Raw genomic sequence first — 112,898 nt, forward strand, 5'->3', positions numbered from 1 at the left:
CCGTACCACCGGTGAGCCGCTGAAGGGCGGGCAGCCGCGGACGGTCAAGGTCGCCCGCTTCGTCGTACGGGCCCCAGGGGTTGTCCCCGGCGGGCCCTGAGCAGGTAGGCCATGTCGGACTCGAACCGACAACCAACGGATTAAAAGTCCCGGCAAGCTCATGCCGGGCCTTGCCGCTCGGTCCAGCATCCGGAAATGCCTGGTCAGGCGGCCGAACCCTGCCGATTGATCCGCCCCCGATCCAGCCGTTCCAGTACGTCCGCTCACGCATCGCTCACGGCAGGTGTCGCTGTGGGCCCTGTCACTGGGACACGGAAGGCGGCAGCCGCCGCGCAGTGCGCGCAAATGATCGACTCCGTGATGGAAGCTGTGATCCACCCAGCTTCTCGAACGAAGATCACCCCTCTGCTGGGCCAACGCCAACTCTCTCACGCTGCTGCCATAGGGGACGGGAAGCCAGTGATCTTCAGGTCCGTCTGCCGGACCGGCGATCGGGAAGGCTGACGGCCCCGGAGCTGGGTTGGCGGAAACCTGTCCCTGGCCCGCGGGCCAGGTCAGAGCACACATGTACGGTTCCAGGGCGGCCAGGCATAGGAGGGGGAGCCTTGGAGCTGGAACACCGAACAGAGAACTTCGTCAACGCGTCGTGGTCCATGGTGGATCTCCGGGACCTCATCTACGACATGGTGGGCCTGCTCTTCACCGAGCTGAGCCAGCACGGTGGGATGGCGGGAGACGACGGCGCCGGGCGGGCTTTCGCCGCTGTGTACAAGCCGGCGGTGGCGACCGTGTTTGCCTCGGCGGGCCGCGCGCACCAGGTCATGGCGAACGGAGCCGGCACCCTTCTCAAGGCCGCCGAGGACTTCGTCCGGCAGAACAGTGAGATCGCTGCGTCATTCCTCGATCAGAGCCCGGCTGCCCCCGGTATCGGTCCGCAGCCGTCCGGCCCGGACTGCAACCCACGTGCCAGTCACAATGCCGAGGACCTTCCCGAGGTCGTCGGCGAGACGAGCTGGACTGATCAGTACCTGCTCGACAAACGCTTCCACGGGCAACGCGACAAGCTGCGCAAGACAGCAGCTGTCTGGAACTCGGCCGCCAAGATCCTCGAAGACGCCTACTGGGACTCCGGGACAGCATGGAAAACCGCGACCGCCAACCAACAGGGCGAGACGGCGACCGCGGTGGAGCAGTTCTTCAACCTGTTCGTGGGAAAGACGCCGCCACCCAGCGAAGTGGGTGGCGAAGAGACCCTGATGGCGAATCTCCCCACCGCCTGCCGCATGATCGCCAAAGCGTGTGAGGCGTACGCGGACCACGTCGAAACGGCATCGAAGCGCATCCCAGAAGAGTCGAACCCCATCACGGGTGACACCTTGCTCCCCTGGGACCGCGCCCGCTTTGGCGGCGACGGCCACGACGGCGGGCTGCACGAGCTGGTCTCCGGCGACATGCGCATCGCGAGCCTGGGCAAGATCCCGCCCGCCATGGACAGCTCCCAGGCTCGCGTCCCCATGCCCCAGCCCGACGGCGGCGGCTTCCTGCCATCGCTGCCGCCCTTCCTGGCGCCCCTGGTCCGTGCGCCGCTCCTGGTCCCGGTGGCGTACCGCCCCGCGAACGGGCCGCGGGTCCAGCCGATAGCGCCACCGGCGCCGCCCAACCCGCGGTTCCCTCCCCTCACGCCACCGCAGCAACAGAACTTCCAGACCTGGCTGAACTCGCTGCGTGCGGGCGACGTCTCGGGCGGCAGGCCCGCCGAGGTCGCCTATCAACTGCGTGTGGCCGGCTATCCCGAGTACGAAGTCCCCATCGCCCCGGGCACCGGCAAGGGCACCACCCTGATGGTCGACGGCTTCCGCGACAGCGACGGGATGGCCGTCGAGGCCAAGTACGTCAACAACCCGGGCAAGAAGTGCTACCGCTCACTGGAAGAGCTCCGCGCCAATCACCAGACGGGCAAGAAGGAGTTCCTCTTCGACCCCGACCGGAACGAGCTGCAGAAGTACGCCGCCGCACTGAACGACCCCCGCAACACCGAGATGCGCGGAGTGGAAACGGTCACCAACAATCCCGACTCCGTCGCCTACTGGCGCGTGATGATGGCGGCGTACGGCGTCAAGGGCTACGCCCGCTACGTTCCCTGACCCACCCTGCACCGCCAAGGAGTACACCCGTGGACGCGTCCCAGCTCGCCGAACTGCGCACCATGTACGTCTTCACCCCCATAGAGGGGCAGACCTGGGGGCTGACGTACGACAGCCTGAAGGCCAGGCTCCTGGAGCGCGATCCGGACGAGTTCATCCGGATCCAGGAGGGCGGGCAGATCCGAGGTTCGGCCATGCATTACGGCATCACCCTCGACGGTGAAGAGCTCGAAGGGTACGCACGGGTCCGGCCGGAAGGCATCTCCATCCTCGACTCCACCGCCCAGACGGCCGCGAATTTCGTAGGCTGGCTCCGGGAGCACATCGTCCCGGAAGGTGTGGCGATGACGTTCAACACCGCCTGGGGGCTGGAAGAGGATCTGCCTGACGCCACTGTCCCCGAAGTGACACGGCCCCGGCTTATCGCAGCCTTCCTTGCCCACCTCGAAGCCACCGGCCTGGAATGAGCGCAATGGCGATGCAGCCGTCTCGCCGCGTACGAGCCGCCACGCCGGCAAGCTCTTCACGATCGGCTTCAACTCCGGTCCTCGTATGGATCTTCGCCGCCGAGAGGTTCCCGGACGATCTCCGAGGGGCCGCGGACTCAGCCACCTGCACCCCGAGGTGGCGGATGGTGGCGGCGCCACTTCATCCGCCGGCGGAGGCGGTCAGCCCACCCTCGTTCCGCACCACAACAGCAGCCGAGAACCCGGCATGCCGCAGTGGCGCCGCCGCCGGCTCACGGACGCTGCAGCAGCCATCCAGGAGGCGCTGGAAGCGTCTCCTGTCCCAGAAGAACCCGCGCAATAGCCCTGGATGGCACCCCGTCCCGGGCCGTCCGCTCACGCACGGGCCTGAAAACGGCTGAGCGCCCCACCCGGCCAAAAACCGGGTGGGGCGCTCAGTGCCAGGTCAGAGGGGGTATCCCTCCCCTGCGAGCGGTAGGCCATGTCGGACTCGAACCGACAACCAACGGATTAAAAGTCCGCTGCTCTGCCAATTGAGCTAATGGCCCTCGGCGTGCTCACCCCAGAGCATAGCCGGACAGCGCCGGTCAGCCGATCGGGTATCGGCTGACCGGCCTGTCGGGGTCAGCGGAGCGGGGGCAGGACCCCGCGGAGCGGGACCGCGGTGACCTTGACCGAGCCGGTGGTCCGCAGCTCGGCGCCCTGGCCGTCGGCGGGCCTGGCCGTGAGCGTCCATTCGTAGTCACCGGGGAACAGGTAGGCCCCCGTCGGGGACTTTCCGTCCCACGCGGGCGCGATCACGCCGCGTGCCTCACCGCCGCTGCGCACGACCGTGGAGATGCCGGACATCTTGTTGCGCACCGTCAGCTTCCAGGACGACACGGGCTTGGACAGCCACCAGCGCGAGGGCCAGCTCTTCGCGAGCTTGAAGTCCGCAGTGGCGGGGACGTCCTGGTCGATCGCCGCGAGGGGCGAGGTCGAACCCGTCACGCCGACCAGGTGGACGGTCTCGCCCGCGTCCGTGTAGGCCGGCCGGCCGCCGAACGGGTCGATGGTCCAGTCGTGGCCGTAGCCGAGGACGTACTTTTCGATCTCGCGCTCCCGCACGGGCGCGCCGGAGCGCAGGTTGAAGACCTCCAGGCCGACGCCGCCCTGGTGCACGACGTAGCCGTCGCCGAGCCGCACGTGGTGGCGCTCGGGGGTGAAGGGCAGCGGGATCCGCTTCTTGGACGGCGCGTGGAAGGCGGCGGCGCCGTCCCCGTAGAAGGAGCAGGTGGAGTAGAACCAGCCCCCGTTGGCCATGAGCTCGTACGGGCGGCAGCCCGAACCGAGGTCCAGCCGCTGGGCGATCTGCCCGGTCCGCAGGTCCGTGCCGGCCACCACGCCCGTGTCGCCTTCGGGCTGCCAGAGCGTGGACCCCCACAGGGCGGACGGCGAGGAGGCCTTGACGTCCAGGACCTTCCCGGCGTCGATGTCCGCCACGAGGAGCCGGGAGGCGGAGTTCTCGGACGCCACGAAGAGGAGGTAGCGGCCCGAGGCGGCCACGATGTGGCCCGGCTGCAGCTGCGTCCTGCTCGCCAGTTTCACCTGCCGCACCGTGCCACCCGCTGCGGCGTCCATCACGTCCACCGCGATCGCGCACGACCAGCAGGTCCCCGCGTCCACGGACGACAGCGAGACGAACCGGCCGTCGCCCGTCGCGACGCTGTGGAGGGCGGCGGCGTCCTGACGGCCGCAGAGCTCCCCGTTCACCGTGGCGTCGCACTTCCACGAGGGAGTCTGGGACACGGTCGGGGGGCCGGACACCGAGGCCGTGTACCCCTGGACGCTCGACCCGGGGTCCTGCTGCCCCACGGCGAGCCGGCCCTGGGCGAAGGCGAGGCTCACGCGGTCCGCGGGCTTCGGCGGGACGTCGAGGACTTCCTTGACCACCGGAGCGCCGTCGGCTCCGGGCGCGATGCGGTGCACTCCCCAGTGGCTGGAGTCGCTCCCGCCGGCCACGTAGCCGGCGCCGTCGGACCCGGGCAGGATCGGGTCGCTCCCGGTCCGCGGCAGCAGCGTGCGGGCCGCTCCGCCCGCGACGGGCAGCGCGGTCAGTCCCTGCGGCACCGTTGCGATCAGCCAGTCGCCCACGGGCTGGACGGACACCCTCGAGAACGTGGCCAGGTCCACCGTGTGGGTCACCTTGCCGTCGGCGCGCGAACGCAGCGTCACCTTGCCCGAGTTCTCCATCGCGATCCACCGCGAGCCGAGCCCGAACGTGGTGTGGGTCGTCTCCGTCACCCCGTCCGCCAGCGGCACCGGCCGCAGGGCCGCCGTGGCGAAGTCGAGCAGCGCCACGGTTTCGCCGCCCCTGCCGTTGCGGTACGAGACCAGCGCGCCCTTCGGGTCGAAGGCGTGCACGCGGAACCCGTAGCTCCCGAACCGTTCGGGCGAGGTGACGACCACGTCCTTGCGCGGCTCGCTCGCACGGCCGATCAGGTGCAGGGTGAGCCAGCCGGCCTGGTCCACCTCCGTGGCGAGCACCTGGGACGGGGAAAAGGCCTTCGCCCAGGCCCGCCCCGCAGGGGCAGCCAGCGTCTCGCTCGTGCCCGAGGCGAAGTCGTACAGGTCCAGCCGACCTGTCGCGCCGCCGCTACCGGCCTTCTCGCACGCGACGGAGTCGCCCGAACCGGCCGCCCACACGTCCGTGCCGTACACGGTGTTGCAGCCCGCGCGGGTCGCTTCCCGCCCGTCGTTCAGGCTCCGCCAGAACCAGTTTCCGTCCCGATAGGTGATCAACCCCGTGCCGGCCCCGGAGACGGCCTGGTACGCCGGATCCTGGTGCGGCGGCGGCGCGATCGTCAGGTCGTCGGCGGCCGCGGGCCCCGCCGTGGCCGGTACGGCGCCCAGGCCGGCCAGTCCGATGGCCAGTGCGAGCGCGGCGGCGCCCAGCATGCGTGACCGTCTCAAGGAAGTCCCACCCCCAGGAAGTGCGCAGGGGGCGGTCGCGGTGCGCGTTGCCGTGTCCCCCCACCGCAAGTCCGGGGATCGTAGCAACACGCGACAGGGCCCCCACGACCAGCTTGGTTCCAAGCGGTCGTGGGGGCCCTGTCAGGGGGTTCGGCTCAGCTGCGATCAGCCGTTGCGCTTCCAGCGCGGCTTGTCGTCACGGCGGCCGCCGAAGGAACCGGTCGAGCCGGAGCCGGACGGGCGGTGGTCGTCGCGGCGGCCGTACGGGCGGTCGCCGGCGCCGCCGGAGCGGAAGCCACCGGAGGGACGGTCGTCACGACGGTCGCGGTTGAACGGGCGGTCGCCGCCACCGGAGCGGAAGCCGCCGGAGGGACGGTCGTCGCGGTTGAAGCCGCCGGAGGGACGGTCGTCGCGGCGGAAGCCACCACGGTCGCCACCGCGGTCGTCACGGTTGAAGCCACCCGACGGACGGTCGTCGCGGCGGAAGCCGCCCGAGGGACGGTCATCGCGGCGGAAGCCACCACGGTCGCCACCGCGGTCATCGCGGTTGAAGCCACCCGACGGACGGTCGTCGCGGCGGAAGCCGCCGGACGGACGGTCGCCACCGGAGCGGAAGCCGCCGGAGGGACGGTCGTCACGGCGGAAGCCACCACGGTCGCCACCGCGGTCGTCACGGTTGAAGCCACCCGACGGACGGCCACCGCGGTCGCCGCGGTCGCCACGGTCGTCACGGCGGAAGCCGCCACGGTCGCCACCGCGGTCGCCGCGGTCGTCACGGCGGAAGCCGCCACGGTCACCGCCGCGGTCGCCACCGCGGTTGTCGCGGCGCTCGAAGTTGCCGCGGTCGTCGCGCTGGGCGCGCTGCTCCTCGCGGCGCTCCTGCGCGGCCAGTTCGGCGGCAGCGGCAGCGGCGGCAGCCGCGACCTCGGCCTCGGCGGCCTCGGCCACCTCGGCGACGGCGGCCTCGGGGTCCTCGCCGCGCTCGCGCGCGGAGCGGGCGACCAGGCGGTCGGCCTCCTCGCGCAGTTCCACGGCACGGCGGGACAGACGCTCCAGCTGCTTCGTGAGCTCGGCGACCTCGCGCTCGGCCTGCTTGGCGGCGTTGTTCGCGGAGTCGGCCTGGACCTCGGTCAGCGAACGGGCACCGGTGATCTCGGCGACCTCGGGCTCGAAGGCGCCGGCGCCCTGGACGATGTGGCGCGAGGCGTCGACGCCCGCGTCCTCCATCAGGCGGAAGATCTGGCGGCGCTGGTGAGGCAGGGCCAGGGAGACGACGACACCGGACTTGCCGGCGCGGGCGGTACGGCCCGAGCGGTGCAGGTAGTCCTTGTGGTCGCCGGCCGGGTCCACGTTCAGCACCAGGTCGATGCCGTCGACGTGGATGCCGCGGGCGGCGACGTCGGTGGCGACGAGCGCGTTGACGTAGCCGTCCTTGAAGTCCGCGAGGACGCGGGTACGGGCGCCCTGCGTCATGCCGCCGTGCAGCGCGTCGGCCTTCACGCCGGCCTCGACGAGCTGCTCGGCGATGCGGTCGGCGCCCAGCTGGGTGCGGACGAAGATGATGGTGCGGCCCTTGCGGGCGGCGATGGCGGCCGTGACGGGCGCCTTGTCCTTCGGCTTCACGACGAGGACGTGGTGCGTCATGGTCGTGACGTTGCCCTGCGCGCTGTCGACCTCGTGCGTGACGGGGTTGGACAGGTAGCGCTTGACCAGGGTGCCGATCTCGTTCTCCATGGTGGCGGAGAAGAGCATGCGCTGGCCGCCGCCGGGGATCTGGTCGAGCAGCTCGGTGACCTCGGGCAGGAAGCCCAGGTCGGCCATCTGGTCGGCCTCGTCGAGGACCGCGACCTGGACGTTCTCCAGGGAGCAGGCGCCGCGGTTGATGATGTCGCGCAGACGGCCCGGGGTGGCGACGAGGACGTCGACACCGCGCTCGAGGGCGTAGATCTGGTTGCTCATCGAGGTACCGCCGCAGACGACCTTCATCTTCAGGCCGAGCACGTCGCCGTAGGGCTGGAGGGCGTCCGCGACCTGCATCGCGAGCTCACGGGTCGGCGTGAGGATGATCGCGCGGGGCTTCTTCTTCTCGGTGAAGCCGCCGGCCAGCGTGGCCAGGGTCGGCAGACCGAAGGAGAGGGTCTTGCCGGAGCCGGTGCGGCCACGGCCGAGGATGTCCTTGCCGGCCAGGGCGTCCGGGATGGTCGCGGCCTGGATCGGGAAGGGGGTGGTGACACCGTTCTGCGCGAGCTTGCGCACGACGCCCTCGGGCAGACCGAGGTCCGCGAAGGTGATCGTGGGCTCGGCGTCGGCGTCGGACTCGTCGTCGCCCTCGGCGTCGACGGAGTCGATGGACTGGTCGGTCGTCACGTCGGCCTCAAGAGCCTCGATGGTCTCGTCGACCACAAGGGTCTCTACTGCGTCGACGATCTCGTTCGAGTCGTTCTCGGGCATGACGGCGCGGTCAGAACTGGAAATGGACATGCGAAATGCGAAACCTTCCGGAGTCTCGGCACGCGCCCAAACTCCGTGAATCGCAAATCGACCGCCTCAATGCGGTCAGCCACGGCTAGGGAGAGTACGCGCCACACGGCGCTCTTCGGATTCGGCGCCGGGCAATGGGATCAAACGATCTATAACCATACGCACCCTCCCCCGGGTCTGGCAAGTTACTCCGGCAGCATCGGCTCTGACCTGCGGAGATGCCCTGAGCCGGGGGTGGTGCGCAGCATGGCAACGCCCGGAACGGCGGTGCGGCTAGGACTCGGCCGCGGTGCTCGGCTCGGGCTGTGGACTCGGTGGCGTGGGAGTGGGTTCCGTCACAGGGGGCGTCGTGGCCGGTGGCGGGGTGGGGCTGGCCGACTGCTGCCCGCCGCCCGAACCGCCGGAGCCGGAACCACCCGATCCGCCCGAGCCCGCCGATCCGCCCGATCCCCCGGAGCCCCCGGATCCGCCCGAGCCGCCCGAGCCGCCTCCGGAGGGCTCCTGCGGCCCCTGGCCGCCGGCCGCGCCGCCCGGTCCCGCCGACGGCGAGGGCACTCCCGGCTTGCCGCCCGGCGCCCCCGGGCTCGGCGAGCCCCCGGTCGCGCCGGACGCCTTGCCGTCCTCCTTGGGCTTGCCGTCCCGGGTCCCCGTACCGTCCTTGGCGCCGTGGCCGTTGCCGTGCACCCCCGACCCCCGGCCGGCCGTGGAGCCCCCGCCCGCCGCGGCCCCGCCGCGCCCGTCGGACGAGGAGGAGGGCCCGGGTTTCGCCGAGTCCTCGCCGACACTCATGCAGCCCGCCGTCGCCGCGACCGCGAGCGCGGTGACGGCCAGTCGGAGGGAAGCGGACAACTGGCGCACGAGGGCACCTCCGAGCCTGAGGGGTGAGCGGTCCGCATGAGCGGGTCAAGAAGCCCAACTCCCTTCGACCCGCAAGGGACACGCCCTCAGCCGAACAGCTGCTGCGCCACCTGCGACCCCAGGTGTACGGCTCCCAGCCCGACCAGCACCGATGCCGCCACGTTCGCCGCGGCAAGAAAGCTCCGGCCGAGCTCGGCCAGCCGCAGGGTCTCGTACGAGAACGTCGAGTACGTGCTCAGCGCCCCGCACAGCCCGGTCCCCAGCAGCAGCTCCAGCCGCCCCGAGGAGGCCCCGGCGGGCAGCGCCCCGGTCAGCAGCCCCAGCGCCAGGCAGGCGGAGGCGTTGACCGCGAACGTGCCCCAGGGGAAGAGCGAATCGTGCCGCGCCTGGACCGCACGGTCCGTCAGGTACCGCAGCGGCGCACCCACCACCGCGCCCGCCACCACGAGCAGCCAGTTCACCGGGCCCCCGCCCGCCCCCGGCCCCGGCCCCGGCCCCGGCCCCGGCCCCGTCCCCGCACGGCGCGGCGCGTCACCGAGGCCGCCGCCCACACCGCGCCCAGCGCCGCCGCCACGGTGAGCCCGGCGTACGCCAGCGCGGTGCCCGCCTCCCCCTCGTCCAGCAGCCGCGAGAAGTCCAGCGCGTACGTCGAGAATGTGGTGAAGCCGCCGAGGACCCCGGTCCCCGCGAAGGGCCGGAGCAACGGATGCCACGCCGTCCGGCCGCCCTCGCCGATCAGGGCCATCAGGAGGCCGATCAGGGCGCAGCCCACGGCGTTGACCACGAGGGTCGCCCACGGGAAGTCCCCGGGGCCGGCCGGCCACAGCAGGGAGATCCCGTACCGCGCCGAGGCCCCGACCGCCCCGCCCGCCGCCACCGCCGCGAGCACCCGGCCCCGGGGCTCGGCCGCCTGCGTCGGCACGTGCAGGTCGACGTCCGGGTCGACCGCCTCGCGGCCGGGGACGGGCCGGGTCATCCGTAGCCCAGCGCGTGCAGCCGCTCGTCGTCGATCCCGAAGTGGTGGGCGATCTCGTGCACCACGGTGACCTCCGTCTCGGCGACCACGCTCTCCCGGTCCTCGCACATCCGCAACGTGGGGTTCCGGTAGATCGTGATCCGGTCCGGCAGCACCCCGGCGTACCACTCGCCGCGGTCCGTCAGCGGGGTCCCCTCGTACAGGCCGAGCAGCTCGGGGTCCTCGGCAGGGGGCTCGTCCTCCACGAACACCGCGACGTTGTCCATCAGCCGCGTCAGCTCCGGCGGGATCCGGTCCAGGGCCTCTGCGACGAGCTCTTCGAACTCCTCGCGCGTCATCTCCAGCACCGGGCCATTGTCCCCCGGGCGGGGGCTCCTCCCCCGTGCCGCGGGAAACCGTTTTGGCGATAGCTCCCCGGATCCCATATGCTTCTCACGTCCCCGACGCGCTGGAAAGTGCCCGGCGGGCCTTTAGCCCTCATCGTCTAGTGGCCCAGGACGCCGCCCTTTCAAGGCGGTAGCACGGGTTCGAATCCCGTTGGGGGTACGCATTACCGTGTGCAAGACTGGTTCTCGCACACTGCAAGGTCCTGTGGAGCAGTTGGTTAGCTCGCCACCCTGTCAAGGTGGAGGTCGCGGGTTCAAGTCCCGTCAGGATCGCTGAAGCCGGAAACGGTTTCGTGGCTGGGTAGCTCAGTTGGTACGAGCGATCGCCTGAAAAGCGATAGGTCGCCGGTTCGACCCCGGCCCCAGCCACCATCAAGAAGGCCCCGTCCATCGGACGGGGCCTTCTGTGGTTACTCCCCTCGCGCCGTCTCGGCGGTCTCCGCCGTGCGGGCCCTGCGGCGCCACTGCGCCAGCGCGATGCCCGCCGCCCCCGCCGCGACGACGGCGAGCAGCGCCCCGTCCGGGACCCCGCCGGCCACCGACCGGACCCACTGCTCCACCGCGAACGAGTCGTCCACGTCCAGCAGCCCCGGCAGGGCGCTCGCCCCGTCGAAGACGAGGAACACGGCCCCCAGGGCGATGAAGAACAGCCCGGACAGCAGCGAGGTGGTGTGCAGCTCGAAGCGGCCCACGCTGAAGGCACGCCCGCGCAGCCAGCTCCGCCCGCCCAGGTCGAACCGCTCCCACAGCAGGGCCAGCAGGAACAGCGGCACGGCCATCCCCAGCGCGTAGACGGCCAGCAGCAGGCCTCCGTAGGCCGGGCTGCCGCTGACCGCCGCGACGGTCAGCACGCTGCCCAGGATCGGGCCCGCGCAGAAGCCGGCCAGCCCGTAGACCGCGCCGAGGGCGTACACCGACAGGGCGGTCGTCGGCCGGATCCGCCCCGACAGCTCGCCGGCGCGCCGGGAGGCGAAGCCCAGGCCCAGGATCTGGGCCAGGCCGAGCGCGATGATCAGCCAGCCGCCGGCGAGGACCAGCGCGTCGCGGTTGCCATGGAAGAACCGTCCGGCGTACGAGCCGGCCGCCCCCAGCGGTACGAGCGTGGTCGCGAGGCCCGCGTAGAAGATCCCGGTCCGGGCCAGCAGCCGGGACGTGGAGTCGATCGAGTACGCGAAGAACGCGGGCAGCAGCAGGGCGCTGCACGGGCTGAGCAGCGCGAGGAGGCCGCCCAGCAGGGCGGCCAGGTATCCGATGCCGGTCACGGGCGGGCCGCCGCCCGGGCCTTGGCGATGGCGGCGGTGAAGGCGTCGAGGGGCTGGGCTCCCGCGATGGGCTGCCCGTTGACCAGGAACGACGGGGTCGAGGTCACGCCGATGCGATGGCCCTCGTCCTGGTCCTCCTTCAGGGCCGCGGCGGCCTGCTCCCCGGCCATGTCCTTCCTGAAGCGTTCCAGGTCGGGGACGCCGGCCTGCTCGGCCAGCTCCACGAGGCGGGCCTCGCCGAAGCCCTTCTCCTTGGCCCCGTCGGCGTACGCGGCGGCGTGGAAGGCCGCGAAACGGTCCTGCTGCCCGGCGGCCCAGGCGGCCTTGGCGGCGGCCTCGGAGTCGGCGCCGAAGATCGGGAAGTTGCGCCACTCGATGCGCAGGGTGCCGTCCTCGACGTACTTCTTGACCAGGGCGGGCTCGGTGTCCCGGGCGAACTTGCCGCAGTAGCCGCACTTGAAGTCGGAGTACTCGATCAGCACGACGGGGGCGTCGGCGCGGCCGACGGCGAGCTTGTCACCGGGCTCGCGGCGGGCGAGCGCCTTCAGCTCGGCCGCGGGGTCGGGGCGGGCCGCGGCGGAGGCGCCGGATCCGCCGGTTCCGCCGGAGGGGCCGTCGGTGGAGGCGGTGGAGGCCTGCCAGGAGACGAGCCCGAGGGTGAGTGCGGCGAGGGCGACCCCGGCGGCGATGTGCAGGGGCTTGTTGCCGGTCTGCCCGGGCTTCCTGCCGGTCTGCGGGGGCTTCTTGCTGGTCTTGGGATCGGGCATGCGTGTACTCCAGGGCTGCGGGTGGTGGGACGGACCGGTGGGGTGACCGGCCCTTCTAGGCCGTCTCTTACGGCCTAGACCCGCATCACGGACAGCTCCACGGGACCGGGCGCCGGCTGGTCGGGCGCGCGTACGAGGACCCGTACCGGCAGGGCCGCGCCGTTCCGGGCCGGGTCCGCCCCGAGCCGTCCGGCGGCCGGGAGGGGTGCGTGGGCCGGATCTCCGGTGCGCGGCGGAACGGCCGGCGGCCGGCCGTGGTCCCCGGGCCCGGGGGCGCAGGACGGGCCGCCGTCCTCGCGGGCGACCGCATGAGCCGCGTGGGTGCCGGGGGCCGCGGGTCCGGGCGGCTGCGTAGCAGCGGCCGGCAGCAGAGCTCCCACCATCAGGGCGAGTACGGCGCCCAGCAGGCACCACACACGGCTGCTGCGGGGCAAGGTGGGCTGCCTCTCACTCGTTCGGCTGGTGGACTCGTCCCGAAATGGTACGGGTCCACCCCACAAATGCGTTCGCCACCCGGCGGCCCCGGGTGAGATCCTCGACCAGGTATGTCTACTTCCTTCGCCGCCCTGCAGACGCTTCTCGGTGAGATCTCCCTCCGCGACGCGCACCGCCTAGGCCGCCGCCTCGAGGGCGCCCGCCGAATCCGCAAGCCCGAGGCCAAGCAGGCCGTGCTCGACGAGATCGCCGCGGAGGCCGCGAAGGCCGCCGAGCGACTGGCCGGCCGTGCCTCGCGGATGCCCGAGGTCACGTATCCCGAGAACCTGCCCGTCAGCCAGAAGAAGGACGAGATCGCCGAGGCGATACGCGACCACCAGGTCGTGATCGTCGCGGGCGAGACCGGCTCCGGCAAGACGACGCAGATCCCCAAGATCTGCATGGAGCTGGGCCGCGGCGTCCGGGGCATGATCGGGCACACCCAGCCCCGCCGGATCGCCGCCCGCACGGTCGCAGAGCGCATCGCCGAGGAGCTGAAGTCCGAGATCGGCCAGACGGTCGGCTGGAAGGTCCGCTTCACCGACCAGGTGGACCAGGACGCGACCTTCGTGAAGCTGATGACGGACGGCATCCTGCTCGCCGAGATCCAGACGGACCGCGAGCTGCGCGCCTATGACACGATCATCATCGACGAGGCCCACGAGCGGTCGCTGAACATCGACTTCCTGCTCGGCTACCTGGCCACGCTGCTGCCCAAGCGCCCCGACCTCAAGGTCGTCATCACCTCGGCGACCATCGACCCCCAGCGCTTCTCCCGGCACTTCGGGGACGCCCCCATCGTCGAGGTCAGCGGGCGCACGTACCCGGTCGAGGTCCGCTACCGGCCCCTGCTCGAAGAGGACAGCGAGGAGAGCGACCGGGACCAGATCACCGCGATCTGCGACGCGGTCGACGAGCTCCAGGCCGAGGGCCCGGGCGACATCCTGGTCTTCCTCTCCGGCGAGCGCGAGATCCGCGACACGGCGGACGCGCTGATCAAGAAGAACCTGCGCTTCACCGAGGTGCTCCCGCTCTACGCGCGCCTCTCCCACGCGGAGCAGCACCGGGTCTTCCAGCAGCACACCGGCCGCCGGATCGTGCTCGCGACGAACGTCGCAGAGACCTCCTTGACCGTCCCGGGCATCAAGTACGTGATCGACCCGGGCACCGCCCGGATCTCCCGCTACAGCCACCGCACCAAAGTGCAGCGCCTGCCCATCGAGCGGATCTCGCAGGCCAGCGCCAACCAGCGCAAGGGCCGCTGCGGCCGCACCAGCGACGGCATCTGCATCCGGCTCTACTCCGAGGACGACTTCGACGCCCGTCCCGAGTTCACCGACGCCGAGATCCTGCGCACCAACCTGGCCTCCGTCATCCTGCAGATGACCGCGGCCGGCCTGGGCGAGATCGAGAAGTTCCCCTTCATCGACCCGCCGGACCACCGCAACATCCGCGACGGCGTGCAGCTGCTCCAGGAGCTCGGGGCGCTCGACCCGACCGAGAAGGACCCCAAGAAGCGGCTCACGCAGATGGGCCGCCAGCTCTCCCAGCTGCCCGTGGACCCGCGCCTGGCCCGCATGGTCGTGGAGGCGGACAAGAACAACTGCGTCCGCGAGGTCATGGTCATCGCGGCGGCCCTGTCCATCCAGGACCCGCGCGAGCGGCCCTCGGACAAGCAGACGCAGGCCGACCAGAACCACGCCCGCTTCAAGGACGAGACCAGCGACTTCCTCTCGTTCCTGAACATGTGGCGCTACGTGCGCGAGCAGCAGAAGGAGCGCGGCTCGTCCTCCTTCCGCCGGATGTGCAAGCAGGAGTACCTGAACTTCCTGCGGATCCGCGAGTGGCAGGACATCTACTCCCAGCTGCGCACGGTCGCCAAGACGATGGGCATCCACGTCAACGAGGCCGACGCCCCCGAGACGAGCATCCACATCTCGCTGCTGGCCGGTCTGCTCTCGCACATCGGGCTGAAGGACACCGACAAGAACGAGTACCTGGGGGCCCGGTCCGCCAAGTTCGCGATCTTCCCGGGCTCGGCGCTCTTCAAGAAGCAGCCGAAGTTCCTGATGTCGGCGGAGCTGGTGGAGACCTCGCGGCTGTGGGCCCGGGTCAACGCCAAGGTGGAGCCGGAGTGGGTGGAGCCGCTCGCGCAGCACCTGATCAAGCGCACCTACAGCGAGCCGCACTGGGAGAAGGACCAGGCGGCCGTGATGGCGTACGAGAAGGTCACGCTGTACGGCGTGCCGATCGTGGCCCAGCGGAAGATCAACTACGGCCGGATCGACCCCGAGGTCTCGCGCGAGCTGTTCATCCGCAACGCGCTGGTCGAGGGCGACTGGCGGACCCACCACAAGTTCTACGCCGACAACCGCAAGCTCCTCACCGAGGTGGAGGAGCTGGAGAACCGGGCCCGGCGCCGCGACATCGTGGTGGACGACGAAACCCTCTTCGACTTCTACGACCAGAAGATCCCCGAGCACGTGGTCTCCGGGGCGCACTTCGACTCGTGGTGGAAGCACAAGAAGCGCGAGGAGCCCGAACTCCTCGACTTCGAGCGCGAGATGCTGCTGACGGAGAAGGCGGCCGGGGTCACCAAGGCCGACTATCCGGACACCTGGCGGCAGGGGCAGCTGAAGTTCCGGGTGACCTACCAGTTCGAGCCGGGCGCGGACGCGGACGGCGTGACCGTGCACATTCCGCTCCAGGTGCTGAACCAGGTCACCGACGAGGGCTTCGACTGGCAGATCCCCGGCCTGCGGGAGGAAGTGGTCACCGAGCTGATCCGCTCCCTGCCCAAGCCGATCCGCCGGCACTACGTCCCCGCCCCGAACTTCGCCGGCCGGTTCCTGGACACGGCGGTGCCGCTGCAGGAGCCGCTGCCGGTCACGCTGGCGCGCGAGCTCCAGCGGATGGTCGGCGTCCCGGTCTCCGCCGAGGACTTCGACCTGACCCGGATCCCCGACCACCTGAAGATCACGTTCCGGATCGTGGACGAGCGCCGCAAGAAGATCGCCGAGGACAAGGACCTCGAGGCGCTCAGGCTCAAGCTGAAGCCGAAGGCCCGCCAGGCCCTGTCCAAGGCCGCCGCGGCCACCGCCGAGCGGGCGGGCGGGGAATCGGTGGAGCGCACCGGGCTGACCGACTGGACCATCGGGACGCTGACCCGGGTGTTCGAGACCCGGCGGGCGGGCCAGCCGGTGAAGGCGTACCCGGCACTGGTGGACGAGGGCTCGAGCGTCTCCGTACGGCTCTTCGACACCGAGGCCGAGCAGCAGCAGGCGATGTGGCTCGGCACCCGGCGGCTGATCCTGCTGAACATCCCGGTGAATCCGGCGAAGTTCGCCTCGGACCACCTGATGAACCAGCAGAAGCTGGCCCTGTCCAGGAACCCGCACGGCTCCATCCAGGCGCTGTTCGACGACTGCGCGACCGCGGCGGCCGACAAGCTCATCGCCGACCACGGCGGCCCGGCCTGGGACGAGGCGGGCTTCCGCAGGCTCTACGAGGCCGTCCGCGCCGACCTGGTGGACACGACCGTGCGGACGGTGAGCCAGGTCCAGCAGGTGCTGGCCGCCTGGCAGGCCTGCGAGCGCCGCCTGAAGGCGACCAGCAGCCTCGCGCTGGTCGCCAACCTCCAGGACGTGAAGACGCAGCTGGCGGCCCTCATGCCGGCCGGCTTCGTGACGCTCACGGGGCTGCGCAGGCTGCCGGACCTCATGCGCTACCTGGTGGCGGTGGACCGGCGGCTCCAGCAGATGCCGACGGGCGTCCAGCGCGACACCACGCGCATGGAGAAGGTGCACGAGATGCAGGACGAGTACGCGTGGCTGCTGGAGCAGTTGCCCAAGGGGCGGCCGGTGCCGACGGCGGTCACCGACATCCGCTGGATGATCGAGGAACTGCGGGTCAGCTACTTCGCGCACGCGCTCGGGACGGCGTACCCGATCTCCGACAAGCGCATCGTGAAGGCGGTGGACGCGGCGGCCCCGTGACGGGCCCCGCGACCGGCCGCACGGGGGGCCGCGTGATCCGGTTCGACTGCACCCCCTGAGCTGCGGTACAGTCTGATTCGCAGCCGCCGAGCGGCCGCAACCAAGGACCTGTGGAGCAGTTGGTTAGCTCGCCACCCTGTCAAGGTGGAGGTCGCGGGTTCAAGTCCCGTCAGGTTCGCAGAAACGTCAGGGCCCGCATCCCCCAGGGGATGCGGGCCCTGACGCGTTGACGGGTACGGCCCCTATGCGGCCTTGGGGGCCTCCGGGGTTCCTGGGGCTGCCTGGGGCTGTCTTGGGGCTTCTTGGGCCTTCTTGGGGCTCCGCGGGTCGCTGACCGCCCCGCCGAGGCCCTCCGGCACCCGCTCCGGCGTCCAGGGCGGTCCTGACCACCGCGCAGCGCCTCATGCCGCTCCCTGCCGCGCCCCGAGGGCGTCCCCGCATCACGCCCGGCGCCTCCGGAGCGACTCCGGGCTCGGCTCCCCGGGCTCTCATGGCCGCCCACCGGAGAGAATCCCCCGTTCGCATGATGCGCTCCGCGACCCGCGTCCCCTTACGGGGTGCATTCGCGGGAATACAAGAGTGATCATCTGTGACGGGAGTCACCGCATGAGTTTTTGAGAGGGGTCCTTTTATCGCACCCCTACACCCGCTCGATTTAATATGTGCAATTGCACCCCCCTGACGCACCCTCGCACACCAGCCCGATACCGCCCTGACCAGGGCATAAAAAAGATCGCGCTGGACCCGGCGGAGTCCAGCGCGATCGACGACTCGAGAACCTGTTGGGGCAGGTTCAGTCGTATGAAGCCATGTGGGTTTCATCGGATTGGGGGACCCGATATGGACCCGTTAAAACAGGGGTGCTTGCGGTGCCTCAGGCCTCGCTGCGCTGCTGCGGAATTCCCGCGAGCAGTGCGCGAACCTCGGCCTCGCGGTAACGGCGGTGTCCACCCAGGGTGCGGATGGACGTGAGCTTGCCAGCCTTGGCCCAGCGGGTGACCGTCTTCGGGTCCACGCGAAACATCGTGGCAACCTCAGCCGGGGTCAGCAGCGGCTCGGCATCAGGGGTGCGAGCGGTCATGAGCGGCCTCCTCGGGAGAACCGAACCATCTCGGTTCTTTCCTCTAAATTCTGCACCTTGGCCCGCGTTGCCCGAAATGGACATACGCGGGCCGAGTCGGTTATAGGACGAACGGCTTGTCCTCGGCACTACAACTACACCATCCGTCCAGCCCGAAGGGCCAAACCGACGGAATTGCCCTCCGAGGTGTTCATCAGCGGTCGGAAGCCGATGGACCGCCCCATAACGGACAGTCACCCCACTGTGACGATCAGTCACAGAGCGATCAGGAGTCGTCAGACCCCCCGTAGAGTGCAATGCCGAGCATTCCGCCCTTAGTTGGGCGGAAGGAACCCTCCCCGGACTCCTTGTCCTATTTTGGCACGAGGGTAGGGGAAGGGCGCAAGGGTGTGGTTAGTGCGGTCCGTCACGCTTGGGCCAATGGCCCGTATCGGGACGAAGGTCCTGGAACTACGTCCTTAAAGGCCGCATCAAGCCCCTGATCAGCCACTTGTGACCGAAAGACCGATACGCGGCGGTGCGGACGGATGCTCCGGGACGCGGATCGAGCAAGATCGCCCCTCCGGACTAATTCGCGAACAGTCTCTCCCGGACCGCCCTCCACCGCTCCGCCAGCTCCTCGTACACCTCGGCCGCCCCCGCCTCGTCCCCCGCCCGCAGCGCCGCGATCCCCTCCGCCAGCTCCCCCGCCGAGCGGTCCTCCGCCAGCCGGTCCGCCGGCAGCGCGTGCAGCAGCCCGCCGTAGTCCAGTTCGACCATCGACCGCGGATGGAACTCCTCCAGCCAGCTCCCGACCTCCACCAGGCCCTCGGCGAGCGCCCCGTACCCCTCCGCCTCCCGCAGGGTCCGCAGGGCGCGCGCCAGCCGCCGCCGCGCCTGCACCATCGGCGTCCGGTAGCGCAGCACTTCCCCCGGCACGTACTCCCGCTCCTGGTCCGCCACCAGCACGAACCAGCGCAGCGGCACCTGCCACACTCCCGTACGGATCCACGGGCGCGCGTCCGGGTTCCGCTCGCGCCAGCGCTCGTACTCCTCGGCCGCCCGCTCGCGCACCGGCGGCGGGAGCGCCGCGTCCAACACCGGCCGCGGGAACCACTCGACCAGCTCCTGGAGCGCCAGCCAGCCGCGCAGGCGGGTACGCCACGGGCACACCAGCAGCACCCCGTCGACCTCGGCCGTGAAGGCGTCCGCGCTCTCGTGGGCCGGCACCCCCACCACCGGCACCCGCACCAAGTCGGAGAGCGACCGGTGCAGTTCGTCCTGGGCGGTCGGAGCCGTCCCGCGGCGGGCGTAGTCGGCCCAGTGCGCCCGCTCCGGCTCCGGAAAGGCGGCCAGGGGCTCGTAGACTCGCAGGTAGGAGGCATACGGGACGGCCGGCGCCGAGCGCGCGGAGGGCAGCAGGGGATCGGGAGATTCGCTCACGCTCTCGTACTCCCCCTTTTGCGGCTCCGCTACCTCCGGCACGCCAGTGACACGGGAGTGTTCCGATCCTCGGACAGGCGGTCCCCACACCCCCCGCAGGTCTTACGCTGCTCCCAGCACGCCCTCCCCCACCCGCAGGGCGGGCGTCTTTTCCGCGCCGCATCTCTTCCATGGGAGTCACCACCGTGACCGAAATGACCGACGGCGTCCTGCACACCCTGTTCCGTACGGAGCAGGGCGGCCACGAGCAAGTCGTGCTGTGCCAGGACCGAGCCACCGGCCTGAAGGCCGTCATCGCGATCCACTCCACCGCCCTGGGCCCCGCCCTCGGCGGCACGCGCTTCCACGCGTACGCCTCGGACGAGGAGGCCGTCCTCGACGCGCTGAACCTCTCGCGCGGCATGTCGTACAAGAACGCCCTCGCGGGTCTCGACCTCGGCGGCGGCAAGGCCGTGATCATCGGGGACCCCGACGTCCTCAAGACGGAGGAACTGCTGCTGGCCTACGGCCGGTTCGTGGAGTCGCTCGGCGGCCGCTACGTGACCGCCTGTGACGTCGGCACGTACGTGGCGGACATGGACGTCGTGGCCCGCGAGACCCGCTGGGCGACCGGCCGCTCCCCCGAGAACGGCGGCGCGGGCGACTCCTCGGTGCTCACCGCCTTCGGTGTCTTCCAGGGCATGCGCGCCAGCGCCCAGCACCTGTGGGGCGACCCGACCCTGCGCGGCCGCAAGGTCGGCGTCGCCGGCGTCGGCAAGGTCGGCCACTACCTGGTCGAGCACCTGCTGGAGGACGGCGCCGAGGTCGTGATCACGGACGTGCGCGAGGAGTCCGTGCAGCGGATCCTCGACAAGCACCCGGGCAAGGTCACCGCGGTCCCCGACACGGACGCGCTGATCCGCGTCGAGGGGCTGGACATCTACGCCCCGTGCGCGCTGGGCGGCGCCCTGAGCGACGAGACCGTGCCGGCCCTCACGGCCAAGGTCGTCTGCGGTGCGGCCAACAACCAGCTCGCCCACCCCGGCATCGAGAAGGACCTGCAGGACCGCGGGATCCTCTACGCCCCGGACTACGTGGTCAACGCGGGTGGCGTGATCCAGGTCGCCGACGAGCTGGTCGGCTTCGACTTCGACCGCTGCAAGGCCAAGGCAGCGAAGATCTTCGACACCACCCTGGAGATCTTTGCTCGCGCGAAGACGGACGGTATCCCGCCGGCCGCCGCGGCCGACCGGATCGCCGAACACCGGATGGCCGACGCCCGGTCCGCCCGCCAGGTCTGAGCCCTCCCGGGGGCACCTGGGTGCGCCCGCCGGGGTGCGGGGAGACAGAACTCACTGCACTTCGGCGGGTCGCGGGCCAGGAACGCGTTAAAATCGCGGTTGACCAGCGAGGACGGGGCGCTTCGTTGGTACTGCACCGGGGCGCGTCATGCGGGCGGCGTACCGTATGGCCGCGGAAGCAGGTACCGTTAAACCCCTACGGACGGTCTCTCCACGGAGAGCCCGCTCCGAACCATGAACGCGTGTCAGACTCTGGGGCCGTCGAGCCCCGTCACCGAGGGGGTCGAGCCATGGGGCGCGGCCGGGCCAAGGCCAAGCAGACAAAGGTCGCCCGCCAGCTGAAGTACAACAGCGGCGGGACTGACCTCTCGCGTCTGGCCAATGAGCTGGGCGCATCGCCGACAGAGCCGCTGCAGATCAGCGAGCCGGTCGAAGTCGATGACGATCTGGACGACGACGACCCGTACGCCAAGTACGCGGATCTCTACAACAGCGATGACGACGACGAGGACGAGGAGTCCGGTCCGTCGGCACAGCGTCGCGGCGCTTGACGCTTTCTCGAGAGCGTCTGCACGACAAGCTCACACACTGAAACCCGGTCCAGGGCATCGCCCCGGACCGGGTTTCAGTGCTGCTCAGCTCGCGTAGGAACCCGTCAGGGTCGAGCCCTCGGTGTGCTCGCCGCGCTCGACGATCTCACCGGCGACCCAGGAGTCGACGCCGCGGTCGGCCAGCGCGGTCAGGGCCACGTCCACCGCATCGGCGGGCACGACCGCCATCATGCCGACGCCCATGTTCAGCGTCTTCTCCAGTTCCAGCTGCTCGACCCGTCCGGCCTTGCCGACCAGGTCGAAGACCGCGCCCGGGGCCCAGGTCGAACGGTCGACCGTGGCGTGCAGGTGGTCCGGGATGACCCGGGCCAGGTTCGCCGCCAGGCCGCCGCCGGTGATGTGCGAGAAGGCGTGCACCTCGGCCGTCCGGGTGAGGGCCAGGCAGTCAAGCGAGTAGATCTTGGTGGGCTCCAGGAGCTCCTCGCCGAGCGTGCGGCCGAACTCCTCGATCTCCTGCTCCAGGGACATCCCGGCCCGGTCGAAGAGGACGTGCCGGACCAGCGAGTACCCGTTCGAGTGAAGGCCGGACGACGCCATCGCGATGACGGCGTCACCCTTACGGATGCGATCCGCGCCGAGCAGCCGGTCGTACTCGACCACGCCGGTGCCGGCGCCCGCCACGTCGAAGTCGTCCGGGCCCAGCAGGCCCGGGTGCTCCGCGGTCTCGCCGCCGACCAGGGCGCACCCGGCCAGGACACAGCCCTCGGCGATTCCCTTGACGATGGCCGCGACCCGCTCCGGGTGGACCTTGCCGACACAGATGTAGTCGGTCATGAAGAGCGGCTCGGCACCGCAGACGACGATGTCGTCCATGACCATCGCGACCAGGTCGTGGCCGATGGTGTCGTACACGCCGAGCTGGCGGGCGATGTCGACCTTGGTGCCGACCCCGTCGGTGGCCGAGGCGAGCAGCGGACGCTCGTAGCGCTTGAGGGCGGAGGCGTCGAAGAGGCCGGCGAAACCGCCGAGGCCGCCGAGGACCTCGGGGCGCTGGGTCTTCTTCACCCACTCCTTCATGAGCTCGACGGCGCGGTCTCCCGCTTCGATGTCCACACCCGCGGCTGCGTAGCTGGCACCGGTGGTCTTCTCTGTCATGACAGGGAGAGCTTTCGTGTCGTTACTGCTGTGGGTGCCGGGCCCTGGGAAAAGCCTGAAAGACAGGGCCCGGCGCAGGTGGAGCGTGGGGGTCCCCCGGACGGAGTCCGGGGGAGGTTACGGACGGCGCAGCGCGTCGGCGGCGTCCGTGCCGCCCGCGAGCTCGGTCTCCAGGAGCTGCTTGCCCAGGAGCTGCGGGTCGGGCAGCTCCATCGGGTACTCGCCGTCGAAGCAGGCACGGCACAGGTTGGGCTTCTGGATGGTGGTCGCCTCGATCATCGCGTCGAGCGAGATGTACGAGAGCGAGTCCGCGCCCAGGGACGTGGCGATCTCGTCGACCGTCATGCCGTTGGCGATCAGCTCGGCCCGGGTGGCGAAGTCGATGCCGAAGAAGCACGGCCACTTCACCGGCGGCGAGGAGATCCGGATGTGGACCTCCGCCGCGCCGGCCTCGCGGAGCATCTTGACCAGGGCGCGCTGGGTGTTGCCGCGGACGATCGAGTCGTCGACGACCACGAGGCGCTTGCCCCGGATGACTTCCTTGAGGGGGTTGAGCTTCAGCCGGATGCCGAGCTGGCGGATCGTCTGCGAGGGCTGGATGAAGGTCCGGCCGACGTAGGCGTTCTTGACCAGGCCGGAGCCGTACGGGATCCCGCTGGCCTCGGCGTACCCGACGGCGGCGGGGGTGCCCGACTCCGGGGTCGCTATGACCAGGTCGGCTTCGACCGGGGCTTCCTTGGCCAGGCGCCGGCCCATCTCGACACGCGAGAGGTAGACGTTCCGGCCGGCGATGTCGGTGTCCGGGCGCGCCAGGTAGACGTACTCGAAGACACAGCCCTTGGGCTTCGCTTCCGCGAATCGGGACGTGCGCAGGCCGTTCTCGTCGATCGCGATGAGCTCGCCCGGCTCGACCTCGCGGACGAAGCTGGCTCCGCAGATGTCGAGGGCGGCGGTCTCGCTCGCGACCACCCAGCCGCGCTCCAGGCGGCCGAGGACCAGCGGGCGGATGCCCTGCGGGTCACGGGCGGTGTAGAGGGTTCCCTCGTCCATGAACACCAAGGAGAAGGCACCCTTGACCTGCGGGAGGACCTTGGCGGCCGACTCCTCGATGGTCAGGGGCCTGCCCTCGTCGTCGGTCTGGCCGGCGAGCAGCGCGGTGACCAGGTCGGTGTCGTTGGTGGCCGCCACCTGGGTGGCGCGGCCGTCCTGACGGGGGAGGTCGGCGACCATCTCGGCAAGCTCGGCGGTGTTCACCAGGTTGCCGTTGTGACCCAGGGCAATGGAGCCGTGGGCGGTCGCGCGGAAGGTGGGCTGCGCGTTCTCCCAGACGGAGGCCCCGGTGGTCGAGTAGCGGGCGTGACCGACCGCGATATGACCTTGGAGCGAGCCGAGAGAGGTTTCGTCGAAGACCTGGGAAACGAGGCCCATGTCCTTGAAGACGAGGATCTGGGAACCGTTGCTCACAGCGATACCCGCGGACTCTTGTCCACGGTGCTGCAGGGCATACAGTCCGAAGTAGGTGAGCTTGGCGACCTCTTCACCCGGAGCCCAGACACCGAAGACGCCGCAAGCGTCCTGGGGGCCTTTCTCTCCGGGGAGCAGGTCGTGGTTGAGTCGTCCATCACCACGAGGCACACCCAAAGTGTAGGCGAGGTCGACCACTGGTCCGAATTCGGGAGCCTCGGGAAATCTCACAGCACAGAGGGTGACCGGGCCACTTCGTCTCGCTATCCGGATTCCTTTGTTGACAGCCGTATGGGCATTCGTACAGGCTCTCGCCCCATGCAGCCTCTCGGTGACCGCACCGTCACCCTCGTCGAGCGCCGGCACGTGGACCTGGTCCGTGTCGCGAGCGCCATCTGTCGCTGTTCTGCGTAGTCACACGCCGCAATTCCTTTCCCTTTTTCCTCCTGTCCTGCCCCGGCATGCCCTGCGCTGCCGGGCGCCGGGCCGTGCCTTGGAGTACCTGTGACCTCGTACGAACCCCCTCTGTCCCGGCGTGCCTTCGGCGGGGCGGTCGGCGCGACCGCCGCCGCGGCGGCCGTGGGACTGGGCGCCGCCGCCCCTGCCCGGGCCGCCGAGGCCCATCACGAGCGGGAGTTCCGCGCCGCGCGCGGGCGGCAGTCCCGGCGTCCCAACATCCTGTTCATCCTGGGCGACGACCTGGGCTGGGCCGACCTGGCCTCGTACGGCTCCCCGCACATCAAGACCCCGAACCTGGACCGGCTCGCCCGCCAGGGCGTGCGCTTCACCGATGCCTACGCGGGCTCCGCGACCTGCTCGCCCACCCGGTTCAGCCTGTATACGGGCCGCTACCCGGCGCGTACCGAGGGCGGACTGGCCGAGCCGATCGCCGACAGGTCGGTGGGCCTGGAGCCCACCCACCCGACGCTGGCCTCGCTACTGAAGGAGTCCGGCTACTCGACCGCGCTGATCGGCAAGTGGCACGCGGGCTACCTGCCGGACTACGGCCCGACGAAGTCCGGCTGGCAGGAGTTCTTCGGCAACTTCGGCGGGGCGCTGGAGTACTACGCGAAGCTGGGCCCGGACGGCGAGTACGACCTCTACGAGGGCGACGCCACCTACCGGGACCTGCGCTACTACACCCGGATCATCACCGAGCGGGCGAGCGAGTACGTCTCGCGCGACCACCACGGCAGGCCGTGGCTGCTGAACCTCAACTTCACGACCCCGCACTGGCCGTGGATCGCCGAGGGGGACACGCAGGAGAGCGCCGGGATCGTCCGCCGGATCAAGGCGGGCGACGGACGGGCGCTGTGGCACCAGGACGGCGGCTCGGTCGAGAAGTACCGGCAGATGGTCGAGGACCTGGACCGGTCGGTCGGCGAGGTGCTCAAGGCGCTGAAGCGCTCCGGCCAGGAGCAGGACACCCTGGTCGTGTTCTCCAGCGACAACGGCGGCGAGCGCTTCTCGTACAACTGGCCGCTGTCGGGCGGCAAGGCCTCCCTCCAGGAGGGCGGGATCCGGGTGCCGAACATCGTGCGCTGGCCCGCGCGGCTGGACGGCGGGCAGGTCAGCCGCGTCCCGGTGTTCAGCCCGGACTGGACGGCGACGCTGCTGGAGGTGGCCGGGACGCGGCCGCACCCGGCGTACCCACTGGACGGGGTGAGCCTGGCCGGGTACCTGCTGCGCGGCGAGGAGCCGGCCGGGCGGGACCTGTTCTGGCGGGTCCGCGGGGAGCGTGCCCTGCGGCGCGGCAACTGGAAGTACTACCGCGGCAAAGCGGGCCGGGACCAGCTGTTCGACCTGGCCGGGGACGTCCGCGAACAGGCCGACAAGGCGGCGGCGGAACCGGCCCGGCTGGCGGAACTGCGCTCCGCCTGGGAGGCCGTGAACGCGCAGCTGCTGCCCTACCCGGTCTGACCTGCGTCCCCGACCGCCCGCCCGGAGGCGCTCGCAGGGCATCCGGGCGGGTCACTCGGCCGCGGTGGCGCCCTTGGCGGTGAGGCCCTTGCCGTCGGGGGCGGTGAGGGTCAGGTTCTGGCCCTGGACCTTCCAGGTGAGCGGGCCGCTGCCGAGCAGCGCGGTCAGCGTCCGCTCCACCTCGCCCGCCGCTCCCTCGCAGGCCATCCGGGTCGTCGTGAGCGGCCCGAAGGTGACCGTGGAGCCGTCGACGGCGGCCTTGGCGCTGAACCGGTTGCAGCCGAGGCTGCCGCTCGCCGCGCCGTCGGGGGCGAGGGTGAACCGGGCCCTGCCCGCCGCCTCGGCGGGGACGGAGGACACGGTCGCCCCGTCGACCAGCCCGTCCACGGTCCACTCGGTCGCGGCGAGCGGGGCGTCCGGGGCGGGGGGCTGGGAGGTCATGGCGATGGTGCTCCCGTCCGCGGTCTTCAGGGTGAGCCGGTCGGGGCCCCGGTCGATGGTCAGCCGGCCCGTGAAGAGCCGGGCGAACGCGTTCTCGAACTCCTGGTTCTCGCAGGCCATGGTGGTCGACGCGCCTGGGGTCACGGTCAGGGCGGAGGTTCCTTCGAGGACGACCTCCGCCGTGAAGCCGTTGCAGCCGTAGTTGCCCGTGGCCTCGTCCTGCCCGAGGTCGACACGGGCGGCGGCGGGCGCGTGCAGGGTGCGGCCGCCGGTGGTGAGGGACTCGACGGCCCAGGAGCCGACGGGGTCGGGGAGCGGGCTGCGCCCGGCGTCCCCGGACCCGGCGCACGCGGCGAGCGCCAGCAGGAGGGCCAGGCCGGTCGGAAGGTGCCTGAGGGTACGCATGCCGATGCGACGGAACGGGCGCCCGTGCGGTTCCGCCCGGCCCACGGGTCTCAGCTCATGAGGGGGAGCAGCGCGGACAGGTCGGCCCGTTCGCCGCTGGCCCTGACCTGCGCCCCGTCCAGGGCAGCGGCCCAGGTCGTACGGCCCGTGGCGAGCCGGACCCAGGTCAGCGGGTCGGTCTCCACCACGTTGGGCGGGGTGCCGCGGGTGTGGCGGGGGCCTTCGATGCACTGGACCACCGCGAAGGGCGGGATGCGCACCTCGACCGAGCCGCCCGGTGCCTTGAGGGCGAGGGCGTCGGCGAGCAGCCGGGTGCAGGCGGCCAGGGCCTGGCGCTCGAGGGGGATGTCCGCTCCGGCGGCCCGGTTGAGGTCGTCGGTGTGGACCACGAGCTCGACGGTCCGGGTGACCAGGAAGTCGGCGAGGGTCATGTCGCCGATCCACAGGTCCAGCACGCGTGCGCCGGAGTTGGCCTCCAGTGCCTCGGCCATGCGGGCGGCCGCGCGGTCGTACAGCTCGGGGAGCGGTGCCCCGGCGAGGGTCTCGCGGGCCGCCTCGGAGATCTTCCCGGCGAGGGAGGCGGTGGCGAAGGGCCATTCGACGGCGGTCAGTTCGGCGAGGGCGGCGGGCGGCCGGGCGAGGCCGGCGGCCAGCGAGTCGGCGATCCACGCGACGTGCGCGGCGAGCTCGGCGACGCTCCAGTCGCCGAGCCCGCTGGGCCGCGCGAGCTGCTCGGGGGTCAACGCACGTACGGCGGCGGCGACATGCCCGAACTGCGTGGTGACGGCCGCGCGGATCTTGGCGGGGTCGTAGGCGCGCGGCTTCTTCTTGGCGGGCGGCATGACCCGACCCTACTGGGCCGGGGGCAGCACCGGTCCGGTGCCGTCGCGGCGCCGGGCGGTGTCGGTGGCGCAGGCCGTGAAGGCTCCGCCGATGCGGCGGCCGAGACGTTCGCCGAGGGCCGGGACGTTCGCCGGGGGCCGGGACGTTCGCGTACGCGCGGTCCGCGTCGCTCACGAACGGCCGGGCCCCCGCCCGGAAGGGATCCGGACGGGGGCTCGTGGCGGAGCGGATCAGGCCAGCAGGGCCGGGATCGTCGCCTCGTGGGCCTCGCGGAGTTCGGCCAGGGGGAGCGTGAACTCGCCCTGGACCTCGATCTCCTCGCCGTCCACGACGCCGATGCGGGCGACCGGGAGGCCGCGCGCACCGCACATGTCGGTGAAGCGGAGCTCCTCGCTGCGCGGGACGGACACGATGGCCCGGCCCGCCGACTCGGAGAACAGGAAGGTGAAGGCGTCCAGACCCTCGGGGACCACGATCCGCGCACCGTTGCCGCCGCGCAGGCAGGACTCGGTGAGCGCCTGGATCACTCCGCCGTCGGAGAGGTCGTGCGCGGCGTCGATCATGCCGTCGCGCGAGGCGGAGATCAGGATCTCGCCGAGCAGCTTCTCGCGGCCCAGGTCCACCTTCGGCGGCATGCCGCCCAGGTGGTCGTGGACGACCTGGGACCAGGCCGAACCGCCGAACTCCTCGGCCGTGTCACCCAGCAGGTACAGCAGCTGGCCGGCCTGCGAGAACGCCATCGGAGTACGGCGGTTGACGTCGTCGATCACACCGAGGACCGCCACGACCGGGGTCGGGTGGATCGCGGTGTCGCCCGTCTGGTTGTAGAGGGAGACGTTGCCGCCGGTCACCGGAGTGCCCAGCTCCAGGCAGCCGTCGGCCAGACCGCGGCAGGCCTCGGCGAACTGCCACATCACGCCCGGGTCCTCCGGCGAACCGAAGTTCAGGCAGTCCGAGATGGCGAGCGGCTTGGCACCGGTCGCGGCCACGTTGCGGTACGCCTCGGCCAGGGCGAGCTGCGCACCCGTGTAGGGGTCCAGCTTCGCGAAGCGGCCGTTGCCGTCGGTGGCCATGGCCACGCCGAGGTTGGACTCCTCGTCGATGCGGACCATGCCCGCGTCCTCGGGCTGCGAGAGCACCGTGTTGCCCTGGACGAAGCGGTCGTACTGGTCGGTGACCCATGCCTTCGAGGCCTGGTTCGGGGAGGACACCAGGGCCAGCACCTGCGCGCGCAGTTCGGCCGAAGTGGCCGGGCGCGGCAGCTTGTTGGCGTCGTCCGCCTGGAGTGCGTCCTGCCACTCGGGGCGGGCGTACGGCCGCTGGTAGACGGGGCCCTCGTGGGCGACGGTGCCCGGGGGCACGTCCACGATCTGCTCGCCGTGCCAGAAGATCTCCAGGCGCTCGCCGTCGGTCACCTCACCGATGACGGTGGCGATGACGTCCCACTTCTCGCAGATCTCCATGAACCGCGCGACGTGCTGCGGCTCGACGATCGCGCACATGCGCTCCTGCGACTCGCTCATGAGGATTTCCTCGGGCGAGAGCGTCGCGTCGCGCAGCGGGACGGTGTCCAGCTCGACGCGCATGCCGCCGGAACCGGCGGAGGCCAGCTCGCTGGTGGCGCAGGAGAGCCCGGCGCCGCCGAGGTCCTGGATGCCGGCGACCAGCTTCTCCTTGAAGATCTCCAGGGTGCACTCGATGAGGAGCTTCTCCTGGAAGGGGTCGCCGACCTGGACCGCCGGGCGCTTCGTCGGCTTGGTGTCGTCGAAGGTCTCCGAGGCGAGGACGGACACGCCGCCGATGCCGTCGCCGCCCGTGCGGGCGCCGTAGAGGATGACCTTGTTGCCGGGGCCGGAGGCCTTGGCGAGGTGGATGTCCTCGTGCTTCATCACGCCGATGCAGCCGGCGTTGACCAGCGGGTTGCCCTGGTAGCAGGCGTCGAAGACGACCTCGCCGCCGATGTTGGGCAGGCCCAGGCAGTTGCCGTAGCCGCCGATGCCCGCGACCACGCCCGGCAGGACGCGCTTGGTGTCGGGGTGGTCGGCCGCGCCGAAGCGCAGCGGGTCGACGACGGCGACCGGGCGGGCGCCCATGGCGAGGATGTCGCGGACGATGCCGCCGACGCCGGTGGCCGCGCCCTGGTAGGGCTCGATGTACGACGGGTGGTTGTGCGACTCGACCTTGAAGGTGACCGCGTAGCCCTGACCGACGTCGACGACGCCGGCGTTCTCGCCGATGCCGACCAGCATGGCCGTGTTCTCGGGGGCCTTCTCGCCGAACTGCTTCAGGTGGACCTTGCTGCTCTTGTACGAGCAGTGCTCGGACCACATGACGGAGTACATGGCGAGCTCGGCGCCCGTGGGGCGGCGGCCGAGGATCTCCCGGATGCGGGCGTACTCGTCCTCCTTGAGGCCGAGCTCCTTCCAGGGCTGCGCCGCGTCCGGGGTCTCGGTGGCGTTCTTGACCGTGTCGAGGCTCATGCTTTGACCAGCTTCTTCAGGACCGAGGTGAAGAACGGGAGGCCGTCGGTGCGGCCCGTCCCGATCAGCGGCTCCACCGCGTGCTCCGGGTGCGGCATGAGGCCGACGACGTTGCCCGCGGCGTTGGTGATGCCGGCGATGTCGCGCAGCGAGCCGTTCGGGTTGACGTCCAGGTACCGGAAGGCCACGCGGCCTTCGGCCTCCAGTTCGTCGAGCACGCGCTCGTCGGCGACGTATCGGCCGTCCATGTTCTTGAGCGGTACGGAGATCTCCTGGCCGGCGGTGTAGTCGCCGGTCCACGAGGTCCCCGCGTTCTCCACCCGCAGCTTCTGGTCGCGGCAGATGAAGTGCAGGTGGTTGTTGCGGAGCATCGCCCCCGGCAGCAGGTGGGCCTCGGTGAGGACCTGGAAGCCGTTGCAGATGCCGAGGACGGGCATGCCGCCCTTGGCCTGCTCGATGATGGTCTCCATCACCGGCGAGAACCGGGAGATGGCTCCGGCGCGCAGGTAGTCCCCGTAGGAGAAGCCGCCCGCGAGGACGACCGCGTCGACCTGGTGCAGGTCCCTGTCGCGGTGCCAGAGCGAAACCGGCTCGGCCCCCGCGAGGCGGATGGCGCGCAGCGAGTCACGGTCGTCGAGCGTTCCGGGGAACGTGACGACTCCGATGCGAGTGGTCACCGTCAGGCCTCGACCTTCACGGTGAAGTCTTCGATGACGGTGTTGGCGAGGAAGGTCTCGGCCATCTTGTGGATGCGGTCGAGGGCGGTCTGGTCGACCGGTCCCTCCACCTCGAGCTCGAAACGCTTCCCCTGGCGGACGTCCGCGATTCCCTCGAAGCCCAGGCGCGGCAGTGCACGCTGCACCGCCTGGCCCTGGGGGTCGAGGATCTCCGGCTTGAGCATGACGTCGACTACGACGCGTGCCATCGGGCACTCCCGTGTGTGGTTGGTGCGAAGGCGGTTCCCTCAGCGTACCCGGCCGAAATTTCTACGCGGGTAGATATCCCGGGGGCATGATCACCAGGCCGTTTCGGCTTCACCAACGCTTCGCAAAATCCGCCGGAAAACCACGTGCCCGGCATTGCGGCGGGACACGCGGGGAGAATTAACTGGGCTTCGCAATGCAATGGGAATCGGGGTACAAAGGAATCACCCGGGATTCCGGTTGAATCATGCATTGCCCCGAAACATCCACACAGTCGGCATCGCCCCACGTCAGCAGGGAGCGAGGTCGCACGAAGGGACCGATATCCGTGGCGCAGCGCGTAGTAGTCACGCTCTCCGATGACATCGATGGCGGAGAAGCGGCGGAAACGGTCGTGTTCGCTCTGGACGGAAAGTCGTACGAGATCGACCTCAATGTGGCCAACGCAAAGAAACTGCGGAAGAGCCTCGAGCCCTTCGTGGCCGCCGGACGCCGCCAGTCGCGGTCGGGGAAGACCTTCAAGCACACGTCCGTCGCACCCGACCCGGCGGTCGTCCGGGCCTGGGCCCGGTCCCACCAGTACGAGGTGCCGCCCCGCGGCCGCATCCCCAAGAAGATCTACGAGGCCTACAACGCCGCCCACTGAGGGCCGATTTGCCATCCACCCCCCTCCGTCGGCTAGTGTGTGGATCACGCCGAGGGGCCAGACCGCAGGTCAGAGCCTCGAAGGTCGTGCGGGTGTAGTTCAGTAGCAGAACATCCTCCTTCCAGGAGGAAGGCGCAGTGTGCGATCCCTGTCACCCGCTCTGCATCGGTTTACCGACCACCACCGTGGATCAGGTAGAGTGATGCACGCATTGCTCGCGCAGTGCACGCAGTAAACCTGCGGACGTAGCTCAGTTGGTAGAGCACCACCTTGCCAAGGTGGATGTCGCGCGTTCGAGTCGCGTCGTCCGCTCCATAAGGAGAAGGCCCCGGTCATTACGACCGGGGCCTTCTTCGTGATTCCTCGCCCCCGGTCCTGACAAATGTCATCACCGGCCATGACAGCGCGCACTGACCCGTCCGCCGCCGCGCCGCGAGGCTGGGGTCATGACTGACACCGTGATCCCCGTCGAGGGGCTGCGCCGCGGGTACGCCGGCGGCTTCGAAGCCGTACGGGGGGGTCTCCCTCTGCGTGGCCCGCGACGGTCCGCCCTGTGAACTGCTGCCGCTCAGCGGGGTGATGACCCTGGTGCGGGCCGGCTGGAGCGGCGGCGCGCAGCCCTACGACCTGTCGGGGGTGCGCTCACCACACTGGCCCGGGTCATGATCACCATGTTTGCTGTGCAGAAGTGGTTCCGCTGGGAACCGCGCCGCTAGAGAGCCGGGGGACGGGACCGTGTCGAAGCTGACCGGGTGGTGGAAGAACCGCAGCAGTGCGGCGAAGGTGGAGTTGTACTGCCGCTGGTCGTGCCATCTCTTCATCCTCATCGAGATCTTCTCGTTCGGGGTGCTGCCGGTGGCCGTCGAGGCGGCCGCGCGGCCCGAGGTGGCGCTGGCCCTGTTCCTGCTGGTGTGCGGGCACTCGGTGCTGTGCGGGGTGGTGTACTCGCGGGCGATGGACTGGGCCGTCGGGCGCCGCGAGCGTCCGGCCCGGCTCACGGTCACCATCGCCGCGGTGACGGCCGCCTTCACGGTGACGGTGCTCGCCCTGCGCGCCTCGGGGGCGCTCTCGGAGCCGGCGGTGGCCCCCCAACTGGTCGGCGGGGTGGTCGGCTTCGGGAGCGGGGCCCTGGTGATGTGCCTGGCCTCGGTGCGGCAGATGCGGTACGTGAGCCCGGCCTTCGCGGGCGGCACGGGACTGGTGGTGCTCGCGCTCGGTCTGTCGGCCGGCGAGGCGGTCGGCTACGTGGTCGGCGTGCTGATCTCCGGCTTCTTCTTCTCGCTGGCCTGCGGATTCACGATCTGGCTGCTCAAGACCGTCTGGGAGCTGGACCGCTCCCGCGAGGCCCAGTCGAGGCTGGCGGTCGCCGAGGAGCGGCTGCGCTTCGGCCGGGACCTGCACGACGTGATGGGGCGCAATCTGGCGGTGATCGCGCTCAAGAGCGAGCTGGCGGTCCAGCTGGCGCGGCGGGAACGCCCGGAGGCGGTGGACCAGATGATCGAGGTGCAGCGGATCGCCCAGGAGTCCCAGCGAGAGGTGCGGGACGTCGTGCGCGGCTACCGGGAGGCGGATCTCGCGGTGGAGCTGGAGGGTGCGCGCGGGGTGCTGAGCGCGGCCGGCATGGACTGCCGGGTCGATGTCGAGGCCGGCCGGGCGCTGCCCTCCGAGGTGCAGTCGGCGCTCGGCTGGGTGGTGCGCGAGGCGACCACGAACGTCCTGCGGCACGGGGACGCGCAGAGCTGCGTGATACGGCTGACGGCGCCGGAGGAAGGTGCGGTGACGCTGGTGGTGGAGAACGACGGGGCGCCCGGGTCGCCCGCCGGGCCGCCGGGTTCGGGGCTGGCCGGGCTGCGGGAACGGCTCGCGGTCCTGGACGGGACCCTGCAGGCCGGGCCGGTGGCCGGCGGCCGCTTCCGGCTGTGCGCCGAGATCCCGAATGCACACGTGCAAGGACTGGAGGTGCGGGCGTGAGCCCCGTACGCGTACTGCTCGCCGACGACGAGCATCTGATCCGCGGGGCGCTGGCCGCCCTGCTGGCGCTGGAGGACGACCTGCTGGTCGTCGCCGAGGCGGCCTCGGGGCCCGAGGCGCTGGCCATGGCGCGGGCGCACCGGCCGGACGTGGCCGTGCTGGACCTGCAGATGCCGGGAGCGGACGGTGTGAGCGTGGCCACATCGCTGCGGGCCGAACTCCCCGACTGCAAGACCATGATCGTGACCAGTCACGGCCGTCCCGGCCACCTGAAGCGGGCCCTGGCGGCAGGGGTGCGGGCCTTCGCGCCGAAGACCGTCTCGGCGCAGCGGCTGGCCGAGCTGATCCGGACCGTGCACGCCGGAGGCCGTTATGTGGACCCGGAGTTGGCGGCCGACGCGATCAGCGCGGGGGACTCGCCGCTGACCGCCCGTGAGGCGGAGGTGCTGGAGTTCGCGGCGGACGGGGCGCCGGTGGCGGAGATCGCGGAGCGGGCCAGGCTGTCACAGGGGACCGTACGGAACTACCTGTCCTCGGCGGCGACGAAGCTGGGGGCCGAGAACCGGCACACGGCAGTGCGTCTCGCACGGGAGCGAGGTTGGGTATAGTAGGTCCCGCGCTACGGCGCATGCGGACATAGCTCAGTTGGTAGAGCACCACCTTGCCAAGGTGGATGTCGCGAGTTCGAGTCTCGTTGTCCGCTCTGTACGCAAGAAGCCCCCGGTCCTCGACCGGGGGCTTCTTCGTTGTCGTGCGGCCTCTTACGACCAGGTCAGGCCGGTGAGCCGCTCGTAGGCCTCGACGTACTTGGCGCGGGTCCGCTCGACGACCTCCTGCGGAAGGGCAGGCGGCGGGAGTTCACCCTTCGGGTCCCAGCCGGAGGCCGGGGAGTTCAGCCAGTCGCGGACGTACTGTTTGTCGAAGGAGGGCTGTGCACGGCCCGGCTCCCACAGGTCGGCCGGCCAGAAGCGCGAGGAGTCCGGGGTCAGCACCTCGTCGGCGGCGATCAGCGTGCCGTCCTTCGGGTCGAAGCCGAATTCGAACTTGGTGTCCGCCAGGATGATCCCGCGCTCGCGGGCGATGTCCCGGGCGCGGCTGTAGACGGCGAGGGTCGTCTGGCGCAGCAGGGCCGCCGTCTCGGCTCCCTCGGTGCGCGCGACCTCCTCGTACGAGACGTTCTCGTCGTGCTCGCCGACGGCGGCCTTGGCGGCCGGGGTGAAGATCGGGGCGGGCAGCTCGGAGCCGTCGACGAGGCCTTCGGGGAGGGCCAGCCCGCAGACCGTACGCGTCTGCTTGTACTCGGCCAGGCCGGAGCCGGTGAGGTAGCCGCGGGCCACGCACTCGACGGGGACCATGTCGAGGTTGCGGCAGACCAGCGTGCGGCCGGCCCAGTCGGCGGGGGCACCGGCGGGCAGGTCGGTGGAGATGACGTGGTTCGGGACGAGGTCGGCGAGCTGGTCGAACCACCACAGGGACAGCTGCGTCAGGACGCGGCCCTTGTCCGGGATCTCGGTGGGCAGCACCCAGTCGAAGGCGGACATGCGGTCGCTGGCGACCATGACGAGGCGGTCGTCCTCGTCGCGGTAGAGGTCGCGGACCTTGCCGGTGTGGAGGTGGACGAGGCCCGGAACCTCGACCGGCTCGGGCTTTTCGACGAATCCGGACACGGGGTCTCCCTGTGGGTCTGTACAAGCGCAAACCCATTCTCCCGTACGCGGTCGGGTGCCCGGGTCGGCGGGGTGTCATGCGGGGTTCCCGGTGGGCTCTCGCCTGGGTCTCCGGTGGGGCTCTGGCCGGGGATCCCGGTGGACTCTGGCCGGGGCGCCGCGGGGATCCCCGTGGGCTCTTGCCGGGGCCCCGGCCGGATCTCAGTCCCTCTTGCAGATCCGGTCGAGGAGATTGGCGGTGGCGCGCTGCACGCGCTCGTCGACGTGGCCGGGGCGGTCGAGCGCCGGGGACCAGGCGAAGGTGCCGGACGCGAAGACCAGGGCGCCGCTGGGCGCCCGGTAGAGCGAGGTCTCCTGGTGGCGGCGGTGGTTCTCGCTGTCGAGGTACGGGGAGTGCGCGAGCAGGATCCGGTCCTGGTGCGCGGGGAGCTGGGTGCGCGGGAAATAGCGGTCGGCCTCGCCCGCGACCAGGCCGGGCAGCTCGTCGTTCTCCCCGGCGCCGGTGGAGTCCCAGAGCCAGTGCGTGGCGTTGCGCACGATCAGCGGCGCGGGCTCGGGGACCCGTCCCGCGTACTGGATGCCGAGCAGCTGCTGCTCCGGGCGGTCGACCTCGCGCCAGAGGCTGGGGCGGCCCGGGCCGCGGCGTTTTCGGCAGGTCAGGAGCCGGTCCTCGACCCCGGAGGGGGAGGGTCCGAGCTCGACCTGCCAGTACATCGTGTTGGCGGAGAGGAAGACGAGGGAGGTTCCGTGGTCGCGGGCGCGCTCGACCGTCCGGCGCATGGGCGCGGACCAGTACTCGTCGTGGCCGGGGAAGACCAGGCCGCGGTAGCGGGTGGGGTCGACGCGGCCGGCGTGCAGGTCGCGGGTGTCGGCGTAGGCGAGGTCGTAGCCGTAGCGCTCGGCCCAGCGGATGAAGTCGTAGGCGTGGCCGACGTGCAGGGGCAGGCCGGCGCCCGCGTAGGGGCGGTCGAAGGAGACCGTGTGGGCCGCGTCCTGCTCGCCGAGCAGTCGGCCGTCCTCGTCCCAGGCGTGGTAGAGGCTGGCGCCGGTGCGGCCGTCCTCCGGGTAGAGGTTGTAGGCCTGCCAGGTGATGTCGGGGAGCAGGAGCAGCAGGTCGGCGGGGTGGTCGTCGCGGACCGTGAAGGGGATGTGGGAGCGGTAGCCGTCGGCGGTGGTGAGGACGGCCACGTACGCGCCGATGCTCCAGTACGACGGGACCTGGAGGCGCCAGGACAGCCACCAGTGGTGGCAGGAGACGGTCCGGTCGGCGGTGAGGGGGGCCGGCTGGACGATGCCGGACAGCCGGGGGCTGGTGGTGATCTTGGAGGCGCCGTCGCCCGCGTAGTGCCCGATGCGGTAGACGTCGACGGAGAACTGCTGCGGCGGGTCGACCGTGATGTGGAAGTCGATGGCCTCGCCGGGGGCCACGGCGCCGGTCGAGGCGAAGCCCTTGATCTGGCGGTGCACGTCGTCGGCGGTGCGGGGGCCGCCGGTGCCGCCGCGGGCGCGCGGGATCTGGCCCGGGGCCAGCGCCGGGTCCACGTACCAGGGGACGACCTGGCCGGTGTCGTCGAAGTAGAGCTCACTGCCCCGGAACCAGGGCAGGGGCCCCTGTCCGAAGGGGTCGGTCACCGCGTGCGCCAGCGCACCTGACTCCCAACGCCGGATCTGGTCCGCACCCATAACCGCTCCCCTCCCTCGCTCCCCCGAACGGGCATGCAATCGAGCCGGTCCCAGCACATCACATAACGCACGCACTCCGTCACCGTTCGTCGCGAATTGACGTGACCGGAACATAGGAATCCGGTGATGCGTGCGACCGGTAGCCCGTCGGGGAAGGCGTCGGAGCAGAGAGGGACGCCGGCTGGGGCCCGGGTCGGGCGTGGTCAGACGAGGCGGACGGGCTTCTCGGGGCGGACGCCGAGGTCCGCGAGCCAGTCGCGCAGGGGCTCCGGGTCACCGTCCTCGACCAGGGACAGGACGCGGGGCGCGAGGTCGCAGCGGCGGTCGCCGCCGACGAGGAGGACCGGGCCGTCGAGCCAGTCCAGGCCGGGGGCGGCACCCGCGGAGTCGACCGCCGCACAGCACACCATCGCCGTCACGTGGTCGGCCAGCAGGTCCCGGCTGCTGCGCGGCGGCTGGAGCGGGAACAGCGGTACGGCGTCCGCGCCGCGCGCCTTCCCGGCCGAGGGCGACGCGGCGCCGGCGGCGCGCTCCTCGCGGGCCAGGTCGCCGCTGAGCCGTCCGGCCAGCGCCTCTCCGGCCGTGCCCGCGCCGGCGGGATCGGTGAGGAAGCCCAGCACCCGCTCCAGCGTGGGACCGGCGAAGCCGTCCACGGCGGCGGGGGCGGAGGCGGTGGCGGTGGCGGGGGCCGGGGCGGTGGCGGGCGGGACGACGGCGGCCGCGGGGGCGGGCGGGACGGCCGGGGCGGTCAGGGCGTCCAGCGCCGTGTGCAGGCGGGCCGCCTCGGTACGCCATGTGCGGTCCACGACCTCTTCCGGATAGGCCGCCCAGTCCACCGGGGACCACTCCGGCCCGGTCTCGGCCGGACCGCCGTGGAAGAGCCGTGCGGCCAGCAGCGAAGCCGCCTCGTCGACCGCGCCGGGCTGCTCCAGCAGGTCGCAGGCCGGGCGCTCGCCGAGCCGCGAGGTGAACCCGTCGGCCAGCCGGTCCCGGCGGGACAGCTCGGTCAGCGCGGAGACCACCCCGGCGTCGAGGTGCGCCGGCCAGCGGCCCATCCGCCAGGCGGGCAGCGCGACCCGGGTCAGCAGCCGGTCCCAGCCCGCATAGGCGAGGCCGACCTGCTCCTGGGCGACGATGCGCAGCCCGTAGTCCACACCCTGTGCACGCTCGGAGGCGGCCGCGGCCACCCCGCGCTCCATCTCGGCGGCATCCACCCGGCACAGCCGCAGCAGCAGCCGGGCGGGCCCGGCGATCCAGCCGAGGCCTCTGCGGCCGCCCACGTCCACGGCGGCGTCCAGGCCCCGTACGAACCCGCGCGCATCGGCTATGTCCGGGTGCGCCGAAGGTCCCGTGCCGGCGACGACCGGGGCGAGGACGGCGCGCAGCTCGGCGACCCGCATCCACCAGAGGAACGGCGAGCCGATCACCAGCACGGGGGCGGCGCCGGGCTCGGACTCCGGGCCGGCGGATATGCCGCCGCGGCGGTGGGCCGCGTGGGTGCGGTCCTCCAGCCAGCTGTCACAGTCCGGCGTCAGCGCTATCGCCGAGGGCGCCGGCACGTCCATGCGGTCGGCCAGGTCGCGCACCAGCCGGTAGAGATCGGGGGCGGCGGCCTCGGACAGCGGCACCGTCGGCGTCACGGCCGGGCTCGCCCGCAGCACCACGGCGGCGAAGATCCCGCCGACGAGCAGCACCAGCGCGGCCACCGCACAGACGACGAGGGTCACCGCGGGCCAGGGGTCACCGGCCAGCCGGCCCGTCATCCGGGCGGCCACCAGCACCACCGCGAGGGCGGCGGGCAGCAGCCCGACGGCCAGGGCCCTGCTGCGGACGCGCAGCACGGCCAAGGCGCGGAAACGCGCGGACGGCACGCCCACTTCCATGATCGAACCGGTTCCGGACACGGCCGGACCTCACCCCCTCTGCCCTGCGGCGGCTTTGCTCACTCCCCCACTGTGACACCCGCCACTGACATCGCAATGCCGGTGGGCCAAGTGCCGGAATGAGAGCCGGAATGCTTGCGCCGCACCCTAGTTGGGGCGCGCCCGGGCGTCAGGCAGACCGGGGGACGATCACCCGATGGAATGGCTTTGGGTAAAGGTGGGTGCGTTCGAACGCGGCCGGATGCACTCGCACGCGAACGCGCCTGCGGGCCCGGGCGCACGTCGTGCACACCGGGCCCGCAGGGTGGGTCTGCCGCAGCTCAGGGGCGGGCGGCCGCCTTGGCCGCGATGTCCGTGCGGTGCTGCGAGCCGTCGAGCCGGATCCGCGCGACCGCCTTATACGCCTTCTCGCGGGCCTGCGCCAGATCGGAACCGGTCGCCGTCACCGAGAGCACGCGGCCGCCCGCGCTGACCACCGCGTCGCCCTCGCGCCGGGTCCCGGCGTGCAGCACGTAAGCGTCGGGGGCGTCCTCGGCGGCCACCTCGTCCAGGCCCTCGATGACGTCGCCGGTGCGCGGGGTCTCGGGGTAGTTGTGCGAGGCGATGACCACCGTGACGGCCGCGTCCTCGCTCCAGCGGAGCGCCGGCTGGGCGTCCAGGGTGCCGTTGGCTGCGTTCAGCAGCACGCCCGCCAGCGGGGTGCGCAGCCGGGCCAGGACCACCTGGGTCTCGGGGTCGCCGAAGCGCGCATTGAATTCGATGACCCGGGTGCCGCGGCCGGTGATGGCCAGGCCGGCGTACAGCAGTCCGGAAAAGGGGGTTCCGCGGTGGCGGAGCTCGTCGACGGTCGGCTGGAGGACCAGCTCCATGACCTCGTCGACCAGCTTGGGGTCGGCCCAGGGCAGCGGGGAGTACGCGCCCATGCCGCCGGTGTTGGGGCCCTCGTCGCCGTCGAGCGCCCGCTTGAAGTCCTGGGCGGGCTGGAGCGGGAGGACGGTGACGCCGTCGGTGATGGCGAAGAGGGACACCTCGGGGCCGTCGAGGTACTCCTCGATGACCACGCGGTCGCAGCCGAGCGCGTGGGCGCGGGCGGCGGCGAGGTCCTCGGTGACCACGACGCCCTTGCCGGCGGCGAGGCCGTCGTCCTTGACGACGTACGGGGCGCCGAAGGCGTCGAGGGCCGCGTCCACCTCTTCCGGGGTGGTGCACACGTAGCTGCGCGCCGTCGGGACCCCGGCCGCGGCCATCACGTCCTTGGCGAAGGCCTTGGAGCCCTCCAGCTGCGCCGCCTCGCCGGACGGGCCGAAGACGGGGATGCCGGCGGCGCGCACGGCGTCGGCGACTCCGGCGACCAGCGGGGCCTCCGGGCCCACGACGACCAAGCCGGCGCCGAGTTCGGTCGCCAGAGCGGTGACGGCATCACCGTCGAGGGCGTCGACCGGGCGGAGCTCGGCCACCTCGGCGATGCCGGCGTTGCCGGGAGCGCAGTACAGCGCGGAGACGTCGGGGTCGAGGGACAGAGAGCGGCACAGGGCGTGTTCGCGGGCGCCGCCGCCGATGACGAGGACCTTCACGCTGCTCAGCCTAGCCCGGACGGCGGAGCCGGCTTCGTGCGGCCACCCCAATCAGGCGGTGCTACTCATTCGTGTATTCCTCCAGAACAGTGGCTCCGAGCTCGCGCACGATCAGGTCGTGTCCGGTCAGTGCGCTCTCGACGAGGTCGGGATCGTCCTCCTCGGGGACGTCGTCCTCGGGGGCGACCGGCGGGGGCGCCTGCGATACGGGCGGCTGCGGGGCCGGGGCCGAGTGCTGGTGCTGGTGCTGCTGGGGCTGCTGCGGCTGCTGGTACTGCGGGGCGGGCGCGGAAGGGGCCGACGCCTGGGGCGGGGGCGGCGGGCTGTGGGCCGGGGCGGGAGCCGGGGCCGCCGGGGCGCCGTACGAGGGCGAGGACGAGGCCGGGCCCGGGCCCGGGGATCCACCGCCCACCACGGCGTCGATCTTCCAGTTCACCTGGAACTGCTCGGCCAGGACCGCCTTGAGCACGTCCTCGCTGCCGCTGCTCGCGAAGTTGTCGCGGGCTCCGGCGTTGGGGAAGCCGAGCTGGAGCGTCGTTCCGTCGAAGCCGGTGACCTGGGCGTTCTGGCTGAGCAGGATCCAGGTGAAGCGGCGGCGGTTCTTGACGGCCTCGAGGACGCCCGGCCACATCGCCTGGACCTGCACGGCGCCGGCGGCCATACCGGGCGACGGAGCGGGGGTGGCGGCTGCGCCCGGAGCCGGGGCGTGGGCCTGGGCCTGGGGGGCCGCGGCGGGGGCGGGGGTGGCGGCGGGAAGCCCCTGGCCGGGGGCGGCCGCGCTGGGCCAGGCTCCGGGGGCGGCGGCCGCCGGCCGTGCGCCGGGGGCGCCGCTGCCGGGCTGCGCCGCTCCGGGCCACGCCCCGGGCGCGGGTGCGGCCGGGGCGGGCGCCGTCGGCGCGGCGGCGGGCGGCGCGGCGGGCGGCGCGGCCTGAACCGGCGCCTCCGGCTGCACCGGAGCCCGTACCGGCTCGGGCGCCCCGACCGGAGCGGGGGCCTGAACGGCTGCGGCCCGCGCGGCGGCGGCACCACCCCCCTGACCGGCGGGCGCCATGCCGTGCGCCTCGGGCCCGGGCACGTAGCCCATGGCGGGCGGCACCGCGGCGGCGCCCGGCCCGGCGGCGAAGGCGGCCGCCCCGCTGCGCTCCAGCCGGTCGAGCCGGGCCTGGAAGGACCGCTCGTCGTCGAAGGCGGCGGGCAGCAGCACGCGGGCGCAGATCAGCTCCAGCTGGAGCCGCGGCGAGGTCGCGCCGCGCATCTCGGTGAGGCCGGTGTTGACGAGATCGGCGGCCCGCGACAGCTCGGCGGCCCCGAACACGGACGCCTGGGCCGTCATCCGCTCCACGACATCGGCGGGAGCGTCGATCAGCCCCTTCTCCCCGGCGTCGGGCACGGCGGCCAGGATCACCAGGTCGCGCAGCCGCTCGAGCAGGTCGGCGACGAACCGGCGCGGGTCGTTCCCGCCCTCGACGACGCGGTCGACGACCTCGAACGCCGCGGCCCCGTCCCCGGCGGCGAAGGCATCCACGACGGAGTCGAGGAGCGAGCCGTCGGTGTAGCCGAGGAGGGATGTGGCCATGGCATACGTCACACCGTCGTCGGCGGCGCCGGCGAGCAGCTGGTCCATGACGGACATCGAGTCACGCACGGAACCGGCGCCGGCCCGCACGACGAGCGGCAGCACGCCGTCCTCGACCTTGGCGCCCTCGCGGCCGCAGACCTCGCCGAGGTACTCGCGCAGGGTCCCCGGCGGAACCAGCCGGAAGGGATAGTGGTGCGTCCTGGACCGGATCGTCCCGATGACCTTCTCGGGCTCGGTGGTGGCGAAGATGAACTTCAGGTGCTCCGGCGGTTCCTCGACGACCTTCAGCAGCGCGTTGAAGCCCGCCGAGGTGACCATGTGGGCCTCGTCGATGATGTAGATCTTGTACCGGCTGGACGCGGGCCCGAAGAAGGCCTTCTCTCGCAGGTCGCGGGCGTCGTCCACACCACCGTGCGAGGCGGCGTCGATCTCGATGACGTCGATGGACCCCGGCCCGTTCCTGGCCAGGTCACGGCAGGACTGGCACTCCCCGCACGGGGTGGGGGTGGGACCCTGCTCACAGTTCAGGCAGCGGGCGAGGATGCGCGCGCTGGTCGTCTTTCCGCAGCCGCGCGGCCCGCTGAACAGGTACGCGTGATTGACCCGGTTGTTCCGCAGCGCCTGCATCAGCGGGACAGTGACATGCTCCTGTCCGATGACCTCGGCGAACGTCTCGGGGCGATAGCGGCGGTACAGCGCAAGGGACGACACGTCTACGAGGTTATCCGGGCCCACCGACAACGGCGGCCCACACGGCCCCCGGAACGCAAAGCGCCCCCCACGCACCCGCCAGAGCCCACTTACCCTTGCTGCCTTCCGGCCCTGGGGGAGTTGGGTGAGATAGCGCCACGTGAGGGGCTGACCCCACCCTAGCGGATGGAAGCCCCCGGAATCGAGCCCGCCCCCTCCCGCGCTCCCCGCGAACGATCACGTTCGCGAGCACCCCTCAACGTCTTGTATTGTTTGCGGCGGAGGATTCGCCTAGTGGCCTAGGGCGCACGCTTGGAAAGCGTGTTGGGGGCAACCCCTCACGAGTTCGAATCTCGTATCCTCCGCCAGTGCCTCACCGGGCACTTGAAGGCCCCGACCGGGAAACCGGCCGGGGCCTTCTGCGTTCCCGAGCACGGTCCCGGTCCCGGGCTCTGTCCCGGCCCTCGGCGGGGGCGGGTGGGGGATCAGGCGGTCCGCAGTGAGATCTCGGTGGCCTTGATCAGCGCGACGACGGAGGAGCCGGCCGCCAGGCCGAGCGCGTCGACGGCGTCGGCGGTGATCGCGGCGGTCAGCCCGCCGCCGTCCACGTCCACCTTGACGCAGGCCATGGCGGGCCCGGCGGCGACCTCGGCGACCGTGCCGGCGATCCGGTTGCGGATGGACAGCCCCTCGACGGGCCCGGTGGCGAGTGCCACCTCGGTGGCCTTGACCAGCGCCGTGACCGCGGATCCCGTCCCGATGCCGAGGTCCTTGACGGCGTCGGCGGTGATGGCGGCGGTGATCTCCGGGCCACCGTCCAGCCGGACCTTGACCACGGCCATGGCCTCACCGGTGGTGACGGCGGTGACGGTGCCGGCGAACTGGTTGCGGATGCTCAGGCTCATGGTGTGCAGACCTCCTTCGTAGGCGTCCCGCGCGGCAGGGGACGAGCCGCGCGGGCCGACCGTACGTGCCCTCGCGCCGCGGCCCCGTGGGGACCGCGCGTCCGCCGGAGGGCGCAGCGAGGGCGTCATCCGATCGGCCCCGCGACGGGGTGGTCGGCTCAGCCGAACTTCGGCATCTCGCCGACCGTCGTCGTCATGTCGATCACCGCGAAGGCCGCGCCCTGCTGGTCCGTCACCGCGGCGAAGCGCCCGAACGGGCTGTCCATCGGGCCGAAGTGCAGCTTCCCGCCGTGCTTCTTCGCCTTCTCGACCGCCTCGTCGCAGTTCGGGACGCCGAAGTAGACCTGGATGTAGGAGGGGATCTCCGGCGGGAACTCGTCGCCCATCTTCATCCGGCCCAGCACCGGGTTCTCGGGGCCGCCCACGCAGAAGACCTTGAAGTCCATGCCGGCCGCGTCCGGGGCGTCCCCCGCGTCCATCTGCTGGGCGCTGTACGGGAAGACCTTCGGCAGGAAGGAGTCCGCCTTGGCGGGCTCACGGGTGAAGACCTCCGCCCAGGCGTAGGCACCGGCCGCACCCATCTTCTCGAAGCCCTTGTGCTCGCCGGGCTGCCAGACGCCGAAGACCGCGCCGCTCGGCTCCTTGGCGATCAGCATCGAGCCGAAGTCGCCGACCTGCATCGGCCCCATCAGCACCTCGCCGCCGTTCGAGGTGACCTTGTCGGCCGTGGCCGCCACGTCGGGCGAGTGGAGGTACAGGCACCACTGCGAGGGGGCGTCCGCCCCGGGCATCGGGGGCACCACGGCCGCGACGGCCTGGCCGTCCGAGTAGGCCTGCGTGTAATTGCCGTACTCGCTGCTGGACTCGCCGAAGGTCCAGCCCAGAACGTCGCCGTAGAAGGTCTTGGCGGCCTCCACGTCGGCGAACATCGCGTCCACCCAGCACGGCGCGCCTTCGGTGAACTCACCCATGGTCGATCGACTCCTCGGACTCGTGCTCGTAGGCGTGGCTGTCGTCGTACCCACGCTAGGCGCGCGGTGCGCCGACCGCGCGGGGAGCGCGCCCGCGCGGGAGGCTGGAGCCATGGACAAGGACATCACCATCCGGCTGGCGCAGCAGCCGGAGGCCGACGCGCTGCTCTCCCGCAGCCCGCTCGCCGCACTGGTCGGGATGCTGCTCGACCAGCAGGTGCCGATGGAGTGGGCGTTCTCGGGGCCCTGGACGATCGCCCAGCGGCTCGGCTCCGACGACCTCGACGCGCACGCCATCGCCGCGTACGAGCCCGAGGCCTTCGTCGCGCTGCTCTCGCAGAAGCCCGCCGTCCACCGCTACCCCGGGTCGATGGCGAAGCGGGTCCAGCAGCTGTGCGCCTACCTCGTGGAGCACTACGACGGGGACGCCGAGGCGGTCTGGGCGGGCGTCGGGACCGGGGCGGAACTGCTGGAGCGCCTCAAGGCGCTGCCCGGATTCGGCGAGCAGAAGGCCCAGATCTTCCTCGCCCTGCTGGGGAAGCGGCTCGGCGTGCGGCCGCAGGGCTGGCGGGAGGCGGCGGGCGGCTACGGGCCGGCGAACGTCTACCGCTCGGCGGCCGACATCACGGGCCCGGAGTCGCTGGCCAAGGTCCGGGCGCACAAGCAGGAGATGAAGGCCGCGGCCAAGGCCGCGAAGGGCTCCGTGTGAAGGCGCAGCGGCTCCGCCCGGGCGGCGCAACGGCGCGGATTGACCGGCTCGAAAGGTGCTGGATTGACCCCTGAATCCGGTCTATCAGGCCCCTAGATTTGGGGGCATGAACGAGATCGCAACCCGAGCCGCCACCGCCGAGACCATCCAGGACGCCCCCGGCAGCCTCATCACGCTGCTCACGGACACCGCCGAACTCACCTGCAACACGGCCACCTTCGCCGAGGGCGCGGCCGGCGCCCCGGTGCACTTCCACACCAAGGCCACCGAGTTCTTCCACGTCACGTCCGGCCGGCTCGACATTCTGGTCGGGGACGAGGTCCACACCCTCGACGCCGGCGACTTCATCGCGGTCCCGCCCGGCGTCAAGCACGCCTTCGCCCCCGCCGCCGGCCACACCGCCGGCGTCTTCGTCGGCTTCACCCCCGGCATGGGCCGCTTCGACTACTACCGCCTCCTCGGCCGGGTCAACGCGGGCGAGGCCACCGTGCAGGACATCAAGGACAGCTCCGCCACGTACGACAACCACTACGCGGAGAGCGCCGCCTGGAGCGGCCGCCGCCGCAGCGCCGAACCGTAGGTCACGTCCGCGTCGAGGCGGCGCAGCTCCTCGGCGATCAGCTCGGCGCCGCTGCGGATCTTCAGGGCCACGCTGCGGTCCGGGCTCCCGGGCAGGACCAGGGTGGCCAGGGCGCCCGCCGGCCGGTCCACCCGGATCTCGCCGCCCGTGGTGCGCAGGCTGACCCTGGTGATCACCGGGCCCGCGCTCGCCACCCGGTCGACGGGCACGCCGAGCCGGTCCTCCAGCCAGCGCGCCAGCAGCTCGGCGCTCGCGTTGTCGGGCTCGCTCTCCACCGCCGCGCCGGTCACCGGCAGCGGCTTCTGGTCCAGGGCGGCCGCCAGCAGGGCCCGCCACGGCGTCAGCCGGGTCCAGGCCAGGTCGGTGTCCCCCGGCCGGTAGGCGGCGGCCCGGTCGTCGAGCACGCCGACCGGGTCGAAGGCCGCGGCCGCGTCCGTGATCCGGCGCTGCGCGAGCGAACCCAGGGAGTCCCCCGCCACGTCGGCGGGGGCGTCGGCCGGCCACCACGCCACGACGGGCGCGTCCGGCACCAGCAGCGGCAGGACGACCGAGCCGGCCTGCTCGGTCAGCTCCCCGTGCAGGCGCAGCACGAGGGTCTCCCCGGTACCGGCGTCCGAGCCGACCCGCAGCTCGGCGTCCAGCCGGCTCGCCCGGAGCTTGTGCGAGCCCCGCGAGGTCCGCTTGATCACCGTGATGATGCGGCACGGGTGTTCGCGCGAGGCCTCTGAGGCCGCACGCAGGGCGTCGTAGGCGTTCTCCTCGTCGGTGACGACGAGGAGGGTCAGCACCAGCCCCGTGGTGGGGCTTCCTATCGCCCGGCGGGCTGCGAGCAGGGCCCGGTTGATCCTGCTGGACGTGGTGTCGGTCAGTTCGGTCCGCATGTCACGAGTCTGTCAGCGACGGACCGGTTCCGGTCACCCGGTGCGCTCGATTCCGCGTGGACCGGGGGAGGATGACGCCGTTTCGGCTCACCGGCGCCTGCGGGCCGTCCCGAAGACCGAGCGCGAGATCTCCCGGCCCAGCTGGGTCCCGATCGACCGGGCCAGCGAGCGGAACAGTCCGCTCCCCACCACCTGCTCGGCCAGCGAGCGCTCCGCCGCAGGGGCGCTGCGCGCGGCCCGCGCCGCCTCCTTCTCGGCCTCCTTCGCCTCCTTCTCGGCCTCGGCGGCCGCCGCTGCCGCCTCCGCCCGGGCCTCGGCGGCGGCCTGCTCGGCGCCGATCTTCTCGTACGCCGACTCGCGGTCCACCGGCTCCGCGTAGCGCGACCAGAGCAGCGAGGAGGTCACCGCCCGGTCCAGGGCCGTCGGCTCGATCGGCCCCATCAGCGACTGCGGGGCCCGCAACCGGGTCGCGGCGACCGGGGTCGGGGCGCCGTTCTCGCTGAGCACGGTGACCACCGCCTCGCCGGTCCCCAGCTGGGTGAGCAGCTCCTCGAGGTCGTAGTCGGAGTGCGGGAAGGTCTTCACCGTCGCCTTCAGCGCCTTCGCGTCGTCGGGGGTGAAGGCGCGCAGGGCGTGCTGCACGCGGTTGCCGAGCTGGGCGAGCACGTCGCGCGGCACGTCCTTCGGCGTCTGCGTCACGAAGAACACGCCCACGCCCTTGGAGCGGATGAGGCGCACCGTCTGGGTGACCGAGTCGAGGAAGGCCTTGGACGCGCCGTTGAAGAGCAGGTGCGCCTCGTCGAAGAAGAAGACGAGCCGCGGCTTCTCCAGGTCTCCGACCTCCGGCAGGTCGTGGAAGAGGTCGGCCAGCAGCCACATCAGGAAGGTGGAGAAGAGCTGGGGCTTGTCCTGGACCGCCGGGAGTTCCAGTACGGACACCACGCCGCGCCCGTCCGCCGCCGTCCGCAGGAACTCGCTGGTGTCGAACTCCGGCTCGCCGAAGAACTCCGCGGCGCCCTGCTGCTCGAAGGCGGTCAGCGCGCGCAGGATCACCCCGGCCGTCACCGTGGACAGTCCGCCGATGCCCTTGAGCTCCGGCTTTCCCTGGTCGGACACGAGGAAGGCGACGACCGCGCGCAGGTCCTTGAGGTCGATCAGTTCCAGGCCCTTGGTGTCGGCGTAGTGGAAGATCAGGCCGAGGGACTGCTCCTGCGTCTGGTTGAGCTGGAGCACTTTCGACATCAGGACCGGGCCGAAGCTCGTGACGGTCGAGCGGACCGGGATACCGGGGCCGATGCCGCCGAGCGCATAGAACTCGGTGGGACATCCCGTCGCCTCCCACTGCTGGGCCACGTCCTTCGCCCGTTCGGCGACCCTGTCGCTCGGCGCGCCCGGCGCCGAGATCCCCGAGACGTCGCCCTTGACGTCCGCGAGGAAGACCGGGACCCCGCTGGCCGACAGCTGCTCGGCGATGAGCTGCAGGGTCTTGGTCTTGCCGGTGCCGGTGGCGCCCGCAACCAGCCCGTGCCGGTTGAGCATCGGCAGGGGGATGCGGATCTGGTGGCCGGGCAGGCAATGGCCGTCCCAGAGCAGGGCCCCCAGGTCGAGCGCCGGTCCGGTGAACGCGTATCCGGCAGCGATCTCGTCGGCCGGGCCCGTCTGGTCCGCCCCGACGGCGGGGTCGGTGCTCTCGCTCATGCATCACTCCCGAATTGGCGCCCTTCGCCACTTTTGCACCAACGCGGCGAGGCTGCGCTCGCAGGGCCCGGCCCGGTAGGCTTTCCGTGTGATCTTCAAGCGCATCGGTAACGGAAAGCCGTACCCCGACCACGGCCGGGAAAGCACCCGGCAGTGGGCGGACGTCGCGCCGCGCCCGGTCCGGCTCGACCAGCTGGTGACGACCAAGGGACAGCTCGACCTCGAGACGCTGCTCGCCGAGGACTCCACGTTCTATGGCGACCTCTTCGCGCACGTCGTCAAGTGGCAGGGCGACCTCTACCTGGAGGACGGGCTGCACCGCGCCGTGCGCGCGGCCCTGCAGCAGCGCCAGGTGCTGCACGCCCGCGTCCTCGAGATGGACTGAATCCGCGCCCGGCCCCGTCCGGACCGGCCCGCACCACGCCGTCCCGGCCCTCCCAGCCCCTGCCCGTGCACCGGCCATGCCCGTGCCCCGGCCAGGGGCTTCGGCGCTTCGGGCCGGTGCCGCTTCGGGTGGATTGCGCCTTTCGGGTCACCATTGACCTATCAGCAGATCATTTAGTAGGCATCGCCACCGGGCGGCACTACGCTGCGCCCATGAGCATGCTCACTCCCCCCGGCATGGGCGGAAAGTACCGCGTCACGGGAGCCGCCTACCCCCGTATGAGCCGTAAGCGGAGCCGCCGTCGCATCGTCTTCGCCGTGCTTGGCTCGGTCCTCGCACTGGCCCTGCTCGGCTATGGGGCCCTGCAGCTCATTGACGTGTTCCAGGGCGACAGCCCGAAGCGGAACACGGCCGCGGGCGCGAAGGACTGTCCGACGAAGGCGGCCGACAGCGCCGCCAAGGGCGGCCCCGAAGCCGCCTCGGCCGCCACCCCCAAACCGGCGGTCGTCCTGCCCAAGCCCGCCGACATCACCGTCAACGTCTACAACGCGACCCCGCGCGCGGGACTCGCCAAGGCCGTCGGCGACGAGCTGCGCAAACGCGGCTTCAACGTCGGCAACGTCGGCAACGCCCCCGCCGACTTCGACAAGAAGGTCCCCGGCACCGGGATACTGCTGGGCTCCCCCGCCACCGACAAGGCCGCCTTCAGCGTGCTGGGCACCCAGCTCGCCGGCACCACCCAGCAGAACGACACCCGCGAGACCGCGGACATCGACCTGATCCTGGGCGACGCCTTCAAGGAGCTGAGCACGCCGGAGGACGCGGCCAAGGCGCTGGCCGTACTGGCCAACCCCGCGCCCGCGCCCAGCGCGAAGTGCTGATCCGCCCGATGCCCTGACGTCCCGATGCCCTGACGTCCCGGCGCGCCGGCGTACTGCCGCGCCGACGCGCCGGTCCGGTGACCCGGTGACCCGGTGACCTGGTGGTTCGGTACCGAAGGGCTACTCGGCCGAGCCGTACATGCGGTCGCCCGCGTCGCCCAGGCCCGGAACGATGTAGCCGTGCTCGTTGAGCCGCTCGTCCACCGCGGCCGTCACCACGGTCACCGGCGTGCCCGCCAGCTCGCGCTCCATGATCTCGACGCCCTCGGGCGCGGCCAGCAGCACCACGGCCGTGACGTCGTCGGCGCCGCGCTTGATCAGCTCCCGGATCGCCGCGACGAGCGTGCCGCCGGTGGCCAGCATCGGGTCGACGACATAGACCTGCCGCCCGGAGAGGTCCTCCGGCATGCGCGTCGCGTACGTCGAGGCCTCCAGGGTCTCCTCGTTGCGCACCATGCCCAGGAAGCCCACCTCGGCCGTCGGCAGGAGCCGCACCATGCCGTCGAGCATGCCGAGCCCGGCCCGCAGGATCGGCACGACCAGCGGGCGCGGGTGCGAGAGCTTCACGCCGGTGGTGGGGGCGACCGGGGTCTCGATGTCGGCCTGCTCGGTGCGCACGTCGCGGGTGGCCTCGTACGCGAGCAGGGTCACCAGCTCGTCGGCGAGCCGGCGGAAGGTGGGGGAGTCGGTGCGCTTGTCGCGCAGGGTGGTGAGTTTGTGCGCCACCAAGGGGTGATCGACGACCTGCAAACGCACAACATCCTCCAAAACTCGGCCTGCGACCTGCAAAAACGGCCGCGAGACGCGACCTGCACCCAAAAGGCTACGCGCTGGGCGGGCCCCCGCGCGTCCGTCTGGGGATGCGACCCGCGCGGGAGCCCACCACGCTGGACTGGTGAGTACCGCACCCGTGATCGCCGCCGTCGACGGATCCGACCACAGCCTGGGGGCCCTGGAGTGGGCCAGGGCGGCGGCGCTGCGGCACGGTACGGAGCTGCTGATCGCCCATGTTCTGCCCGACCACGCCCAGTTGTACGCGGGGCGCCGGGCCGCGCTGCACGACGCCCAGCAGCCGGAGGAGTTCGCCGACCCGGTGGCCGACCGGATCCGGGCCCTGCTGGGCGGCGGCCCCGGCCTGCCGGAAGGGGTCCGGTACGAGTCGCTGGAGGGCTCCGTCCCCGAGGCGCTGCGGGTGATCGGCGCGGAGGCCCTGATGCTGGTGATGGGCTCCCGCGGCCGCGGCGGCTTCGCCAGCCTGCTGCTCGGCTCGAACAGCCGGGCCGTCGCCACGACGGCCCCGTGCCCGGTCGTGGTGGTCCCGCACGCGGAGCGGAAGGTGACGGACGCCTCGGCGGAGGAGTCCGCCGGGAAGGTGGTGCTCGGGCTGCACGCCGCGGAGACCCCGGACGACGTACTGGCCTTCGCGTTCACGGAAGCGTCCGTGCGGGGGACCACCGTCCAGGTGGTGTCCGCGTACGCCGTACCGCCCGCGCCGACCATGGTCGTGGACAGCCCCTTCGTGGTGATCCCGCCGGAGGGGCTGGCGGACGACGGGGACGCCGTGCCGGCCGAGCGGGAGATGCTGCGGTCCCAGACGGAGCGGCTGGCGCCGTTCCGCGCGCGCCACCCCGACGTACCGGTCGAGCAGGCCTCCGTGCCCGGGGACGCCGCGGGCCGGCTCGTCACGGCCTCCCGGTCGGCGGAGCTGGTCGTGGTGGGCCGCCACCATCCGCGGCGGGGGGCCATGTCGCTGCTGATCGGCTCGGTGGCGAACGCGGTGCTCCAGCACGCCCACGGCCCCGTGGCGGTGGTCCCGGCGCTCCCTGACGACGCGGCCGCCGCCCGGACGTGACCGTCCGTGCCGATGGCGCGGTCACCGTGGAGTGACCGCACGGTGACTGCGCTCCGACCGTACGGAACGTGCTGACCGTTCTGACCTGCGGAGGGGTGGCATCAAACGGTCCGTCCGGGGGAAGGTGGGTGCAGGGGGAACGACCGACCAGCCCGGGGTGGTGGCCGATGCCCGACACGCAGCCGAGTGACGATGCGCCGGAGACCGCGGCGCAGCGCCGAGCACGCCGCGCGCAGTTCCTGCGCGACCTGATGGAGGCGCGGGCGCTGCGCGACCGCGTCCAGCCCCGCCGCGCCCGCGCCGCCCGCATGCGCCAGCAGATGCGCATGCGCACGTTCCGCTGGTGACGGCACCCCCGGCCGACCCCGGCCGACCCCCGGCCGACCTCCGGGCGACCTCCGGGCCGGGCCCCCGGCCCGCCCCCGCCGCGCCCCGGCCCCACCCCCGCGACCGCGCGACACGGCCGGGCGGCGCGGCCTCCGCGAAGGGACCGGACCCGGCCCCGCCGGGCCGCCCGTATCCGTACGACACCGCCGCCCCACGGCCCCCGTACCCGCCGCGCGGCGCACGGCACGGGACGACGCAAGCGCGGAAGACCTCTCGCAATGCCGCCGTTTCTGCCACGATGCCGATTGGGCGGGGCAGTACGGCGGGCACCACGGCCGTTCGGCCCCAACCTCCGGCCGGGGGGACCTCCAACCGGCATGTCTAAGACCAGTGGGAGAGTCACGGTGTATTTCGCCGCACTGCTCGCGCGCACCGAAGACGGGTGGGAAGCGAGCGACATGGAACTCGACGACGTCGAGTCCCTCAGTGATCTGATCGATCTCGCCCGGTCCGCCGCTGTCGACGACGACACGGTGGTCGCCCTCATCGAGCAGGAGGACGCCTGGTTCGGCGTCGTCCGCGTGGACGGCGAGGAGGACCCGCGGTACTTCGTCTCGAACGCCTCCGCGGCCGCCCGCAGCTCCTACGGCTCGATGCTGACCAAAGAGCTGCTGGGCAGCGACGAGGAGGACGACGAACTCGACGAGCTGGACCTGGACGGCACCGAAGACGGCGAGGAGGAACCCCTCCCCGCCTTCACCGACGAGACCGACGACGAGGACGGGCTGGGAGGCACCGGCGCGGAACCGGTACCGGCCGGTCCGCTCGGCGACCCCCAGTTGCTGGACGACCTCGGCGTGACCCACAAACAACTGATGACCCTGGACGGGGACGCCCTCTCGGAGATCGCCGAGTCCCTCGGCGCCACCGAGGTCCTGGAGGCCGTCCGCTAGTGATCCACATGCAGGACGCGCACCTTCCCGATCCCGTACGGGATCCCTGGCGGGACTCCATGCGCCTGGCGCTCCGGGAGGCCGCCCGGGCGGTGCCGGCCGGCGACGTGCCGGTCGGCGCCGTCGTGCTCGGCCCGGACGGCTCGGTCCTGGGCACCGGGTACAACGAGCGCGAGGCGACCGGCGACCCCACGGCGCACGCCGAGGTGCTGGCGCTGCGCCGGGCCGCGGCGGCACGCGGGGAATGGCGGCTTCCGGGGTGCACCCTCGTGGTGACCCTGGAGCCGTGCGTGATGTGCGCGGGCGCGCTCGTGCAGTCGCGCGTCGCCCGGGTCGTCTACGGCGCGGACGACGAGAAGGCGGGCGCGGCGGGCTCGCTCTGGGACCTCGTACGGGACCGCCGGCTCAACCACCGGCCGGAGGTGGTCCGCGGCGTGCTCGCGGACGAATGCGCACGGCAGCTGACGGACTTCTTCCGCGACCTGTGACCGGACCGGGTGACCGGGGGGTAGGACCTGCGACGGGGTCCTGCGACGGGACCTTGAGACCGGGGCCCTGACCGGCCCCTGACCACCCATGACCGGCTCGGCGGATTCCGATTTCGGCGAATGCGGCTCCTTAGGCTAGGATCCATCTCGGTAGTGTGTCCGAGTGGCCGAAGGAGCTCGCCTCGAAAGCGAGTATGGGGCAACCCATCGGGGGTTCAAATCCCTCCACTACCGCTCTGATCGAGAGCCCCGCCCCGCAAGGGTCGGGGCTCTCGGCGTTTCGCCCGCGCGTCGTGCGTTTCGTCTGCGGCTCATCTGCGGCTCGTCATCGGGTCGTCTGCGGCGGGCCGATGACGAGCCCTCGCCGCGTCCCTCCGGATGACGCCCGCGTGACCGCCCGCCCCCTCGGCCGTTGTCACGGCATGACCAAGACCCAGCGCATGCTCGCCGCCTTCGCCCTCGCGGGGGCCGCCGCGGGCCTCGCCGCACCCGCCGCCACCGCCGCGCCCCTGGCGCCCCTCACCCTCCCGGACCTCCCGACGGCCGCCCCGGGCATGCCCGCGGGGGCCCAGCCCGCGTCCGTCCAGGACATCGGCGGAAAGATCAGCGAAGGCGCGAACCAGCTCAACCAGCTGACGGAGCTGCCGAACCAGCTGGCGCCCGTGATCGCCCCCGTACAGCCCCTGGTCGACCTGGCCGGCGCCATCCAGTAACGGCAAGGGCGGGCGGACGGGCCGGCGACCGACGGGCCGGCGACACCCGAACGGCGAACCCGACCGGGGAACACGGACGGCAAACACCGGCGGAAACACGAAGAAGGCCCCGACCGGAGCCGGGACCTTCGACGCGTGGGACGGGGGAAGTGGCATCGGGGGGACAAGCCACTTCCCCCGACGAGGACGGAACCCGCCGACCCGAGCCGCAGTCAGGGGGAAGGTTGCGGCTCGGACCCCGCAGTGAGGTCCAGTCCCTCACCCACCGGTTTCCTGCCAGAACCGGTGGGCTCACATCCATCCTGCGCTCCCCGCAACCACCGACGGACCGGCAAAGGGCCCGGACCGCCGGGTCATTGGTCCTTAAAGGTCAGGTGAGTGTCCAAACCCGACCGGTTAGACTCACCCGACTTTGCAGCACCGGTTGGGGAGGCCGTCACCGCTCATGGACACCAAGAAGCTCATCACGGGCGCCCTCACCGTCTTCGTGCTCTTCGTGATCATCACCCAGCCCAAGCGTGCGGCCGAGATGGTGGGAATAGGTTTCCAGGGCATATCGGATGCAGCCTCCGGTATCGGCGAGTTCATGACCGAACTGGTGCGCTGAGCCCGTACGCTGAAGCGCCTTCCGGATTTCCCGGCCCCCCACTCCGACGGTGGGGGGCTTTTTGCATACCCACCACTCGACGCAGCGCCCCAATATGCCCAATTTGCCCTCAACACGGTGATATACGGTGCTTGCACACAGTGCACATCTCTTGTGATGCTATGACCGCTTTTGACGGATGAGTTGACTGAAGGGGTGGCGTGACCGTGCCGGCCAGTACAGCGCCTCAGGTGCCACCCCAGCAGGACCCGCAGCAGGACACCCCGGGACCGCCCCGACAGGAGGTGCGGCAGGGGCTGCGACAGGAGCCGCGACCGGAGCCCTCCGTCGAGGAGCCCCCGGCCCCGCCCGCGCCCCCCAGACCGCCGAGCAGGGGCGCGGACACCCGGGCCCTGACCCAGGTGCTGTTCGGGCAGCTGAAGGGGCTCCAGCCGGGCACCAGCGAGCACAACCGGGTGCGCGGGGCCCTCATCGAGGCCAACCTCCCGCTCGTCCGCTACGCGGCCGCCCGCTTCCGCAGCCGCAACGAGCCGATGGAAGACGTGGTCCAGGTCGGCACGATCGGGCTGATCAACGCCATCGACCGGTTCGACCCGGACCGCGGCGTGCAGTTCCCGACCTTCGCGATGCCCACCGTCGTGGGCGAGATCAAGCGCTACTTCCGCGACAACGTCCGCACCGTCCACGTGCCCCGCCGCCTCCACGAGCTGTGGGTGCAGGTCAACGCCGCCACCGAGGACCTCACCACCCTCCACGGCCGCACCCCGACCACCGCCGAGATCGCCGAGCGGCTGCGCATCACCGAGGACGAGGTCCTGTCCTGCATCGAGGCCGGCCGGAGCTATCACGCAACTTCGCTCGAGGCCGCCCAGGAAGGCGACGGAATGCCCGGCCTCCTCGACCGCCTCGGTTACGAGGACCCGGAGCTCGCCGGGGTCGAACACCGCGACCTCGTACGCCACCTCCTCGTGCAGCTCCCCGAGCGCGAGCAAAGGATCCTTCTCCTGCGGTACTACAACAATCTGACGCAATCCCAGATCAGCGCGGAGCTCGGCGTCTCCCAGATGCACGTCTCCCGGCTGCTCGCCCGGAGCTTCGCCCGGCTGAGATCCGCAAACAGGATCGAGGCGTAACCGGAACGAGTGGAGATCATTCACGCGTTTCCCGACAGAACGGGCTGATCGCCCACTGACCTCGTCTGTCGCTGGAGATATATGTCGACTTGGCGCTACAGCGCGTTGCCGACATGTGACATTCTGCTTGAACCGCGTTTGCCGCAGCCCCGCCTCCGGTATTCAGGTGGAGGCTGCGTTCCTCCGACGGACGCGCCGTACGCGACCGTCCGCGACCTCAAGGGGGTGGCATGTCCGTAGACCAGGGCAGCTCCAAGGTGCTCACGCTCGTCAAGAGCGCGGCGCCGGCAGCACCGGCAGCGTCTGACCGCTCGGAAGCCATCGACACCCGCACCCTCTCCCGCTCCCTCTTCCAGCGCCTTGCCGCCCTGGACGCGGACAGCCCCGACCGGGCGTACGTACGCGACACCCTGATCGAGCTGAACCTGCCCCTGGTCCGGTACGCCGCCGCGCGCTTCCGCAGCCGCAACGAGCCGATGGAGGACATCGTCCAGGTCGGCACGATCGGTCTGATCAAGGCGATCGACCGGTTCGACTGCGAACGCGGCGTGGAGTTCCCGACGTTCGCGATGCCGACCGTCGTGGGCGAGATCAAACGATTCTTTAGGGACACCTCCTGGTCCGTCCGCGTCCCGCGCCGCCTTCAGGAGCTGCGTCTCGCGCTGACCAAGGCCAGCGACGAGCTCGCCCAGAAGCTGGACCGCTCGCCGACCGTCCCCGAGCTCGCCGCAGTCCTGGGCGTCTCGGAGGAGGACGTCGTCGACGGCCTCGCCGTGGGCAACGCCTACACCGCCTCCTCGCTCGACTCGCCCTCCCCCGAGGACGAGGGCGGCGAAGGTTCGCTCGCGGACCGGCTCGGCTACGAGGACACGGCGCTCGAGGGCGTCGAGTACCGCGAGTCGCTCAAGCCGCTGCTGGCCAAACTCCCGGCCCGGGAACGGCAGATCATCATGCTGCGGTTCTTCGCGAACATGACGCAGTCGCAGATCGGCGAGGAGGTCGGCATCTCCCAGATGCACGTCTCCCGGCTGCTCACCCGCACCCTCGCGCAGCTGCGCGCAGGCCTGATCGGCGAGTGATCCGGGCGCACGGGCTTCCCAATTGACGGAGCGTCAGCAAAACTGGCGCGATGCGAAAGGGACCTCGCGCGGCCATCCTCATCGCCCTGAGCTGCACGGCCGCCGCCGGCCTCACCGGCTGCGGCGGCCCGGCACGGGACGGCTACGTCGCCGTGGGCGCCGCGGCCCCGGGCCCCGAACGGGGTGCGGGGGAGAACGTGGCGCCGCAGGGACAGGTGGAGTTCCAGCCGCTCGGCGGCCCGGCCGCGGCGGGCGGCTCCTCCGTATCGTCCGGTACGTCGGCCAGTACGCCCGGGTCCCAGGAGCCCGGCGGCTCCGCCCGGACCGGAGCCGCGCCGACCGGACCCGGCGGCTCCGCACACGCCCCGGCCCTCCCACCCGGAGCCGGCCCACCCACCACACCACCCGGCACCCCCAGCAGCCCCGGCGGCACCGGAAGCCCCGGGAGCACCGCAGGCCCCGGGAGCACCGCAGGCCCCGGGGGCGCCGCAGGCCCCGGCACGCCGTCGAGCCCGCCCACCAGGCCCGGCACCACGCCGCCGGCCACGCCGGCGAAGCTGACGCTGTCCACCCCGCTCAGGTCGGCCGCGGCCGACCGCTGGTGCGAGCGGGTCACCGTCACCTTCACCAACACCGGTGCCACGACAGCACGTTCCGGCACGGTCAGCTTCGCGACACACATCATCGGCGCCCTCGGCATCGACTGGGCGACGATCACCACCGCCCAGCCGCTGCCCGCGCCCATCGCCGGCGGAACCGCGAAGACGCAGGACTACACGGTGTGCGTGGAGGCGTGGCGGGTGCCGCTGGGCATGCACGTGGAGACCCGCCAGGTGACGGCCACCTGGAACTGAGGTCCCGACCGCGGTCCGCGGGCCGGTGCGGAGTGCCCGGCGGGCAGTGGTCAGTGGTCAGTGCTCATTGGTCACCAGCCACTGGCGACCGGCCACCGGCGACGGGCCAGTGGCCCAGCGGTCAGGGGCCAGGGGTCAAGGGTCAGGGGTCAGGGGTCAGGGGTCAGGGGTCAGGGGTCAGGGGTCAGGGGTCAGGGGTCAGTGCAGAACGACCCAGGCGGCCGCGCCGATCACGAGCGCCAGCGCGACCGCCAGCCCCAGCCACGCGCCCTTCTTCGAGCCTGCGGCCTGCTGCTCCTCCTCGCGGCGCTGGCGACGGGTGGGCGTCTGGCGGGCCGGCGCGGCCTCCTCGACGAACGCCCGGAACATCTGGGTGCTGCCCGCGGGGTCGTAGTTGCCCTCGGGGCCCTGTGAGTTGTGGTTCGCAGCCATGGAGCAGGACCCTAGCCGGTTTTCCGATTCTTTTACCGCCCTACCCCCCGGATTCGTTTGCCTGTAGCAACCATCCGCTTCTATGGTTGCTCTAAGCAACAAGATGGGGGGCTGTCCGGTGACCACGGAGACTGCGCAGAGCACGCGGTACGAAGAGCTGGCCCGCCAGCTCGCCGGAATCGGCGCGGTCAAGCGCGACCTCGCCCGCGTCCTGCCCCCGGACTGCCCGCCCGGAGCCGCCGCCGTCCTCACCGTGCTCGACCGCCACGGCGAGATGCGGCTGAGCCGGCTGGCCGAGCTCATGGCCGTGGACATCTCGGTGACCAGCCGGCACGTGACCCACGTCGCCGAGCGCGGCTGGATCGACCGCGAGGCCGACCCGGGCGACGGCCGCTGCCGGATCCTGCGGCTCACGCCTGCCGGCCGGACGCTGCTCGCCGAGCTCGGCGCCCGCTACACGGCCGCCCTGGAAAGAGCGCTGGCCGCGTGGTCCCCCCAGGACGTCGACGCTCTCAACACCCTGCTGGCCCGGCTCCGATCGAGCTTCTAGACAAAGGAACGACATGGTCCAGTCGGAGACGACGACCCACAACCCGCCCCCGTCCGCGACCACACCCGCGACCCCGTCCGTCACGCAGTCCGCGCCCCCGGCGATGACCCACCCGCAGATCATGAAGGCGCTGTCCGGGCTGATGCTCGGGATGTTCGTGGCGATCCTGTCGTCCACGATCGTCTCCAACGCCCTGCCCCAGATCATCAGCGACCTCGGCGGCACGCAGTCCTCGTACACCTGGGTGGTCACCGCGGCCCTGCTGTCGATGACGGCGGCGACCCCCCTGTGGGGCAAGCTGTCGGACCTCTTCAGCAAGAAGCTGCTGGTCCAGATCTCCCTCGTGATCTACGTGCTGGGCTCCGTGGTCGCGGGCATGTCCCAGAACACCGGCACGCTGATCGCGTGCCGCGTCGTGCAGGGCATCGGCGTCGGCGGACTGTCCGCCCTCGCGCAGATCGTGATGGCTGCGATGATCTCCCCGCGCGAGCGCGGCCGCTACAGCGGCTACCTCGGGGCCGTCTTCGCCGTCGCCACCGTCGGCGGGCCGCTGCTGGGCGGTGTCATCACCGACACCGACTGGCTGGGCTGGCGCTGGTGCTTCTACGTCGGCGTGCCCTTCGCGATCATCGCGCTGATCGTCCTGCAGAAGACCCTGCGGCTTCCGGTGGTGCGCCGCGAGGTCAAGGTCGACTGGCTGGGCGCCTTCCTGATCAGCGCGGCCGTGTCGCTGCTGCTGATCTGGGTCACGCAGGCGGGTGATTCCTACGCGTGGATCTCCTGGCAGACCTGGGCGATGACCGGCGGCGCGGTGGCGCTCGGCCTGCTCTTCGTCCTCGTGGAGTCCCGTGCGAGCGACCCGATCATCCCGCTGCGGCTGTTCCGCAACAAGACCATCACGCTCGCCTCGGCGGCCTCGCTGTTCGTGGGCATCGCAATGTTCTCGGGCACGGTGTTTTTCAGCCAGTTCTTCCAGTTGGCGCGGGGCGAGTCCCCCACGATGTCCGGAATCCTCACGATCCCGATGATCGGCGGGCTCTTCGTCTCCTCCACCGTTTCCGGTCAGGTGATCACCAAGACCGGTAAGTGGAAGGCCTGGCTCATCGTCGGCGGCGTACTGCTGACCGCCGGTCTGGGCCTGCTGGGCACCCTGCGGTACGACACCGCGTACTGGCAGATCGCGGTCTACATGGCGCTGACCGGCCTCGGTCTCGGCATGATGATGCAGAACCTGGTCCTCGCCACCCAGAACCAGGTGGCCCCCGAGGACCTGGGCGCGGCCAGCTCGGTCGTCACCTTCTTCCGCTCGCTCGGCGGCGCCATGGGCGTCTCGGCCCTCGGTGCGCTGATGGCGCACCAGGTCACCGGGTACGTGAAGGACGGTCTGGCCGCGCTCGGCCCGAAGGCCGCGGCGCTCGGCCACGGCGGCACCGGCGGCGGCGCCATCCCGGACCTCGACAAGCTGCCGGCCCCGTTCCGTACGGTCGTCGAGTCGGCGTACGGACACGGCGTGGGCGATGTCTTCCTCTACTCGGCGCCCACCGCGCTGCTCGCACTGCTCCTGTGCCTGTTCATCAAGGAGGTTGCGCTGAAGTCGAAGACCGAGGCCCACGCCCCGGCGGCCGGTGCCGCCGAACCGGCCGCCGCCCCGGCGGAGGTACCGGCCAAGGCCTGAGCGCCCGGCCAAGGCGTGAGCGTCCGGCCAAGGCCTGGGCATCCGGCAAAGGCCTGAGCGTCCGGGCCGGTGGCCGCGCCCTACGCCGTGGCCGTGGCCTGGGCCTCGATACCGGCGATCAGGACGTCGAGCGCGAGGCAGAAGTCGCCCTCCGGTGCCCGCCGGGCCGCACCCCCGCACCCGTGCAGGAACTGGGAGACGGCCAGGTGGGCGCCGGTCCGGGCCGGGTCCGCAAGGCCCGTGGCATCGAACAGCCGCTGGAGGGCGGCGTCGAAGGCCCGGGCGTGCGGGCCGATGTTGGGATAGGCGGCGGTGAGCGGGGCCACCCAGGGGTGGTCCGCCAGGAGCCGCCGGTAGCCCCGGGCCAGCACCCGTAGCCGGCCGGGCCAGCCCACCGGATCCTGGAGGCCCTCCGGACCTTGGAGGCCCTCTGCCCCCTGCCGGCCCTCCGCCCCCTGGAGGTCCTCCGACCCCTGGAAGTCCTCCGGCCCGGTTCCGGCCCCGGTCGACAGGGCCAGCTCGCCCAGGGCGCTGTCCAGGGCGAGTTCGAGCAGATCGTGTTTGGTGTCCACGTACCAGTACAGGGACATCGCGGTGACCCCGAGCCCGGCGGCGAGCCGCCGCATCGAGAACCGGGCCAATCCCTCGGAGTCGAGCAGCCGCACGGTGGCGGCGGTGATCCGCTCCCGGTCGAGACCGGAGGGTGCCTCACTGCGGCGTCTGCCGGGTGCGGCGGGCCTGGCGGTCAGCCACACACTGGACTCGACCGGGAGCGGATCGCCGGAATCGGCCGCGGTCACCATGGAGGCACCCTCCTCACGCCAGGTGGATCAGCCCGGAATGCCCGGTCCGCCCTCTTGATGCTAGGGGGTGTGCCGCGGCCGCCGCTGGATCAGGACGGGGAAGCCGTCAGGTCGTAGAAGGTGGCTCCGCCGACCGTGGTGGCCTTGAACGTGGCCTTCACCCAGGTCTCGATGGCGGTGCCGGTGGCTCCGCCCGGACCACCGCCGCCCTGGCGCATACCGCCGGGGGCCTCCCCCGTTCCTCCTCCGGTGCCGCCCTGGCCGATGAACCAGTGGATCCTCCCGTCCCGCACGTACTGCTGGAACTGCTCCAGGGTGGGCGACGGGTCGCTGCCGTTGAATCCGCCGATCGCCATCACCGGCGAGCCGGTCGCCAGCTGGTAGCCGGCCGCATTCTGCGAACCGATCGCCGCCGCGGCCCAGGTGTACCGGTCGGCGTCGGCGCTCAGGGCCGCCTTGGCCTCGGCGCTGACCCGGGTCCCGCCCAGCAGGCCGCCCGGTCCGCCCTGGCCGCCCGGTCCGCCGCCGACACGTTCGAGGCCGCCTCCGGCCCGGCCGCCCGAGCCACCGTCCTGGCCAGCCTGGCCGGCCTGGCCCGCCTGGCCCGTCCGGGGCGCCTGACCCCCCGGCATTCCGCCCCGCGGCGGGGTGTCGCCGCCCTGCGGGCCGCCACCCCCGCCCGCACCAGCGGGGCCGCCCGGAGGCAGCTCACCGTCCCGGCCGGGGCCCCGCATCATGCCGCCCGGCCCGCCCCGGCCGCCCGCCACCGCGGGCCCGGCGGTCACGATGGAGCCGGTGTGTCCGGTGTTGACGGTGGTCAGGCAGTAGGCGAGGGGCCCCGCCAGCGCCGCGGCCAGCGCCAGCACCGCGGTGGCGCCCAGCACCCGGCGCCCGGCCCGCGCGGCGAACGGCAGCGCGGCCGCGGCGATCAGCCCGCCCACCAGCACCGCCCAGCGCAGCCACGGCAGATAGCCGGTGGCGCGGCCGAGCAGCACGTACGACCAGACGGCGGTCAGGGCGAGCGTGCCGGACAGCGTGAGGAGCGCGGCCCGCGTCCCCCGCTCCTCCCACAGCACGGCCACCCCCATACCCACCAGCGCCGCCACGAACGGCGCCAGGGCCACGGTGTAGTACTCGTGGAAGATGCCCTGCATGTAGCTGAAGACGAGCGCGGTGATCAGCAGCGAACCGCCCCAGGCCAGGAACGCCGCACGGGCCATGCCCTCCAGCGAGTCGGTGGCCCGGCGGGCCCGCCAGGTGACCACCAGCCCGGCCACCAGCAGCACCAGGGCCGCGGGCATCAGCCACGAGATCTGACCGCCGATGTTGGCCGAGAACAGCCGGTCGATGCCGGTTTCGCCCCAGCCTCCACCTCCGCCGCCCGCCCGTCCCCCGCCGCCAACGCTGCCCGTCTCGTTGCCGTTGATCCGCCCCAGCCCGTTGTAGCCGAGGGTCAGTTCCAGGAAGGAGTTGTTCTGCGAGCCGCCGATGTACGGGCGGGAGGAGGCGGGCCACAGTTCCACGACGGCCACCCACCAGCCGCCGGCCACCACCATCGCGAGCCCGGCCAGCAGCAGCTGGCCCAGGCGTCTGCGCAGCGCGGTGGGCGCGCAGACGGCGTACAGCAGGGCGAGCGGCGGCAGGATCACGAAGGCCTGCAGCGTCTTGGCGAGGAAGGCCAAACCGACCGCGACCCCGGCCCAGACCAGCCACTTCGTGTGCGCGCCGTCCAGCGCGCGCAGGACGCAGTACACGGTGACCGTGAGCAGCAGGGTCAGCAGCGCGTCGGGGTTGTTGAAGCGGAACATGAGCGCGGCGACGGGCGTCAGCGCGAAGGCGGCGCCGCTCAGCAGCGCGGCTCCCGCCCCGAACTGGCGCCGGACGGCCGCGTACAGCACCGCTGTCGTCGCCACACCCATCAGGGCCTGCGGGACGAGGATCTGCCAGGAGCCGAGCCCGAACAGCCGCACCGACAGCATCATCGGCCACAGGGCGGCCGGGGGCTTGTCGACGGTGATGGAGTTCCCGGCGTCCGAGGAGCCGAAGAAGAAGGCCTTCCAGCTCTCGCTGCCCGCCTGCACGGCCGCCGAGTAGAAGGAGTTGGCGTAGCCGGAGGACCCCAGGTCCCACAGCAGCATGAGGGCCGTGAAGATCAGGAGCCCGGCGTACGCGGGCCGTTCCCAGCGGGGCCGGCCGGTACGGGCCCGGGCCTCGGTGGCCGGGAAGAGCGGGAGTGCGGCCGTGGTCATCGACTGTCCTTGGGCGTAGGGAACTCGGGGCCGCGCCGGTCGGGGAAGACCCAGGCGCGGAAGAGCAGGAAGCGCAGCACGGTGGCGGCGAGGTTGGCGGTGATCAGCACGGCCAGTTCGGTGGAGTGCGCGGGATGGGCCGCGGCCGCCGCCAAGGCGGCGAGGGAGCCGCTGGTCAGGGCCAGGCCAATGGCGAACACGACCAGGCCCTGGGCCTGGTGGCGCACGGCCCGGTCCCGGCCGCGCACCCCGAAGGTGAGGCGCCGGTTGGCGGCGGTGTTGGCGACGGCGGACAGCAACAGCGCGGCGCCGTTGGCGACCTGCGGGCCGGTTCCGGCGCGGAACGCGGAGTACAGCAGCAGGTACAGCAGGGTCGACAGGGCTCCCACCGCACAGAAACCGAGGAGCTGGCGGGCCAGTCCCCCGTCCACCCCGGGCAGGGCGGTGCGGTCGCGCGGGTCGTCACCGAAGGGGCGGGCGAGCCGGTCGAGCGGGAGCGCGCCGACGGCCAGGGCCCTGCCCACCCGCCAGACGCCCTTGAGGTCCTCGGTGGCGGTCTTGACGATGTGGACGGTCGAATCGGGGTCGTCCACCCAGTCCACCGGCACCTCGTGGATCCGCAGCCCGGCCCGCTCCGCGAGGACGAGCAGCTCGGTGTCGAAGAACCAGCCGGAGTCCTCCACCAGCGGCAGCAGCCGCTCGGCGACCTCCCGCCGGATGGCCTTGAACCCGCACTGGGCGTCGCTGAAGCGGGCGGCGAGGGAGGAGCGCAGGAGGAGGTTGTAGGCGCGGGAGACGAACTCCCGCTTCGCCCCGCGCACCACCCGGGAGGACCGGGCGAGGCGGGTGCCGATGGCGAGGTCGGAGTGGCCGGATATCAACGGGGCGACCAGCGGCAACAACGCGTTCAGATCGGTGGAGAGGTCCACGTCCATGTACGCGAGGACCGGCGCATCGGAACCGGACCATACGGTGCGCAGGGCCCTGCCCCGGCCCTTGTCCTCCAGCCGGGTGCTGCGTACGCCGTCCAGCGTCGCGGCGAGCGTGCCCGCGACCTCCGGGGTGCGGTCGGTGCTCGCGTTGTCGGCGACCGTGATCCGGAAGGGGTAGGGGAAGGTACGGGTGAGGTGCTCGTGCAGCCGGCGCACGCACGGTCCGAGGTCTTTCTCCTCGTTGAAGACCGGAATCACCACGTCGAGGACGGGCTCACCGGGCGCGGGCGCGAGGGGCGCCCGTGCCGGAAGGGCCCCGTGAGAGGTGTCGGTTCGCATGCTCCGACACTCGCGGGACGCCCTGTCACCGCTGTGTGGTGAGCCTGTGCCCCGGCTGTGAGTCCCCGGACGCGCCTTCCGGAGCGAGCGGCAGCACGACCTCGAAGCAGGTCCGCCCGGGTGCGCTCCGTACGCCGACCCGGCCGCCGTGGGCGGTGACGACGGCCTGGACGATGGCCAGGCCCAGGCCGGTCGAGCCCGCGGCGCGGGAGCGGGAGGCGTCGCCGCGGGCGAAGCGCTCGAAGACGTGGGGGAGCAGGGCGGGCGGTATGCCCGGTCCGTCGTCCTCGATCCGCAGCCGGACGGCGGATGTTTCACGTGAAACATGCGCGGTGACGGTGGTGCCGGGCGGGGTGTGGGTGCGGGCGTTGGCGAGCAGGTTGACCAGCACCTGCTGGATCCGCGCCGGGTCGCCGCGGACGGGCGCGGGCTCGTCCGGCAGGCACAGCCGCCAGTGGTGCCCGGGGCCCGCGGCCCGGGCGTCGCTGACGGCGTCGACGACGAGGGGCGCCAGGTCGGTGTCGGTGTCGCCGGCGGCGAGCGGACGGCCCGCGTCGAGCCGGGCCAGCAGCAGCAGGTCCTCGACCAGTCCGGTCATCCGGGTGGCCTCGGACTCGATCCGGCCCAGCGCGTGCCGGGTGTCGGGGCCCGGCTCCTCGCGGCCCCGGCGGGTCAGTTCGGCGTAGCCGCGGATGGAGGCCAGCGGGGTGCGCAGCTCGTGGCTGGCATCGGCGACGAACTGCCGCACCCGCATCTCGCTCTGCTGGCGGGCCGTGAGGGCGGCGGAGACGTGGCCCAGCATCCGGTTGAGGGCGGCGCCGACCTGGCCCACCTCAGTGCGGGGGTCGGCCTCGGTGTCCGGAACCCGTTCGTGGAGGGCGGGCTCGCCCTCGTGCAGGGGCAGTTCGGAGACCCGGGTGGCGGTGGCGGCGACCCGGCGCAGCGGGCGCAGGGCCACCCCGACCAGGGCCTGCCCGGCAAGCGAGGCCGCGATCAGCCCCGCAAGGGTCACGCAGACCTCCACCGCGATCAGGGTGTTCACGGTGGAGTCGACCTCGCCCAGCGGGAAGCCGAGGACCACGCTTCCGCCGGGCGCGGCCAGCACCCGGTACGCACCGAGCCCGGGAAGGCTCAGGTTGACCGCTCCGGGCCCGTCCGGCGCGGCGGCGCGGGCGGCACGGGCGAGGACGGCGATCTGGGCCTCGGTGAGGGGCTGGCGGTTGCCGCGTTCGGGGTCCTCGAAGCGCACGCTGCGATCGGCGTCGTACACCTTGCCGTCGGAGTCGGTCCGGAAGCCCACGGCGCCCAGCGGGGTGCCGGGGCCGAGGACGGACTTGCCCTCCCGGATCGCCTTCCCCGGGCCGGGGGGCGAGGCGGCCATGGAGACGGAGGTGCGCAGCTGCTCGTCGAGCTTGTCGACCAGGTAGGAGCGCAGGGCGAGGGTGGTGACGGCCCCGATGGCCGCACCCACGACGGCGATCAGCGCGACCGCCGAGACGACGAGCCGGGTCCGCAGCGACCAGGGCCGGCCACCCCGACTCCGCAACGGCCACGGTCGACGGGTCAGGGTCCCGGTCAGGGCCGCGGGCAGGGCCCGGGGCAGGGTCCGCTTCGGCCACGGCCGCGGCCGCGGCTGGCGGGTCCGCGAGCGCCGGTTGCCGCGAAGGGCCACTACTCGGCCGGCTTGATCAGGTAGCCGGCGCCGCGCCGGGTGTGGATCAGCGGCGCCATGCCCGGCCCGCTCTCCAGCTTGCGCCGCAGGTAGGAGATGTAGAGCTCGACCACATTGGCCTGGCCGCCGAAGTCGTACGACCACACCCGGTCCAGGATCTGCGCCTTGCTGAGCACCCGGCGCGGGTTGCGCATCAGGTAGCGCAACAGCTCGAACTCGGTGGCGGTCAGGTGGATCTCGCGGCCGGCCCGGACCACCTCGTGGCTGTCCTCGTCGAGCCGCAGGTCGCCGACGACGAGCACCGAGCCGCCGCGCGCCGCCTGCGCCGCGCCCGAACGCCGCACCAGGCCGCGCAGCCGGGCCACGACCTCCTCCAGGCTGAACGGCTTGGTGACGTAGTCGTCGCCGCCCGCCGTCAGGCCCGCGATGCGGTCCTCAACGGAGTCCTTGGCCGTCAGGAAGAGCACCGGGACGTGGGGGAGTTCACGGCGCAGCCGCCCCAGGACGGCGAGCCCGTCCATGTCGGGGAGCATGACGTCGAGGACCACGACGTCGGGCCGGAACTCCCGCGCCGCCCGCACCGCACCGGCACCGTCACCGGCGCTGCGGACCTCGCAGCCCTCGTAGCGCAGGGCCATGGACAGCAGCTCGGAGAGCGAGGCCTCGTCGTCGACGACGAGGACCCGGCACGGCCCGCCGTCGGGCCGCACCAGCGCCGTGGGGTTGCTGGTGGACGTGGACGCGTGGGAGGTGGTCGTCGCAGTCATGCATCCACGCTGTCCGGCGCCTCTGAGAGCGTTCTTGGCCCTACCTGTGAATTTCCTGAGAAACGGGCCGCTCGTCGAGCCGGAACAGGCGGGCGCCGTTGTCGTGGCAGACGGCCCGCAGCCAGTCGTCGCCCAGGCCGAGCCGTTCGAGGGCGGCGAGCTGGTGCTCGTAGGGGTAGGGGATGTTGGGGAAGTCGGTGCCGAGCAGGATCCGGTCGCCGAGGTCGGCGAGCCGCCCGCGCTCGCCGGGAGGGAAGCCGCTGATCCGTTCGGAGAAGTCGGTGAAGGCCATGGTGGTGTCGAGGCGCACCTCGGCGTACCGGTCGGCGAGGTCCAGGAAGTCCGCGTACTCGGGCATGCCCATGTGGGCCACGATCAACGGCAGCCGCGGGTGGCGGGACAGCAGCCGGGCGATCGGCTCGGGCCCGGTGTACTTGCCCGGGGCCGGCCCGGAACCGCAGTGGATCACCGTCGGAACCCCGGCCTCGGCGAGCAGCCCCCAGACGGGATCGAGCCGGTCGTCGTTCGGGTCGTACCCCCCGACCTGGATGTGCGCCTTGAAGACCCGGGCCCCGGCCTCGAGGGCCTGGCGGACGTACGCGCTCACGCCCTCCTCGGGGAAGAAGGTCGCCGTGTGCAAGCACTCCGGGGTCCGGGCGGCGAAATCGGCGGACCAGGCGTTGAGCCAGGCCGCCATCGCCGGCTTGTGCGCATAGAGCATGGCGGTGAAGGCCCGTACCCCGAACTCCCGCAGCAGCGCGACGCGCTGCTCCTCTTCGTGCCGGTAGGTGATCGGCCATGCGACCCCGGTCAGCGGACCGACCGCGTCGAAGTAGTCCCACACCTTGTCCAGGACCCGTGCGGGCATGAAGTGCGTGTGGACGTCGACCAGTCCGGGCAGCCCGAGCCGCTCCCGGAAGGCGCGGGTCGCCTCAGCCGTTGCGGGCAAAGCCGTGGCTCCGCTCGACGGTCGCGACATGCAGGGTGTAGCTCTCGTACCAGCCCTCGCGACCCTGCTCCATGGCGGCCTGGTGCTCCAGGTCCTCCCGCCAAACCCGCAGCGACTCGTGGTCGCGGAAGTAGGCGACGGTGATCCCGAGGCCCCCGGGGGTGCGCGCGGACTCGTAGCCGAGGAAGCCCGGGTTCTGCGAGACGATCTCGTTCATCCGGGCAAGAGTCGGCGCGTAGCCGCTGTCGTCATCGGTGCGGACATTGCTGAAAACGGCCATCAGATAAGGCGGTTCGAAGGCCGGAACCGGCTGGATGCTCATGCCCACCACCCTCTGCGGCGCACCCCGGCGTGTCCACCGGAATGGGCCCCGGAAGCCCAAAGGGATCCAAGTTTTGACCTGCCCGACCACCCAACCCGGCACGCCCCGCACGCGACCAAGCCCACCAGCCCGCCAAGCCCCGCAGCGCGGGGAGCCCGGGACCCGCCAAGCCCGCAGGCGCCGGTACGCCTAGAACAACCCGTCCTGCTCGGCCGGAGGCAGCCCGGCTGCAGGAGGGATCTCCGCCACCGGTACCGAGGTCACCGCGGCCCCGCCCGCCGGTGCGCCGAGTTCCCACCCGGCCAGCAGGCGGGTGTCGACGACCAGCCCGTCCGCGAAGTGCAGATCGGGACCGGCCGCACCCACCAGCTGCCCCACGACCGTCCCGCCGGTCACCATCTCGCTGATCACCCGCGTGGGGTCGGGCAGTCCCCGAAGCCCGAACGCTCCTGCATGGTCGGAGACTTCACACCCCACCGGCTCCAGCGAGTCCGGCCAGCCGGGCAGCGCAACGGCCCGCGCGTGCAGCTCGGCAACCTCCCGGGCCCGTTCCGGCGCGGCCGGCAGGTGGGCCCGTACGGCACGCTTCCGGGCGTACGCGATCCGGTCGGGCACCCCGAGCGCCGCCCGCAGCAGCTCCTCGGTGCGCCGGCTGGCCATCAGCGGCCCGCGCCCCAGCCAGGCCCATGCCACGGCCCCCTGCTCCTGCAGCCGGGCCGGCCCCCGCTCCTCGGCGGTGATGCCGACCTTGACCATCCCCGGCCCGAACCACGCGAGGTAGACGCGATAGGTGCGCGGATCGGCGGCATTGGTGTCGGCTGCCACGGAGAACGACCGGTCGAGCCGCGCGCACGCGGGACATTGGGCGTTCCCGGCGCGGCCCGGCACGGCGACAGCGGTGGGGCAGGGCGTGCGCTTGCCGGCCCGCCGCACCCCGAGGCAATGCCGCTCCCCCTGGGCGATGAAGGCCAGCCGCTGCCCGTAGGCGAGCGGGCTCGCCCGCTCCCCGCGTCCTTCCCCGTACCAGCCGATGGCCGGCTGCCCCTGCGTCCACCGGATCCCAGTGCACCACCAGCTCACAGCGGGAGCGGCCGCTCGAAGAAGGTCTCCAGGACGACGGTGGCGTGCGTTCCGCTGACCCCGTCGATGGCGTAGAGGCGCCGCAGGACGTCCTGCAACTGCTCGGTCGAGGCGGTGCGCACCTTGACCAGCACCGACGCGCTGCCCGCGATGATGTGCGCCTCCTGGATCTCGGGGATCGCCGCGAACGCGGCGGCGGACTCTCCCATCCAGGCGTTGGAGTCGACCATCACGTAGGCGAGCACCCCGCTGCCGACGGCCGCCGGGTCCACCTCCACGGTGGTCCGCCGGATCACCCCGCGCTCGCGCAGTTTGCGGACCCTCTCGTGGGTCGCCCCCGCCGAGAGCCCCACGGCCGCGCCGAGCGCGGCGTACGACTGGCCGGCGTCCTCTTGCAGGCGCAGGACGAGCGCCCGGTCGATGTCGTCCACGCGATCTTCCTCCCATGGGCCCGTCGGCCCTTGCGAAGACGGTACCTGATCCTGCAATCTCACCATCACACCGAACAACATTCGGGAATCCAACACCAGGGGGAATCATGTCAGGCATAGCCGACCTCACCTTGTACGAGATCCTGGACGAGCGCTTCAAGACCGGCCGCTGCGCAAACGGTGACGTACGCCTGGACCGGCTCTACGACGACTGCCGCTGGGCGGAGGGCCCGCTGTACCTGCCCGCCTGGCGACAACTGGTGTGGAGCGACATCCCCAACGACCGCATGCTCCGCTGGGACGAGGCGACCGGCGCGGTCTCCGTCTTCCGCTCCCCCGCCGGCCACTCCAACGGCAACACCCTGGACCGCGAAGGCCGCCTGATCACCTGTGAGCAGGGCAACCGGCGCGTGACCCGCACCGAGCCCGACGGACGCCTCACCGTCATCGCCGACCGCTTCGACGGCAAGCGGCTCAACAGCCCGAACGACGCGGTGGTCCGCTCGGACGGATCGATCTGGTTCTCCGACCCGGACTTCGGCATCACCAGCGACTACGAGGGCCATCGCGCACCCAGCGAGATCGGCGCCTGCAACCTCTATCGGGCCGACCCCGCGACCGGGCAGGTCCGCCTGGTCGCCGACGGCTTCCTCGGCCCCAACGGACTGGTCTTCTCCCCGGACGAGAGCGAGCTCTACGCCGCGGACACCCGAGCGGGCCACATCCGCGCCTTCAAGGTCACCGACGAGGGCGCCCTCACCGGTGACCGGGTCTTCGCCGCCTGCCCGTCCGTCGACAACATCCGCTTCGACGACCAGGGCCGCCTGTGGGCCGCCGCGATGGAGTCCGGCGTCCACTGCTATGCCGCGGACGGCACCCTGATCGGCCGCGTCCGCGTCCCCGAACCCGTCTCGAACATCGCCTTCGGCGGCCCCAAGAACAACCGCCTCTTCATCACCGCCACCACCTCCCTCTACTCCCTGGTGATGTCCGTGACCGGCCTGCCCCGCGTCCTCTGAGGACGCCGCCGCGCCCGCTACCGGGCGACGAACTGCGTCAGGATCGCCTGCACCTCGTAGATGTCGACGCCCTTGGTGAAGGTCTTCTCGATCGGCGCCGGGCTCCCGGATATCCAGATCTTGAGCTCGGCGTCGAGATCGAAGTGACCGGCGGTCTCCACGGAGAAGTGCGTGATGCTCCGGTAGGGCACGGAGTGGTACTCGACCTTCTTCCCCGTGAGCCCCTGCTTGTCTATGAGCACCAGTCGCCGGTCGGTGAACAGGATCGTGTCCCGGATCAGCAGATACGCGGCGTGCACCTGCTCGCCCTGCCCCAGCAGCCGCGCGTAGTCCCGCTGCGCCGACGCCGAGTCGATGCTGTGCGCGTTTCCGAACAGTCCCATGAGAACCCCCGTGTTCCGGTTTCCATCTCGAGCGATCTTCAAGAACCCTACGGAAGCCGACCCGTCACCCGCATCCCCCTCCAGAGCCATCCCCACCCCTGACCCCCACGGGGTAAGCCCTCCCCACCAAGGAGGAGCCCCCCTCCCCCCGTCGGCCCCGTCAGAACACGACAGAGGCCCCCAGGATTTCTCCTGGGGGCCTCTGCCTTGCTGTGCACTCGGCAGGATTCGAACCTGCAACCTTCTGATCCGTAGTCAGATGCTCTATCCGTTAAGCTACGAGTGCTTGTCCGCCGGGGTTTTGCGCCCCGTTGGCCTTGCGAGAACAACAATACATGGACCTCGCCGGGACGCGAAATCCATTAGCCAAACCGCCGCTGACCTGCGGAAACGCCCTGGAAGAAGATCATCCGATTGAGGGCGGGCGGATCCCGCGGAAGCCGTGTGCGGCCGGAGCGGCGCCGTTCGGGAGGGTTCGGAGGTCGCACAGACGTCGGAGCGGTCTGAGCGGACGAAAGCGGGCGCGGAACGCACCGAAGCCCCGGTCCGCAGGGACCGGGGCTTCGGGAAGTGCGGAGGCGGAGGGATTTGAACCCTCGATGGGGTGTAAGCCCCAAACCGCATTAGCAGTGCGGCGCCATAGACCGGACTAGGCGACGCCTCCAGCACACCCCCGCGTACGAAGGTGCGTGCAGATGATGACACAGGCGCAGGGCCCCTCACCAATCCGCTCCCACGGTACTAGGAGGGACGGGCCAAGGGCAAAGCCTTAAACCCCCGCAGCACGCAACGTCGGCGGACCCGCGTCGTTGGTCAGGCGTACGACGTACGGACGACCTGGAGTGCCCCATGCTGCGTCTCGCCGCCTTCGCCGTCACCTCCGCCCTGGCCGCCGCGGCCGCCGGCCCCCTGCCCCCGCTGCCCGAGCCCCTGGGCGGCCTGCTCGCGTCGTCGCCCGACCGCCTGACGATCACCATGGCCAACACCGGCAACCGGCACATGGACCGCAAGTACGAACTCGAATGCGACCCCGTGGGCGGCAACCACCCCTCCGCGGAGGAGGCCTGCGCGAAGCTGGACCGGCTCGCCGCGGAGGGGAAGGACCCCTTCGCCCCCGTCTCCAAGCGGCAGATCTGCTCCGAGCAGTACGGGGGCCCGGCCACGGCCGAGATCACCGGAACCTGGCGGGGGCGCACGGTGGACGCGCAGTTCCGCCGGACGAACGGCTGCGAGATCCGCCGCTGGGAGGAGTTGGAACCTCTGCTTCCGCCGGGGCGTTCCTGACCTGGGAGGATGCGCAGGACGGGTGGTCTCCGCCACACATCGGCCACCCCACCGGGGGACTGTGGCCTTAGACTCCTCCCGTGACATGCCGGTAGTTGTGGTCAGGGAGGAAGCTCGTCGTGAGCAGCAGGCCATCCCGAGGCGCTGCTCGCCTCGCAGCAATACTCGACGCTCTTCCGGACGCGCTGTTGCTCGTCAACGCCAACGGCACTGTCGTCAACGCCAATTCGATCGCCCTCGAGGTCATGGAGAGCCCGGGCACCGCGCTCGTCGGCCGCGGCGTGCTCGACCTCCTGCCCGAGTTCGACTCCAAGCTGATCCCCGGCTCCATGCGCCGGCCCGGCGAGGACGAGGGCGGTCGCGCCACGCCCAAGCGGATGATCGCGCGCCGTACCGACGGCTCCGAGTTCCCCGTCGAGGTCACCAGCGCCCACCTCGACGGGCGCGACGCCTACCGCGAGCCCCAGCCCGCCTACACCGGTGACGAGCTGCTGATGCTCGTCGTGCGGGACCTCTCCCAGACCGTGGACACAGAGGCCGAGCTGGCCCGCTCCCAGCGGCAGACCGAAATGATCCTGCGGGCCGCCGCCGAAGGCGTCGTCGGCACCGACACCGACGGACGGGTGGTGCTGGTCAATCCGGCCGCCGCCCAGATCCTCGGCTACCGCGCCACCGACCTCGGCAACCGCGAACTGCACGGGCTGGTCCTGCACTCGCGCGCCGACGGCTCGCCGTTCCCGTTCGAGGAGTCCCCGCTCGCCGACACCCTGCGCAGCGGACGCAAGCACCGCGTGCGGGGACAGGTCCTGTGGAACAAGGCCGGGCAGCCGGTCGCCGTGGACCTCACCACCTCGCCCGTACGGGACGGGGAGCAGCTCGTCGGCGCGGTCATGACCTTCACCGACCGGCGGCCCTACGACGCCCTCGCCGCCCGCCACGCGCAGCTGCTGGCCGTGCTCGGCGAGTCCCTGCGCGGGCCGCTGGACGAGCTGCGCGGGGAGCTGGCGACGCTGGCCGCGGACGACGCCGGCCAGCTGTGGCCCGAGGCCAACCAGCTGCTGCACCACCTGGCTGCCGGGTACTCGCGGATGACCACGCTGGTGGACAACGTGCTCGGCTTCCAGCGCCTGGATGCCGGCAGCGAGCGGCTCAAGAAGAAGAAAGTCCTGATCAACGGCGTGGTCAAGGCGGGCGTCGACGGCGCCGTCGAGCTGATCGGCCCGGGGCGCGCGCAGTTCGCCGTCCACGCGCCGACGATCGAGGCCGAGGTCGACGCGGACCGGATCGCGACCGCTCTCGCGCACCTGGTCGCGGACGTCGCCGGGGTGGACGCCACCGGCAAGACGCGGCAGGGCAGCGGGTACGGCGACTCGACGATCGTGGTGGCCGCCGCGCAGCGCGGCGACGTCGTACGGATCGAGGTGCGCGGGCCGTACGAGGGGGGGAGCCCGGTCCACGAGCCGATCGTCCGGGGCATCGTGGCCGCGCACGGAGGCGTGCTGCAGACGGTGGAGGTTCCGGGCGCGCCCGGCGGTGCGTACGTGCTGGAGCTGCCGCTGGGCGCGGGCGCGGGAACGGTCACCGTGCCCGAGCCGGCGGAGGAGCCGGCGGCCGACTCGGCCCCCGCGGGCCGGGTCTCCGGAGGACGGCGGGGCCGTCGCGGGGTGGACGCGTTCCTGGAGGACGAAGTCGGCGGTTCCGGCGTGCCCGGCGCCGAGAAGGCCGCCGAGGGCGGCGCCGCGCTGGCGCTGCCGTCCGGCCGGAGGCGGGCCGCAGACGCCGCGGCCGAGACGGGGCCGGAGCTCGCGCAGTCCCCGGTGAACCCGGCGGGGCTGGGGACCGGCCGGCGCCGTGGCCGAGCCGGCGACGGCAGCGGCGAGGCGGGTCCGGCGCAGCCCGTGCCCCCGCAGGGCACCGCCATGCCCGCGCTGGCGCCCGTACCCACCGTGCCGCCGGTACCGCTGATGGAGCATCCCGCGGGGCGGCGCCGCGCCCTGGGTGCGGCCGGTCCGGCGCAGCCCGGCGGTCCCGTGCCGGCGACCGGGCTCGGGCCGACGCCGGCTCCTGCCCAGGCCCCCGCGCGGCCCATCGCTCCCGAGGGCGGCTTCGCGCTGCCCGCCGGTCCGACCCCCGCTTCCCCGGCCCCGCAGGATCCCGTGATGGCCGGCCCGGCCCCCGCTCCCGCCGGGGCCGATGCCGAGGCCCCCGGTGGGCGGCGCGGGCGGCGGGTGCTGGGCGCGCCCGCCACCGGGGACGAGGCCCCGGCCGTACCGTCGGCCGCGGCCGAGGGAGACCCCGTACACCCCACCGGGCGGCGGCGCGCGCTGACGAACCCTCCGGCCTGGCCGGTTCCGGCGGCCCGGACCGCTCCGGAGGACGGCGAGGCCGCTTCCGGGCCGGTCGCGGTTCCCGGCGCCCGGCAGCCGCAGGACGCCCCGGCGGAGGGCCAGGCCGCGCAGCCGATCAGCGTGCGCGCCCTCGGCACCCTGGGCCAGGGCATCTCCGTGGACCCCGGCGGTTCGGGCTCCGGCCGCCGTCGCCGGCTCTCCGAGCCCGCACCGCAGGGACGGGCCTTCGCGATAGGAGCTCCCGAGGCGGGCGCCGCCGAGGGGCCGGAACCGCTGGACGGTCCCGGCGGCGCCGTCGAGGTGGTCAACCGTCCCGTGCCGCGGCCGGTCGACGACGAACTCCCGCCGGAGCCGCTGGACAACCCGCGCCGGCTGCTGGTGTGGCCCGCGCCCGACGTGCAGACGCAGCAGGCGCTCAGCGACCGCGGCTACCGCCCGGTGATCGTGCACTCCCGCGAGGAGGTGGACGCGCAGATCGCCGCGTTCCCCGCCGCGCTGTTCGTGGATCCGTTGACCGGGCCGATCACCCGGACCGCCCTGCAGTCCCTGCGCCAGGCGGCGGTGGCCGCCGAGGTGCCCGTGCTGGTCACGGCGGGGCTGGGGCACGCCACGCGCGAAGCGGCGTACGGCGCCGATCCGGCCGTCCTGCTCAAGGCGCTCGCGCCGCGCGACAGCGAGCAGCACCCCTCCCGGGTCCTGCTGATCGAGGAGCACGACGAGATCGCGACCGCCCTGACCGCCGCGCTGGAGCGGCGCGGTCTCCAGGTCGCGCGGGCGGGTGCCGACACCGACGCCGTGGAGCTGGCGACGCGGACACGGCCCAACCTGGTCGTCATGGACCTGATGCAGGTGCGCCGCCGGCGCGCCGGGATCGTGGACTGGCTGCGTGCCAACGGGCAGCTCAACCACACGCCGCTGGTCGTCTACACGACGACGGGCATCGAGCCGGCCGACCTGCCGCGGCTGGCGTCCGGCGAGAGCGTGCTCTTCCTCGCCGAACGGGCCACCACGGCGGACGTACAGGGCCGCATCGTGGACCTGCTGGCCAAGATCGGCACCAACTAGCCATCCTGGCCCGATGGCCATGACCCACACGACCGAGCACACCGTCCCCGCCGACAACGGGGAGGTGAACCTGCTGATCGCGCGGCAGGTGGAGCCGGGGCACGAGGAGACCTTCGAGGCCTGGGCCCACGGGATCCTGGAGACGGCCGCGGGCTTCCCGGACCACCTCGGGTACGGGCTCTTCCGTCCGGCGCAGGAGGGCGGGCCGTGGTTCCTGGTCCACCGTTTCCGCAACCAGGCGGCGTTCCAGCGCTGGCAGGACTCCCCGGAGCGGGCGCAGTGGTTCTCGAACTGCCTCGGACACCACCACACCGAGATAGCCCGCCGTGAACTGCAGGGCATGGAGACGTGGTTCGCCAAGCCGGGTACGACCCGGCCCGCGCCGCCGCGGTGGAAGATGGCGATCAGCTCGGGGCTGGCCATCTTCCCGATCTCGCTGGCGGGCAACGCGGTGCTCGGGCCGTACCTGGTGGATCTGCACTTCGTGCTGCGGACGGCGGCCTTCGCCGTCGTCTTCAGCACCCTGATGACCTACGTGGCCATGCCCGCCGTCAGCAGGCTGCTGCGGCCATGGCTCACCAAGGGCTGAGAGCGGTCAGTCCAGCTTCGTGACGTCCAGCGCGCCGTCCGCGTACTGCTTGCGGATCACCTTCTTGTCGAACTTGCCGACGCTGGTCTTGGGGACCGACTCGATGATCGTCCAGCGCTCCGGCAGCTGCCACTTGGCGATGGACTGGCTGAGGAACGCCCGCAGCCCCGCGTAGTCGACGGTCGCGCCGTCCTTGAGGACGACGGTGGCCAGCGGGCGCTCGCCCCACTTGTCGTCGGGGACGGCCACGACCGCGGCCTCGGCGACCTCGGGGTGGGCCATCAGCGCGTTCTCCAGTTCCACGCTGGAGATCCACTCGCCGCCGGACTTGATGACGTCCTTGGCCCGGTCGGTGAGGGTGAGGTAGCCGTCGGGGCTGATGACGCCGACGTCGCCCGTCTTAAGCCAGCCGTCCGCGCTGAACTTGTCCTCGGGGCGGAGGGGTTCACCGGAGACCCCGCCGTAGTAGGCGCCCGCGATCCAGGTGCCGCGCACCTCCAGCTCGCCCGCCGATTCGCCGTCCCAGGGCAGGATGCCGCCGCCGGGGCCGACCAGCCGGGCCTCGACGCCCGCGGGGAAGCGGCCCTGGGTGATCCGGTAGGGCCACTCCTCCTCGGCGCTCAGCCCGGCCGGCGGGTGCGCCATCGTTCCCAGCGGGGAGGTCTCGGTCATGCCCCAGGCGTGGCTGAGGCGGACGCCGAGCTTGTCGTAGGCCTCCATCAGGGAGGGCGGACAGGCCGAGCCGCCGATGGTGACCTGCTTCATCGAACTCAGGTCGCGGGGATTCACGGTGACCTCGGCGAGGAGCCCCTGCCAGATGGTGGGGACGGCCGCCGCGTGCGTCGGCTTCTCCCGCTCGATCATCTCGGCGAGCGGGGCGGGCTGGAGGAACCGGTCCGGCATCAGCATGTTGATGCCGGTCATGAAGGTGGCGTGCGGCAGCCCCCAGGCGTTCACGTGGAACTGCGGGACCACGACGAGGGTGGTGTCCTTGTCGGTCAGGCCCATCGACTCGGCCATGTTGACCTGCATGGAGTGCAGGTAGATCGAGCGGTGCGAGTAGACGACGCCCTTCGGGTCCCCGGTGGTGCCGGAGGTGTAGCACATGGCCGCCGCCTGGCGTTCGTCCAGCTCGGGCCAGTCGTAGGTGTCGGGACGCCCCGCGAGCAGCTCCTCGTACTCGTGCACGCGTACGTCCAGGCCCGCGAGTGCGGAGCGGTCTCCGACGCCCGAGACCACGACGTGCTCGATGGTCGGCAGGTGTGGCAGCAGGGGAGCGAGCAGGGGCAGCAGGGTGCCGTTGACCAGGACGACCCGGTCGGCGGCGTGGTTGACGATGAAGACCAGCTGCTCGGGAGGGAGCCGCAGGTTGAGGGTGTGCAGGACCGCGCCCATGGACGGGATCGCGAAGTACGCCTCGATGTGCTCGGAGTTGTTCCACATGAGCGTTGCCACGCGGTCGTCCTGCTGCACACCGAGCTCGTCGCGCAGGGCGTTCGCGAGGCGGGTGGCGCGGGTACCGATCTCGGCGAAGCTGCGGCGGTGCGGCTCAGCCTCCCCGGTCCAGGTCGTGACCTGGGACTTCCCGTGGATCGTCATCCCGTGCTGCAGGATGCGGGTGACGAGGAGTGGTACGTCCTGCATGGTGCTCAGCAAAGCGTCCTCCCGGTGAGCGCTGCGGCGCTGCGGCGGCTACGGATGCCGCCGATTCTGCGCACATACCGGTCGGCATGTCACTACCCAGGAGTACAACCCGCGCTGTGTTTCACGTGAAACATCCCCTTGTTTCACGTGAAACATCGCCCGCCTCACCGGGCGGGGCGGTTCACCTGACCGGTGTGAGCTCCGGGTCCTCGCGGAGTTTGCCCAGCGCCCGGGAGACGGCACTCTTGACCGTGCCCACCGACACCCCGAGCAGCTCGGCGGTCTGCACCTCGCTGAGGTCCTCGTAGTAGCGCAGGACGACCATGGCCCGCTGCCGGTCGGGCAGCCGGGTCACCGCGCGCCACATCGCGTCGCGCAGCGCCTGCGCCTCCGCGGGGTCGGCGGCCGGGACCGCCTCGGTCTCGGGGAGCTCGTCGCAGGCGAACTCGTCGACCTTGCGCTTGCGCCACTGGGAGGTGCGGGTGTTGACGAGGGCCCGCCGGACGTAGCCGTCGAGTGCGCGGTGGTCCTCGATGCGGTCCCAGGCCACGTACGTCTTCGCGAGAGCCGTCTGGAGCAGGTCTTCGGCATCGCACGGGTTCGCGGTGAGGGAGCGCGCGGTGCGCATCAGGACCGTGCCGCGGGTCCGGACGTACGCCGAGAACGACGGGTACGGCGTCGGCTGCGAGGCGAGCGTGCACACAGGCGTGGTCATGGCTCCACGCTAGGAGCACCCGCCCGCCCTGGGATCGGCCGCAAGTGCCGAAGGGGGATCCGCCTCAGGTTGTAGGAGTAGGGCAAACCCCACCCCCTGAAGGTGGAGGAGGGCGGGGCCCGACAGGAGTGCGGTCTCAGCCGTCGGCTCCGAGGATCAGCCCGGAGGTCGGCACGCCGGTACCGGCCGTGACGAGTACGTGTTCCGCGCCCGCGACCTGGTTGACGGAGCTGCCGCGCAGCTGGCGGACGGCCTCGGCGATCCCGTTCATGCCGTGCAGGTAGGCCTCGCCGAGCTGGCCGCCGTGGGTGTTGAGCGGCAGTGCGTCCGCGGCCACGAAATCTCCGGCCTCGCCCGGCTTGCAGAAGCCGAACTCCTCCAGCTGCATCAGAACGAAGGGGGTGAAGTGGTCGTAGAGGATGCCGACGTCGATGTCCGAGGGCCGCAGTCCGCTGGTCCGCCACAGCTGACGGGCGACCACGTCCATCTCGGGCAGTCCGGTGAGGTCGTCGCGGTAGAAGGAGGTCATGCCCTCCTGGCGGCGGCCGGCGCCCTGCGCCGCGGCGGTGATCACGGCGGGCGCGTGCCGCAGGTCGCGTGCCCGCTCGGCCGTGGTGACGACGAGGGCCTGGCCGCCGTCCGTCTCCTGACAGCAGTCCAGCAGCCGCAGCGGCTCCACGATCCAGCGCGAGGCGGCGTGGTCGGCGAGGGTGATGGGCCGGCCGTGGAAGTACGCGGCGGGGTTGTTCGCGGCGTGCCTGCGGTCGGTGACCGCGACGTGCCCGAAGGCCTCCGGAGTCGAGTTGTACGTGTGCAGGTAGCGCTGGGCCGCCATGGCCACCCAGGAGGCGGGGGTCAGCAGCCCCCAGGGCAGCGACCAGCCGAGCGCCGCCCCCTCGGCCGAGGGCTCGCGCTGCTGGACGCCGGAGCCGAAGCGGCGGCCGGAGCGCTCGTTGAAGGCGCGGTAGCAGACCACGACCTCGGCGACCCCGGTGGCGACGGCGAGGGCGGCCTGCTGGACGGTGGCACAGGCCGCGCCGCCGCCGTAGTGGATGCGGGAGAAGAAGGAGAGCTCTCCGATGCCGGCCGCCTGGGCGACGGTGATCTCGGGGCTGGTGTCCATCGTGAAGGTGACCATGCCGTCGACGTCGGCGGGGGTGAGGCCGGCGTCGTCGAGGGCGGCTTGCACGGCTTCGACGGCGAGCTTGAGCTCGCTGCGGCCGGAGTCCTTGGAGAACTCGGTGGCGCCGATCCCGGCGATGGCGGCGCGGCCGCCGAGTTCGTCACGCGTGCGGACGCTCATGCCCGCACCTCCGCGGTGACCGTTCCCGACACGTGGTAACCGATGCCGTTGGCGCCGACCACGCGGATCTCGACGGTGGTGCCGGCCACCGCGGTGACGGTGCCGCTGAGGATCATCGTGTCGCCGGGGTAGTTGGGGGCGCCCAGGCGGATGGCCACCTTGCGCAGCACGGCGTGCGGTCCGAGGTGGTCGGTGACGTAGCGGCCGACGAGGCCGTTCGTCGTCAGGATGTTCATGAAGATGTCCGGTGAGCCCTTCTCGCGTGCCAGCTCCGCGTCGTGGTGGACGTCCTGGTAGTCACGGGAGGCGATCGCCCCCGACACGATCAGCGTGCGGGTGACCGGTATCTCCAACGGCGGCAGCGCGTCGCCGACCTTCATGCGTGTTCCCCCTCGGCTATCGAAGCTCCGAGCTCGGCCAGCAGCTCGCTGCCGCAGCCCAGGTACGCGTCCAGCTGGCGCCCCCACAGGAAGTGCCGGTGGACGGGGTGGTCCAGATCGGCGCCCATGCCGCCGTGCAGGTGCTGGCCCGCGTGCACGACCCGCTTCCCCGCCTCCGACGCCCACCAGGCCGCGGTGAGGGCGTGTTCGCGCGCCTCCAGCCCCTCGTCGATGCGCCAGGCCGCCTCGTAGGCAGTGACCCGGATCGCCTCGGTGTCCATGTAGGCGTCGGCCGCGCGCAGCATGACCCCCTGGTTGGTGGAGAGCGGCCTGCCGAACTGCTCGCGGGTCGAGGTGTACTCCACGGCCCGGGCGAGCGAGCCCGCGCAGACGCCCGCCTGGAGGCCCGCGAAGGCCGTCCGGGCCGCTGCGAGGACCGCGTCGTAGGCCTGACCGCCGCCGAGACGCTCCGCCTCGGCGCCGGTCAGGGTCAGGCGTCCCGCCGACCAGGGGGCGGTGGTCTCCACCGGCGAGGTCCGTACGCCGGGCCCGTCCGTCCGTACGAGCCACAGCGCCCGGTCGGTGTCCGGGACCAGCACGTGGGTGGCCTCGCGCAGCCAGGGCACGACGGGGGCGGTCCCGGTGAGCCTGCCATAGTGTGCGGAGATCCGGCCGCGTGCCGGGAAGGCGCCGCTGGCCACCACCAGGCCGGTCTCCAGAGCCGGCAGCAGCCGGGCGCGCTGCTCGGGGCTGCCGTGCGCCGCCACCGGGAGCACCCCGTACACGCAGGTGGCGGCATACGGCACCTGCGCGGTGGTGCGGCCCTGTTCCTCCAGGAGCAGGACCAGTCCCAGCAGGCCGACCTCCCGCACGGCGGCGATCAGGCCGGAGGCGGTGAGGGCCTTCCACAGCTCTGCGTCGCTTCCGCTGCCGGCGGCGGCGAGGCGTTCGTGGGTGGCGAGGTCGCGGAAGATCCTGGCGGCGAGACCGGCCGCGGCCGCCTGCTCCTCGGTGGGGTGGAAGTCCATCAGCCCTCGCTCCCGCGGAAGACGGGAAGTTCGAGGTCGTCGTCGACGCGCAGGAACTCCAGTTGGACGGGCAGGCCGATGCGCACCTTGTCGTAGGGGACGCCCGTGACGTTGCTGATCATCCGGACCCCTTCGGCGAGTTCGACGAGCGCCACGGCATAGGGACCCCCCGCGCCGGCGGGGTCTTCGTGCGCGGTGAAGGCGGGGAACGGGGGATGGTGCATGACGACGTAGCTGAAGACGGTGCCGGCGCCGGAGGCCTCGACGGTGTCCCAACCGAGGGAGGCGCAGGCGTTGCAGCCGGGGAGCCAGGGGAACCGGAGGGCGGCGCAGGCGGTGCAGCGCTGGATCAGCAGCTTGTGGTCGCGGACCCCAGCCCAGAATCCCTCGTTGTCGCGGTTGACCACCGGACGGGGGCGACGGGCCTTGGGCTTCTGCTCCCGCGGGCCGGCGGCCGGCGCGTACTTCAGGATCCGGAAGCGATGGGTCCCGGCGAGCTCTCCGTCCGCGTGGACGTCCATGCGCGTGGTCACGAAGTGGCCGGTCCCCAGCTTGGTCGTCTTGCGCGGTGACACCGACTCGATCACGGCGTCGAAGGTGATCGCGTCGCCGGGACGCAGTGGGCGCAGGTACTCCTGCTCGCAGTCGGTGGCGACGACGGAGGTGAAGCCCGCCGCGTCGAGCAGCCCCAAGAGCTCGTCGTAGGCGGAGGAGCGGTCACTGTGGCCGGAGAGGCCGCCCATCGTCCAGGCCTGGAGCATGGTGGGTGGAGCGATGGCATCGGGGCCGGTGTAGGCGGGGTGGGCGTCGCCCATCGCCTCGCACCAGTGGCGGATCATCGGCTGGTTGACCGCGTCCTTGCCGCGGCCCGCGGTGGCGGCGGGCCGCCCCTCGAAGGCCGTCAGCAGGGCGAGGAACCGGTGTGCCTCCTCGGCTGCGCCGGCAGCGTCCGCCGTCATCGCTTCCTTCCCTTCATCCCGAGCCGCATCATGGCGACGATCTCCCGCTGGACCTCGCTGACCCCGCCGCCGAAGGTGTTGATCTGGGCGGCCCGGTTCATCCGTTCCAGCTCACCGCCCGCAAAGGCCGCGGGCCCCCGGATGAGGGCCTCCTCGCCCACCACCTCCTGGCACATCCGGTAGACCTCGACAGTGGATTCGGTACCGAGGAACTTCACGCCGCTGGCGTCGCCGGGGGCCAGGGTTCCGGCGCCCACGTCCTGGACGAGGCGCCAGTTGAGGAGGCGTACGGCGGCCAGCCGGGCGTGCGCCTCGGCGAGCCGGGACCGCACCCAGGGCAGGTCGGCGGGGCGCTCGCCGGTGACCGGGTCGGGGGTCCGGGCGTGGGCGAGGGCCGCCTCGTAGAAGTCCTCGGCCTGCATGCCGATGGCGGCGAGGGCAACGCGCTCGTGGTTGAGCTGGTTGGTGATCAGGCCCCAGCCGCCGTGCTCGGGGCCGACGAGGTTGCCGGCGGGAACGCGCACGGAGTCGTAGTAGGTGGCCGTGGTCGTGAGCCCGCCGACGGTGTCGATCGGGGTCCAGGAGAAGCCGGGGACGTCGGTGGGGACCAGAATGATCGAGATGCCCTTGTGCTTGGGTGCCTCGGGGTCGGTGCGGCAGGCGAGCCAGATCCAGTCCGCGTTCTGGGCGTTGGAAGTGAAGATCTTCTGCCCGTCGATGACCCAGCCCCGGACCCCGGAGCCGCCACTCCCGGCCCCGCAGCCGCCACTCCCGGCCTCGGCGCCGTCGCGGACCGCGCGGGTGCGCAGGGCGGCGAGGTCGGTGCCGGCCTCGGGTTCGGAGTAGCCGATGGCGAAGACGATCTCTCCCCTGAGGATCCGGGGCAGGAAGAAGTCCTTCTGCTCCTGGGACCCGTACTTCATGAGGGTCGGGCCGACCGTGTTGAGCGTGACCATGGAGAGGGGGGCACCGGCCCGGTAGGCCTCGTCGAAGAAGACGAACTGATCGTCGGGGCCGCGCCCTTGGCCGCCGTACTCGACCGGCCAGCCGAGGCCGAGCAGTCCGTCGGCGCCCATGCGGCGCAGCAGTTCGCGCTGGCCCGCCGGGTCTTCGGGGACACTGTCCGGCAGCAGTTCCCTGAAGTACTCCCGCAGTTCGGCACGTAGCCGCAACTGGCCTTCGGTCGGGGCGAGGTGCACGGCGCTGGCCTCCCGGCATCACATCGTCGAGTAAACCTGACTGTCCGTCAGATTTACCCGTGGTGTCAAGGTCGGGGAGCGGCCGGGCGGGCATGCGCGAGGGCGCCTGCGCTACCGGACCCCAGCCGGTCCGGTCACACAGGCGCCCTCATCGGTCGCAGCGGATCAGGCCGCGACTACCACCAGGGGTGGAAGTTGACGGCGACGTTCGAGTTGGACTGGTTGATCGCGGTGAAGGCCGAGCCGTTGACCTGCGCGGTGTTGTTCTGGTTGGAGGCACCGGAACCGGTCGCCACCTGCTGCGACGTGGACGAGTTGCCGTTGTTGTCGCCGCCCACGCCGCTGCCGATGATGCTGGCGACGCTCGCATTCGATCCGTCGTTCGCGAACGAGCCGTTGTCGGCCGAGGCCACCCCGCCGCACAGGGCGACGGCGAGGGGGAGCGCGGCGACGGCGGCGATGACGCGGGCGGTACGGATGCTTGCCATGTCTGAATCCTCCAGGAAACCGAAGTGTGGCTTGTCCCAAGGCAGTTGGCCGACCGCCTCGGTCGTTTTGCGTGCTGACGACGTCGCGAGATCAGAGTTGCCCACCGAATCCCCGGCGAACCACCCCGGAGTCTGCGATTCCCCCGCAAGCATGACCAAGCCCGGATAAACCACATGTGCGCCCCCCACGTCCCAGCTCAGCACCCGAGAACCCCCTGAAACCCCTGCCCCACACGGGATGGAGCGTTCCCCCGGACCGCCATGTCCAGGACATGCCGAAAAGGGCCGCGCCGTCCGGGAACCCCACCGTCTCCCGGGCCTGCGGCCCTGCTATGCCAAGCTTTGCGCCCCCTGTGCGCCCCCGGCATGCGCCGGGGCAATCCGTCCGTGCCCCGTTCCGGGGCATACCGCGTGGCGCGATCCTCGGTCACCTGTGACCGGGCTCCAGCGCCAGTTCGTGCCGTCCTGTCCGGAGGCGGCGCGTGCGCCGACGAATCCGGATCCCGTACGAGTAGGGCCTCCACCCCGCCCCTCTACGCGGCAAGCGCGAGCCCGTCCCGAACGGCTCCGGCGGCGGCTGCGGCGGCAGTTCCGGACTGGGTACCGACTCGGGCACCGATACCGACCGGGGCGCCGACCTGCGTCAGGGCTCGGGCAGCGGCTACGACTCCGGCACCCATGGCCGCGGCGGTGGTCGAGCGACGGACGGACGGGGTCTTGCCGTGCGCCTCGGCACGGATCCGCTGCTTGAGGGTCGGCGGCAGCGATCCGCCGCGCATCACCGCCCGCCAGGTCCGCCGGGCCGCGAGGGCCGGACGGTAGACCGCGGCGGCCTGGGCTCCGGGGGCTGCCGGGGCCGGGGCGCAGGCACCGGCCGGAGCGGCCTTCCCGTCGAGACCGAGGAAGGCGAGGAAAGCCACCAGGGCGGCGAGGACCGAGGTCCAGATCGAGGAGAGGGTGCTGCGCTGAGCCATGACGGGAGCCTCGTTTCGAGATGTTCCGACGGGCGGATCTGAATACATTCGTCATGATGTGCCCGCAACCGCACCACCCCCATGACCCGCGCCGATCTTCCGACAAACACCACTCGGAAGGCGCAGCCGCAGGAGTTGTCTCCGACGGCGAACATCCGCCTGCGAAGCCTGCCGAACCGGCTTGACCAGCGCCTTCGTCCCACGTCAGGCCCCGGAGCCCCCCAGCGGCACGCGCGCGTCGTGTCGGCAAGCCGGACAGCGCGCCGCGCGCCTGCGCCCCGACGGGGACCGCTTTCGGCCATGGGAACGGAAGGGGCGGGTTCCGCACCACGACGGCCCGTGCTCTCGCGGCCCACAATGGCCCGGAGCCGTGGGCGCCGTCGCCGCGGGAGGGAGAGGGATATGCCGGTGTTCGACAGCGCGGGCATGGCCGGCCGGGGAATCGAGATGACCCGGCTGGGCGACCGGTGGCGGGTGACACGACCCTGGCCTCCCCGGTTGCGCCCCTTCCTGCACAGCTATGCCGGCTACTGGGAAGCGGCGGCCTCGCCCTTTCGGGTGCGGCTGGTGCCCACGGGCCGAGCCGTGGTGGTGATCAGCCTCGGGGAGCCGTTCGCCCAGGTCCGCCGGCTGGGGGACGCCGGCCCGAACCGGCAGGTGACCGGCTCGCTGGTCGTGGGCCTCGAGGACGGGCCCCGGGTGTGTGACCACCCCGGTGGCCAGGAGGCGATCCGGCTCGAGTTGACCCCGCTGGGCGCCTACCGGCTGTTCGCCGTGCCGATGCGCGAGCTGACCAACAGGGTGGTCGAGCTCGGCGACGTCCTCGGCCCCGAGGCCGGCGTACTGGTGGAGCAGCTGGCCGCCACCACCGACTGGGGCGCCCGCTTCGACCTGCTGGACCTCGCGCTGGCGGCCCGGCTCGAGCGCGGCCCGGATCCCGCGCCCGAGGTCCGGCAGGCCTGGCGGCTTCTGTGCCGGGCCGGCGGGGCGATCCCGGTCGGCCGGCTCGCGGCCGACGTCGGCTGGAGTCAGGGCTACCTGATCCGCCGGTTCACCGAACAGATCGGCCTGACGCCCAAGATGTCCGCCCGCGTGCTGCGCTTCCACCGGGCCGTGCGGCTGCTCACCGGGGACGGGGCGAACCTCGCCGAGGTGACCGCTGTCTGCGGTTACTACGACCAGGCGCACCTCAACCGCGAGTTCCGCGCCCTGGCCGGGACCACCCCGGGCCTACTGGCCGGCGCCCGCGTGGCGGAGGGAGCCGTCCCCCTGTGAGGGGGCTAGGTCAATTTTGTCCAAGCCAGGCCGTCCCGCGCGCCGCTAGTCTCCCCGTTCGGAGTGGCCCAGAGGGGGAGTACTCGATGGAAGATCTGCTGCGCATCCTCGTGTCCGGCGCGATCACCGGCGGCCTGATCGGTTTGGCGGGCGCCCTCGGCGCCCGCAGGCGCAGGCGTCGAGCGGGCGGTGACACCAACGGCCGCTGACGCCTTGCGGACGGGCCGGGGCGGGCTGGCCGGTAGCGGACCGGTCGGGCGCGCCGGCTGCGTCTGCCCCTAGGCACTGGTCAGCGCCGGGACACGGGGGATCCCGGCACTGACCAGGATGAACACAGAGGGCGGGCCCCCGGATCGGGGGCCCGCCCTCTGGGGTCAGTGCCGTTCTCTGACCTGCAAGCGGTGGGTGTGGGATTTGAACCCACGGTGACTTGCGCCACGACGGTTTTCAAGACCGTTCCCTTAGGCCGCTCGGGCAACCCACCTGGCCGGTACAGAGTACCGGCCAGGTGGGGGTGACGGGGCCGCTGAGGTCAGGCCGTCTGGGCCTTGTCGTACGCCGCCTTGGCCTCGTTGCCGAAGTAGGGGCCGTACATCCGGTTCGGCAGGAAGGTGTAGCCGAAGCTGTTCACCGAGACCTGGGTGCCGAGGCCGGTGGTCTCGTTGAAGTCCTGGAACCAGGGACCGCCGCTGGAGCCGCCGGTCATGTTGCAGGCCAGGCTGTGGTCCTTGGTGAGCAGGAAGTCCTTGCCGCTGTTGCCACTGCAGTAGACCAGCTTGCTGCCGTCGTACGGGGAAGCCGCCGGGAAGCCGAAGGAGTACATCCGCTTGTTGTAGCCGCCGTTGAAGAGGATGCCCTGGGCGCCGACGGCCTGGCTCAGGGTCTGGCCGTTCAGCGGGGCGACGACGGCGAGGCCGACGTCCATGTTCATGTCCTCGCTGGCGGCCCACTGGTCGGTGGCGAAGGTCTTGGTGGCCGACCACTGCCCGTAGGGCGCGTTGCCGTTGTTGTAGGCCGGGACGAAGACCCAGTTGGTGTGCCAGGCGCCCTGGTACTTCACGCAGTGGCCGGCGGTGATGACCGTGCTGCCGTTGGCACTGGTGACCGAATCGCCGGAGCAGGAAGCGGTCCGGCCGCCCATGGTGAAGAAGACCCGGCCCGAGGTCTTCACCACCGCTCCGCCGCCCGTCCAGGCGCCGCCCGCCTGCGGGAAGGCGGTGGGAGACGCCGAGGCCGCCGTCGGAGCGATGCGGGTGGGTGCGGCCGAGGTGGCGACCGGCGTACGGGTCGCGCCGGGGGCCGCCGTGACGTCGAGCGGGGTCGCGGCCCGCATCCGCTCGGCGGTCCAGAAGCCCTGGGTGTGCTGCTGCCGGAAGGACGCAGGGGTCTCCGCCGCGGCCGAGGGTGAGGCCGCGGTCAGGACCCCCGCGATCAGTGCGCCCGCCGAGAGGAGGACGGATGCGGCGATGCGATGACGATTCACGCATGACTCCTTCTGCCGTGCCCGGTCCGGTCCTGTCGGTCGGACCAGGGCAGGGTGGGGGTGAAGAGCGGTCGGTGCGGATCGGTCGTGCGCTGTGCGGGTGCGATGTGCGGGGTGCGGTGTCCGGGGTACGGGGTGCGATCTGTGCTGAGCGGTGTCTGCTGTGCGGTGTCTGCTGTGCCGGGCTTGCCGTGCTGTGTGTGCGGGGCGGTGCGTGCCCTGTGCTTGCCGGGCAGAGTGGCACGGTCGCGCATCATTGTCAGCGGGCAGTCAGAACGTTCGGTCGGTTCCGGCCATGAAATGGCCAACTCCCTCCCCTTGCCGCTGTCATGTGGTGAGGAGCACCCCCGCGTACGAGACGCCCGCGACGACCACCCAGGCCCCCAGCCCCAGCACCGCGGCCCGCCCGCCGGTCCGGGCCAGGGTCGGCAGGTGCACCGCGCTGCCCAGGCCGAACAGGGCCGCTGCGAGCAGGGCCTCCTGGGCGGCGTGCGCCCATTCCAGTGCCATGTCGGGCAGGGCTCCCGTGGCCCGCAGGGCCGCAGCGGCCAGGAACCCGGCCACGAACAGCGGCACCGGAGCCGGCCTGCGGCCCGACGCCGTGCGCACCCCGCGCCGCCGGGCCCGTACGGCGAACGCGACGGCCGCCACCAGCGGCGCGAGCAGCGCCACCCGCATGAGCTTGACCAGTACCGCTTCGCCGAGGGCCGCCGGCCCGGCGGTCTGCGCCGTGGCCACCACCTGGCCGACGTCGTGGACGCTCGCGCCGACCCACCGTCCGAACGCGAGGTCGGAGAGCCCAAGCGGCCCCGGCAGGAGGGGAAGCACCGCGATCGCGAGCGTCCCGCACAGGGTCACCAGCGCCACCGACGCGGCCACGTCCTCCTCGTCGCTGCCGGATACCTCGCTCACCGCGCCGATCGCCGATGCGCCGCAGATCGAGTATCCGGTGGCGATCAACAACGGTTGGTCGCCCGGGAGTCCGAGGCGGCGCCCCAGCCAGAGGGTGCCGAAGAACGTGGCAGCAACCACCCCTGCCACCATGGCCACGGTCGCCCAGCCGAGCCGGAGCACCTGGTCCAGCCCCAGGCCGAGGCCCAGCAGGACGATGCCGATCCGCATCAGCCGCCGCCCCGCCAGCGAGAGCCCCGGTCGTGCGGTGCCGCGTACGTGATCGCGCAGGCCGGGGAGGTGCGCCGCGGTGATGCCCAGGACCACAGACATGGTGAGCATGGGGACGGCGGGCAGCGCCCGGTGGATGCACCAGGCCGCCAGCGCTCCGCCCGCTGCCGCCGCCAATCCCGGCCAGACGGCGGATGTTTCACGTGAAACATGCCGGACCGCCGTGCTCCGGGGGCGATGGAGGAGCGCCATCAGTCGACGGGGAGCGTGTAGACGCGGCGGATGCTGGTGCCGAGCCGGGAGACGTCGGCTCCGTACACGTGCACGGATATCGCCTTCGTACGGCAGGAGTTGCGCACCTTGTGGATATCGCCGGGCGGGGCGAATCCGCACACCTCGCCCTGGCCGTTGACCACGTCCTCGGTGGCCACCAGCCGGGCCGCGTCCGGTCCGGGCGAAAGCCGGTAGCGGCGTTCGCTCTCCTCGCCCTGGTGGACCCCCGCCACGCACCACGCCACGTGGTCGTGGATGCAGGTCTCCTGGCCGGGCAGCCACACCAGGGCCACCACCGAGAAGCTGCCGTCGGACTCGGCGTGCAGGACGTGCTGCCGGTACCGTTCCGGGTCCCCTTCCTGCTGCGCCGGGGTCAGCAGGTCGGACGCGCCCAGATGCGGGGCCAGGCGTTCGCCGACGAGGTAGGCGGTGAGGTCGGGAGCCAGCCCCCGGTCCACGACCGTGCGGATCTCACTGACGAGGGCGGCCATCCTCGTGGTCGTACGGGCCGGCGTCGTGGTGGTCATGACGGCAGCGTCCTGCCGGCGTTCCATCACGTCCAACGACAGTTGTGACCCGAAATCCCAAGCTCTGCTTATGGGTTGGTCAGCAGCCGACCCGGTTCGCGGCTACGTTCTTCAGCGCGCCGAGCACCACGGCCGTGGCCGGGACGCGCAGGTGGTCGCGGTAGACGTACGCGGCGATGTGGCGGCGGGCGGCGGGCTGGAGCGCCCGTCCACAGACGCGGTTCAGGGAGAGGGAGGGCAGCACCAGCGCGGGCACCATGGCGACGCCCAGCCCCTGCCCGACGAGGCTCTGGACCACCAGGTTGTCGTCGGTGGCGAAGCGGATGTCGGGCACGAAGCCCAGTTCCGCGCACTCGTGCAGCAGGTTGGCCCGGCAGCGCGGACAGCCCGCGATCCACTGCTCCTCGGCGAGATCGGCCAGGTGGACGGCCCGGCGGCGGGCCAGCGGGTGGCCGGTCGGGAGCAGCACCGTCAGCTGGTCCTCCAGCAGCCTGACCTCGGCGACCTCCTCCGGGATCTCCTCGTGCAGGCCGGGATAGGTGAAGGCCAGAGTGATGTCGCACTCTCCGCGCTCCAGCCGGCGCAGCGACTCCGGGGGCTCCCCCTCCAGCAGCTCCACCTGCACGCCGGGGTGCTCCTTGGCCAGGCCGCTCAAGGCCTCCGGGACGAGAGTGACGTTGGCGCTGGGGAAGCCGCACAGCCGGACCCGCCCGGTGCGCAGGCGTGCGTATGCCTTGAGCTGGGCCTCGGCGGCGGAGAGGCTGCCGAGGATGGTCTCGGCGTGCCGCGACAGGGACTCGCCGGCTTCGGTGAGCTGCATCTTTCGGCCGACGCGGGTGAACAGCGGGGTTCCGACGGCGCGTTCGAGCGCCTTCATCTGCTGGGTGATGGCGGGCTGGGTGTAGCCCAGCACGCGGGCGGCCGCCGAGTAGGAACCCGAGGCGACCACGGTGTGAAACGTCCGGATGTGCCGAGAATCGAACACCTGTGAAGCATAAGCGGACGTTGGGAGGGGCCGTAGGCGGAATCCCGCCCACGGCCCCTCCCCATCAAGCCACCGGGTGCGTCGCGCGCCCGGTACTCGTCCTGCCTACTTGTCTCCGACCCGCGAGCCGAGGGTGATGTCGACCGTGGTCGGCTTGCCGCCGCGCAGGTAGGTCAGCTTCACCGTGTCGCCGGGCTTGTACGTCCAGATCATGCTGATGAGGGTCGGGCCGCTGTCGACCGGCTTGCCGCCGAACTCGGTGATGATGTCGCCGGGCTTGAGGCCTGCCTTGCCGGCCGGGCCGTTGGGGTCGACGAGGTCGTTGGCGGGCGCGCCCTGCTCGGAGATCTTGGCGCCCTCGGTCTTGGCCTGGAGGTCGACGGAGACCGAGATCACCGGGTAGACGGGCTTGCCCGTCTTGATCAGCGACTCGGCGACGTTCTTCGCCTGGTTGATCGGGATGGCGAAGCCGAGGCCGATCGAACCGGCCTGGCCACCGCCGAAGCCGCCGTTGCCCGCCGACTGGATCGCGGAGTTGATGCCGATGACGGCGCCCCGCCCGTCGAGCAGGGGCCCGCCGGAGTTGCCCGGGTTGATCGAGGCGTCCGTCTGGAGCGCGCTCATGTACGAGTTCTTGCTGCCGGAGCCGTCACCGGAGGCGACGGGACGGTTCTTGGCGCTCACGATGCCGGTGGTGACCGTGTTGGAGAGGCCGAAGGGGGCGCCGATCGCAATCGTCGCGTCGCCGACCGCGACCTTCTCGGAGTCGCCGAGCGGCAGCGGCTTGAGTCCGGCGGGCGGGTTCTTCAGCTTGAGGACGGCGACGTCGTAGCCCTGGGCCCGGCCCACCACCTCGGCCTCGTACTTCTTGCCGTCGGAGAACGTTGCGGAGAGCTTGCCTCCGTTCGCGGCGGAGGCCACGACGTGGTTGTTGGTGAGGATGTGGCCCTGCTGGTCGTAGACGAACCCGGTGCCGGTGCCGCCCTCGCCGTCACCCGCCGAGGCCTCGATCGTGACCACGCTCGGCAGCGCCGCAGCGGCGAGGCCGGCGATGGAGCCGGCGTCCCGCTTGAGGTCCTTCGGGGTGTTGCCCGCGCTGATCGTGGTCGATCCGGTGGCGTCCTGGCTCCGCTCGGCGGCCCAGTAGCCGACGCCGCCGCCGATGCCGCCGGCCAGGAGCGCCGCCACGAGCACGCCCGCGATCAGGCCGCCCCTGCCCTTCGGCTTGGCCGGCGGGGTGCCGTCCGCACCGAGCGGAGCGCCCCAGGCGCCGCCGCCGTGGCCGCCGCCCCCACCGTACGCGGGCACCGTGGGCGGCGGGGGCGGCCAGCCCTCGGCTCCGTGTGCGGCCGGGGCGTGGGCCGGCGCCGGGGCCTGCCCGTACCCGGGGGCCGGAGCGGGAGCCGGAGCGGGCGCCTGGGCAGGAGACGCACCCGGGGCCGGGGCCGGGGCTGCCGTCGGCGGCTCGGGCGTGGGCGGAACCTGCTGGGTCGCCTCCGTGCCCGGCGCCGCCGTGTGCGGCAGCTGCTGGGTCACCGGCTCGGCAGCGGAAGGCACCGCTCCGGCCGCCTGCGTCTCGGAGGCCGGAGCAGGGGGTACGGACGGGGCCGCGGGGGGTGTAGGGGCCGCGGTGCCCTCGTTCTCGGTGCTCACAGCGTTCTCTCCTCGTCACACACGGCTTCGGAATTCTCTGGCATATCGTCGGGCCGACTGAACGTTCGACGTACCGCACAAGTTCCTGGGCAAAGCCTTTCCCATGGCCCGTCAGAGCACTGTAAGCCGGACCTGTGCATCTCCTGCCATTCTTTATATCCGACATTTCGGATGCATCTATAGGACCCGGTCCCGGCGCCGATCGCTCCGTCGGTGGCACCATGACCCAGTGACCCACGCAATGCCGCGCCCCATCCAGGTCGTCGCCCACCGAGGCGCCTCGGAGGACGCCCCCGAGCACACCCTGGCCGCCTACCGCAAAGCCATCGAGGACGGCGCGGACGCCCTGGAGTGCGACGTCCGGCTGACCGCCGACGGCCATCTGGTCCTGGTCCACGACCGCCGGGTGAACCGCACCTCCAACGGCCGCGGCGCCGTCTCCGCCCTGGAACTGGCGGACCTCGCCGCTCTCGACTTCGGCTCCTGGAAGGACCGCGAGGAGTCCCCCGACTGGGACGCGGACCCCGAGCGCACGTCGGTCCTCACCCTGGAACGGCTGCTGGAGCTGGTCTCCGACGCCGGACGGCCGGTGCAGCTCGCCATCGAGACGAAGCACCCGACCCGCTGGGCCGGACAGGTGGAGGAGCGCCTCCTCTTCCTGCTCAAGCGCTTCGGCCTGGACGCACCCGACGCCGACGGTCCGCACCCGGTGCGCGTGATGAGCTTCTCCGCCCGCTCCCTGCACCGGGTGCGCGCCGGCGCCCCCACCGTCCCCACCGTGTACCTGATGCAGTTCATCTCACCCCGGATGCGCGACGGCCGGCTGCCCGCCGGAGTGAAGATCGCCGGGCCGGGAATGCGGATCGTGCGCAACCACCCCGGCTACATCCGCAAGCTCCAGGGCGCGGGCCATTCCGTGCACGTCTGGACGGTCAACGATCCCGAAGACGTTCAGCTGTGCGCTGATTTGGGTGTAGAAGCGATCATCACGAACAGACCACGACAGGTTCTGTCCCAACTAGGCCGCTGACGCCCCCTTTTGCCCACCCACCCCTCCCACCCCCGCGGTCACAGGGTGTGCCCCGGCGCATCCGCTCCGCATCCGGCCTGCGCGAATGCGTCCGCGGGCTCCGGTTCGACGGTTTCCGGTCCAGGCCATTGGGGCATCCAGACCATGCGTGGGGCTAAGGAGGTTCCGGGGGTGGCGTTGGTGGTGGCACAGGAAGTGCCCACGTCGTCGTACATGGATGTACGCCATGGTCCTGCGGGCGTGGGCGAGGCCAGACACCGCATGCGTGAGCAGCTGCGCATCAGCGGGGTGTCCGAATCGGTCGTGGACGATGCCGTACTGATCCTTTCCGAACTGCTCAGCAATGCTTGCCGACATGGCAGGCCCCTGGGTGCGCGGGAAGTCGGGGACGGGGAGGTACGCGCCGCATGGCGCGTCGACCAAGCGGGGCGACTGACGGTCGAGGTCACGGACGGGGGCGGACCCACCCGCCCGGTCCCGGCCACACCGTCGGTGACCGCACGGGGCGGCCGCGGGCTGAACATCATCAGCGCGCTGGCCCAGGACTGGGGTGTCCGGGATGGAGCGGCGGGTGAGGTCACCGTCTGGGTGATCGTTGCCTGTGGGCCCCGGCACGAGGATTTCGCTACGCGCGTTGCGCCCCCGGCGATCGACTTCAGCACCGCCTTCGACGATCTGGCTCCCTGAACCCGGGATCCCGGAGGCGAACAGCACGGACGAACGAACAGCACCACAGCAGGACCGGGGATCGCCCAGGCGGCCGTCCGGGAGCGCACGCCGACCGTGCTCCCGGCCGCACCCCACCGGTTCCGGCGGTACGAACGGCTAGGCTCGCGCCCAGACACGACGCCGTACCGCCGCAACCGGGAGACACGCACGATGGCAAAGAAGCGCCCCGCAACCAAGACTGCAAAGCCGCAGCTCGACAACGGTGAAATCCCGGTGGTTGGCGCACGCGAGCCCTGCCCCTGCGGATCCGGGCGCCGCTACAAGGCCTGTCACGGCGCTGCCGCCGCGCACGCCGTCACCGAGCACGTGCGGCGCCCCTTCGAGGGCCTGCCGGGCGAGTGCGACTGGGTCGCGCTGCGCGAGCTCGTGCCGGCGGCCACCGTTCCGCTGACCCTCAAGGGCGGCCTGCCCGAGGGCGTCCCCTCCGTCACGCTGGTCACCGTGCTCCCCATGGCCTGGCCGGCCCTGCGCCGCGAGGACGGCTCCGTCCTCCTCGCCCTGCAGAACGACTCGACCACCGGGGACCTCGGCCGCGACATGGCCGACACCCTGGAGCGCGCGCTCGTGGCAGAGCCGGGTACTCCGGTTCCGGCGCGCCGGGTACCGGCCGAGGGTCCGCGACTTCAGGATCTCCTGGACGCCGACGGCGTTTTCGAGCCGGTTGTGCACACCGGCTTCGAATTCTGGATTCCGGCATCGGAGAGCGCCCAGAACGCTTCCCCGGAGATCGCCGCCTCGCTGGAACGAGCCAACGCGGCCGCCATTCCCACCGTCAAGCTGACGGGCGTGGACGCGGCCTACTGGTGCGAGACCCCGGACAAGAACCACCTGCGCTGGGTCATGCCGCACCCGGAGGAGAAGCTGCTCGACGCCCTCGCGCGGCTTCACGCGGCGGGCACGTCCTCGCTCGGCGAGGGCACCAAGCTCGTCGGCTCCTTCCGCGCGCACGGCCTGATGGTCCCCGTCTGGGACCTGCCCACCGGGGTCACGGCCGACGACGTCGAGAAGCCCGCAGCGGAGTTCGCGGAGCGGCTGGCCACGGCCCTGGCCTCGGACGCCCCGCTGACCACGGAGGAGCGCCGGGCGCGCGGCGGGCTCACCAACCGCCAGGTGACCCTCAGCTGACCTGCGCCCTCGCGCGGATCCGGTGACAGGAGTCACAACTCCCGCTAACCGTCTGCAAATCGGTGTCTGAATATCAGAGATCGAATTTGCGTACAGGCGATCTCTTGTTACCGTTCTTGTAGCCCGGTCGCTGGTGCATCCCCCGTCGCCAGCGACCGGGCCCTTCAAATTCAGGCGGTTCTCAACCGTCACCCGGTCCCGGTGAGTTGCTCCCGGACCGCAGGAGCAGCGGCCCTTCATCATCCGGAACTGCAAATTCCGCTACGGCCGAGTAGCTGTCCGGCTCCCCGGCCGAGTCGTCCTTGGGCGTCTCGCACAGGCCCGGCTCGTCCCCCGCTCCGACCGCGCAACGGATCTGCACCGTACGTCCGGCCGGCCCCATCAGGGTCAGCACCGCATCCAGTCCGCGACCGCTGGTGTTCCGGTAGTAACTCCGGCCCCACGTACGGCCCTCGGCCACCAGGACGCACGTCTGCGCCTCCACCCCGTGCGGCGAGGAGAGCTCCGGTCCGCACCGGGAATCCGTACGGGGCTGCTCGACGGGGCCGGGCTGCTCGGGCCCGGCCGCCGGTGCCGCCGAGCGCGCGGGTGACATGGAAGAGGTGGGTGAAGAGTCCGAAAGCCCGAGCGCCCGGAACAGGCCGCCGTTTTTTCCGTCATCCTGACCGGCGAAATCCGGCCCGGCGATCGCTCCTGCGAGCGGGAGCGACAAGATGACCAGCACACCGGCGCTGATACCGATCAGGCGGAGATTCATTCGCCGAAGATAGCGATGCGGGAATGGGGCACGGAGATGCCCGCGCCCAATTCCCTTGGAAACTCGTCCCGCTGGCACCCGTACGAGTGATCCGGCCGCGCGCCGGGCGTCGGCGGGTCGCCGAACCGGGCAGCTCAGTAAGCGAGTCTGCTGCCGCCGCCGGGCGCACCGCTGCTCGCCTCGACCAGCGCATCCACGACCGCCTCGACCTGCGGCAGCCAGAGAGCCGAAGCACCCCCCGGCCCGGCCGGCCCCGCAGAGGGCTCCCTCTCCCACCGGACCCGGCCACCGCTGGAGGCGGCGGACGGCGGCAGCAGGAGATAGCCGCCCTCACCGTGGAAACGCAGCGAGGAGGGCACGTGGTCCTTCGCGTAGAGGAGCTCGCCGAGCCGCTCCAACGAATACGGCGCCACCAGCAGCGACCACCGCGTGGGCGTGGCCACAACCGGCCCGATCCGCATGCCCTGCGCGTCCAGCCGCACGAGGGCCCGCGCGGCCGCCCGCGCCGGGAGGCTCACCGCGCACGGAGCGGTCCCGCCCGTGGCCATCAGGACGGGGGCGGTGGGCCGGTTGGTCCACCACCAGGTCACCATCCGGGGGTCCGTGGTGGCCGCGAGCAGCCCCGGGTCGAAGGGGTGTGCGCCGGGGACGACGCAGTCGGGGTCGGGGCAGGCGCAGCGCCCGGCGTCCGCTGCGGACCGGCCGACGCCGGGCAGTACGGGCCACTGCCAGGTGGTGGCGCAGGTGAGCGCTGCATCGAGGAGAGCCGGCGCGGTGCCGGTCTGTCGCGGGGTGGGGCGCAGGGATTGAAAGCGATCGCGGAGCCGCTGGAGACGCCTTCCGAGGATCTCGCGCATGAGCGCTCGTTCCTTTCCGTTGAACGCCGAGGGCCACATCACACCATGTAAGCGGTGTCTCACCACACGTACAGGTTTCGCGTCACTGTCCGCCATAAGGCAGGTTCATACGGTTTGTGCAGTTTTCTCGGAACGCAAGCCGCACCGGCTGCCGCCGCTAAGGACGATTGTCCGCCCCCCGACGGTTCCCGGTCCCCCTCCAAGGTGGTCGCACGGCGCTGGGCAGCAGTGCCGAGATCGGGGCCACACAGTGCCGGGGCCGCGCCAACTGGCCCCGGACACTACCGATTACGTACCCGGACCCCTTGTGGAGCCCGTCCAGTCGACCGCAAAAACCGCCTCCTTCCGGCTTTTTCCGGCCAAGTTCTAGCCTTGGCTGGACAGTGAGTTGCCGTCCCACGGACACCAGGATTCCCACCTGGGCAATGCTGGACACGGATCCGTGTGTGCGTGTAGATGTGGATTCCTTGATGGCGGCGCAGCACGATCTGGGGGTTTGCGATGCTATATGGCGAATCGCACCAGGTGGAAAGGCGGACGCCATGAGCGCCCCGCATCTGCCGAAAGTGGCTGGAATCGATCCAACGGTTACGACGCCACCGCACACTGTGGCGCCCGCGCCCGCCCTCACCACCCACGCCCCGACCCCTGCACCCGAACCGGGCGGCCTCATCCAGGACCGGCTGGCAGGCATGGTCTCGGACCTCACCACCCTCCACGAACTCACCGAGCGCCTGGCCCGCGCCGACGACCTCGACTCCTCCCTGCACGAATTCCTGCGCGCCGGTGCCGCACTCGTCGGCGCCCGCCGCGGCCTGATCGTCCTGGAACCCTCCGACGGTCTCGGCCCCGCGAGCACGATCGGCCTCGGCCTCGGCCACGCCGACCTCGGCCACATCGAGACCGTCCCGCGCAGCGCGACCTCGTACGGCCGCATCCTCGACGGGCTCCCCGACGCCCACGGCGGCTCCGAGGTGCTCCCCGAACCGGGCGAGCCTCCCGGTTCCGGAGGTTTCGCCGCCCCCCTCGACCCCCGTCACCGCGAGGTGGCCGCCCGCCTCGGCTACGCCGCCAGCTACGCGCTCCCGCTGACCGCCGAGGCCACCGGCCGGCTCGGCGCGGCCGTCTGGCTGTACGACGAGCAGGCCGAGCCCAACGACCGCCAGCGCGACCTCGTCGGGCTGTACGTACGGCACGCCGCCGAGCACCTCGCCCGGATGCTGGAGGTGGAGCGCTCCCGTTCCCGCCTCGCCAAGGTCACCGAGGAACTGCTGCCCAGCCGCCTCCCCCGGGTCCCCGGGGTCCAGCTCGCCGCCCGCCACCGCACCGGGCCGCGCGGCGGGGGCGACTGGTACGACGCCCTGCCCCTGCCCGAGGGCGCCCTGGGGCTGGCCGTCGGCTCCGTCACCGGCTCGGGGCCCAGCGCCGTCGCCGCGATGGGCCGGCTCCGGGCCTCGTTGCGCGCGTACGCCGTGATGGAGGGCGAGGACCCCGTCGCCGTCCTGTCCGACCTGGAACTGCTGCTGCGCCTGACCGAACCGGCGCGCTCGGCCACGGCCCTGTTCGCCTACTGCGAGCCCGCCGAGCGAAAGATCATCCTGGCCGGCGCGGGACACGCCCCGCCGCTGCTCATCGGCGAGCGCCGCACGGAGTACGTGGAGACCTCGCTCTCCGCGCCGCTGGGGATGCTGTCCTGCTGGGAGGCTCCGAGCGTGGACATCGAGCCCGCCCCCGGAGAAACGGTGCTGCTGTACACGGACGGACTTCTGCGCCGCACCGGCGACCCGATGGACCGCGCATACGCCCGGCTGCACGCGGCGGCCGCGGCGGTCCCCCGTGCCGCCCGGGAAGACCCGGCCGCCCTGTGCGACCACATCCTGCGGACGGTGCTGCCCGAAGGAGAGCCGGCCGACCTCCCCGAGGACGTCGTCCTGCTCGCCGCCCGGTTCGAGTGAGCTGCGACCACTGCGACGCTGCGACTGCGACTGCGACTGCGACTAGTCGACCAAAGCGGTCGTTTGTGCGATAAAGCACACGGGGCCCCGGGTCCTCGCACATACGATGGACAAGGGCCCCACCCCGGTCCGTGCCTGTCGTAGCTGAGGAGAATGACGTGGCTGACGAGCTCACCCCGGAGACCCCGGAAGAAGAGCAGCCCAAGAAGACGCACAAGCAGCGCAAGAACGGTCTGTACCCGGGCGTCAGCGACGAACTCGCCGAGAGCATGCGTACCGGCTGGGCCGACACCGAGCTGCGCGGGCTGGAGCCCATCGCCCAGGCCGCGCACACCGCCGCCCGCCGCGCCGCGCTGTCCGCGCGCTTCCCCGGCGAGCGCCTGGTCGTTCCCGCGGGCCGCCTGAAGATCCGCTCGAACGACACCGAGTACCCCTTCCGCGCCTCGACCGAGTACGCGTACCTCACCGGCGACCAGACCGAGAACGGTGTGCTGGTCCTGGAGCCCACCGGCGAGACCGGCCACACGGCCACCATCTACCTGCTGCCGCGCTCCAACCGGGAGAACGGCGAGTTCTGGCTCTCGGGCCAGGGCGAGCTGTGGGTCGGCCGGCGCCACTCCCTCGCCGAGGCCGAGCAGCTCCTGGGCATCCCCGCCAAGGACGTGCGCGAGCTCCCCGAGGCGCTCGCCGAGGCCGAGGGCCCGGTGCGGGCCGTGCGCGGCCACGACACGGTCATCGAGTCCGCCCTCACCGACAAGGTGACCAAGGAGCGTGACGAGGAACTGCGCGTCTACCTCTCCGAGGCCCGCGCCGTGAAGGACGAGTTCGAGATCGGCGAGCTGCAGAAGGCCGTCGACTCCACCGTCCGCGGCTTCGAGGACGTCGTGAAGGTCCTCGACAAGGCGGAGGCCACCTCCGAGCGCTACATCGAGGGCACCTTCTTCCTGCGCGCCCGTGTCGAGGGCAACGACGTCGGCTACGGCTCCATCTGCGCCGCCGGCCCGCACGCCTGCACGCTGCACTGGGTCCGCAACGACGGCGACGTCCGCTCCGGCGACCTGCTGCTGCTCGACGCCGGGGTGGAGACCCACTCCCTCTACACCGCCGACGTCACGCGCACGCTGCCGATCAACGGCACGTACAGCGACATCCAGCGCAAGATCTACGACGCGGTGTACGAGTCCCAGGAAGCCGGCATCGCCGCGGTCAAGCCGGGCGCCAAGTTCCGCGACTTCCACGACGCCTCCCAGCACGTCCTGGCCGAGAAGCTCGTGGAGTGGGGCCTGCTGGAGGGCCCGGTCGAGCGCGTCCTGGAGCTCGGCCTGCAGCGCCGCTGGACCCTGCACGGCACCGGCCACATGCTCGGCATGGACGTCCACGACTGCGCCGCCGCCCGCACCGAGGCGTACGTCGACGGCACGCTGGAGCCGGGCATGTGCCTCACCGTCGAGCCCGGTCTGTACTTCCAGGCCGACGACCTGACCGTGCCCGAGGAGTACCGCGGCATCGGCGTCCGGATCGAGGACGACATCCTCGTCACCGAGGACGGCAACCGGAACCTGTCGGCCGGTCTGCCGCGCACCTCGGTCGAGGTCGAGGCCTGGATGGCACGGCTCAAGGGCTGACGCGCGGTCTCGGCGCCGTTCGGCACCGACTCGGCACCGATGCGGCACCGAGACTGCGCCATGAGGGGCGGGACCCCGGCAAGGGGCCCCGCCCGTCGGTGTTCCCGGCGGCGCTTCCCCGGCGGTGCGTTCCCGGCGGCGCTTCCCGGCGGCTTCTACCTGCGCGGCGTGTGCCCGTCCGCGTGCCCCTACGACACCTTCAGCAGGGCGTCGTCGCGCCACTTCAGCATCTTGTCGAAGCTCACGACGGCGCCGCGGCCGGGCCGGTTGCGGAAGCGGACGTGGTCGGCGAGCTCCTCGATCAGGTGCATGCCGCGGCCGTGCTCGGCCAGGGAGGGTCTGCGGCGGGCCACTGCCGAGGGCGGGAAGCCCGGGCCCGAATCGGTCACCTCGATGCGGCAGCAGTCCCCGTCCAGATAGGCCGTTACGTGGTACGCCTCGGTCTCGTCCGGGATTCCGCCGCCCCCGCCGTGCTCCACGGCGTTCGCACACGCCTCGCTCAGCGCCACCGAGAGGTCGTAGGAGATGTCCGGGTCCACCCCGGCGGTCTCCATCGTCCCGAGCAGCAGTCGCCTGGCGAGCGGCACGCTCGCGGCTTCGCGCCTCAAGTGGAGAGACCACCAGATGCTCATACGGTTACGTATTGCCGCCCCTGGGCGACCGTAAGCGCTCGTGGGGCCTTCGGGAGTGTCATTGCGCTCGTTCGGCCGATGCCGGTCGCCCCCGGCATCGGGTATGTGCGGCGCTGCCCGCCGCCCTGTGCGGGCCGGTGGCCCGCGCCCGGTCCCATCACGGACTCATGGGACCTTCCGGACCTGCCGTATGAAGGCCCCGAGGGCAGTGCGATGATGGCCCGGCCATGACTGACCCCCACGCGACGCACGCCGGAGCCGGCCTCCGGCTCATCCGGGCCGCGGTGTTCACCGCGGTCTGTGTCGTGCTGTCCGCGGCGGGGCACGCCCTGGCTTCCTGCGCCACCGTGCCGTGGTGGTCGCTGTCCCTCGGATTCCTCGCCGTGTTCGCGGTCGCCGCGCCGCTCGCCGGACGCCGACGCTCGCTGCCCGGCATCGCCGCAGGGCTGGCCGCCGGACAACTGGGACTGCACACGGTGTTCGGCCTCGGCCAGCACAGTGCCGCGGCCGCGTCGGCCCCGGCGGCCGGGGCACCTGCCACCGCCGCCGACAGCTCGCTCGCCGAGCTCGCCGCCCGGCTGGTGTGCGGGGGCAACTCCGTACCGCTCAGCCCGGCGGACGCACGGCAGATCCTGACGACCGCCGGCCTGGACCCGGCGGCCCTCGCGGCGGAGGCCGCTCAGACCGGACAGCTCGCCGCGCAGGGCCACGGGGCGCACGCCCACGTGGCCCAGGCCGCTACGGCGGCCCCCTCGACCGGACTGTTCAGCCCGGCCATGCTGCTCGGCCACCTGCTGGCCGCCCTGGCCGTCGGCTGGCTCCTCGGCCGCGGCGACGCCGCCCTGTTCCGGCTCGTCGAACTCTCCCGGCTTTCCGCCGAAGCCGCCCCGGTGCGCCCGCTGCGGGCCGCACTGGCCTTCGTACGCGCTCTCGGTGCCGGACTGCCGGGTGCGCCCGCCCGTATGCCGCGGGCGCCGCGGACCGCAGCGGACCCCGCGGCGGCCACCGGCCGTGAGGCGCTCCAGCACACGGTGATCAGGCGCGGGCCGCCGACGGCGCTCGCCCTCGCAGCCTGACGCGGCGCCTTCCTCCCCGGACACACGACGGGAGCACCGGTGCCGCGAACTCCGCGCGCGCCCGTGCGCGGAGCCACCGTCACCACTGCTTCCGTGGAGTGTTCCTGCCATGAAGACCTCTCGCGTCTCCTTCACCGCCGCCCTCGCCGCCGGTGCCGTCCTCGTCCTGTCGGGTACGGCCTTCGCCCACGTCAGCGTGCAGCCCGGCGAAGCCGCCAAGGGCGGTTACGCGACGATCAACTTCAAGGTCCCCAACGAGCGCGACAACGCGGCGACCACCCAGCTGGAGGTCAACTTCCCGGTCGACCAGCCGCTCACGTCCGTCATGCCGCAGGACGTCCCCGGCTGGACCGTGAGCGTCGAGAAGACCAAGCTCGACAAGCCGCTGACCGTGCACGGCAAGCAGATCAACGAGGCGGTCACCAAGGTCACCTGGTCCGGCGGCAAGATCGAGAGCGGCAGGTTCCAGCAGTTCCCGCTCTCCGTGGGCAAGCTCCCCGAGAACGTCGACCAAATGGTCTTCAAGGCGATCCAGACCTACGACAACGGCGAGGTCGTCCGCTGGATCGAAGAGGCCAAGGACGGCGCCGCAGAACCGCAGAACCCCGCGCCCGTCCTGAAGCTGACCGCCGCCAAGGGCGCCGACCACCACGACGCCGGCGGCAAGAACGCCGACAAGAACACCAAGGACGAGCAGCACGGCCACGACCGGGCCGCAGCCGAGCACGGCTCCGACACGACCGCGCGTGCCCTCGGCATCGCCGGCATCGTCGTCGGGCTCGGCGGTGTCGCCTTCGGCGTCGCCTCGCGCCGCCGCTCCGCCTGACCAGCCGCGCCCCTCGCGCTGCCGTTCCCGACCATCCGTCACATCCCCGATCCCAGGGACATCCCTCCATGCGCACCACACGCGTGACGGCCGCCGCACTCCTCGCGGCGGCCGCACTCACCCTGACCGCCTGCGGCGGCGAACCCGTCAAGGCCGGTTCGGTCACCCAGATCTCGGGCGGCCAGAGCAAGACCAAGGCGGCGACCGTGCTGGACCGCCCGTTCACCAAGCCGGAGCTGGTCCTCACCGACACCACGGGCAAGCCGTGGAACCTGCGCGAGCAGACCAAGGGCAAGCCGACGCTCATCTACTTCGGCTACACCAACTGCCCCGACGTGTGCCCGCTGACGATGAGCAACATCGCCGTCGCCAAGAAGGCACTCCCCAAGGCCGACCAGGACAACCTCCAGGTCGTCTTCGTCACCACCGACCCCGAACGGGACACCCCCGACTCCCTCGGCGCGTGGCTCAGGGCCCAGGACCCGGCCTTCACCGGACTCACCGGGGACTTCGCCACCATCCAGGCCGCCGCGCGCTCGCTCGGCATCGGTATCGAGGCCGCGAAGAAGGAGGCCGACGGCAGCGTCGTCTCCATGCACGGCGCCCAGGTCATCGCGTTCTCACCCAAGAACGACGAGGGCTACGTCCTCTACGGCGAGGGCACCACCGTCGACGACTACACCAAGGACCTGCCGAAGATCATCAAGGGAGAGAACCCGTGAACACCCGCACCACCCGCGCCCTCGCCGCCGCCCTCTCCCTGACGGCAACCCTCGCCATATCCGGCTGTTCCGGCTCCGAGGACAAGGCATCCAAGCCCGCGCCGACAGTCAGCGGCGCCTTCATGCCCCAACCGGTCAACGACAAGATGGCCGGCGCGTTCATGGTCATCAAGAACGGCTCGAAGACCGCCGACAAGCTCACCGGCGTCACCTCCACGCTCTCCGACGATCTGCAGATCCACGAGACCAAGGACCAGAAGATGCAGCAGGTCCAGTCGCTGGACCTGCCCGCCAACGGTGAGCTCAAGCTGGAGCGCGGCGGCGACCACATCATGTTCATGGGGCTCAAGAGCACGCCGAAGGTCGGCGACAAGGTCAGCATCGAGCTGCGCTTCGAGAAGGCCGACCCGGTCAAGGTCGAGCTCGAGGTCAAGGAACGGACTTACACCGCCCAGCCTCCGGCGTCCACCGACGGCAACGCCCACTGACGGACCGAGGAAGCGACACGCCATGACGGCCACCGCCCCCGCCCCATCCACGGTTCACCCGCGGACCGCGGCACTGCTGCCGCGGCTCGTGCTGGTTCTCGCAGCCCTGCTGGCAACCCTGTTCGCCACGGCCTCCCCGGCCTCGGCACACGCCGCACTCACCGCGAGCGACCCCGCGGACGGGGCGGTGGTCGCCACGGCCCCCGCCCAGGTCACGCTCTCCTTCTCGGAGCAGGTCGCCCTGGGCGACGACTCCATCCGCGTGCTGGACCCGCAGGGCAAGCGCGTGGACACCGGCGAGCTGCGCGACATGTGCAGCGGGAGCACCGTCCGCTACGGCACCGCGCTGCACGCCGGTCTGCCTAACGGCACCTACACCGTTGCCTGGCAGGCCGTCTCCGCCGACAGCCACCCGATCGCCGGCGCCTTCACCTTCTCCATCGGAGCGCCCTCGGCCACCCAGGTCGCCCTGCCCACCGCCCAGGCGGGCGGCGGGCCCGTCGGCATCGCCTACGGGATCGCCCGCTACGCCGCCTACGCCGGCTTCGCCGTCCTCGTCGGCGGCGCCGCCTTCATCCTGCTGTGCTGGCGGCGGGGAGCGGCCGAGCGCCCGCTCCAGAAGCTCGTCGTACGGGCCTGGGTGACGCTGACGGCCGCCACCCTCGCGATGCTCGTGCTCCGGGCCCCCTATACGGGGACGGGAAGGTTCGCCGACGTCTTCGACCTCGAGGGTCTGAAGGCCGTCCTCGAGACCAAGACCGGTGCCTCGCTGATCTCCCGGCTGCTCCTGCTGGGCGCGGCGGCCCTGTTCATCGCGGTCCTGTTCGGCGTCTACGCACGCCGGCTGTCCTGCGCGGCCGCGACCGCACAGGACAGTGCGGCAGAGGACGTCAAGAAGGATGCGCAGGAGGCCGGGGACCTCGAGAAGGATGCGGAGCAGGCCGGGGACAGCGAGACGAGGGACACCAACGACCTCACCTTCGGCCTGGGCATCGGCGGGGCCGTGGTGTCCGCGGGTATCGCCGCCACCTGGGCCCTGTCCGAGCACGCCTCCACCGGCATCCAGCCCGGCATCGCCATGCCCGCCGACATCCTGCACCTGCTGGCCGTGGCCACCTGGCTCGGCGGGCTCGCCGCGCTGCTCGTCGCCCTTTACAAGGCCCCCGGGATCGAGCGGGCGGCCGTCCGGCGCTTCTCCCGGGTCGCCTTCACGAGTGTCCTGGTGCTTGCGGCCACCGGCACCTACCAGTCCTGGCGCCAGCTCGGCAGCTGGTCGGCACTGACCGGCACCTCGTACGGGCGGCTGCTGCTCCTGAAGATCGGCCTGGTCGCCGTCCTCGTCGGTATCGCGTACCTGTCCCGGAAGTGGACCGCGCGGCTCGCCGAGGCCCCCGCCGCCGGCATCGATGTTTCACGTGAAACAGCCACCGTCGCGGCCGATGTTTCACGTGAAACAGAGCCGGCGGCCGCCGTTCCCGCCGACCCGCGGCGAGCCGCCCAGCTCGCACGGCAGCGCGCCGCCCTCGAGAACGCCCGCGAGAAGCGGGTCCGTGACGCCGACCCGGACCGCGCGGGCCTGCGCCGCTCAGTCCTCGCCGAAGCCGGGGTCGCCATTGCCCTGCTCGCCGTGACCACGGTGCTCACCAGCACCGAGCCCGGCCGCACCGTGGAACGGGAAGCCTCCCGCGGCTCCGGCGCCACGGCGGTTCCCGACCGCGCCGTGAAGATCACCCTGCCGTTCGACACGGGCGGTCAGAACGGCAAGGGGAACGTCCGGCTCGAGCTCGACCCGGGACGGGTGGGCGCCAATACCCTTCACCTCTGGGCCGACTCCGGCGAGGGAACGCCGCTGGACCTCCCCGAGGTCAAGGTGGCCTTCACCCTCCCGTCGAAGGACCTCGGCCCCCTGCCCCTCCTGCCCGAACGTGCCGCACCCGGGCACTGGACGGCGTCAGGTGTCCAGCTCCCGCTCGCCGGCGAATGGCGCATCGACGTGACCGTCCGCACCTCCGACATCGACCAGACGACCGTCCAGAAGACCGTGAAGATCGGCTGACCCGCGTGACCCAGAGCCATTCCGACATCGAGATCTCCCGCCGACGCCTGCTGGGCACCGTCGGGGCCGCAGGAGCCGCCGGGCTCGCGCTGGGCGCCGCCGGCGGGACCCTCGCGCACTCCGCGCTCGCCGACTCCGGGGGCGGGTCCGCCTCCGGGACCGCCGCCCGCCTGTCCTCCCTCGGGGCCACCGAAGTCGCCTTCCACGGCGACCACCAGGCCGGGATCACCACGCCCCTGCAGGCCAAGGGGCACCTGGTCGCCTTCGACCTCGCCGCGGGAGCCGGCCGCACGGAGGCCACCGCACTGCTGCGGCGCTGGTCGGAGACCGCCCGTCGGCTGATGGCGGGCGAAACCGCCCCGACCGACGACACCGGCATCGCCCTCGACGCCGGTCCGTCCTCCCTGACCGTCACCTTCGGCTTCGGCCACTCCTTCTTCGAGCGCACCGGCCTCACCGCCCGGCGCCCCGCTGCCCTGGACCCGCTGCCGGACTTCTCCTCCGACCGGCTCGACGCCCAGCGCAGCAACGGCGACCTGTGGGTCCAGATCGGCGCGGACGACGGGCTCGTCGCGTTCCACGCCCTGCGCGCCCTCCAGAAGGACGCCGGGGAAGCCGCCCGCGTCCGCTGGCAGATGAACGGCTTCAATCGCTCCCCCGGTGCCACCGCTACCCCGATGACCGCCCGCAACCTCATGGGGCAGGTCGACGGCACCGGCAATCCCAAGCCCTCCGAGCCCGACTTCGACAAGCGGATCTTCGTGCCCGCGGCCGGCCCGGGGCCCGCCGAGCACGCATGGATGGCGGGGGGCTCGTACGCCGTCGTACGGCGCATCCGGATGCTCCTCGACGACTGGGACAAGCAGTCCCTCGCCCAGCAGGAGCAGGTGATCGGCCGGACCAAGGCCACCGGCGCCCCGCTGACCGGCGGCGGGGAGACCACCGAGATGGCACTCGACAAGATCGGCGCCGACGGCAAGCCGGTCATCCCGTCCAACGCGCACGCCCGCATCTCCGCCCCCGAGCAGAACGGCGGAGCGGCCATGCTGCGCCGTCCCTTCTCCTTCCACGACGGGATCGGCGCGGACGGTACGCCCGACGCGGGACTGCTCTTCGTCTGCTGGCAGGCCGATCCCCTGCGCGGGTTCGTCCCCGTCCAGCGCAAGCTCGACCGTGGTGACGCGCTGTCCGCCTTCATCCGGCACGAGTCCAGCGGCCTCTACGCGGTTCCGCCCGCTCCGCGCACCGGCGAGTACGTGGGGCAGCGGCTGCTCGAAGGGTGAACAGCGCCCCGGCGGGCGGCAGCCCGGCATTAGGCTGACCGCATGTCGGCCACCCGCTTCACGTATCTCGGTCCCGAGGGCACTTTCACCGAAGCCGCCCTGCGCACACTGCCGGAAGCCGCCACCCGGGAGCTCGTCCCGATGGTGTCGGTCCCGGCCGCCCTGGACGCGGTGCGCAACGGCGAGGCCGCTGCCGCCCTGGTGCCGATCGAGAACTCGGTGGAGGGCGGGGTCACCGCCACCCTCGACGAGCTGGCGTCCGGTGAACCGCTGATGATCTACCGCGAGGTGCTGCTGCCCATCGCGTTCGCGCTGCTGGTGCGCCCCGGCACCTCCCTTTCGGACGTCAAGACGGTCACCGGGCACCCGGTGGCCCAGCCGCAGGTGCGCAACTGGCTGCGGGCGAACCTGCCCGACGCGGCGTGGGAGTCGGCCGCCTCGAACGCCGACGGCGCCCGGCTGGTCCAGGAGGGCCGCTTCGACGCTGCTTTCGCGGGCGAGTTCGCCGCCGCCACCTACGGGCTGGTCCCCCTGGTCACCGAGATCCACGACGCGGAGAACGCCGAGACCCGCTTCGTGCTCGTCGGACGCCCCGCCCGGCCCGCCGCCCCGACCGGCGCCGACAAGACCTCCGTCGTGCTGTGGCTGGGCGACGACCACCCCGGTGCGCTGCTGGAGCTCCTCCAGGAGTTCGCCGTGCGGGGGGTCAACCTGATGCTGATCCAGTCCCGGCCGACGGGCCAGGGCATCGGCAACTACTGCTTCGCCGTGGACGCCGAGGGCCACATCTCCGACCGCCGCGTCAGCGAGGCACTCATGGGTCTCAAGCGCACCTGCCCGCAGGTCCGCTTCCTCGGGTCCTATCCGCGTGCGGGCGTCGCTCAGGGTGACGTCCGAACCCCGCGCCCGGGAACCTCCGACGGTGATTTCACGGCCGCCTCCGACTGGCTGACGCGCTGCCTCGACGGCCGGGCCTGAGCTTCGTCCACTGTCCACAGAGTTATCCACAGCCCGAGATGGAGACCTGGGGACAAGTCGACAGAGTGCCACGACAAGGTCGACAAATCGGTCGCAGGGCTCAGGTTTCGCGCTGAGGAGCGGAAGGTGAACGGCGTCACCCCCGTATCGCGGATCAACTCTTTGGGGCGAGTCATTCCCACCCGAATGAGTGTCTGAGGGTGGTTTGAACCTTGATTCGCTCCGACTCCCCGCCGTACGGCAATGATCTATTCCCGTGTCCACAGAGGGAGCGCACAGCCTGTGGATAAGATGTGGGGCCGGGCAATTCCTGTGGACAAAGAACGGCTCCGGCCCTGCTCAGGCCGTGCGCAGCAGCTGCCGATGTGCCCCCTTTCCGGGGAATGGGCCCGCTTTTATTGACCGCCTGAGATGGATCACTTCCGGCCAGCCGTCAAGAGTTATCCATTCGCGGCAATTAGGACATAGCGACACGCAGCGTGATATCGGTGTGATCCCAGGAAGCCCAGCCCGGTAGCCTGGAGGGGTGATTGACCTCCGGCTGCTCCGTGAAGACCCTGACCGTGTCCGCGCCTCGCAGCGCGCTCGTGGAGAGGACGTCGAACTCGTCGACGCACTGCTCTCCGCCGACGAGCGCCGCAGGTCCTCGGGCATGCGCTTCGACGAACTGCGCAATGAGCAGAAGTCGCTCGGCAAGCTCATCCCGAAGGCCTCCGCGGAGGAGCGGGCGGAGCTCCTGAAGAAGGCCGAACAGCTCAAGCAGGACGTCAAGGCGGCCGAGAGCGAGCAGAACGAGGCGGACGAAGCCGCCAAGCGACTGCTCCTCCAGCTCGGCAACATCGTCCACGAAGACGTCCCGGTCGGCGGCGAAGAGGACTTCACCGTGCTGGAGACGCACGGCACCATCCGCGACTTCGCCGCCGAGGGCTTCGAGCCCAAGGACCACCTCGAGCTCGGCGAGTCGCTGGGCGCCATCGACGTCGAGCGCGGCGCCAAGGTGTCGGGCTCGCGCTTCTACTACCTGACCGGCGTGGGCGCGCTGCTCGAGCTGGCGCTCGTCAACGCCGCCATCGCCCAGGCCACCGAGGCCGGCTTCATCCCGATGCTGACCCCGGCGCTGGTCCGTCCGCGCGCCATGGAGGGCACCGGCTTCCTCGGCCAGGCCGCGGAGAACGTGTACCACCTGGAGAAGGACGACTACTACCTGGTCGGCACCTCCGAGGTACCGCTCGCCGCGTACCACATGGACGAGATCATCGACGCCGACAAGCTGCCGCTGCGCTACGCCGGCTTCTCGCCGTGCTTCCGCCGCGAGGCCGGTACGTACGGCAAGGACACCCGCGGCATCTTCCGCGTCCACCAGTTCGACAAGGTCGAGATGTTCTCCTACGTCGCGCCGGAGGAGGCCGAGGCCGAGCACCAGCGCCTCCTGGAGTGGGAGAAGCAGTGGCTGACCAGCCTTGAGCTGCCGTTCCAGGTGATCGACGTCGCCACCGGCGACCTGGGCGCCTCCGCCTCGCGCAAGTTCGACTGCGAGGCCTGGATCCCGACCCAGGGCAAGTACCGCGAGCTGACCTCCGCCTCGAACTGCGACGGTTTCCAGGCCCGCCGCCTGTCGATCCGCTACCGCGACGGCAAGAAGACGCAGCCGCTGTCCACGCTGAACGGCACGCTGTGCGCCGTCCCGCGCACGATCGTTGCGATCCTGGAGAACCACCAGCAGGCCGACGGCTCGGTACGCGTGCCCCAGGTGCTCCGTCCGTACCTCGGCGGTCGCGAGGTCCTGGAGCCGATCACCAAGTGAGCCCGGCCCCGTTCCCGTACAAGCTCGTCGCGACCGATCTCGACGGCACGCTGCTGCGTGGCGACGACACCGTCTCGGAACGCACCCGTGAAGCGCTCGCCGCGGCCACCGCGGCGGGCGCGGCGCACATCGTGGTGACCGGCCGCGCCGTGCCCTGGACCCGGCACATACTGGACGATCTCGGCTACCAGGGGATCGCCGTGTGCGGGCAGGGGGCACAGGTCTACGACGCGGGCGCGCACCGGCTGCTGACGTCGGTGACGCTGGACCGGCAGCTCGCCGGTCTGGCGCTGTCGAAGATCGAGGCCGAGGTCGGTCCGCTGGCCCTGGCGGCCAGCCGGGACGGCGTGGACGGCGAGGTCCTGTTCGGGCCCGGCTACCAGGTGCAGGAGGGGCTGCCGGCCGTCTACCTGGAGGACACCGCCGCGGTGTGGACGGCCCCGCTGAACAAGCTCTACATCCAGCACCCGGACCTGGACGACGACACGCTCGTCAAGGCGGCCCGGGAGACCGTGGGCGGCCTGGTCGACATCGTGATGGCCGGACCCGGGATCGTGGAGATCCTGCCGCTGGGGCTGACCAAGGCCACCGGCCTCTCGTTGGCCGCGCGGCGGCTCGGAGTAAAGGCGGCGGAGACGATCGCCTTCGGCGACATGCCCAACGACATCCCGATGTTCGGCTGGGCGGCGCACGGCGTGGCCATGGCCAACGCGCACGCGGAGCTCAAGGCGGTGGCCGACGAGGTGACGACCTCCCATGAGGAGGACGGCATCGCGGTGGTCCTCGAGCGTCTGCTGGGCGCCGCCTGAGTCGTACGACACACGAGAGGTCCGGGGCAGCCCGCGCCGGACGGCGCGCTCGAAGTGGCTGCCCCGGACCTTTTGTTACTCCCCGCACGACTCACTCTGCCCCTGCCGGAAGCCCCGTACCAGCGAATTTCCGTGTGTCAGCCGTGGATCCGGCGGCGCCGCCAGTACGCCGCGGTCACGAGGGCCAGCAGTGGGCCCCACAGCAGCAGTGGCGCGTAGGACAGGGTGAAGAACCAGTAGCCGAAGCCCTCTCCCGGCGAGTCCGGGTTCGCCGCTATGACGTCGTTCCATGTACTCGCCCCGATCAGGGTGATCCCCGTGACGGCCGTGGCGCCCAGTGCGGCCGGTATCACGGCGGCGAGCGGTGGGATGCGTCGGCCGCCCAGCCACGGGATCCAGTGCGGTACGACCTCGCCCCAGCGCTGGACGAGGCCGAGGGAGAGCAGTCCCAGGGCCTCCTGGAAGGCGCTGAGTCCGAGCAGGTAGAGGGACCCCCAGCCCGGGTAGTTCGAGTGGTGCAGTTCATGGCCCGCGCCCCAGCCCACCGGAATGCCGACGGCGATCACGAGCCGCCAGACGCAGTTGGGCAGCACGGTGAGGGAGGCGGCCTTGGCCGCGAACCGCATGCGGCGCGAGGCGCCGGTGACGGGCGTGGTGTCGAGCAGAACCATCGTCGAAGTCCTTGTCCGGGGGCGTCGGTTGATGCCCCCAGCCTCGTGCGGCCGACCCGCCGGAACCATCCGCCGATCGGCCGGGCGTCCGCGGCTCGGAGGCGGACGGCTCTGCCGAACGGCAGATGGCCGGGCCCCGGCGGGCACTCGTAGGGTCGGCCCCATGACCCTGAACCCGCGTGCCGCGTATGCACCGTTGCTGGCATCGGCGACCGTCGTCTGCATGGGCGCCACGTTCCTGGGGGCGCCCGCCTCCTGGGTCCTACTCCTGGCATGCCTGCTGCTCCCGCTCCTCGCTCTGGTGGCCCGCTGGTCGCCGGTGCGGTCCGGGACCGTGACGGGTGCCCTGGGCGTGGCCGCGGTGATGCTGTGGCCGGTCCCGCTGGTGCGGACCGACGGCTCGTGGCTGGAGACCGCGGGTGCGGCTGCGTTCTGGGCGGTGCCTGCCTTCGGCGCGGTCGGCGCCGGATGCCATCTGCGCCGCCTGGCGGGCCGGGCGCGGCGGGCCGTCACGGACGCTCGGCGCGAACAGCAGCTGGCGCTGGCCCGCGACCTGCACGACTTCGTGGCGCACGATGTGTCCGCGATCGTGGTGCAGGCGCAGGCGGCGCGTTTCGTGGCCGCGCAGGACCCCGAGCAGGCGGTCCGTGCGCTGGAGCGGATCGAGGCGGCCGGGCTGAGCGCGCTGGAGTCGATGGACCGCACCGTGCACGCGCTGCGTGAAGCGGTTGGCGGTCCGACCGCTCCGGTACCGGGGCTGGCGCAGCTGCCGGCGCTCGTGGACCGGTTCGAGGGCGGAACGCTGGACGCCGACCCGGCAGCCGTGGGGGAGCTGTCGCGCGAAGCGGACACGACGGCGTACCGGGTGGCCGTCGAGGCCCTGACGAACGTCCGCCGCCACGCGCCCGGTGCGGTGGCGCGGGTGTGCGTACGCCGGGCCGGGCCGGACGTGGAGGTCAGCGTGACCAACTCGGCGGCCCCACGCGGCGTCGGCGCGTTGCTGCCCCGCAGACGGCGCGGCGGCACCGGACTGGCAGGGCTGCGCGGGCGGGTGGAGGCGGCGGGCGGGACGCTGCAGGCCGGAGCGGACGCGGACGGCGGATGGCGGGTTCGCGCGGTCTTTCCGGCACGGCAGCGCCCTC

At 71.8% G+C, this 112,898-nt stretch carries 102 protein-coding genes, 13 tRNA genes, 1 other RNA gene and 2 pseudogenes (1 of these 118 running past the window's edge); 56 read left to right on the forward strand and 62 right to left on the reverse strand.

All coding sequences use genetic code 11. The annotated features are described in order from the left end of the window. Nucleotides 1–605: 605 nt before the first annotated feature. Together AB0D44_RS00005 and AB0D44_RS00010 are read left to right on the forward strand one after the other, a co-directional pair. Nucleotides 606–2,144 carry a restriction endonuclease fold toxin-2 domain-containing protein gene (locus AB0D44_RS00005; RefSeq protein ID WP_362582055.1) on the forward strand — a complete coding sequence of 513 codons (1,539 nt, stop codon included), beginning with the start codon at nt 606–608 and terminating at the stop codon, nt 2,142–2,144. A gap of 29 nt (nt 2,145–2,173) precedes the next feature. Further along, nucleotides 2,174–2,611 carry a hypothetical protein gene (locus tag AB0D44_RS00010; RefSeq protein ID WP_362582057.1) on the forward strand — a complete coding sequence of 146 codons (438 nt, stop codon included), beginning with the start codon at nt 2,174–2,176 and terminating at the stop codon, nt 2,609–2,611. Between the two features lie 475 nt (nt 2,612–3,086). On the opposite strand, the gene AB0D44_RS00015 is transcribed toward AB0D44_RS00010, so the two are convergent. From AB0D44_RS00015 to AB0D44_RS00045, 7 genes are all read right to left on the reverse strand, one after another. Further along, a tRNA-Lys gene (locus AB0D44_RS00015) sits at nt 3,087–3,159 on the reverse strand. Nucleotides 3,160–3,235: 76 nt separating this feature from the next. Next, nucleotides 3,236–5,563 carry a hypothetical protein gene (locus AB0D44_RS00020; protein ID WP_362582060.1) on the reverse strand — a complete coding sequence of 776 codons (2,328 nt, stop codon included), beginning with the start codon at nt 5,561–5,563 and terminating at the stop codon, nt 3,236–3,238. Nucleotides 5,564–5,728: 165 nt separating this feature from the next. Beyond that, nucleotides 5,729–8,044 (reverse strand): DEAD/DEAH box helicase, encoded by a 2,316-nt coding sequence (locus tag AB0D44_RS00025; protein WP_362582063.1) that lies wholly within the window; start codon nt 8,042–8,044, stop codon nt 5,729–5,731. Nucleotides 8,045–8,317: 273 nt separating this feature from the next. Next, complete coding sequence (locus AB0D44_RS00030) at nt 8,318–8,902, reverse strand: hypothetical protein (RefSeq protein ID WP_362582066.1); 585 nt, start codon at nt 8,900–8,902, stop codon at nt 8,318–8,320. A gap of 86 nt (nt 8,903–8,988) precedes the next feature. Next, a complete protein-coding gene (locus tag AB0D44_RS00035) occupies nt 8,989–9,363 on the reverse strand; it encodes a CrcB family protein (protein ID WP_362582069.1) in 375 nt (124 codons plus the stop codon). Further along, complete coding sequence (locus AB0D44_RS00040; RefSeq protein ID WP_362582072.1) at nt 9,360–9,878, reverse strand: CrcB family protein; 519 nt, start codon at nt 9,876–9,878, stop codon at nt 9,360–9,362. Before AB0D44_RS00040 ends, AB0D44_RS00035 begins: the two co-directional genes overlap by 4 nt. Further along, complete coding sequence (locus tag AB0D44_RS00045; protein WP_362582075.1) at nt 9,875–10,225, reverse strand: metallopeptidase family protein; 351 nt, start codon at nt 10,223–10,225, stop codon at nt 9,875–9,877. The genes AB0D44_RS00040 and AB0D44_RS00045 overlap by 4 nt, the downstream gene beginning before the upstream one ends. Nucleotides 10,226–10,351: 126 nt before the next feature. Between AB0D44_RS00045 and AB0D44_RS00050 the strand changes: the two genes are divergently transcribed. From AB0D44_RS00050 to AB0D44_RS00060, 3 genes are all read left to right on the forward strand, one after another. Then, nucleotides 10,352–10,424 (forward strand) — tRNA-Glu (locus AB0D44_RS00050). Between the two features lie 39 nt (nt 10,425–10,463). Then, nucleotides 10,464–10,537: transfer RNA gene (locus AB0D44_RS00055), tRNA-Asp, on the forward strand. Between the two features lie 22 nt (nt 10,538–10,559). Continuing rightward, nucleotides 10,560–10,636: transfer RNA gene (locus AB0D44_RS00060), tRNA-Phe, on the forward strand. A gap of 38 nt (nt 10,637–10,674) precedes the next feature. Here the strand turns inward: AB0D44_RS00060 and AB0D44_RS00065 are convergent. The 3 genes from AB0D44_RS00065 to AB0D44_RS00075 all read right to left on the reverse strand — a co-directional run bounded on the left by AB0D44_RS00065 (nt 10,675) and on the right by AB0D44_RS00075 (nt 12,727). Then, the gene (locus AB0D44_RS00065) at nt 10,675–11,526 is read right to left on the reverse strand and encodes a cytochrome c biogenesis CcdA family protein (RefSeq protein ID WP_362582078.1); all 852 of its coding nucleotides are present in this window, start codon (nt 11,524–11,526) and stop codon (nt 10,675–10,677) included. Next, nucleotides 11,523–12,293, reverse strand: a complete 771-nt coding sequence (locus AB0D44_RS00070) for a thioredoxin domain-containing protein (RefSeq protein ID WP_362582081.1) — start codon at nt 12,291–12,293, stop codon at nt 11,523–11,525. The genes AB0D44_RS00065 and AB0D44_RS00070 overlap by 4 nt, the downstream gene beginning before the upstream one ends. Nucleotides 12,294–12,367: 74 nt before the next feature. Beyond that, on the reverse strand, nt 12,368–12,727 hold the full coding sequence (locus AB0D44_RS00075) for a hypothetical protein (RefSeq protein WP_362582084.1): 360 nt from the start codon (nt 12,725–12,727) through the stop codon (nt 12,368–12,370). A 111-nt stretch (nt 12,728–12,838) separates the two neighbouring features. On the opposite strand from AB0D44_RS00075, the gene hrpA reads away from it, so the two are divergent. Both hrpA and AB0D44_RS00085 read left to right on the forward strand, forming a co-directional pair. Beyond that, on the forward strand, nt 12,839–16,762 hold the full coding sequence (gene hrpA, locus AB0D44_RS00080; RefSeq protein WP_362582087.1) for an ATP-dependent RNA helicase HrpA: 3,924 nt from the start codon (nt 12,839–12,841) through the stop codon (nt 16,760–16,762). 104 nt (nt 16,763–16,866) lie between these two features. Beyond that, nucleotides 16,867–16,940, forward strand: a tRNA-Asp gene (locus AB0D44_RS00085). A 696-nt stretch (nt 16,941–17,636) separates the two neighbouring features. Here the strand turns inward: AB0D44_RS00085 and bldC are convergent. Beyond that, complete coding sequence (bldC, locus tag AB0D44_RS00090) at nt 17,637–17,843, reverse strand: developmental transcriptional regulator BldC (protein WP_003949541.1); 207 nt, start codon at nt 17,841–17,843, stop codon at nt 17,637–17,639. Nucleotides 17,844–18,410: 567 nt separating this feature from the next. Then, nucleotides 18,411–19,265 carry a hypothetical protein gene (locus AB0D44_RS00095; protein ID WP_362582090.1) on the reverse strand — a complete coding sequence of 285 codons (855 nt, stop codon included), beginning with the start codon at nt 19,263–19,265 and terminating at the stop codon, nt 18,411–18,413. A gap of 185 nt (nt 19,266–19,450) precedes the next feature. Here AB0D44_RS00095 and AB0D44_RS00100 point away from each other — a divergent pair, with 185 nt between their 5' ends. Both AB0D44_RS00100 and AB0D44_RS00105 read left to right on the forward strand, forming a co-directional pair. Beyond that, a complete protein-coding gene (locus tag AB0D44_RS00100) occupies nt 19,451–20,545 on the forward strand; it encodes a Glu/Leu/Phe/Val dehydrogenase dimerization domain-containing protein (protein ID WP_362582093.1) in 1,095 nt (364 codons plus the stop codon). Nucleotides 20,546–20,835: 290 nt separating this feature from the next. Beyond that, complete coding sequence (locus tag AB0D44_RS00105; RefSeq protein WP_069921195.1) at nt 20,836–21,096, forward strand: DUF3073 domain-containing protein; 261 nt, start codon at nt 20,836–20,838, stop codon at nt 21,094–21,096. Nucleotides 21,097–21,180: 84 nt separating this feature from the next. Here AB0D44_RS00105 and purM read toward each other — a convergent pair whose 3' ends face one another. Beyond that, nucleotides 21,181–22,251: a phosphoribosylformylglycinamidine cyclo-ligase gene (gene purM / locus AB0D44_RS00110; protein ID WP_362582096.1), complete on the reverse strand. Its 1,071-nt coding sequence runs from the start codon at nt 22,249–22,251 to the stop codon at nt 21,181–21,183. 117 nt (nt 22,252–22,368) lie between these two features. Next, nucleotides 22,369–23,886, reverse strand: coding sequence for an amidophosphoribosyltransferase (gene purF / locus AB0D44_RS00115; protein ID WP_362582099.1), 1,518 nt, complete (start codon nt 23,884–23,886; stop codon nt 22,369–22,371). Between the two features lie 147 nt (nt 23,887–24,033). Here purF and AB0D44_RS00120 point away from each other — a divergent pair, with 147 nt between their 5' ends. Continuing rightward, nucleotides 24,034–24,129, forward strand: coding sequence for a putative leader peptide (locus AB0D44_RS00120; protein ID WP_324617183.1), 96 nt, complete (start codon nt 24,034–24,036; stop codon nt 24,127–24,129). Nucleotides 24,130–24,219: 90 nt separating this feature from the next. Continuing rightward, nucleotides 24,220–25,635, forward strand: a complete 1,416-nt coding sequence (locus tag AB0D44_RS00125) for a sulfatase-like hydrolase/transferase (RefSeq protein WP_362582102.1) — start codon at nt 24,220–24,222, stop codon at nt 25,633–25,635. 51 nt (nt 25,636–25,686) lie between these two features. Here the strand turns inward: AB0D44_RS00125 and AB0D44_RS00130 are convergent, their stop codons facing one another. The 5 genes from AB0D44_RS00130 to purS form a co-directional block, all read right to left on the reverse strand. Next, nucleotides 25,687–26,481, reverse strand: coding sequence for an META domain-containing protein (locus AB0D44_RS00130; protein ID WP_362582105.1), 795 nt, complete (start codon nt 26,479–26,481; stop codon nt 25,687–25,689). A 50-nt stretch (nt 26,482–26,531) separates the two neighbouring features. Beyond that, the gene (locus AB0D44_RS00135) at nt 26,532–27,323 is read right to left on the reverse strand and encodes a sterol carrier family protein (RefSeq protein WP_362582108.1); all 792 of its coding nucleotides are present in this window, start codon (nt 27,321–27,323) and stop codon (nt 26,532–26,534) included. A gap of 231 nt (nt 27,324–27,554) precedes the next feature. Next, on the reverse strand, nt 27,555–29,804 hold the full coding sequence (purL, locus tag AB0D44_RS00140) for a phosphoribosylformylglycinamidine synthase subunit PurL (RefSeq protein WP_362582111.1): 2,250 nt from the start codon (nt 29,802–29,804) through the stop codon (nt 27,555–27,557). After that, a complete protein-coding gene (purQ, locus tag AB0D44_RS00145; RefSeq protein WP_362582114.1) occupies nt 29,801–30,481 on the reverse strand; it encodes a phosphoribosylformylglycinamidine synthase subunit PurQ in 681 nt (226 codons plus the stop codon). Before purQ ends, purL begins: the two co-directional genes overlap by 4 nt. A gap of 2 nt (nt 30,482–30,483) precedes the next feature. Continuing rightward, nucleotides 30,484–30,729 carry a phosphoribosylformylglycinamidine synthase subunit PurS gene (gene purS, locus AB0D44_RS00150; protein ID WP_356845514.1) on the reverse strand — a complete coding sequence of 82 codons (246 nt, stop codon included), beginning with the start codon at nt 30,727–30,729 and terminating at the stop codon, nt 30,484–30,486. Nucleotides 30,730–31,055: 326 nt separating this feature from the next. Here purS and AB0D44_RS00155 point away from each other — a divergent pair, with 326 nt between their 5' ends. The 7 genes and pseudogenes from AB0D44_RS00155 to AB0D44_RS00185 all read left to right on the forward strand — a co-directional run bounded on the left by AB0D44_RS00155 (nt 31,056) and on the right by AB0D44_RS00185 (nt 34,047). Then, nucleotides 31,056–31,373, forward strand: coding sequence for an Lsr2 family protein (locus AB0D44_RS00155; RefSeq protein ID WP_362582116.1), 318 nt, complete (start codon nt 31,056–31,058; stop codon nt 31,371–31,373). 88 nt (nt 31,374–31,461) lie between these two features. After that, nucleotides 31,462–31,533: transfer RNA gene (locus AB0D44_RS00160), tRNA-Gly, on the forward strand. 79 nt (nt 31,534–31,612) lie between these two features. Continuing rightward, nucleotides 31,613–31,688, forward strand: a tRNA-Gly gene (locus AB0D44_RS00165). A 237-nt stretch (nt 31,689–31,925) separates the two neighbouring features. Next, nucleotides 31,926–32,089, forward strand: a pseudogene (locus AB0D44_RS00170) (ABC transporter permease); the annotation flags it as partial. A gap of 19 nt (nt 32,090–32,108) precedes the next feature. After that, nucleotides 32,109–33,344 carry a histidine kinase gene (locus AB0D44_RS00175; RefSeq protein WP_362582118.1) on the forward strand — a complete coding sequence of 412 codons (1,236 nt, stop codon included), beginning with the start codon at nt 32,109–32,111 and terminating at the stop codon, nt 33,342–33,344. Further along, entirely contained in the window at nt 33,341–33,952 is a 612-nt protein-coding gene (locus tag AB0D44_RS00180; protein ID WP_362582121.1) for a response regulator transcription factor, read from the forward strand. The genes AB0D44_RS00175 and AB0D44_RS00180 overlap by 4 nt, the downstream gene beginning before the upstream one ends. A 22-nt stretch (nt 33,953–33,974) precedes the next feature. Beyond that, a tRNA-Gly gene (locus AB0D44_RS00185) sits at nt 33,975–34,047 on the forward strand. 58 nt (nt 34,048–34,105) lie between these two features. On the opposite strand, the gene AB0D44_RS00190 is transcribed toward AB0D44_RS00185, so the two are convergent. From AB0D44_RS00190 to ffs, 6 genes are all read right to left on the reverse strand, one after another. Continuing rightward, on the reverse strand, nt 34,106–35,011 hold the full coding sequence (locus AB0D44_RS00190; RefSeq protein WP_362582124.1) for a phosphoribosylaminoimidazolesuccinocarboxamide synthase: 906 nt from the start codon (nt 35,009–35,011) through the stop codon (nt 34,106–34,108). 201 nt (nt 35,012–35,212) lie between these two features. Then, on the reverse strand, nt 35,213–36,694 hold the full coding sequence (locus AB0D44_RS00195; protein WP_362582125.1) for a N,N-dimethylformamidase beta subunit family domain-containing protein: 1,482 nt from the start codon (nt 36,692–36,694) through the stop codon (nt 35,213–35,215). A 203-nt stretch (nt 36,695–36,897) separates the two neighbouring features. Further along, complete coding sequence (locus AB0D44_RS00200) at nt 36,898–38,577, reverse strand: hypothetical protein (RefSeq protein WP_362582823.1); 1,680 nt, start codon at nt 38,575–38,577, stop codon at nt 36,898–36,900. Between the two features lie 320 nt (nt 38,578–38,897). Beyond that, nucleotides 38,898–40,151: a phosphoribosylamine--glycine ligase gene (purD, locus tag AB0D44_RS00205; protein ID WP_362582128.1), complete on the reverse strand. Its 1,254-nt coding sequence runs from the start codon at nt 40,149–40,151 to the stop codon at nt 38,898–38,900. A 61-nt stretch (nt 40,152–40,212) separates the two neighbouring features. After that, a complete protein-coding gene (locus AB0D44_RS00210) occupies nt 40,213–42,441 on the reverse strand; it encodes a DNA polymerase III subunit gamma and tau (protein ID WP_362582131.1) in 2,229 nt (742 codons plus the stop codon). Between the two features lie 53 nt (nt 42,442–42,494). Next, an RNA gene (gene ffs / locus AB0D44_RS00215) (signal recognition particle sRNA small type) lies at nt 42,495–42,593 on the reverse strand. A gap of 107 nt (nt 42,594–42,700) precedes the next feature. On the opposite strand from ffs, the gene AB0D44_RS00220 reads away from it, so the two are divergent. Next, nucleotides 42,701–42,788, forward strand: a tRNA-Ser gene (locus AB0D44_RS00220). Nucleotides 42,789–42,905: 117 nt separating this feature from the next. On the opposite strand, the gene AB0D44_RS00225 is transcribed toward AB0D44_RS00220, so the two are convergent. Next, nucleotides 42,906–43,325: a TOBE domain-containing protein gene (locus AB0D44_RS00225; RefSeq protein WP_362582134.1), complete on the reverse strand. Its 420-nt coding sequence runs from the start codon at nt 43,323–43,325 to the stop codon at nt 42,906–42,908. Between the two features lie 158 nt (nt 43,326–43,483). After that, the gene (locus AB0D44_RS00230) at nt 43,484–44,296 is read right to left on the reverse strand and encodes a VOC family protein (RefSeq protein ID WP_362582136.1); all 813 of its coding nucleotides are present in this window, start codon (nt 44,294–44,296) and stop codon (nt 43,484–43,486) included. A gap of 112 nt (nt 44,297–44,408) precedes the next feature. Between AB0D44_RS00230 and AB0D44_RS00235 the strand changes: the two genes are divergently transcribed. Next, on the forward strand, nt 44,409–45,005 hold the full coding sequence (locus AB0D44_RS00235; protein ID WP_362582138.1) for an HhH-GPD-type base excision DNA repair protein: 597 nt from the start codon (nt 44,409–44,411) through the stop codon (nt 45,003–45,005). Nucleotides 45,006–45,111: 106 nt separating this feature from the next. After that, entirely contained in the window at nt 45,112–45,585 is a 474-nt protein-coding gene (locus AB0D44_RS00240) for a cupin domain-containing protein (protein ID WP_362582141.1), read from the forward strand. On the opposite strand, the gene opcA is transcribed toward AB0D44_RS00240, so the two are convergent. After that, on the reverse strand, nt 45,534–46,466 hold the full coding sequence (gene opcA, locus AB0D44_RS00245; protein WP_362582144.1) for a glucose-6-phosphate dehydrogenase assembly protein OpcA: 933 nt from the start codon (nt 46,464–46,466) through the stop codon (nt 45,534–45,536). The two genes, AB0D44_RS00240 and opcA, sit on opposite strands and share 52 nt — an antisense overlap. A gap of 87 nt (nt 46,467–46,553) precedes the next feature. Beyond that, the gene (locus tag AB0D44_RS00250; RefSeq protein ID WP_362582147.1) at nt 46,554–48,164 is read right to left on the reverse strand and encodes a helicase HerA-like domain-containing protein; all 1,611 of its coding nucleotides are present in this window, start codon (nt 48,162–48,164) and stop codon (nt 46,554–46,556) included. 88 nt (nt 48,165–48,252) lie between these two features. Between AB0D44_RS00250 and AB0D44_RS00255 the strand changes: the two genes are divergently transcribed. Both AB0D44_RS00255 and AB0D44_RS00260 read left to right on the forward strand, forming a co-directional pair. After that, a complete protein-coding gene (locus tag AB0D44_RS00255) occupies nt 48,253–48,549 on the forward strand; it encodes a type II toxin-antitoxin system VapB family antitoxin (RefSeq protein WP_015034993.1) in 297 nt (98 codons plus the stop codon). A gap of 212 nt (nt 48,550–48,761) precedes the next feature. Then, the gene (locus tag AB0D44_RS00260; RefSeq protein ID WP_362582150.1) at nt 48,762–49,430 is read left to right on the forward strand and encodes a LytR C-terminal domain-containing protein; all 669 of its coding nucleotides are present in this window, start codon (nt 48,762–48,764) and stop codon (nt 49,428–49,430) included. A 120-nt stretch (nt 49,431–49,550) separates the two neighbouring features. Here the strand turns inward: AB0D44_RS00260 and upp are convergent, their stop codons facing one another. Continuing rightward, entirely contained in the window at nt 49,551–50,186 is a 636-nt protein-coding gene (gene upp / locus AB0D44_RS00265) for a uracil phosphoribosyltransferase (RefSeq protein ID WP_069921170.1), read from the reverse strand. Between the two features lie 139 nt (nt 50,187–50,325). On the opposite strand from upp, the gene AB0D44_RS00270 reads away from it, so the two are divergent. The 10 genes from AB0D44_RS00270 (at nt 50,326) to AB0D44_RS00315 (ending at nt 57,436) form a co-directional block, all read left to right on the forward strand. After that, on the forward strand, nt 50,326–51,282 hold the full coding sequence (locus AB0D44_RS00270) for a universal stress protein (RefSeq protein WP_362582153.1): 957 nt from the start codon (nt 50,326–50,328) through the stop codon (nt 51,280–51,282). Nucleotides 51,283–51,449: 167 nt separating this feature from the next. Continuing rightward, nucleotides 51,450–51,629, forward strand: coding sequence for a hypothetical protein (locus tag AB0D44_RS00275; protein WP_030027564.1), 180 nt, complete (start codon nt 51,450–51,452; stop codon nt 51,627–51,629). A gap of 384 nt (nt 51,630–52,013) precedes the next feature. Beyond that, nucleotides 52,014–52,562 carry a hypothetical protein gene (locus AB0D44_RS00280; protein ID WP_362582155.1) on the forward strand — a complete coding sequence of 183 codons (549 nt, stop codon included), beginning with the start codon at nt 52,014–52,016 and terminating at the stop codon, nt 52,560–52,562. An 8-nt stretch (nt 52,563–52,570) separates the two neighbouring features. Further along, nucleotides 52,571–53,050 (forward strand): tRNA adenosine(34) deaminase TadA, encoded by a 480-nt coding sequence (gene tadA / locus AB0D44_RS00285; protein WP_362582825.1) that lies wholly within the window; start codon nt 52,571–52,573, stop codon nt 53,048–53,050. A gap of 149 nt (nt 53,051–53,199) precedes the next feature. Beyond that, a tRNA-Ser gene (locus AB0D44_RS00290) sits at nt 53,200–53,284 on the forward strand. Nucleotides 53,285–53,472: 188 nt separating this feature from the next. Beyond that, entirely contained in the window at nt 53,473–53,763 is a 291-nt protein-coding gene (locus tag AB0D44_RS00295) for a hypothetical protein (protein ID WP_362582157.1), read from the forward strand. 445 nt (nt 53,764–54,208) lie between these two features. Further along, nucleotides 54,209–54,370, forward strand: a complete 162-nt coding sequence (locus AB0D44_RS00300; protein ID WP_215014193.1) for a hypothetical protein — start codon at nt 54,209–54,211, stop codon at nt 54,368–54,370. Nucleotides 54,371–54,666: 296 nt separating this feature from the next. Further along, entirely contained in the window at nt 54,667–55,503 is an 837-nt protein-coding gene (locus AB0D44_RS00305) for an RNA polymerase sigma factor SigF (protein ID WP_362582828.1), read from the forward strand. A gap of 230 nt (nt 55,504–55,733) precedes the next feature. Next, on the forward strand, nt 55,734–56,582 hold the full coding sequence (locus tag AB0D44_RS00310) for an RNA polymerase sigma factor SigF (protein ID WP_362582160.1): 849 nt from the start codon (nt 55,734–55,736) through the stop codon (nt 56,580–56,582). Nucleotides 56,583–56,632: 50 nt separating this feature from the next. Next, complete coding sequence (locus AB0D44_RS00315; protein WP_362582163.1) at nt 56,633–57,436, forward strand: hypothetical protein; 804 nt, start codon at nt 56,633–56,635, stop codon at nt 57,434–57,436. A 198-nt stretch (nt 57,437–57,634) separates the two neighbouring features. On the opposite strand, the gene AB0D44_RS00320 is transcribed toward AB0D44_RS00315, so the two are convergent. Further along, nucleotides 57,635–57,868: a hypothetical protein gene (locus AB0D44_RS00320; RefSeq protein ID WP_362582166.1), complete on the reverse strand. Its 234-nt coding sequence runs from the start codon at nt 57,866–57,868 to the stop codon at nt 57,635–57,637. 103 nt (nt 57,869–57,971) lie between these two features. Between AB0D44_RS00320 and AB0D44_RS00325 the strand changes: the two genes are divergently transcribed. Both AB0D44_RS00325 and AB0D44_RS00330 read left to right on the forward strand, forming a co-directional pair. After that, nucleotides 57,972–58,418, forward strand: coding sequence for a MarR family winged helix-turn-helix transcriptional regulator (locus tag AB0D44_RS00325; protein WP_362582831.1), 447 nt, complete (start codon nt 57,972–57,974; stop codon nt 58,416–58,418). Nucleotides 58,419–58,521: 103 nt separating this feature from the next. After that, nucleotides 58,522–60,093: an MDR family MFS transporter gene (locus tag AB0D44_RS00330; RefSeq protein WP_362582834.1), complete on the forward strand. Its 1,572-nt coding sequence runs from the start codon at nt 58,522–58,524 to the stop codon at nt 60,091–60,093. A gap of 80 nt (nt 60,094–60,173) precedes the next feature. Here the strand turns inward: AB0D44_RS00330 and AB0D44_RS00335 are convergent, their stop codons facing one another. The 9 genes from AB0D44_RS00335 to AB0D44_RS00375 all read right to left on the reverse strand — a co-directional run bounded on the left by AB0D44_RS00335 (nt 60,174) and on the right by AB0D44_RS00375 (nt 69,637). After that, nucleotides 60,174–60,896, reverse strand: coding sequence for a TetR/AcrR family transcriptional regulator (locus tag AB0D44_RS00335; RefSeq protein ID WP_362582169.1), 723 nt, complete (start codon nt 60,894–60,896; stop codon nt 60,174–60,176). A gap of 89 nt (nt 60,897–60,985) precedes the next feature. Then, entirely contained in the window at nt 60,986–63,145 is a 2,160-nt protein-coding gene (locus AB0D44_RS00340; RefSeq protein ID WP_362582172.1) for a glycosyltransferase family 39 protein, read from the reverse strand. After that, nucleotides 63,142–64,416 (reverse strand): bifunctional glycosyltransferase family 2/GtrA family protein, encoded by a 1,275-nt coding sequence (locus tag AB0D44_RS00345; RefSeq protein WP_362582175.1) that lies wholly within the window; start codon nt 64,414–64,416, stop codon nt 63,142–63,144. Before AB0D44_RS00345 ends, AB0D44_RS00340 begins: the two co-directional genes overlap by 4 nt. Nucleotides 64,417–64,441: 25 nt before the next feature. Then, nucleotides 64,442–65,962: a HAMP domain-containing sensor histidine kinase gene (locus tag AB0D44_RS00350; protein ID WP_362582177.1), complete on the reverse strand. Its 1,521-nt coding sequence runs from the start codon at nt 65,960–65,962 to the stop codon at nt 64,442–64,444. A 125-nt stretch (nt 65,963–66,087) separates the two neighbouring features. After that, nucleotides 66,088–66,855: a response regulator transcription factor gene (locus AB0D44_RS00355; protein ID WP_362582179.1), complete on the reverse strand. Its 768-nt coding sequence runs from the start codon at nt 66,853–66,855 to the stop codon at nt 66,088–66,090. A gap of 40 nt (nt 66,856–66,895) precedes the next feature. Continuing rightward, nucleotides 66,896–67,804, reverse strand: coding sequence for an amidohydrolase family protein (locus AB0D44_RS00360; RefSeq protein WP_362582182.1), 909 nt, complete (start codon nt 67,802–67,804; stop codon nt 66,896–66,898). Next, nucleotides 67,788–68,126, reverse strand: a complete 339-nt coding sequence (locus tag AB0D44_RS00365; RefSeq protein ID WP_362582185.1) for an antibiotic biosynthesis monooxygenase — start codon at nt 68,124–68,126, stop codon at nt 67,788–67,790. Before AB0D44_RS00365 ends, AB0D44_RS00360 begins: the two co-directional genes overlap by 17 nt. A gap of 189 nt (nt 68,127–68,315) precedes the next feature. Next, nucleotides 68,316–69,206 (reverse strand): DUF2797 domain-containing protein, encoded by an 891-nt coding sequence (locus tag AB0D44_RS00370; RefSeq protein ID WP_362582188.1) that lies wholly within the window; start codon nt 69,204–69,206, stop codon nt 68,316–68,318. After that, on the reverse strand, nt 69,203–69,637 hold the full coding sequence (locus tag AB0D44_RS00375; protein WP_362582191.1) for an Lrp/AsnC family transcriptional regulator: 435 nt from the start codon (nt 69,635–69,637) through the stop codon (nt 69,203–69,205). The genes AB0D44_RS00370 and AB0D44_RS00375 overlap by 4 nt, the downstream gene beginning before the upstream one ends. Before the next feature lie 107 nt (nt 69,638–69,744). Here AB0D44_RS00375 and AB0D44_RS00380 point away from each other — a divergent pair, with 107 nt between their 5' ends. Further along, a complete protein-coding gene (locus AB0D44_RS00380; protein ID WP_362582194.1) occupies nt 69,745–70,656 on the forward strand; it encodes an SMP-30/gluconolactonase/LRE family protein in 912 nt (303 codons plus the stop codon). Nucleotides 70,657–70,673: 17 nt separating this feature from the next. On the opposite strand, the gene AB0D44_RS00385 is transcribed toward AB0D44_RS00380, so the two are convergent. The 3 genes from AB0D44_RS00385 to AB0D44_RS00395 form a co-directional block, all read right to left on the reverse strand. Next, nucleotides 70,674–71,039, reverse strand: coding sequence for a PH domain-containing protein (locus AB0D44_RS00385; RefSeq protein WP_362582197.1), 366 nt, complete (start codon nt 71,037–71,039; stop codon nt 70,674–70,676). A gap of 213 nt (nt 71,040–71,252) precedes the next feature. After that, nucleotides 71,253–71,325: transfer RNA gene (locus AB0D44_RS00390), tRNA-Arg, on the reverse strand. Nucleotides 71,326–71,612: 287 nt separating this feature from the next. Next, nucleotides 71,613–71,703 (reverse strand) — tRNA-Ser (locus AB0D44_RS00395). 185 nt (nt 71,704–71,888) lie between these two features. On the opposite strand from AB0D44_RS00395, the gene AB0D44_RS00400 reads away from it, so the two are divergent. The 3 genes from AB0D44_RS00400 to AB0D44_RS00410 all read left to right on the forward strand — a co-directional run bounded on the left by AB0D44_RS00400 (nt 71,889) and on the right by AB0D44_RS00410 (nt 76,325). Next, nucleotides 71,889–72,323, forward strand: coding sequence for an SSI family serine proteinase inhibitor (locus AB0D44_RS00400; RefSeq protein ID WP_362582199.1), 435 nt, complete (start codon nt 71,889–71,891; stop codon nt 72,321–72,323). A 119-nt stretch (nt 72,324–72,442) separates the two neighbouring features. Continuing rightward, nucleotides 72,443–75,736 (forward strand): PAS domain-containing protein, encoded by a 3,294-nt coding sequence (locus AB0D44_RS00405; RefSeq protein WP_362582202.1) that lies wholly within the window; start codon nt 72,443–72,445, stop codon nt 75,734–75,736. Nucleotides 75,737–75,749: 13 nt separating this feature from the next. After that, nucleotides 75,750–76,325, forward strand: coding sequence for an antibiotic biosynthesis monooxygenase (locus AB0D44_RS00410; protein WP_362582205.1), 576 nt, complete (start codon nt 75,750–75,752; stop codon nt 76,323–76,325). A gap of 6 nt (nt 76,326–76,331) precedes the next feature. Here the strand turns inward: AB0D44_RS00410 and AB0D44_RS00415 are convergent, their stop codons facing one another. From AB0D44_RS00415 to AB0D44_RS00455, 9 genes are all read right to left on the reverse strand, one after another. Continuing rightward, on the reverse strand, nt 76,332–77,981 hold the full coding sequence (locus tag AB0D44_RS00415) for a long-chain fatty acid--CoA ligase (RefSeq protein ID WP_362582208.1): 1,650 nt from the start codon (nt 77,979–77,981) through the stop codon (nt 76,332–76,334). 169 nt (nt 77,982–78,150) lie between these two features. Continuing rightward, nucleotides 78,151–78,684, reverse strand: coding sequence for a SigE family RNA polymerase sigma factor (locus tag AB0D44_RS00420; protein ID WP_362582211.1), 534 nt, complete (start codon nt 78,682–78,684; stop codon nt 78,151–78,153). A 136-nt stretch (nt 78,685–78,820) separates the two neighbouring features. After that, the gene (locus AB0D44_RS00425) at nt 78,821–79,987 is read right to left on the reverse strand and encodes a lipid-transfer protein (protein WP_362582213.1); all 1,167 of its coding nucleotides are present in this window, start codon (nt 79,985–79,987) and stop codon (nt 78,821–78,823) included. Next, a complete protein-coding gene (locus tag AB0D44_RS00430) occupies nt 79,984–80,367 on the reverse strand; it encodes a MaoC family dehydratase (RefSeq protein ID WP_362582216.1) in 384 nt (127 codons plus the stop codon). Before AB0D44_RS00430 ends, AB0D44_RS00425 begins: the two co-directional genes overlap by 4 nt. Beyond that, nucleotides 80,364–81,395: an acyl-CoA dehydrogenase family protein gene (locus AB0D44_RS00435; RefSeq protein ID WP_362582219.1), complete on the reverse strand. Its 1,032-nt coding sequence runs from the start codon at nt 81,393–81,395 to the stop codon at nt 80,364–80,366. Before AB0D44_RS00435 ends, AB0D44_RS00430 begins: the two co-directional genes overlap by 4 nt. Continuing rightward, nucleotides 81,395–82,354: an OB-fold domain-containing protein gene (locus AB0D44_RS00440; protein ID WP_362582221.1), complete on the reverse strand. Its 960-nt coding sequence runs from the start codon at nt 82,352–82,354 to the stop codon at nt 81,395–81,397. Before AB0D44_RS00440 ends, AB0D44_RS00435 begins: the two co-directional genes overlap by 1 nt. Then, nucleotides 82,351–83,553 carry an acyl-CoA dehydrogenase family protein gene (locus AB0D44_RS00445; RefSeq protein WP_362582224.1) on the reverse strand — a complete coding sequence of 401 codons (1,203 nt, stop codon included), beginning with the start codon at nt 83,551–83,553 and terminating at the stop codon, nt 82,351–82,353. The genes AB0D44_RS00440 and AB0D44_RS00445 overlap by 4 nt, the downstream gene beginning before the upstream one ends. A 176-nt stretch (nt 83,554–83,729) precedes the next feature. Continuing rightward, on the reverse strand, nt 83,730–84,041 hold the full coding sequence (locus AB0D44_RS00450; RefSeq protein ID WP_362582227.1) for a hypothetical protein: 312 nt from the start codon (nt 84,039–84,041) through the stop codon (nt 83,730–83,732). Nucleotides 84,042–84,574: 533 nt separating this feature from the next. After that, complete coding sequence (locus AB0D44_RS00455) at nt 84,575–85,015, reverse strand: DUF6344 domain-containing protein (RefSeq protein ID WP_362582230.1); 441 nt, start codon at nt 85,013–85,015, stop codon at nt 84,575–84,577. 402 nt (nt 85,016–85,417) lie between these two features. Here AB0D44_RS00455 and AB0D44_RS00460 point away from each other — a divergent pair, with 402 nt between their 5' ends. Together AB0D44_RS00460 and AB0D44_RS00465 are read left to right on the forward strand one after the other, a co-directional pair. Further along, entirely contained in the window at nt 85,418–86,290 is an 873-nt protein-coding gene (locus AB0D44_RS00460) for an AraC family transcriptional regulator (protein ID WP_362582233.1), read from the forward strand. A gap of 86 nt (nt 86,291–86,376) precedes the next feature. After that, a complete protein-coding gene (locus tag AB0D44_RS00465; RefSeq protein ID WP_362582235.1) occupies nt 86,377–86,499 on the forward strand; it encodes a hypothetical protein in 123 nt (40 codons plus the stop codon). Nucleotides 86,500–86,689: 190 nt separating this feature from the next. Here AB0D44_RS00465 and AB0D44_RS00470 read toward each other — a convergent pair. The 6 genes from AB0D44_RS00470 to AB0D44_RS00495 all read right to left on the reverse strand — a co-directional run bounded on the left by AB0D44_RS00470 (nt 86,690) and on the right by AB0D44_RS00495 (nt 92,333). Next, nucleotides 86,690–86,774: transfer RNA gene (locus AB0D44_RS00470), tRNA-Ser, on the reverse strand. 48 nt (nt 86,775–86,822) lie between these two features. Next, nucleotides 86,823–87,773: a peptidase gene (locus AB0D44_RS00475; protein WP_362582238.1), complete on the reverse strand. Its 951-nt coding sequence runs from the start codon at nt 87,771–87,773 to the stop codon at nt 86,823–86,825. A 327-nt stretch (nt 87,774–88,100) separates the two neighbouring features. After that, nucleotides 88,101–89,147, reverse strand: a complete 1,047-nt coding sequence (locus tag AB0D44_RS00480) for a putative sulfate exporter family transporter (RefSeq protein ID WP_362582240.1) — start codon at nt 89,145–89,147, stop codon at nt 88,101–88,103. Continuing rightward, nucleotides 89,147–89,695, reverse strand: a complete 549-nt coding sequence (locus tag AB0D44_RS00485) for a cysteine dioxygenase family protein (protein WP_362582243.1) — start codon at nt 89,693–89,695, stop codon at nt 89,147–89,149. The genes AB0D44_RS00480 and AB0D44_RS00485 overlap by 1 nt, the downstream gene beginning before the upstream one ends. A 79-nt stretch (nt 89,696–89,774) precedes the next feature. Continuing rightward, complete coding sequence (locus tag AB0D44_RS00490) at nt 89,775–90,680, reverse strand: LysR family transcriptional regulator (protein WP_362582245.1); 906 nt, start codon at nt 90,678–90,680, stop codon at nt 89,775–89,777. Between the two features lie 105 nt (nt 90,681–90,785). Continuing rightward, the gene (locus AB0D44_RS00495; RefSeq protein ID WP_362582248.1) at nt 90,786–92,333 is read right to left on the reverse strand and encodes a trypsin-like peptidase domain-containing protein; all 1,548 of its coding nucleotides are present in this window, start codon (nt 92,331–92,333) and stop codon (nt 90,786–90,788) included. Nucleotides 92,334–92,574: 241 nt separating this feature from the next. Between AB0D44_RS00495 and AB0D44_RS00500 the strand changes: the two genes are divergently transcribed. The 3 genes and pseudogenes from AB0D44_RS00500 to AB0D44_RS00510 all read left to right on the forward strand — a co-directional run bounded on the left by AB0D44_RS00500 (nt 92,575) and on the right by AB0D44_RS00510 (nt 95,217). Continuing rightward, nucleotides 92,575–93,363, forward strand: coding sequence for a glycerophosphodiester phosphodiesterase (locus tag AB0D44_RS00500; RefSeq protein ID WP_362582837.1), 789 nt, complete (start codon nt 92,575–92,577; stop codon nt 93,361–93,363). Between the two features lie 85 nt (nt 93,364–93,448). After that, nucleotides 93,449–94,050, forward strand: a pseudogene (locus tag AB0D44_RS00505) (ATP-binding protein). 192 nt (nt 94,051–94,242) lie between these two features. Beyond that, nucleotides 94,243–95,217, forward strand: coding sequence for a DUF5926 family protein (locus AB0D44_RS00510; protein WP_362582250.1), 975 nt, complete (start codon nt 94,243–94,245; stop codon nt 95,215–95,217). A gap of 181 nt (nt 95,218–95,398) precedes the next feature. Here the strand turns inward: AB0D44_RS00510 and AB0D44_RS00515 are convergent, their stop codons facing one another. Then, nucleotides 95,399–95,974, reverse strand: coding sequence for a hypothetical protein (locus AB0D44_RS00515; protein ID WP_362582253.1), 576 nt, complete (start codon nt 95,972–95,974; stop codon nt 95,399–95,401). Nucleotides 95,975–96,108: 134 nt separating this feature from the next. Further along, entirely contained in the window at nt 96,109–96,831 is a 723-nt protein-coding gene (locus tag AB0D44_RS00520; protein WP_362582256.1) for a bifunctional DNA primase/polymerase, read from the reverse strand. A 425-nt stretch (nt 96,832–97,256) separates the two neighbouring features. Here AB0D44_RS00520 and AB0D44_RS00525 point away from each other — a divergent pair, with 425 nt between their 5' ends. Both AB0D44_RS00525 and AB0D44_RS00530 read left to right on the forward strand, forming a co-directional pair. After that, the gene (locus AB0D44_RS00525) at nt 97,257–98,786 is read left to right on the forward strand and encodes a PP2C family protein-serine/threonine phosphatase (RefSeq protein WP_362582258.1); all 1,530 of its coding nucleotides are present in this window, start codon (nt 97,257–97,259) and stop codon (nt 98,784–98,786) included. A 158-nt stretch (nt 98,787–98,944) separates the two neighbouring features. After that, the gene (locus AB0D44_RS00530; protein WP_362582261.1) at nt 98,945–100,411 is read left to right on the forward strand and encodes an aminopeptidase P family protein; all 1,467 of its coding nucleotides are present in this window, start codon (nt 98,945–98,947) and stop codon (nt 100,409–100,411) included. Between the two features lie 188 nt (nt 100,412–100,599). Here AB0D44_RS00530 and AB0D44_RS00535 read toward each other — a convergent pair whose 3' ends face one another. After that, nucleotides 100,600–101,043, reverse strand: a complete 444-nt coding sequence (locus AB0D44_RS00535) for an ATP-binding protein (RefSeq protein ID WP_362582264.1) — start codon at nt 101,041–101,043, stop codon at nt 100,600–100,602. 227 nt (nt 101,044–101,270) lie between these two features. Between AB0D44_RS00535 and AB0D44_RS00540 the strand changes: the two genes are divergently transcribed. From AB0D44_RS00540 to AB0D44_RS00580, 9 genes are all read left to right on the forward strand, one after another. Continuing rightward, nucleotides 101,271–102,119, forward strand: coding sequence for a hypothetical protein (locus tag AB0D44_RS00540; RefSeq protein WP_362582267.1), 849 nt, complete (start codon nt 101,271–101,273; stop codon nt 102,117–102,119). 109 nt (nt 102,120–102,228) lie between these two features. Further along, on the forward strand, nt 102,229–102,945 hold the full coding sequence (locus AB0D44_RS00545; protein WP_362582270.1) for a YcnI family protein: 717 nt from the start codon (nt 102,229–102,231) through the stop codon (nt 102,943–102,945). A 68-nt stretch (nt 102,946–103,013) separates the two neighbouring features. After that, nucleotides 103,014–103,667, forward strand: coding sequence for an SCO family protein (locus AB0D44_RS00550; protein ID WP_362582273.1), 654 nt, complete (start codon nt 103,014–103,016; stop codon nt 103,665–103,667). After that, the gene (locus AB0D44_RS00555; protein WP_362582275.1) at nt 103,664–104,155 is read left to right on the forward strand and encodes a copper chaperone PCu(A)C; all 492 of its coding nucleotides are present in this window, start codon (nt 103,664–103,666) and stop codon (nt 104,153–104,155) included. Before AB0D44_RS00550 ends, AB0D44_RS00555 begins: the two co-directional genes overlap by 4 nt. Before the next feature lie 22 nt (nt 104,156–104,177). Further along, nucleotides 104,178–106,211, forward strand: coding sequence for a copper resistance protein CopC (locus AB0D44_RS00560; protein WP_362582278.1), 2,034 nt, complete (start codon nt 104,178–104,180; stop codon nt 106,209–106,211). A gap of 5 nt (nt 106,212–106,216) precedes the next feature. Continuing rightward, nucleotides 106,217–107,494, forward strand: coding sequence for an iron uptake transporter deferrochelatase/peroxidase subunit (efeB, locus tag AB0D44_RS00565; protein ID WP_362582281.1), 1,278 nt, complete (start codon nt 106,217–106,219; stop codon nt 107,492–107,494). 42 nt (nt 107,495–107,536) lie between these two features. Then, entirely contained in the window at nt 107,537–108,472 is a 936-nt protein-coding gene (gene pheA / locus AB0D44_RS00570) for a prephenate dehydratase (protein WP_362582284.1), read from the forward strand. Nucleotides 108,473–108,998: 526 nt separating this feature from the next. After that, nucleotides 108,999–110,276: a serine--tRNA ligase gene (serS, locus tag AB0D44_RS00575; RefSeq protein ID WP_362582287.1), complete on the forward strand. Its 1,278-nt coding sequence runs from the start codon at nt 108,999–109,001 to the stop codon at nt 110,274–110,276. Beyond that, complete coding sequence (locus AB0D44_RS00580; protein WP_362582290.1) at nt 110,273–111,085, forward strand: HAD family hydrolase; 813 nt, start codon at nt 110,273–110,275, stop codon at nt 111,083–111,085. Before serS ends, AB0D44_RS00580 begins: the two co-directional genes overlap by 4 nt. Nucleotides 111,086–111,222: 137 nt before the next feature. On the opposite strand, the gene AB0D44_RS00585 is transcribed toward AB0D44_RS00580, so the two are convergent. Further along, nucleotides 111,223–111,756 (reverse strand): hypothetical protein, encoded by a 534-nt coding sequence (locus AB0D44_RS00585; RefSeq protein WP_362582293.1) that lies wholly within the window; start codon nt 111,754–111,756, stop codon nt 111,223–111,225. 163 nt (nt 111,757–111,919) lie between these two features. Here AB0D44_RS00585 and AB0D44_RS00590 point away from each other — a divergent pair, with 163 nt between their 5' ends. After that, nucleotides 111,920–112,898 carry the 5' portion of a histidine kinase gene (locus tag AB0D44_RS00590; RefSeq protein WP_362582296.1) on the forward strand. It continues 8 nt past the right edge of the window, so 979 of the gene's 987 nt are visible here — the first part of the coding sequence; its start codon is at nt 111,920–111,922; its stop codon lies off the right edge, out of view.

This window comes from Streptomyces sp. NPDC048349, assembly GCF_040651925.1.
In the GTDB taxonomy this organism is placed as follows: Bacteria; Actinomycetota; Actinomycetes; order Streptomycetales; family Streptomycetaceae; genus Streptomyces.

Bases quoted from the DNA above. Each gene is read 5' to 3' on its own strand.
- AB0D44_RS00025 (WP_362582063.1), bottom strand. From the start codon at position 8,044: ATGTCCATTTCCAGTTCTGACCGCGCCGTCATGCCCGAGAACGACTCG.
- AB0D44_RS00040 (WP_362582072.1), bottom strand. From the start codon at position 9,878: ATGACCCGGCCCGTCCCCGGCCGCGAGGCGGTCGACCCGGACGTCGAC.
- AB0D44_RS00070 (WP_362582081.1), bottom strand. From the start codon at position 12,293: ATGCCCGATCCCAAGACCAGCAAGAAGCCCCCGCAGACCGGCAGGAAG.
- hrpA (WP_362582087.1), top strand. From the start codon at position 12,839: ATGTCTACTTCCTTCGCCGCCCTGCAGACGCTTCTCGGTGAGATCTCC.
- bldC (WP_003949541.1), bottom strand. From the start codon at position 17,843: ATGACCGCTCGCACCCCTGATGCCGAGCCGCTGCTGACCCCGGCTGAG.
- AB0D44_RS00105 (WP_069921195.1), top strand. From the start codon at position 20,836: ATGGGGCGCGGCCGGGCCAAGGCCAAGCAGACAAAGGTCGCCCGCCAG.
- purM (WP_362582096.1), bottom strand. From the start codon at position 22,251: ATGACAGAGAAGACCACCGGTGCCAGCTACGCAGCCGCGGGTGTGGAC.
- AB0D44_RS00120 (WP_324617183.1), top strand. From the start codon at position 24,034: ATGCAGCCTCTCGGTGACCGCACCGTCACCCTCGTCGAGCGCCGGCAC.
- AB0D44_RS00130 (WP_362582105.1), bottom strand. From the start codon at position 26,481: ATGCGTACCCTCAGGCACCTTCCGACCGGCCTGGCCCTCCTGCTGGCG.
- AB0D44_RS00135 (WP_362582108.1), bottom strand. From the start codon at position 27,323: ATGCCGCCCGCCAAGAAGAAGCCGCGCGCCTACGACCCCGCCAAGATC.
- purL (WP_362582111.1), bottom strand. From the start codon at position 29,804: ATGAGCCTCGACACGGTCAAGAACGCCACCGAGACCCCGGACGCGGCG.
- purS (WP_356845514.1), bottom strand. From the start codon at position 30,729: ATGGCACGCGTCGTAGTCGACGTCATGCTCAAGCCGGAGATCCTCGAC.
- AB0D44_RS00195 (WP_362582125.1), bottom strand. From the start codon at position 36,694: ATGGGTGCGGACCAGATCCGGCGTTGGGAGTCAGGTGCGCTGGCGCAC.
- AB0D44_RS00200 (WP_362582823.1), bottom strand. From the start codon at position 38,577: ATGGAAGTGGGCGTGCCGTCCGCGCGTTTCCGCGCCTTGGCCGTGCTG.
- AB0D44_RS00225 (WP_362582134.1), bottom strand. From the start codon at position 43,325: ATGAGCCTGAGCATCCGCAACCAGTTCGCCGGCACCGTCACCGCCGTC.
- AB0D44_RS00230 (WP_362582136.1), bottom strand. From the start codon at position 44,296: ATGGGTGAGTTCACCGAAGGCGCGCCGTGCTGGGTGGACGCGATGTTC.
- AB0D44_RS00235 (WP_362582138.1), top strand. From the start codon at position 44,409: ATGGACAAGGACATCACCATCCGGCTGGCGCAGCAGCCGGAGGCCGAC.
- AB0D44_RS00240 (WP_362582141.1), top strand. From the start codon at position 45,112: ATGAACGAGATCGCAACCCGAGCCGCCACCGCCGAGACCATCCAGGAC.
- opcA (WP_362582144.1), bottom strand. From the start codon at position 46,466: ATGCGGACCGAACTGACCGACACCACGTCCAGCAGGATCAACCGGGCC.
- AB0D44_RS00250 (WP_362582147.1), bottom strand. From the start codon at position 48,164: ATGAGCGAGAGCACCGACCCCGCCGTCGGGGCGGACCAGACGGGCCCG.
- AB0D44_RS00260 (WP_362582150.1), top strand. From the start codon at position 48,762: ATGAGCATGCTCACTCCCCCCGGCATGGGCGGAAAGTACCGCGTCACG.
- AB0D44_RS00275 (WP_030027564.1), top strand. From the start codon at position 51,450: ATGCCCGACACGCAGCCGAGTGACGATGCGCCGGAGACCGCGGCGCAG.
- tadA (WP_362582825.1), top strand. From the start codon at position 52,571: ATGCAGGACGCGCACCTTCCCGATCCCGTACGGGATCCCTGGCGGGAC.
- AB0D44_RS00295 (WP_362582157.1), top strand. From the start codon at position 53,473: ATGACCAAGACCCAGCGCATGCTCGCCGCCTTCGCCCTCGCGGGGGCC.
- AB0D44_RS00300 (WP_215014193.1), top strand. From the start codon at position 54,209: ATGGACACCAAGAAGCTCATCACGGGCGCCCTCACCGTCTTCGTGCTC.
- AB0D44_RS00310 (WP_362582160.1), top strand. From the start codon at position 55,734: ATGTCCGTAGACCAGGGCAGCTCCAAGGTGCTCACGCTCGTCAAGAGC.
- AB0D44_RS00315 (WP_362582163.1), top strand. From the start codon at position 56,633: ATGCGAAAGGGACCTCGCGCGGCCATCCTCATCGCCCTGAGCTGCACG.
- AB0D44_RS00320 (WP_362582166.1), bottom strand. From the start codon at position 57,868: ATGGCTGCGAACCACAACTCACAGGGCCCCGAGGGCAACTACGACCCC.
- AB0D44_RS00325 (WP_362582831.1), top strand. From the start codon at position 57,972: ATGGGGGGCTGTCCGGTGACCACGGAGACTGCGCAGAGCACGCGGTAC.
- AB0D44_RS00330 (WP_362582834.1), top strand. From the start codon at position 58,522: ATGACCCACCCGCAGATCATGAAGGCGCTGTCCGGGCTGATGCTCGGG.
- AB0D44_RS00335 (WP_362582169.1), bottom strand. From the start codon at position 60,896: ATGGTGACCGCGGCCGATTCCGGCGATCCGCTCCCGGTCGAGTCCAGT.
- AB0D44_RS00340 (WP_362582172.1), bottom strand. From the start codon at position 63,145: ATGACCACGGCCGCACTCCCGCTCTTCCCGGCCACCGAGGCCCGGGCC.
- AB0D44_RS00345 (WP_362582175.1), bottom strand. From the start codon at position 64,416: ATGCGAACCGACACCTCTCACGGGGCCCTTCCGGCACGGGCGCCCCTC.
- AB0D44_RS00355 (WP_362582179.1), bottom strand. From the start codon at position 66,855: ATGACTGCGACGACCACCTCCCACGCGTCCACGTCCACCAGCAACCCC.
- AB0D44_RS00365 (WP_362582185.1), bottom strand. From the start codon at position 68,126: ATGAGCATCCAGCCGGTTCCGGCCTTCGAACCGCCTTATCTGATGGCC.
- AB0D44_RS00380 (WP_362582194.1), top strand. From the start codon at position 69,745: ATGTCAGGCATAGCCGACCTCACCTTGTACGAGATCCTGGACGAGCGC.
- AB0D44_RS00385 (WP_362582197.1), bottom strand. From the start codon at position 71,039: ATGGGACTGTTCGGAAACGCGCACAGCATCGACTCGGCGTCGGCGCAG.
- AB0D44_RS00400 (WP_362582199.1), top strand. From the start codon at position 71,889: ATGCTGCGTCTCGCCGCCTTCGCCGTCACCTCCGCCCTGGCCGCCGCG.
- AB0D44_RS00410 (WP_362582205.1), top strand. From the start codon at position 75,750: ATGGCCATGACCCACACGACCGAGCACACCGTCCCCGCCGACAACGGG.
- AB0D44_RS00420 (WP_362582211.1), bottom strand. From the start codon at position 78,684: ATGACCACGCCTGTGTGCACGCTCGCCTCGCAGCCGACGCCGTACCCG.
- AB0D44_RS00425 (WP_362582213.1), bottom strand. From the start codon at position 79,987: ATGAGCGTCCGCACGCGTGACGAACTCGGCGGCCGCGCCGCCATCGCC.
- AB0D44_RS00430 (WP_362582216.1), bottom strand. From the start codon at position 80,367: ATGAAGGTCGGCGACGCGCTGCCGCCGTTGGAGATACCGGTCACCCGC.
- AB0D44_RS00435 (WP_362582219.1), bottom strand. From the start codon at position 81,395: ATGGACTTCCACCCCACCGAGGAGCAGGCGGCCGCGGCCGGTCTCGCC.
- AB0D44_RS00440 (WP_362582221.1), bottom strand. From the start codon at position 82,354: ATGACGGCGGACGCTGCCGGCGCAGCCGAGGAGGCACACCGGTTCCTC.
- AB0D44_RS00450 (WP_362582227.1), bottom strand. From the start codon at position 84,041: ATGGCAAGCATCCGTACCGCCCGCGTCATCGCCGCCGTCGCCGCGCTC.
- AB0D44_RS00455 (WP_362582230.1), bottom strand. From the start codon at position 85,015: ATGGCTCAGCGCAGCACCCTCTCCTCGATCTGGACCTCGGTCCTCGCC.
- AB0D44_RS00460 (WP_362582233.1), top strand. From the start codon at position 85,418: ATGCCGGTGTTCGACAGCGCGGGCATGGCCGGCCGGGGAATCGAGATG.
- AB0D44_RS00465 (WP_362582235.1), top strand. From the start codon at position 86,377: ATGGAAGATCTGCTGCGCATCCTCGTGTCCGGCGCGATCACCGGCGGC.
- AB0D44_RS00480 (WP_362582240.1), bottom strand. From the start codon at position 89,147: ATGGCGCTCCTCCATCGCCCCCGGAGCACGGCGGTCCGGCATGTTTCA.
- AB0D44_RS00485 (WP_362582243.1), bottom strand. From the start codon at position 89,695: ATGACCACCACGACGCCGGCCCGTACGACCACGAGGATGGCCGCCCTC.
- AB0D44_RS00500 (WP_362582837.1), top strand. From the start codon at position 92,575: ATGCCGCGCCCCATCCAGGTCGTCGCCCACCGAGGCGCCTCGGAGGAC.
- AB0D44_RS00510 (WP_362582250.1), top strand. From the start codon at position 94,243: ATGGCAAAGAAGCGCCCCGCAACCAAGACTGCAAAGCCGCAGCTCGAC.
- AB0D44_RS00515 (WP_362582253.1), bottom strand. From the start codon at position 95,974: ATGAATCTCCGCCTGATCGGTATCAGCGCCGGTGTGCTGGTCATCTTG.
- AB0D44_RS00520 (WP_362582256.1), bottom strand. From the start codon at position 96,831: ATGCGCGAGATCCTCGGAAGGCGTCTCCAGCGGCTCCGCGATCGCTTT.
- AB0D44_RS00525 (WP_362582258.1), top strand. From the start codon at position 97,257: ATGCTGGACACGGATCCGTGTGTGCGTGTAGATGTGGATTCCTTGATG.
- AB0D44_RS00535 (WP_362582264.1), bottom strand. From the start codon at position 101,043: ATGAGCATCTGGTGGTCTCTCCACTTGAGGCGCGAAGCCGCGAGCGTG.
- AB0D44_RS00540 (WP_362582267.1), top strand. From the start codon at position 101,271: ATGACTGACCCCCACGCGACGCACGCCGGAGCCGGCCTCCGGCTCATC.
- AB0D44_RS00545 (WP_362582270.1), top strand. From the start codon at position 102,229: ATGAAGACCTCTCGCGTCTCCTTCACCGCCGCCCTCGCCGCCGGTGCC.
- AB0D44_RS00550 (WP_362582273.1), top strand. From the start codon at position 103,014: ATGCGCACCACACGCGTGACGGCCGCCGCACTCCTCGCGGCGGCCGCA.
- AB0D44_RS00560 (WP_362582278.1), top strand. From the start codon at position 104,178: ATGACGGCCACCGCCCCCGCCCCATCCACGGTTCACCCGCGGACCGCG.
- pheA (WP_362582284.1), top strand. From the start codon at position 107,537: ATGTCGGCCACCCGCTTCACGTATCTCGGTCCCGAGGGCACTTTCACC.
- AB0D44_RS00585 (WP_362582293.1), bottom strand. From the start codon at position 111,756: ATGGTTCTGCTCGACACCACGCCCGTCACCGGCGCCTCGCGCCGCATG.